Annotated in this window: 88 protein-coding genes and 3 pseudogenes (2 of these 91 running past the window's edge); 56 read left to right on the plus strand and 35 right to left on the minus strand. The window is 71.1% G+C overall.

What is annotated here, in order from left to right:
* The 7 genes from ACWD4G_RS26450 to ACWD4G_RS26480 form a co-directional block, all read right to left on the minus strand.
* On the minus strand, window positions 1-425 hold the 5' portion of the coding sequence (locus ACWD4G_RS26450; RefSeq protein WP_451297526.1) for an alpha/beta fold hydrolase. It extends 385 nt beyond the left edge of the window; the window shows 425 of its 810 coding nt (coding positions 1-425); the start codon lies at window positions 423-425; the stop codon falls past the left edge of the window.
* Window positions 422-871: a beta-xylosidase family glycoside hydrolase gene (locus tag ACWD4G_RS26455; protein WP_451297528.1), complete on the minus strand. Its 450-nt coding sequence runs from the start codon at window positions 869-871 to the stop codon at window positions 422-424. The genes ACWD4G_RS26450 and ACWD4G_RS26455 overlap by 4 nt, the downstream gene beginning before the upstream one ends.
* A gap of 5 nt (window positions 872-876) precedes the next feature.
* Window positions 877-1,254 (minus strand): family 43 glycosylhydrolase, encoded by a 378-nt coding sequence (locus ACWD4G_RS26460; protein WP_451297530.1) that lies wholly within the window; start codon window positions 1,252-1,254, stop codon window positions 877-879.
* A gap of 39 nt (window positions 1,255-1,293) precedes the next feature.
* Window positions 1,294-2,475, minus strand: a complete 1,182-nt coding sequence (locus ACWD4G_RS26465) for an alginate lyase family protein (protein WP_451297532.1) — start codon at window positions 2,473-2,475, stop codon at window positions 1,294-1,296.
* Between the two features lie 151 nt (window positions 2,476-2,626).
* Window positions 2,627-3,526 carry a carbohydrate ABC transporter permease gene (locus tag ACWD4G_RS26470; RefSeq protein WP_451297534.1) on the minus strand — a complete coding sequence of 300 codons (900 nt, stop codon included), beginning with the start codon at window positions 3,524-3,526 and terminating at the stop codon, window positions 2,627-2,629.
* Entirely contained in the window at window positions 3,523-4,476 is a 954-nt protein-coding gene (locus tag ACWD4G_RS26475) for a carbohydrate ABC transporter permease (RefSeq protein WP_451297536.1), read from the minus strand. The genes ACWD4G_RS26470 and ACWD4G_RS26475 overlap by 4 nt, the downstream gene beginning before the upstream one ends.
* Window positions 4,477-4,546: 70 nt before the next feature.
* The gene (locus ACWD4G_RS26480; protein ID WP_451297538.1) at window positions 4,547-5,917 is read right to left on the minus strand and encodes an ABC transporter substrate-binding protein; all 1,371 of its coding nucleotides are present in this window, start codon (window positions 5,915-5,917) and stop codon (window positions 4,547-4,549) included.
* 358 nt (window positions 5,918-6,275) lie between these two features.
* Here ACWD4G_RS26480 and ACWD4G_RS26485 point away from each other — a divergent pair, with 358 nt between their 5' ends.
* The 3 genes from ACWD4G_RS26485 to ACWD4G_RS26495 all read left to right on the plus strand — a co-directional run bounded on the left by ACWD4G_RS26485 (window position 6,276) and on the right by ACWD4G_RS26495 (window position 11,649).
* On the plus strand, window positions 6,276-7,289 hold the full coding sequence (locus tag ACWD4G_RS26485) for a hydroxyacid dehydrogenase (RefSeq protein WP_451297540.1): 1,014 nt from the start codon (window positions 6,276-6,278) through the stop codon (window positions 7,287-7,289).
* Between the two features lie 78 nt (window positions 7,290-7,367).
* Complete coding sequence (locus ACWD4G_RS26490) at window positions 7,368-10,367, plus strand: Tat pathway signal protein (RefSeq protein ID WP_451297542.1); 3,000 nt, start codon at window positions 7,368-7,370, stop codon at window positions 10,365-10,367.
* A gap of 178 nt (window positions 10,368-10,545) precedes the next feature.
* Window positions 10,546-11,649 (plus strand): LacI family DNA-binding transcriptional regulator, encoded by a 1,104-nt coding sequence (locus ACWD4G_RS26495; RefSeq protein ID WP_451297544.1) that lies wholly within the window; start codon window positions 10,546-10,548, stop codon window positions 11,647-11,649.
* A gap of 217 nt (window positions 11,650-11,866) precedes the next feature.
* Here the strand turns inward: ACWD4G_RS26495 and ACWD4G_RS26500 are convergent, their stop codons facing one another.
* Complete coding sequence (locus tag ACWD4G_RS26500) at window positions 11,867-12,574, minus strand: GtrA family protein (RefSeq protein ID WP_451297546.1); 708 nt, start codon at window positions 12,572-12,574, stop codon at window positions 11,867-11,869.
* A gap of 1,559 nt (window positions 12,575-14,133) precedes the next feature.
* The gene (locus tag ACWD4G_RS26505) at window positions 14,134-14,523 is read right to left on the minus strand and encodes a ribonuclease domain-containing protein (protein ID WP_451297548.1); all 390 of its coding nucleotides are present in this window, start codon (window positions 14,521-14,523) and stop codon (window positions 14,134-14,136) included.
* Window positions 14,524-15,032: 509 nt separating this feature from the next.
* On the opposite strand from ACWD4G_RS26505, the gene ACWD4G_RS26510 reads away from it, so the two are divergent.
* Window positions 15,033-15,359 carry a hypothetical protein gene (locus ACWD4G_RS26510; RefSeq protein WP_451297550.1) on the plus strand — a complete coding sequence of 109 codons (327 nt, stop codon included), beginning with the start codon at window positions 15,033-15,035 and terminating at the stop codon, window positions 15,357-15,359.
* Window positions 15,360-15,385: 26 nt separating this feature from the next.
* Here the strand turns inward: ACWD4G_RS26510 and ACWD4G_RS26515 are convergent, their stop codons facing one another.
* Window positions 15,386-16,420: an aldo/keto reductase gene (locus ACWD4G_RS26515; RefSeq protein WP_451297552.1), complete on the minus strand. Its 1,035-nt coding sequence runs from the start codon at window positions 16,418-16,420 to the stop codon at window positions 15,386-15,388.
* Between the two features lie 367 nt (window positions 16,421-16,787).
* Here ACWD4G_RS26515 and ACWD4G_RS26520 point away from each other — a divergent pair.
* The 3 genes and pseudogenes from ACWD4G_RS26520 (at window position 16,788) to ACWD4G_RS26530 (ending at window position 18,889) form a co-directional block, all read left to right on the plus strand.
* Window positions 16,788-17,457: pseudogene (locus ACWD4G_RS26520) on the plus strand (response regulator transcription factor).
* A gap of 86 nt (window positions 17,458-17,543) precedes the next feature.
* On the plus strand, window positions 17,544-18,347 hold the full coding sequence (locus ACWD4G_RS26525; RefSeq protein ID WP_451297554.1) for a cytochrome P450: 804 nt from the start codon (window positions 17,544-17,546) through the stop codon (window positions 18,345-18,347).
* 44 nt (window positions 18,348-18,391) lie between these two features.
* Complete coding sequence (locus ACWD4G_RS26530; RefSeq protein WP_451297556.1) at window positions 18,392-18,889, plus strand: hypothetical protein; 498 nt, start codon at window positions 18,392-18,394, stop codon at window positions 18,887-18,889.
* Between the two features lie 84 nt (window positions 18,890-18,973).
* Here the strand turns inward: ACWD4G_RS26530 and ACWD4G_RS26535 are convergent, their stop codons facing one another.
* Window positions 18,974-19,984, minus strand: a complete 1,011-nt coding sequence (locus ACWD4G_RS26535; RefSeq protein ID WP_451297558.1) for a Gfo/Idh/MocA family oxidoreductase — start codon at window positions 19,982-19,984, stop codon at window positions 18,974-18,976.
* A gap of 102 nt (window positions 19,985-20,086) precedes the next feature.
* Here ACWD4G_RS26535 and ACWD4G_RS26540 point away from each other — a divergent pair, with 102 nt between their 5' ends.
* The 8 genes from ACWD4G_RS26540 to ACWD4G_RS26575 all read left to right on the plus strand — a co-directional run bounded on the left by ACWD4G_RS26540 (window position 20,087) and on the right by ACWD4G_RS26575 (window position 31,881).
* Entirely contained in the window at window positions 20,087-20,851 is a 765-nt protein-coding gene (locus ACWD4G_RS26540) for a GntR family transcriptional regulator (RefSeq protein ID WP_451297560.1), read from the plus strand.
* A gap of 186 nt (window positions 20,852-21,037) precedes the next feature.
* On the plus strand, window positions 21,038-22,183 hold the full coding sequence (locus tag ACWD4G_RS26545; protein ID WP_451297562.1) for an ROK family glucokinase: 1,146 nt from the start codon (window positions 21,038-21,040) through the stop codon (window positions 22,181-22,183).
* On the plus strand, window positions 22,180-22,764 hold the full coding sequence (locus tag ACWD4G_RS26550; RefSeq protein ID WP_451297565.1) for a sugar kinase: 585 nt from the start codon (window positions 22,180-22,182) through the stop codon (window positions 22,762-22,764). The genes ACWD4G_RS26545 and ACWD4G_RS26550 overlap by 4 nt, the downstream gene beginning before the upstream one ends.
* Window positions 22,765-22,917: 153 nt before the next feature.
* Window positions 22,918-25,794 carry a DEAD/DEAH box helicase gene (locus ACWD4G_RS26555; protein WP_451297566.1) on the plus strand — a complete coding sequence of 959 codons (2,877 nt, stop codon included), beginning with the start codon at window positions 22,918-22,920 and terminating at the stop codon, window positions 25,792-25,794.
* 491 nt (window positions 25,795-26,285) lie between these two features.
* A complete protein-coding gene (locus tag ACWD4G_RS26560) occupies window positions 26,286-28,688 on the plus strand; it encodes an SWIM zinc finger family protein (RefSeq protein ID WP_451297764.1) in 2,403 nt (800 codons plus the stop codon).
* A gap of 299 nt (window positions 28,689-28,987) precedes the next feature.
* Window positions 28,988-30,313: a bifunctional 3-oxoadipate enol-lactonase/4-carboxymuconolactone decarboxylase PcaDC gene (gene pcaDC / locus ACWD4G_RS26565; protein WP_451297568.1), complete on the plus strand. Its 1,326-nt coding sequence runs from the start codon at window positions 28,988-28,990 to the stop codon at window positions 30,311-30,313.
* A 71-nt stretch (window positions 30,314-30,384) separates the two neighbouring features.
* Window positions 30,385-31,026, plus strand: a complete 642-nt coding sequence (locus tag ACWD4G_RS26570) for an MBL fold metallo-hydrolase (protein ID WP_451297570.1) — start codon at window positions 30,385-30,387, stop codon at window positions 31,024-31,026.
* 75 nt (window positions 31,027-31,101) lie between these two features.
* The gene (locus ACWD4G_RS26575) at window positions 31,102-31,881 is read left to right on the plus strand and encodes an exodeoxyribonuclease III (protein ID WP_451297572.1); all 780 of its coding nucleotides are present in this window, start codon (window positions 31,102-31,104) and stop codon (window positions 31,879-31,881) included.
* A gap of 59 nt (window positions 31,882-31,940) precedes the next feature.
* Here the strand turns inward: ACWD4G_RS26575 and ACWD4G_RS26580 are convergent, their stop codons facing one another.
* A complete protein-coding gene (locus ACWD4G_RS26580; RefSeq protein ID WP_451297574.1) occupies window positions 31,941-33,737 on the minus strand; it encodes an SGNH/GDSL hydrolase family protein in 1,797 nt (598 codons plus the stop codon).
* 298 nt (window positions 33,738-34,035) lie between these two features.
* Here ACWD4G_RS26580 and ACWD4G_RS26585 point away from each other — a divergent pair, with 298 nt between their 5' ends.
* The 3 genes and pseudogenes from ACWD4G_RS26585 (at window position 34,036) to ACWD4G_RS26595 (ending at window position 35,785) form a co-directional block, all read left to right on the plus strand.
* Entirely contained in the window at window positions 34,036-34,488 is a 453-nt protein-coding gene (locus ACWD4G_RS26585) for a DUF6278 family protein (protein ID WP_451297576.1), read from the plus strand.
* A gap of 276 nt (window positions 34,489-34,764) precedes the next feature.
* Window positions 34,765-35,540, plus strand: a pseudogene (locus ACWD4G_RS26590) (amino acid ABC transporter ATP-binding protein).
* Between the two features lie 95 nt (window positions 35,541-35,635).
* A complete protein-coding gene (locus ACWD4G_RS26595) occupies window positions 35,636-35,785 on the plus strand; it encodes a hypothetical protein (RefSeq protein ID WP_451297578.1) in 150 nt (49 codons plus the stop codon).
* 35 nt (window positions 35,786-35,820) lie between these two features.
* Here ACWD4G_RS26595 and ACWD4G_RS26600 read toward each other — a convergent pair.
* Together ACWD4G_RS26600 and ACWD4G_RS26605 are read right to left on the minus strand one after the other, a co-directional pair.
* Window positions 35,821-37,178: pseudogene (locus tag ACWD4G_RS26600) on the minus strand (CocE/NonD family hydrolase).
* The gene (locus tag ACWD4G_RS26605; protein WP_451297580.1) at window positions 37,175-37,918 is read right to left on the minus strand and encodes a hypothetical protein; all 744 of its coding nucleotides are present in this window, start codon (window positions 37,916-37,918) and stop codon (window positions 37,175-37,177) included. Before ACWD4G_RS26605 ends, ACWD4G_RS26600 begins: the two are co-directional and overlap by 4 nt.
* Before the next feature lie 239 nt (window positions 37,919-38,157).
* On the opposite strand from ACWD4G_RS26605, the gene ggt reads away from it, so the two are divergent.
* Window positions 38,158-40,011 (plus strand): gamma-glutamyltransferase, encoded by a 1,854-nt coding sequence (ggt, locus tag ACWD4G_RS26610; RefSeq protein ID WP_451297582.1) that lies wholly within the window; start codon window positions 38,158-38,160, stop codon window positions 40,009-40,011.
* A gap of 356 nt (window positions 40,012-40,367) precedes the next feature.
* On the opposite strand, the gene map is transcribed toward ggt, so the two are convergent.
* The gene (map, locus tag ACWD4G_RS26615; RefSeq protein WP_451297584.1) at window positions 40,368-41,135 is read right to left on the minus strand and encodes a type I methionyl aminopeptidase; all 768 of its coding nucleotides are present in this window, start codon (window positions 41,133-41,135) and stop codon (window positions 40,368-40,370) included.
* Between the two features lie 73 nt (window positions 41,136-41,208).
* Here map and ACWD4G_RS26620 point away from each other — a divergent pair, with 73 nt between their 5' ends.
* The 9 genes from ACWD4G_RS26620 (at window position 41,209) to ACWD4G_RS26660 (ending at window position 52,678) form a co-directional block, all read left to right on the plus strand.
* Entirely contained in the window at window positions 41,209-41,493 is a 285-nt protein-coding gene (locus ACWD4G_RS26620; protein ID WP_451297586.1) for a helix-turn-helix domain-containing protein, read from the plus strand.
* Window positions 41,494-41,736: 243 nt separating this feature from the next.
* The gene (locus ACWD4G_RS26625; RefSeq protein WP_451297588.1) at window positions 41,737-43,302 is read left to right on the plus strand and encodes a hypothetical protein; all 1,566 of its coding nucleotides are present in this window, start codon (window positions 41,737-41,739) and stop codon (window positions 43,300-43,302) included.
* Between the two features lie 272 nt (window positions 43,303-43,574).
* Window positions 43,575-44,417, plus strand: a complete 843-nt coding sequence (locus ACWD4G_RS26630) for a nitrilase-related carbon-nitrogen hydrolase (RefSeq protein ID WP_451297590.1) — start codon at window positions 43,575-43,577, stop codon at window positions 44,415-44,417.
* Window positions 44,414-45,700 (plus strand): aspartate aminotransferase family protein, encoded by a 1,287-nt coding sequence (locus ACWD4G_RS26635; RefSeq protein ID WP_451297592.1) that lies wholly within the window; start codon window positions 44,414-44,416, stop codon window positions 45,698-45,700. The genes ACWD4G_RS26630 and ACWD4G_RS26635 overlap by 4 nt, the downstream gene beginning before the upstream one ends.
* 68 nt (window positions 45,701-45,768) lie before the next feature.
* Window positions 45,769-47,337, plus strand: a complete 1,569-nt coding sequence (locus tag ACWD4G_RS26640; protein ID WP_451297594.1) for a PucR family transcriptional regulator — start codon at window positions 45,769-45,771, stop codon at window positions 47,335-47,337.
* 155 nt (window positions 47,338-47,492) lie between these two features.
* Window positions 47,493-48,335 carry a nitrilase-related carbon-nitrogen hydrolase gene (locus ACWD4G_RS26645; RefSeq protein ID WP_451297596.1) on the plus strand — a complete coding sequence of 281 codons (843 nt, stop codon included), beginning with the start codon at window positions 47,493-47,495 and terminating at the stop codon, window positions 48,333-48,335.
* A 124-nt stretch (window positions 48,336-48,459) separates the two neighbouring features.
* A complete protein-coding gene (gene hydA, locus ACWD4G_RS26650) occupies window positions 48,460-49,863 on the plus strand; it encodes a dihydropyrimidinase (RefSeq protein ID WP_451297598.1) in 1,404 nt (467 codons plus the stop codon).
* 40 nt (window positions 49,864-49,903) lie between these two features.
* Window positions 49,904-50,923: a TIGR03842 family LLM class F420-dependent oxidoreductase gene (locus ACWD4G_RS26655; RefSeq protein ID WP_451297600.1), complete on the plus strand. Its 1,020-nt coding sequence runs from the start codon at window positions 49,904-49,906 to the stop codon at window positions 50,921-50,923.
* Window positions 50,924-51,127: 204 nt separating this feature from the next.
* Window positions 51,128-52,678 (plus strand): NCS1 family nucleobase:cation symporter-1, encoded by a 1,551-nt coding sequence (locus tag ACWD4G_RS26660; RefSeq protein WP_451297602.1) that lies wholly within the window; start codon window positions 51,128-51,130, stop codon window positions 52,676-52,678.
* 45 nt (window positions 52,679-52,723) lie between these two features.
* On the opposite strand, the gene ACWD4G_RS26665 is transcribed toward ACWD4G_RS26660, so the two are convergent.
* Window positions 52,724-53,407 carry a hypothetical protein gene (locus ACWD4G_RS26665; RefSeq protein WP_451297604.1) on the minus strand — a complete coding sequence of 228 codons (684 nt, stop codon included), beginning with the start codon at window positions 53,405-53,407 and terminating at the stop codon, window positions 52,724-52,726.
* Between the two features lie 193 nt (window positions 53,408-53,600).
* Here ACWD4G_RS26665 and ACWD4G_RS26670 point away from each other — a divergent pair, with 193 nt between their 5' ends.
* Window positions 53,601-54,293, plus strand: a complete 693-nt coding sequence (locus ACWD4G_RS26670; RefSeq protein WP_451297606.1) for a DUF4232 domain-containing protein — start codon at window positions 53,601-53,603, stop codon at window positions 54,291-54,293.
* 107 nt (window positions 54,294-54,400) lie between these two features.
* Here the strand turns inward: ACWD4G_RS26670 and ACWD4G_RS26675 are convergent, their stop codons facing one another.
* Complete coding sequence (locus ACWD4G_RS26675) at window positions 54,401-56,401, minus strand: RICIN domain-containing protein (protein ID WP_451297608.1); 2,001 nt, start codon at window positions 56,399-56,401, stop codon at window positions 54,401-54,403.
* Window positions 56,402-56,773: 372 nt separating this feature from the next.
* Here ACWD4G_RS26675 and ACWD4G_RS26680 point away from each other — a divergent pair, with 372 nt between their 5' ends.
* The 11 genes from ACWD4G_RS26680 (at window position 56,774) to ACWD4G_RS26730 (ending at window position 69,457) form a co-directional block, all read left to right on the plus strand.
* The gene (locus tag ACWD4G_RS26680) at window positions 56,774-58,561 is read left to right on the plus strand and encodes a gamma-glutamyltransferase family protein (protein WP_451297610.1); all 1,788 of its coding nucleotides are present in this window, start codon (window positions 56,774-56,776) and stop codon (window positions 58,559-58,561) included.
* Between the two features lie 119 nt (window positions 58,562-58,680).
* Window positions 58,681-59,526 carry an inositol monophosphatase family protein gene (locus ACWD4G_RS26685; protein ID WP_451297611.1) on the plus strand — a complete coding sequence of 282 codons (846 nt, stop codon included), beginning with the start codon at window positions 58,681-58,683 and terminating at the stop codon, window positions 59,524-59,526.
* A 221-nt stretch (window positions 59,527-59,747) separates the two neighbouring features.
* Complete coding sequence (locus ACWD4G_RS26690) at window positions 59,748-61,160, plus strand: phytoene desaturase family protein (protein ID WP_451297766.1); 1,413 nt, start codon at window positions 59,748-59,750, stop codon at window positions 61,158-61,160.
* A 129-nt stretch (window positions 61,161-61,289) separates the two neighbouring features.
* Window positions 61,290-62,246: an SCO3242 family prenyltransferase gene (locus tag ACWD4G_RS26695; protein ID WP_451297613.1), complete on the plus strand. Its 957-nt coding sequence runs from the start codon at window positions 61,290-61,292 to the stop codon at window positions 62,244-62,246.
* Between the two features lie 31 nt (window positions 62,247-62,277).
* A complete protein-coding gene (locus ACWD4G_RS26700; RefSeq protein WP_451297615.1) occupies window positions 62,278-63,162 on the plus strand; it encodes a sugar phosphate isomerase/epimerase family protein in 885 nt (294 codons plus the stop codon).
* 91 nt (window positions 63,163-63,253) lie between these two features.
* Window positions 63,254-64,060 (plus strand): EboA domain-containing protein, encoded by an 807-nt coding sequence (locus tag ACWD4G_RS26705; protein WP_451297617.1) that lies wholly within the window; start codon window positions 63,254-63,256, stop codon window positions 64,058-64,060.
* 2 nt (window positions 64,061-64,062) lie between these two features.
* Window positions 64,063-64,917, plus strand: a complete 855-nt coding sequence (locus tag ACWD4G_RS26710) for a TatD family hydrolase (RefSeq protein WP_451297619.1) — start codon at window positions 64,063-64,065, stop codon at window positions 64,915-64,917.
* 7 nt (window positions 64,918-64,924) lie between these two features.
* A complete protein-coding gene (eboE, locus tag ACWD4G_RS26715; RefSeq protein WP_451297621.1) occupies window positions 64,925-66,091 on the plus strand; it encodes a metabolite traffic protein EboE in 1,167 nt (388 codons plus the stop codon).
* Window positions 66,088-67,566, plus strand: a complete 1,479-nt coding sequence (locus ACWD4G_RS26720; protein ID WP_451297623.1) for an alkaline phosphatase family protein — start codon at window positions 66,088-66,090, stop codon at window positions 67,564-67,566. The genes eboE and ACWD4G_RS26720 overlap by 4 nt, the downstream gene beginning before the upstream one ends.
* Window positions 67,563-68,750, plus strand: a complete 1,188-nt coding sequence (locus ACWD4G_RS26725; RefSeq protein ID WP_451297625.1) for a cytochrome P450 — start codon at window positions 67,563-67,565, stop codon at window positions 68,748-68,750. The genes ACWD4G_RS26720 and ACWD4G_RS26725 overlap by 4 nt, the downstream gene beginning before the upstream one ends.
* Before the next feature lie 197 nt (window positions 68,751-68,947).
* Window positions 68,948-69,457 (plus strand): O-acetyl-ADP-ribose deacetylase, encoded by a 510-nt coding sequence (locus ACWD4G_RS26730; protein WP_451297627.1) that lies wholly within the window; start codon window positions 68,948-68,950, stop codon window positions 69,455-69,457.
* An 83-nt stretch (window positions 69,458-69,540) separates the two neighbouring features.
* Here ACWD4G_RS26730 and ACWD4G_RS26735 read toward each other — a convergent pair whose 3' ends face one another.
* Complete coding sequence (locus ACWD4G_RS26735) at window positions 69,541-70,599, minus strand: tetratricopeptide repeat protein (RefSeq protein WP_451297629.1); 1,059 nt, start codon at window positions 70,597-70,599, stop codon at window positions 69,541-69,543.
* Window positions 70,600-70,831: 232 nt separating this feature from the next.
* Between ACWD4G_RS26735 and ACWD4G_RS26740 the strand changes: the two genes are divergently transcribed.
* The 4 genes from ACWD4G_RS26740 (at window position 70,832) to ACWD4G_RS26755 (ending at window position 75,222) form a co-directional block, all read left to right on the plus strand.
* Window positions 70,832-71,440 (plus strand): hypothetical protein, encoded by a 609-nt coding sequence (locus ACWD4G_RS26740; protein ID WP_451297631.1) that lies wholly within the window; start codon window positions 70,832-70,834, stop codon window positions 71,438-71,440.
* A gap of 13 nt (window positions 71,441-71,453) precedes the next feature.
* Complete coding sequence (locus tag ACWD4G_RS26745) at window positions 71,454-72,794, plus strand: Dyp-type peroxidase (protein WP_451297633.1); 1,341 nt, start codon at window positions 71,454-71,456, stop codon at window positions 72,792-72,794.
* Window positions 72,795-72,822: 28 nt separating this feature from the next.
* The gene (locus ACWD4G_RS26750; RefSeq protein ID WP_451297635.1) at window positions 72,823-73,911 is read left to right on the plus strand and encodes a catalase family protein; all 1,089 of its coding nucleotides are present in this window, start codon (window positions 72,823-72,825) and stop codon (window positions 73,909-73,911) included.
* Between the two features lie 246 nt (window positions 73,912-74,157).
* On the plus strand, window positions 74,158-75,222 hold the full coding sequence (locus ACWD4G_RS26755) for a hypothetical protein (protein ID WP_451297637.1): 1,065 nt from the start codon (window positions 74,158-74,160) through the stop codon (window positions 75,220-75,222).
* A 66-nt stretch (window positions 75,223-75,288) separates the two neighbouring features.
* On the opposite strand, the gene ACWD4G_RS26760 is transcribed toward ACWD4G_RS26755, so the two are convergent.
* Window positions 75,289-75,657: an ArsR/SmtB family transcription factor gene (locus ACWD4G_RS26760; RefSeq protein ID WP_451297639.1), complete on the minus strand. Its 369-nt coding sequence runs from the start codon at window positions 75,655-75,657 to the stop codon at window positions 75,289-75,291.
* A 57-nt stretch (window positions 75,658-75,714) separates the two neighbouring features.
* Between ACWD4G_RS26760 and ACWD4G_RS26765 the strand changes: the two genes are divergently transcribed.
* The 3 genes from ACWD4G_RS26765 (at window position 75,715) to ACWD4G_RS26775 (ending at window position 79,915) form a co-directional block, all read left to right on the plus strand.
* Entirely contained in the window at window positions 75,715-77,676 is a 1,962-nt protein-coding gene (locus ACWD4G_RS26765) for a heavy metal translocating P-type ATPase (protein WP_451297768.1), read from the plus strand.
* A gap of 208 nt (window positions 77,677-77,884) precedes the next feature.
* Window positions 77,885-79,381: a DNA-3-methyladenine glycosylase 2 family protein gene (locus ACWD4G_RS26770; protein ID WP_451297641.1), complete on the plus strand. Its 1,497-nt coding sequence runs from the start codon at window positions 77,885-77,887 to the stop codon at window positions 79,379-79,381.
* A gap of 18 nt (window positions 79,382-79,399) precedes the next feature.
* The gene (locus tag ACWD4G_RS26775; protein WP_451297643.1) at window positions 79,400-79,915 is read left to right on the plus strand and encodes a methylated-DNA--[protein]-cysteine S-methyltransferase; all 516 of its coding nucleotides are present in this window, start codon (window positions 79,400-79,402) and stop codon (window positions 79,913-79,915) included.
* A 7-nt stretch (window positions 79,916-79,922) separates the two neighbouring features.
* Here the strand turns inward: ACWD4G_RS26775 and ACWD4G_RS26780 are convergent, their stop codons facing one another.
* A complete protein-coding gene (locus tag ACWD4G_RS26780; protein ID WP_451297645.1) occupies window positions 79,923-80,657 on the minus strand; it encodes an SIR2 family NAD-dependent protein deacylase in 735 nt (244 codons plus the stop codon).
* A 215-nt stretch (window positions 80,658-80,872) separates the two neighbouring features.
* Between ACWD4G_RS26780 and ACWD4G_RS26785 the strand changes: the two genes are divergently transcribed.
* Window positions 80,873-81,424 (plus strand): DUF3455 domain-containing protein, encoded by a 552-nt coding sequence (locus tag ACWD4G_RS26785; RefSeq protein WP_451297647.1) that lies wholly within the window; start codon window positions 80,873-80,875, stop codon window positions 81,422-81,424.
* A gap of 91 nt (window positions 81,425-81,515) precedes the next feature.
* Here ACWD4G_RS26785 and ACWD4G_RS26790 read toward each other — a convergent pair whose 3' ends face one another.
* From ACWD4G_RS26790 to ACWD4G_RS26800, 3 genes are all read right to left on the minus strand, one after another.
* Entirely contained in the window at window positions 81,516-83,882 is a 2,367-nt protein-coding gene (locus tag ACWD4G_RS26790; RefSeq protein WP_451297649.1) for a protein kinase domain-containing protein, read from the minus strand.
* Between the two features lie 489 nt (window positions 83,883-84,371).
* Window positions 84,372-84,863 carry an NUDIX domain-containing protein gene (locus tag ACWD4G_RS26795; RefSeq protein WP_451297651.1) on the minus strand — a complete coding sequence of 164 codons (492 nt, stop codon included), beginning with the start codon at window positions 84,861-84,863 and terminating at the stop codon, window positions 84,372-84,374.
* Window positions 84,860-85,942, minus strand: a complete 1,083-nt coding sequence (locus ACWD4G_RS26800; protein ID WP_451297653.1) for an ADP-ribosylglycohydrolase family protein — start codon at window positions 85,940-85,942, stop codon at window positions 84,860-84,862. Before ACWD4G_RS26800 ends, ACWD4G_RS26795 begins: the two co-directional genes overlap by 4 nt.
* A 246-nt stretch (window positions 85,943-86,188) precedes the next feature.
* On the opposite strand from ACWD4G_RS26800, the gene ACWD4G_RS26805 reads away from it, so the two are divergent.
* Window positions 86,189-87,313: a glycerate kinase gene (locus tag ACWD4G_RS26805; protein WP_451297770.1), complete on the plus strand. Its 1,125-nt coding sequence runs from the start codon at window positions 86,189-86,191 to the stop codon at window positions 87,311-87,313.
* Window positions 87,314-87,622: 309 nt separating this feature from the next.
* Here the strand turns inward: ACWD4G_RS26805 and pssA are convergent, their stop codons facing one another.
* The 9 genes from pssA to ACWD4G_RS26850 form a co-directional block, all read right to left on the minus strand.
* A complete protein-coding gene (gene pssA, locus ACWD4G_RS26810) occupies window positions 87,623-88,495 on the minus strand; it encodes a CDP-diacylglycerol--serine O-phosphatidyltransferase (protein ID WP_451297655.1) in 873 nt (290 codons plus the stop codon).
* Entirely contained in the window at window positions 88,482-89,141 is a 660-nt protein-coding gene (locus ACWD4G_RS26815; RefSeq protein ID WP_451297657.1) for a phosphatidylserine decarboxylase, read from the minus strand. The genes pssA and ACWD4G_RS26815 overlap by 14 nt, the downstream gene beginning before the upstream one ends.
* 179 nt (window positions 89,142-89,320) lie before the next feature.
* On the minus strand, window positions 89,321-90,526 hold the full coding sequence (locus ACWD4G_RS26820; protein ID WP_451297659.1) for an acyl-CoA dehydrogenase family protein: 1,206 nt from the start codon (window positions 90,524-90,526) through the stop codon (window positions 89,321-89,323).
* Between the two features lie 4 nt (window positions 90,527-90,530).
* Entirely contained in the window at window positions 90,531-91,037 is a 507-nt protein-coding gene (locus ACWD4G_RS26825) for a MaoC family dehydratase (RefSeq protein WP_451297771.1), read from the minus strand.
* Between the two features lie 5 nt (window positions 91,038-91,042).
* Window positions 91,043-92,002: an HpcH/HpaI aldolase/citrate lyase family protein gene (locus ACWD4G_RS26830; protein WP_062716550.1), complete on the minus strand. Its 960-nt coding sequence runs from the start codon at window positions 92,000-92,002 to the stop codon at window positions 91,043-91,045.
* The gene (locus ACWD4G_RS26835; RefSeq protein WP_451297661.1) at window positions 91,999-94,035 is read right to left on the minus strand and encodes a protein meaA; all 2,037 of its coding nucleotides are present in this window, start codon (window positions 94,033-94,035) and stop codon (window positions 91,999-92,001) included. Before ACWD4G_RS26835 ends, ACWD4G_RS26830 begins: the two co-directional genes overlap by 4 nt.
* 8 nt (window positions 94,036-94,043) lie before the next feature.
* Entirely contained in the window at window positions 94,044-95,381 is a 1,338-nt protein-coding gene (gene ccrA / locus ACWD4G_RS26840) for a crotonyl-CoA carboxylase/reductase (RefSeq protein ID WP_451297663.1), read from the minus strand.
* A gap of 480 nt (window positions 95,382-95,861) precedes the next feature.
* Window positions 95,862-96,671, minus strand: coding sequence for a TetR family transcriptional regulator (locus ACWD4G_RS26845; RefSeq protein WP_451297665.1), 810 nt, complete (start codon window positions 96,669-96,671; stop codon window positions 95,862-95,864).
* A gap of 172 nt (window positions 96,672-96,843) precedes the next feature.
* Window positions 96,844-98,643: a 3-hydroxybutyryl-CoA dehydrogenase gene (locus tag ACWD4G_RS26850; RefSeq protein ID WP_451297667.1), complete on the minus strand. Its 1,800-nt coding sequence runs from the start codon at window positions 98,641-98,643 to the stop codon at window positions 96,844-96,846.
* A gap of 324 nt (window positions 98,644-98,967) precedes the next feature.
* Here ACWD4G_RS26850 and ACWD4G_RS26855 point away from each other — a divergent pair, with 324 nt between their 5' ends.
* The gene (locus ACWD4G_RS26855; RefSeq protein ID WP_451297669.1) at window positions 98,968-99,537 is read left to right on the plus strand and encodes an adenylosuccinate lyase; all 570 of its coding nucleotides are present in this window, start codon (window positions 98,968-98,970) and stop codon (window positions 99,535-99,537) included.
* Window positions 99,538-99,651: 114 nt separating this feature from the next.
* Here ACWD4G_RS26855 and ACWD4G_RS26860 read toward each other — a convergent pair whose 3' ends face one another.
* Both ACWD4G_RS26860 and ACWD4G_RS26865 read right to left on the minus strand, forming a co-directional pair.
* Window positions 99,652-101,223: an alpha/beta hydrolase gene (locus ACWD4G_RS26860; protein WP_451297671.1), complete on the minus strand. Its 1,572-nt coding sequence runs from the start codon at window positions 101,221-101,223 to the stop codon at window positions 99,652-99,654.
* A gap of 239 nt (window positions 101,224-101,462) precedes the next feature.
* Entirely contained in the window at window positions 101,463-102,506 is a 1,044-nt protein-coding gene (locus ACWD4G_RS26865) for an Rv2578c family radical SAM protein (protein ID WP_451297673.1), read from the minus strand.
* A 223-nt stretch (window positions 102,507-102,729) separates the two neighbouring features.
* Here ACWD4G_RS26865 and ACWD4G_RS26870 point away from each other — a divergent pair, with 223 nt between their 5' ends.
* The 4 genes from ACWD4G_RS26870 (at window position 102,730) to ACWD4G_RS26885 (ending at window position 109,607) form a co-directional block, all read left to right on the plus strand.
* On the plus strand, window positions 102,730-103,173 hold the full coding sequence (locus tag ACWD4G_RS26870; RefSeq protein WP_451297674.1) for an SRPBCC family protein: 444 nt from the start codon (window positions 102,730-102,732) through the stop codon (window positions 103,171-103,173).
* Window positions 103,174-103,362: 189 nt separating this feature from the next.
* The gene (locus tag ACWD4G_RS26875) at window positions 103,363-105,783 is read left to right on the plus strand and encodes an MFS transporter (protein WP_451297676.1); all 2,421 of its coding nucleotides are present in this window, start codon (window positions 103,363-103,365) and stop codon (window positions 105,781-105,783) included.
* A 284-nt stretch (window positions 105,784-106,067) separates the two neighbouring features.
* The gene (locus ACWD4G_RS26880; RefSeq protein WP_451297678.1) at window positions 106,068-108,650 is read left to right on the plus strand and encodes an ATP-binding SpoIIE family protein phosphatase; all 2,583 of its coding nucleotides are present in this window, start codon (window positions 106,068-106,070) and stop codon (window positions 108,648-108,650) included.
* Window positions 108,651-108,881: 231 nt separating this feature from the next.
* Entirely contained in the window at window positions 108,882-109,607 is a 726-nt protein-coding gene (locus ACWD4G_RS26885; RefSeq protein ID WP_451297680.1) for a class I SAM-dependent methyltransferase, read from the plus strand.
* 48 nt (window positions 109,608-109,655) lie between these two features.
* Here ACWD4G_RS26885 and ACWD4G_RS26890 read toward each other — a convergent pair whose 3' ends face one another.
* Window positions 109,656-110,090: a hypothetical protein gene (locus ACWD4G_RS26890; protein WP_451297682.1), complete on the minus strand. Its 435-nt coding sequence runs from the start codon at window positions 110,088-110,090 to the stop codon at window positions 109,656-109,658.
* 334 nt (window positions 110,091-110,424) lie between these two features.
* Between ACWD4G_RS26890 and ACWD4G_RS26895 the strand changes: the two genes are divergently transcribed.
* Window positions 110,425-111,537, plus strand: coding sequence for a hypothetical protein (locus ACWD4G_RS26895; RefSeq protein WP_451297684.1), 1,113 nt, complete (start codon window positions 110,425-110,427; stop codon window positions 111,535-111,537).
* A 14-nt stretch (window positions 111,538-111,551) separates the two neighbouring features.
* Window positions 111,552-115,343: the 5' portion of an nSTAND1 domain-containing NTPase gene (locus ACWD4G_RS26900; RefSeq protein ID WP_451297686.1), read on the plus strand. The gene runs 183 nt beyond the window's last position; the window shows 3,792 of its 3,975 coding nt (coding positions 1-3,792); it begins with the start codon at window positions 111,552-111,554; its stop codon lies off the right edge, out of view.

The following is a 115,343-nucleotide window of genomic DNA, read 5'->3' on the forward strand; positions in this document are numbered from 1 at the left end:
TACTCGGCGAGCCGGCCGGGGATCGTCACGACCTCCGCCTCGTCGGCGCCGTGGGCGGGATCGAGGGCGATGACCGACCGTACGGCCTTCGGGTGGCGGACGGCGAGCAGGTTGACGACCTGGACACCCATGGAGTGACCGACGGCGACGACCGGCCCGACGCCGAGGGAGTTGAGGAGCGCGGCCAGGTCCTCCGCCATCTCCGCCGGGGTGTTGCCCTCGTCCGGTACCTCGGAGCGGCCGTGGCCGCGCAGATCCGGGACGAGGACGCGGAACCGGTCGGCCAGCGCCTCCGCGTGCGGCGACCACTCCCGTCCGTCGCCGCCCCAGCCGTGCACCAGCAGCAGTGCGGGGGCGGTGTCCGTACCGAGCGGCCCGAGGGAGGTGCAGAAGAGGCGGATGCGGCCGAGGTCGAGCAGTGTCATGAGTGGTCGTCCGGGGTGGTGCGATACGTGGCGTGGGCGAAGTCCGCGTGCACGCCGGAGCCGTCGAGGTCCTGGACGCAGAGTCCCAGCACCGCGCCGGTGAAAGCGAGGCCCCTCAGCTGTCCGTCATGGAACTCGTCGGCGTGCTCGTCCGAGAGGACGGTCGCGTCGAGGGCCGGGCCCAGAGCCTTGGGACCCTCGCCACCCGTCCCGTACGAGAAGTGCGGCCCGGGGCCGTCGAGTTCGGCGCGCAGCGCGACGGGGCGCCCGGGTGCCAGGGGGAGCATGGGCGGGTGCGCGGTGAGCATCCCGGCCTCGCAGCTCAGCGCCCGCAGCACCGGAGAGCCGTCGTCCTCGGCGGTGACGTACAGGTAGTGCCAGTCGCGGGTGTTGTAGTAGGCGGTGAGCCCGGCCAGGTGGTCCGGGGTGAGGGGAGCGAAGGCCACCTCCGTCAGGCCACCGGTTGCAGGGCGGTCGCCCGGCCCGGCACACACCGGCCGCGCTCGCCGTAGGGACGAGCGGCGATATTCGCGGCATACCACCGGCCGTCCTGGGCTTCGACCAGCGAGCAGTGTCCGGCCTTCCGCAGCTCCAGCTTCGGATCGTGCCGGGAGGTGAGCAGCAGCTTCCCCGAGGCCCGGTCGTACTCCTGTAGTTCGATGCCGGCGAACGACTCCTGATCCGGCCGCCAGTTCACCAGGTCCCGGGAATGGTGGATGCGCATCCCCGGATACCACTCGAAGGCGGAGGCGGCGATGTAGAAGCCGTCGCCGACCCGCAGGATCACGGGGTCGGGTTCGAATCCGCGCAGGACGGGGTTGTGGATCACGAGAAGCTCCGCCGGTGGCACATCGGGCCGGGGCAGGGATCAGAGGGTGAACAGGAGGGTGCCGAAGCCGACGTGGTCGCACTGGAAGGCCGCGCCCTCCGGCCGGATCGTCTGGATGGCGGAGTAGGTCCAGGGCGTCGCCACACTGCGGCGCTTGACGTAGTGGTTGTGGACCATCTCGTAGATGGGGCGGAGTTTGCCGCGCTCCACGGTGGAGATGGAGTTGTACGTGGCCTGGCAGGAGCCCCAGACCGCGTACGGGACATCGTTGCCCAGGTTGTACTTCGCGGTGTACTCGAAGCCGGCGAGCAGCCGGTTCGAGGAAGTGGCGTAGAGGTCCTGGCCCTGTATCCAGGCGATCTCGCAGGCCTCCGCCATACTGCCGAGGATGAGCTGGGTGTGGGCCTGGTCGCGTCCGCTGTCCACACACTGTCCGGTACTGCTCAGCACGCGGGTGAGCTTGCAGCAGCTGTGGTTGTTGAAGGCGTTGACGGCGGCGTCGTAGACGGAGGTGTCGTTGCAGAACACGCCCATGGCCATCATGGCCTTGATGCAGTTGGTGCCCCAGCCCGCGTCGCCGAAGGTGTTGACCAGCGGGATGAAGACGTTCTTGAACAGGTTCTCGGTCTGGGTGATCTCGGCCGCCGACCAGCTGCCGGACGGGGCGGTGTAGCGCATCAGCTCCGCCGCCGCCGCGAGCTTGAAACCGTAGATGGAGGCCGCGAGCTGGGCGTCCTTGCCGATGATCGAGGTCAGCGTGGACGACCAGCCCTTGATGATCTGCAGCGCCTTGGTGGCGTGCGCGGTGGTGCCGGTGAGGTTCCACATCAGCGCGTTCTGGTAGGCGGCGTTGCAGTCGTTCCAGAGTTCGTAGTTGTGCAGTTCGGTGCTACCGCGGTCGACGGTGGCGTACGGGCCCTTCATCGTGTACGTCGACTGCGAGTACTGGTCGGCCTTGAAGACGTTCCAGCCACTGAGCCAGGGCTCGGTGTTCGCGGCGATCCGGGTCTTCATCCGCTGGATGTCGGAGAGCGTGTGCAGCACTCCGGGGTGGCTGAAGGACGTGATGGCCTGGGCCGGGGTGGTGAGGGCGGCTCCGGTGGCCGCCGCCGCGGTGCCGACGGCGGTGATCTGGAGGAAGCGGCGTCGGGTGGGGGTGACGCCGGAGACGGACTCGGGGGAGGCGGGCTGGGGGGAGGAGGGGGACTGCGGCTCTTCCATGGATTTCCTCTTTCACTCGGCGCTGAGTGCGGAAAACGGATACGGAACGTGGAGAGCGGAACGCGGGATATGGAAAGCGGGATGTGGAAGGTGGAAAGAGGGCGCGGGAAACCGGGAAACCGGCGTGGGCGCCCCGGCCGAGGTGATCGCGCTACTTGAGGCTGCCCATGAGGATTCCGCTGCGCCAGTACTTCTGGAGCGCGAACATGAAGACCGCCAGCGGAATGATCGACAGCAGGGACCCGGTGAGGACGAGCGTGTTCATGTCGCGGGCGCTCTGGGCCTGCTGGAGCCAGGAGTAGAGGCCCAGGGTCACGGGGAACGTGCGCTCGCCGTTGAGCATGAACAGGGGCAGGAAGAAGTTGTTCCAGATATTGACGAAGTCGAGCATGAAGATCGTGATGCCGCCGGTCCGCATCAGTCGCAGGGCGACCGAGAAGAAGATCCGGACCTCACCGGCGCCGTCGATACGGGCCGCCTCCATCAGTTCCGTGGGCACGGAGCTGTCGGCGTACACCTTGCCGAGGTAGACCCCGAACGGGTTGATGAAGTACGGGATCAGCACCGACCAGATGGTGTTGGTGAGGCCGATCTCCGCGAAGACCAGATACAGCGGGAACGCCAGCAGGGTGCTCGGCAGCAGTGATGCCCCGACGATGACGGCGAAAAGGGCGCCCCGGCCCCGGAAGCCGAACTTCGACAGCCCGTACCCGGCGGCGAGCGAGACCAGTGTGGAGCCCAACGCTCCGAGGGTGGAGTAGAGGACGGAGTTGCCCACCCAGCGGAAGAACACCCCGTCGTGGTAGGCCGAGATGGCCTGAAGGTTGTCGCCGAGGTGGTTGGTGGAGAACCACAGGCCGAAGGTGGAGTAGAGGTCGGTCTGGTTCTTGGTGGCGGAGACCAGCAGGAACCAGGTGGGGGCGAGCGAGTACAGCAGGAAGATCACCAGCAGGCCGGTGGTGAGGACCACCGCGCGGCGGGAGGGGCGTGCGCCGCCTCCGGAGGATTCCGGGGCCTTCGTGGCCCGTACGGCCGGGGCGGCGCTGCTCATGACACCTTCCTGTTCGTGACGCGGTAGAAGACGAAGGCGAGGATGCCGGTGACGACGGCCAGCACCAGTGACTCGGCGGCGGCGTACTGGTAGTCGCCGACCTTGAAGGCCTTGTCGTAGATCTCCATCATCGGCGTGAAGTCGGTGTTGATGGACTCGGGGGCGATCTGCCGCATGATCAGCGGCTCACCGAACAGCTGGAGCCGTCCGATCAGCGAGAACATCCCGGTCAGGACGAGAATCCCGGTGATGTTGGGGATCTTGATCGACCAGGCGATCCGCCACTCCCGCGCCCCGTCCAGCCGCGCCGCCTCGTACAGCTCGCGGGGCAGTGCCTGCAGCGAGGCGGAGATCAGGATCATGTTGAAGCCGATTCCCTGCCAGGTGAGCAGATTGCCGAGCGAGAGATAGGTGTTCAGACCGCCGAAGAAGGTGATCTCGGTGCCGGCGCGCTCGGCGATGTCCAGCAGTGGGCTGCCCGTGGGGCTGTAGAGGAACAGCCACATCAGGGTGGAGACCACGGCGGGCACGACGTAGGGAATGAGCAGTCCGGCGCGGAAGAAGCGCACCGCCCTGGCGGCGACGCCGTCCAGCAGCAGGGCCAGCAGCAGGGCGATGCCCAGCATCACCGCGATCTGCGCGGTGCCGAACAGCAGGGTGCGGCCCATGCTCGCCCAGAAGGCACTGTCCGTCAGGACCGAGGCGAAGTTGGCGAAGCCGGTGTAGACGACCCGTGTCGGGCCGAAGCCGAGGCCGGTGCTCTTCTTCTCGTGCAGGCTCTGGCTGAAGGCGTAGCCGATCGGCACGACGTAGGTGGCGAGGAAGCCCAGCAGGAAGGGCAGGGCGAACAGCAGCCCCTTGTAGGCTCCCCGGCTCCCGGCCCGGCGGGGGGAGGACCGCCGGGCCGGGGAGTCGTTCGCGACCTTCGCGGGTCGCGTCAGGGTGGACACGGGTGTCTCCAGATGAGGGTGAGGGGGAGGCGTCCCGACGGGACCCGGTCGCCCGGGTCCCGGCAGGGACTCAGCTGCCCGCGACGGCCTTGATGCCCTTGTCGTTGAGGTCGTCGACGGTCCACTTCTCGATGCTGGTCAGCATCTCCTCGACCGTGAGCTCCTTCTTCATGACCTTGCCCCACTGCTTCTGCATCTCGGAGTACATGGCCGCGTAGTTGGGGCCGTACTGCCACTGCTCGCCGACCAGGGACGCGGACTTGGTGATCACCTCGGCGCTGTCCGACTTCCCGTTGAACATGTCCGTCGGGATGATCTTGTCGACGTACGGGGAGACGTCGGTGACCGCCGGGAAGAGCCCGGACTTGGAGGCGGGGTCGGTGAGCGTCGTCAGCGACTCCTTGCTGCTGGACAGCCAGGCGGCGAACTCGGCGGCCCGGTCCGGGTACTCGCAGCCCTTGAGCACACCCAGGGTGTCGAAGTTGCTGGAGGTCCGCGGCTGCGCCGTGTCGAACACGGGGGAGTCGGCGAGCTGCCACTTGCCCCTGGACTTGGGGAAGTTGGTGTCGTAGATCGGCAGCTGCCAGGTCGAGGTGGTCATCGCGATGGTCGTGCCGAGGTCCCAGGTCTTGAAGACGCCGGGGTCGGCGTAGGAGGCGTTGGAGGCGAGGTCGTTGTCCACCAGCCGCTGGACGATGTCACCGGCCTTCAGGGCCTCGGGAGAGGTGAAGTCGACCACCCAGTGATCGCCTTCCACCTTGTACCACTGGGCCCCCGCCTCCCAGGACAGGTCGACCAGGGTGGACGGGTCCTCGCCGGCCATGTTGAAGATCTTGACCTTCTTGTTCTTCTTCTGCGCCGCCTTGCCGGCCGCGATCAGGTCGTCCCAGGTCTTGGGCGCCTCGATGCCGTACTTCTCGAACAGGTCGGCGCGGTAGGCGGTGAACAGCGGCGAGGAGCCCATCGGGATGCCGAAGGTGGTGCCGCCGGGGCTGACCGCGTTCCAGGCCGCCGGCGTGTACGTGTCCTTGTACCGCGCGGCGACATCGCTGATGTCGGTGAGCAGGCCGTCGGCGGCGAAGCTCGCCAGGTTCATCCCGTCCATCTTGGACAGGCAGGGGGCGGTACCGGCGTTCACCGCGGCCCGCAGCTTCTGGTAGGCGGTTTCTCCGGCCGCGTTGACGAAGGTGACCTGGGTGTCGGGGTGGGCCTTGTTCCACACCTTCGTCTGGGCCTCGATGCCGTCGGTCCAGCTCCAGAACTCCAGAGTGACCTTGCCCTTCGTCGCCTTCGTGGGCTTTGCGGAGGAGTCGGAGTCGTCGCCGCTCCCACAGGCGGCCAGCAGGAGGGACAGGGAAGCGGCGGCGGCCACCGAGGCGAGGGCTCGCTTGCGGAACTGGGACATCGGGTCCTCCACGAAGGGAATGGGGACGGCGCTCATGGTGGGGGAACCGGCGCGGTCAGCGGTGGGGCAGGGCGGGGACGCGGTGCGTTTCCCTGGGACGGTAACCGTTTGCCGTGGACCGTAAGGCGGGAGGGGCGCACACCACAAGAGGGGGCGGCGGGATTGTTTCGTCAAACTTTCCACAACGTTGCCTGTCGGGGGCTTCGCCTGCTGTTTTTCTCGCGAGGTAACTTTGGGTAGTTGTGTGGGGTTGGTCAGGTTACTGCCGTCCGCCTGTTGACCTGCCGGGTCGGGGCTCCCTAGCGTGGAATACGTTTACATCACTCTCGCGCTTCCCCTTGCTTTTCCCTCGTCCCTCTTCCCCCGGCACCGTCCATGCCAGAAGCAGGAGCCCATGCCCACGCCACCGCCGCCCACCGCCGTGTTCGCGATGAACCCGGAGCATCTGCACGAGCTGTTCCCGCCGCCCCTCATGGCCCGGCTGAGGGAACTCGTGACGGTCGACCCCGGCCTCGTCGTCCAGGACTTCACCGATCCGGCCGCGAGGCGCGCGCTGACGGCGGCCGAGGTGCTGATCACGGGCTGGGGCTGTCCCCACCTCGGCGCCGAGGTGCTGGACGCCGCCCCCCGGCTGCGTACCGTCCTGCACACGGGCGGCAGCGTGCGCAGCATGATCGGGGACGCGTTCTGGGAACGTGGGCTGACCATCTCCAGTGCCGTGGAGGCCAACGCGCTGCCCGTCGCGGAGTACACGCTCGCCGCGATCCTGTTCGCCGGCAAGGACGCCTTCGGGCTCCGGGAGCGCTTCCGGGCCGAGCATGTCCACCCCGCCCCGGACGAGTACGCGGCGGTCGGCAACCTCGGTCGGCGGATCGGCGTCATCGGCGCCTCCCGGGTGGGCCGCCGGGTGCTGGAACTGCTGCGGCCCTTCGACTTCTCGGTCAGCCTGTACGACCCGTACGCGGACGAGGCCATGGCGACGGCCCTCGGTGCCGTGCCGCTGCCCCTCGACGAACTGCTGCGCACCAGCGACATCGTCACCGTGCACGCGCCGGAGATCCCAAAGACCCATCGGATGCTCAGCCGGGAACGTCTTGCGCTGATCCCCGACGGAGGTGTACTGATCAACACCTCGCGCGGTTCCCTCATCGATCCCGAGGCCCTGACCGACGAGCTGGTCAGCGGCCGGATCGGCGCGGTCCTGGACGTGACCGACCCCGAGCCGCTGCCCGCGGACTCCCCCCTCTACCGGCTGCCCAACGTCTTCCTCACCCCGCACATCGCCGGCTCCCTCGGCAATGAACTGGCACGCCTCGGCGGCACCGCCGTCACGGAGCTGGAACGTCTCGCCGGGGGCCTCCCACCCGCCCACGCGGTCCGCCGCGCGGAACTGGCGACCAGCGCCTGAACCCTGCCTCTGACCCTTGCCTCTGACCGCCGCGAGGGCGGACAGACGAACCAGGAAGCTTGTGAAAGGAACCCGCACATGTCCGCATCCGAATCCCTCCGGGGCGCATCCCGCCACAGCGGATCGCCCCAGGGCGCCTCCGCCCAGAGCGCGCCCGCGCAGGACGCCTCCGACCGGAGAACCCCCGCCGAGAGCACACCCCTGCGGCGCAGATCCCTCCTCAGAGCGGCCGCCGCGACCACGACCGCCGTCGCCGCCGGCTGGTGCTGGCAGGTGGCACCGGCCCACGCCGAGCAGGCGGAGGGCGTCGTCACCGGCGCACAGGACGGGGTGGCCGACCCGGCCGGCGCGCTCGACACGCTGCTCCTCGGCGACACCGCGTCGGAGACGGCGCACGGCCTGACCGCCACCCTCTCCGACGTGGTGACCGGAGGCCTCGACCAGCCCGCCCGGGTGCTGAACCCGAAGGAGACCGGCGGATTCTGGGGCGGCACCCTCGCCGCGACCATGGCCTGCCGCCCCAAGGGCACCACCTACGTGACGATCAAGCTCTGGGGTTCGGACGCCGGCGAGGAGCTGGGCCGGCTCCAGCTGTTCGCCGAGGGCAAGCAGGTCGGCCACTACCACCTCGGAGCCGTCGACCCGCTCGACATCGCGGGCCATGACCCGCGTACACCGGAGCGCTTCTACTTCCACACCCTCCCGCTGCCCGCCGAGCTCACCGAGGGCCGGAGCACCGTCGGCCTGGAGATCCGCGCCATGGGCCGGATCGCGGGATACGCGCAGTCCGCCGCCGACTACTACAAGCCCATGACGGGCCCGAGTCGCGGCGTCTACCGCCTCTACACCCACGACGAGCCGTACTTCGAGCTCGCCGACGACGACCCGACCGGCACCCTGCCCGAGGCCGGGGCACGCCCCTCCCCGGGCCCCGAGGTCGTCGACGCGGTCAACGCCCGGGTGGTCGCCCAGGCCGCCGCCGAGGCCTCGCGCACCGCGCCGCAGCTGGACCTGTGGTACCTGGAGTTCCTGGCCCGCGCCTACGCGATGCCGTCCACCGCGGCGTACGGCGACAGCGCGGTGCCTCTGCAGATCACCAGCAGCCTGGACGCGCTGTACTGGAAGTACCTCGGCGACCAGAAGGTGATGACGGACTCCAGCCAGCAGTGGATGGGCCTGGGCCGCATGGGCCTCGTCCTGCTCCAGATCGGCGACGGCGCGCTTCAGCCGCTGCTGGACGAGCCCGTCATCGGCTCCCCGGGCACGATCGCCAACTCCGGGTTCGAGTTCGGCGGCGCCCTCCCCACCGGCTGGCGCTCGGTGACCTGGGCGGGCAAGGGCACCGTCACCCGTGACACCACGGTCGCGCGGAGCGGCTCGGCCTCGACGAAGGTGACCATCCCGACCTCGGGCACGGTCGGCCTCGCCCCCGGCGCGAAGATCCCGGTGGAGCAGGGCACCTACACCTACGGCGCGTGGATCAGGACCGACGGCGTGGGCACCAACGGCGCCTACCTCGACGTGCTCTTCTTCACCGCCTCGGGCGCCCTGGTCGGCGGCGACAACAAGTTCTACGCCGCCGCGGGCACCCACGACTGGGAGCACGTCACCGCCACCCTCACCACCCCCGCCACCGCCACCCAGGTCGAGGTGCAGGTGCGCCTCGCGACCGCGGGCACCGCCTGGTTCGACGACCTGACCCTCACCCCGCCCGCCACGGCCACCGCCAAGCCCGTCGTACGGCGGGACGCCTGGACGAAGATGCTGCTGGACAGCCGCGAATACTGGCGGCAGCGGTTCCCGCAGTACACCAACCAGGCCATCATCTGCGCCCTCGGCCTCTACCTGGCAGACCGGGGCCTGAGCTTCCTCGGCTCCGCCGACGCCTGGGGCGAGACCAAGGCCCGCGACTACATCCACCAGTCCGTGGGCCTGACCCCCTGGCTCGGTCCCGAGAACGCCGACGGCACCCCCACAAAGCCCCTCGGCGGCTCGTACCACCAGGTCAGCGAGGCCGGCATCTCCAAGGAGCTCGGCTACGCCGGGAACTACGGCGAACTCCAGGAGTGGCTCTCCCTCGTCTACGACGCGGTCATCGGCATCGGCGGCGTCGAGGACGACGAACTGCGCGACCACCTGGTCAAGATGGCCAAGGCACGGATGGTCTTCCGCCACCCCGCGCTGGACGCCGACGGCTACCGGACCATGCGGATCGAGGCCGTCGTCGGCTGGCGGGACCCCGAGTACCCCGGCAAGGTCGCCTACGACGAGGGCGACAAGTGGGACGGGCACCCGCTGCGGCTCGCCGCGCTGCTGAAGGACCCGGACCTCACCGCGTACGCCAAGCAGTCCATCGCCGACAACCAGTTCTTCCACGTGCTCAAGGAGACCTACGACCTGGGTGCCTCCGCACGGACCAACCTCAACCTGCTGTCCACCGCCGACGACTACGCCTACATCAGCGGTGCCTCCGGCAGCGGGGCGAAGCTGCCGATGACGCCGGGCCGGCCGGACCTCGTCTTCAGCGACGAGGACAACGGCCTGGTCGCGGTCAAGCACGGCGACGAGATCCTCTACGCCTCGCTGTACTGGCGGGCCCGCTGGGGCGTCAACCGGCTCGCCCGCGTCCACCACATCACCGCCGACGGCGTCGAGCGCTCGGCGACCGTGTGGCAGGACGTGAAGTACGTCCCCGACGGCCGCGCCCACACCGAGCCCGACTGGGTCAACTTCGAGTTCGCCGTGGGCGACCTGAACATCCCCGACGGGGGCTTCGCGCCCCCCGGGGACACCCTGCACCAGGCGTGGGCCGGGCAGGTGCTGCCGTTGGCCAAGGCGCCCGGCGACGTGCCGGACTCCCCGGTCGGGACGGAGACGCCGTTCGTGGGGCGCGCCTCCTTCTACCGGTGCGTGTACGGCCCGTACCTGATCGCCATGAACACCACCAAGAACCGCGACCACACCTTCAGCACGAAGGGCTTCGGCGCTTCCGTGAACCTCGTCAGCGGTGCGAAGGTGGGTGGCAACGCCGAGTTGTGCGTCAAGCCGGGCACCACGGTGGTGCTGCGCAGGCGCTGACGGTCCCGGGCCGGCGCGGGCTCCGGGCCGGTGCGTGGCGCGCGGGTCCCCGCACCCACCACGCACCGGCCGGGCCGGGCGAAGCTCTCGACGACAGTCGGGAAAACGTTTACCCTGAGGTTGGCGCATTGCCGCCTTCTCCCTCGGCGGGAGGTGCCCGACGCAGTGACTTCGAGGTGTGACGGTGAACGGAAACAGTCCTCGGCCGGCCACTGACCCCAGGCAGACCAAGCGGCGGCGGGTCGGCGACCGGCCCAGCACGATCCGCGATGTCGCCGCGGAGGCCGGTGTCTCGGTGGCGACGGTGTCCCGCACCCTCGCCGGCAGCCACCCGGTGTCCGACGCCACCCGCACCCGCGTCATGACCGCGGTGAAGTCACTGCACTACGTCGTGAACGTCCACGCCAAGGCCCTGTCCGGACGGGTGGCCGGCCCGATCGCGCTGGTCATCAAGGACATCACCGGGCCGTCCCTCGCCCAGGTCGCGGCGGGCGTGGAGAAGGAGGCGGCAGAGCGCGGAAGGCTGAGTCTGGTCTGTGCCACCTACGGCGACCCGGACCGTGAGGGCGATCTGATCCAGCTGATGCGCGAACAGCACGCCGGCGCCGTCCTCCTGGTCGGTGGAGTGGTGGAGGACGACGCCTACCACGAGCGCACGGCCGAGTACGCCAGGGCCCTGGACGCAGCGGGCTCCCGGCTGGTGCTCGTCGGCCGCCCACCACTGCCCGGCGCCCTTCCGGTGACGGTCGTCGAGTACGACAACCGAGGGAGCGCCTTCCACGCCACCGACCACCTCCTCGTGGCCGGTCACCGGCGCATCCTCTTCCTGGGCGGCACCTCCGGGCTGAGCACCGCCGAGCAGCGCCGGGACGGCCATCTGCACGCGCTGCGCGCCCACGGTGTGCCCTACGCCGAGGAACTCGACGTGCCCGGGCCGTACTCCCGGGTCTCGGGCTACCAGCGCACCCGGGAGGCCCTGAACGCCGGCCTGGACTTCACGGCGGTCTTCGCGGGCACCGACGTGGTGGCGACCGGCGCGCTCGCCGCCCTGCGCGAGGCCGGTCTCGACGTCCCCGGTGACATCTCGCTCGTGGGCTTCGACGACGTTCCCTTCGCCGCCGACCTCAGTCCCGCCCTCACCACGGTCCGAGTGCCCTACGAGGACCTGGGCCGCACCGCGGTCCGCCTGGCACTGGAGCGCGAGGAACTCCCGGCCGCCGACGACCACGTGGTGCTGAACACTCAGCTGATGATCCGGCAGTCGGTGCGGACGCTGCGATGACGGATGCGCCGCGGCGACGTGCGGGCGTGGTGCGGTCACGGATGCGGCGCGGCGACGTGGCGGGCGCGGTGCGGTCACGGATGCGCCGTGCCCGTGGGAAGAGGTGATGCCGTGGCGACAGCCCACCGGAGAAGCGGGCTGTCGCCACGGCGTCGCACCGTCGCCGAGGACCGAACGCCGGCCCGCGGGGGATAGATCCCTGCCACGGCCCCCGGGGTCAGCCCGGTACCGGACATCTCACATCGGAGGAGGCGCCTGGTGTGCTCCAGGCCAGACTCTTCGCCTTCGCCGCCACCGGCTGACCCGACCCGTGCGGCAGGCCGGCCGACGTACCGTACCGGCGGGCCGGGCTGGCGGGCGGCGTGGCTTCGGCTTCGGTGGTCGCCGTGTCGATGCCGGGGCTGGTCGGCCCGCCGGGGTCGGTCTCCGGTGGGAACGGGCTCTGTGCCCGTGCCACGGCGGTGTTCCGGCTGTCGGCGAAAACGACCAGGCGCAGCAGCAGGAAGCGTCCTGTTCCGGCGGTCCCAGCGGCACCGAGGTAGACGGCCTGCTGCCAGAGCATCCCGGCCGACGGCCGCAGCGCGTCGAGTATGAGGACCGCGGCGGTGGTCACCATGTACGCGGCCATGGCCGATCCCGCGGACTGCAGGTGCCGGCGCCATCCGGCACGCCGCCCGGTCTGGAAGGTGACGCGTGCGTGGAGTTCCGTGCACAGGAGGGTCGTGACGACGGTGATCAGCGCGTTCGCCACCGGCCATGGCAGCAGCTCGGCCGCCCACGGCACCGCGGCACTGGCGGCGACACCGACTCCGCCGCCGCACAGGACGAACCGGGCGAAGGAGGCGAGTGGACCTGGAGCGGCCGGCGCCGGACGCGTGTCGTCCACGCCGGTCTCGATCCACTCAGTGCTCTGCGGCCCGATCATCGTTTCCCCTTGCGCCCGGGGTCCGATCCCCTCCTGGCTTCCTCTCCTGCCACGCTAGGAGCCGGTCGGCCGGAAACCGTGGTACCGGAGGAGACAATGACGGGACAGCCGTGGTACCGCGGTACCACGGCCCGGGCCCGGGCTGCGGGGGCATTCCCGCGAGCGACTTGCCCTGCCGGTTCCCGAGGTCTCCGGCCGCTTGCGGTGCCCCCCGGCCGCCCTGTCAGGCCGACGGTCGCCGACGAAGCCCACGAGCTTGTCCGAGCGATCACGTGCGAAGCCAGAAGGCTGCGGCGGTGGCAGCGCGGAAGAGTGGGACGTGTCGGGAGAGAGGGGGGCTGCGGTTCTCGGGAGAACCTGGCTCCAGTCGCTTCAGTACCGGTTGCTGACGAGGTGACAGGCCCTGGCCCGCACAGACGTGTCGGGCGTTCCCAGATCACCCGCAGCGCGTTTTGGCTGCGGTGCGCGCACCCGCTCCCACCTGCGGCGAGCGACTTTCGCACACCCCCCGCACGCCGGGTGTGCGCCGTGAGGCGCTTCTTGTATCCCCGACGCAGTCGGGATGAACTCGGAGGGAGGTTCTTAGTTCGCCTGACTTATGTGAACGCGAAAGCGCGAGGGGACAAGAGCATGTCAGGGAAGGGGTGGCCGTCCGGAGGTGCCCGGGGACGGGGTGCCGCGAGACCCGCGCGATATGGCCAAGGCTGGATTGCCAGAAGCCCAGTCTCCAGTGGTGAGAGTGCGCACCCGCCGGAACGACACCTGTAACCGATGCCGCGTCATGCCGGGCCTTGAACCTGTGGGGCCGGGCAACCTCCGTGATGCGGGGCGTCGCCCAGCGAGGGCGGTCAAGGAGATGAGTGGGCGGCCTACGCCGTGCTCGATACGTACAGCGAAGACGTACCACGGGATCGCCTACGGGGCGCGAGTCCTATGGCGACGGAGTGCCCGTAGTAGTCGCAGGAGTCACGACCTGCCGAGAGGCCGGGGAGAGCCGGAACAAGGGCGAAGGGGCACAGATGACCGAGAAGTTCAGCGAAGGGAGGCATGCGTCATACAGACGTGTGACCACAGATCCACCTTCACCCCCACCGCGTGAGCCGCCGACGGCTCCGCGGAGTCCGGCGCGCGCTCTGTGAGGACGTCCGGACCGGTGTCGTCCTCAGCGGTCGACAGCTCCGCGAACACCTGCGCAGCGGTGTTTTAGACGATTTCCAGTTGCGGCAGATCTTTCCGGCCCCGCCCAGCCGAGGCCAACTCGGCTGCCGCGGCTTCAAGTTCCTGCCTTGCCCCGCCGCCTATGGCGAAGTGGGGGGAGACGGGGCAAGGAGCTCTGCGGTCAGGTACTCGGTTGACGCCCAGCCGCGCTGTTGTCGCACAGACGCGGCGAACTGCGAGGCGGGGAGTGCGGCGAGTGACGGTCCTGTTTCATCTGCCGGCCATCACACGCATCCGCTCAGTGATGCAGGCCAACTGCTGGTGGCAGCTGGAGGACCGACTCGACGCAGGGCCGGACCTCCAGCGCGTTGCGCCATACCTCGGGCTGAGTCGTGGGGGACTCAGCAGCCGTAGTCGATCAGGTCGAAGGAGGCGTAGTGGTCGGAGGTGTAGTAGTCCTCCTGGTACTCCTCACCGGTGACGATGCGGCGCGCGCCGCGTGTGGAGGAGCCCGGAGTGATCACGGTGTACTCGTGATAGTAGCCAGAGGAGTGGCTGGGCAGGATGCCTTCCCGGTTCTGGAAGACGGTCCCGTCTTGCGAGTACGGGTAGGGACCTCCCTGCTCGATCAGCTCCAGGGTGTCGTACGCCTGGGACGGCAGGTCGCTGTAGCAGATGCTGCCGACCGCGGCGGCGGCCGGAGTGGCCGTCGCCACGGTGCCGCCGACGAAGAGAGCGGACAGAACGGCGGCCGCGGCGCCGATGCGGGTGATTCGTGGGGGGAATCTCATACCCTCATGATGACGCGCGTAGACAGTGGCATGTCAATGACAACTCCGGAGATTTTCCCGTCAAGTCCGATGAGTTTTCGGGAAGTTAACTTGGTGCGCGGCATCTCCATGTGGTCTACACGTTCTGGTGCGCGGAAGCCTTGTTCCTGCTCCTCGCCCTGGTTCGGCCCTTGGCGCAGTCCTCCAGCCAGTTGATCCGTACGAGCCGCACATGCCGCACATGCCGCACGAGCCGCACGTGCCACAGAGGCCACAAGGGTCGTACATGCCGATGGACATCCCATGCTTCGGGAGGGACAGCAGCGTGAGTTTCGGGGGCCGCAATCCGTACCAGCCACCCCGGCCGCCGAACGGAGGACCGTACCCCCCGCCCCGGGACCGTACGTACCACGGCAGCCGGGTCCACCGCCGTACGGCCCCGATTCCCCTACCCGCAGCCCCACCCGTACGGCCCGCCCCCGAACCCCACCCCGTACGTCCCGCAGCCGCCCCCTTCCTTCTGGCGGCGGATGGGCGAGGACGAATGGCCGCCGCTCGGGCAGTTCCTGAGCGGGCCGCGGCTGCACGGCTGTCTGTGGGCGATGGCCGCCCTGTGCGCGTGGCCGCTGGTGGTCGGCCTGCTGGCGGGCTACCCGCCGGCCCGCTCGGCCCGCCGCCCCGCCCGTCGGATCTTCACCTCCCGGGGCCGGGGCCGTATCTGGCCCGCCGTGCGCGGCGGCTTCAACACCGCCGAGGTGAACGCCGCGCTCCTCAGCGGCCCGGCCTCCGTCACGGCCGTGGCGTACTGGGAGATCAACCGCCCGCGCACCCGCCACGGGGTGGTCCTGCGCGACTGACGAGGCCGGTGGCGGGGTGCGCCGAATCAGGACCGGCCGTCGCGCGGCACCACGCGCTGCCCGGCCGTGCCGTACACCCAGGCCGACGCGTCACCGATGAAGTCGCCGGGGAAGCCGAGGCGGAAACCGGTGGTCTCCTCCAGACGGGCCAACAGTTCGGCGGGCAGGACGAGTCGGGCCGCGCCCAGGTTGTCGGTGAGCTGTTCGACCCGGCGGGCGCCGAGGATGGGGTGGACGGCGGGGGAGTGGGCCATGGTCCAGGCGATCGCCACCTGGGCCGGGGTGGCGTCGAGTTCGTCCGCCGCCTTCTGCACGGCCTCCGCCACCGCCCGCTCCCGCTCCCCGATCGCCTCGGCGGACAACCGGGCCGTCGTCCCCGGCCGCAGCCCGCCCGGCCGGGTGTACTTGCCGGACAGCACCCCGTTGTGCAGCGGGCTCCAGGCCGCGACCGACATCCCGAACGCCTCCGCCATCGGCAGCAGTTCACGCTCGATGTCCCGGTTGAGCAGGCTGTACGGCACCTGGAGCGCCGACAGCGGCGACCAACCCCGCCACTCTGCCAGGGTGTTGGCGCGCGAGACCACCCACGCCGGGGCGTCCGAGATGCCCACGTACAGCACCTTCCCGGACCGTACGGCGTCGTCGAGTGCCCGCATCGTCTCCTCGATCGGGGTGTTCCGGTCCCAGATGTGCACCCAGTAGAGATCGATGTAGTCGGTGTCCAGGCGCCGCAGACTGGTCTCCAGCGACAGCGCGAGGTTCTTGCGGTGGTTGCCGGCGGCGTTGGGGTCGGTGCCGTCCCGGCTGACCGTGTACTTGGTGGACAGCACGAACCGGTCCCGCCGCCCCTTGAGCAGCTCACCGACGATCCGCTCGCTCTCCCCGCCCCGGTAGTTGACGGCGGTGTCGATCACATTGCCGCCGGCCTCCTCGTACACGTCGAGCATCCGCGCGCACTCGTCCCGGGGCGCCCCGACCCCGCCCTGCTCGCCGAACGTCATGGCGCCGAGGAACAGCTCGGACACACGGAGCCCGGTCCGGCCCAGGAGTCGGTAACGCACCCAAAACCTCCATGAGTTGCCCATGGGTTGACTGCCCCGATCATCGCACCGCCGACCGACGCCAACAGGTCGGCGAGCGACGACGGGGCGGCGCGGGACGAAGCTCATTACGGTAGTGCCCCATGACCGATCTCCGAACGGCGGGCCGATGATTGACCGAACGGCGGGTCGACGATGACGCGAACGGCGAGACGATGACCACTCGAACGGCAGCGCGATGACCACGCGAACGGCGGCGCGATGACCACGGGCACGGCGAGGCGACGATGACGCGAACAGCGGCGAGATGACTACGCGAGCGGCGAGGCGACGGTGACGCGAACGGTGGGGCGACCATGACACGAACGGTGACGGGAACGGCGGGGCGATGACCGCCATTCGACTGCTTCTCGTCGACGACGACCCCTCGTCCGCGCCGGGCTGTCCTTCATGTTCGGCGGCGCCGACGACATCGAGATCGTGGGGGAGGCCGCCGACGGCGGTGAGGTCGACGCGCTCGTCGACCGGACCCGTCCCGATGTCGTGCTCATGGACCTCCGGATGCCCACGGTCGACGGCCTCACGGCCACCGAAAGGCTCCGCGCGCGTGAGGACGCGCCCCAGGTCGTCGTCCTCACCACCTTCCACGCCGACGACCAGGTGCTCCGGGCGCTGCGCGCGGGCGCCGCCGGATACGTCCTCAAGGACACCCCGCCCGCCGAGATCGTCGAGGCGGTACGCCGGGTCGCGTCCGGCGACCCCGTGCTCTCGCCCGCAGTCACCCGCCGGCTCATGGCCCACGCCGTCGGCACCGGCCACGGCACCCGCCACACCCGGGCCCGTTCGGTATCGCCGCCCTCAACGACCGCGAAGGCGAGGTCGCCGTCGCCGTCGGCCGGGGCGCCTCCAACGCCGAGATCGCCGCCCGGCTCTTCATGAGCGTCGCCACCGTCAAGACCTATGTCTCCCGCATCCTCGCCAAACTCGACCTCAACAACCGTGTGCAGATCGCCCTGTTGACGTACGACGCAGGGCTGCTGGAGGAGGACGAGGACTGAGACCGCGCTTCCCGGGCGGCGGAATCCGGCACCCGGGGCGGGCACTCCGGGGCGACCCCGCGCGTTGGACGGGCGAGGGGGGACCCATGGGGCATACGCACATCATCGATCCGGGGGAGTACGGGCCGGGGTTCACGGAGAACCCGCACCCCGTGTACGCCGAGCTGCGCGCGCTCGGCCCGGTGCACCGGGTGCGACTGCCGGCACCCGACGCGCGCCACGAGGTCTGGCTGGTCGTCGGCTACGAGGAGGCGCGGGCCGCGCTCGCCGACCCCCGGCTCGCCAAGGACGGCTCGAAGATCGGCGTGACCTTCCTCGACGAGGAGCTGATCAGAACGACCGACGAGGACGGCGACCGCCTCTCCCCGGACGAACTGCGCGGCATGGCCTTCGTCCTGCTCATCGCGGGCCACGAGACGACGGTCAACCTCATCACCGGCGCCGTCCACGCCCTGCTCACACACCCCGGCCAACTCGCCGAGCCGCGCGCCGACATGAGCCTCGTCGACGCGGTCGTGGAGGAGACCCCGCGCCATGACGGCCCGGTGGAGACCGCGGCGTTCCGCTACGCCGCCGAGCTGCTCGACATCGCGGGGACGGCTGTGGCGCCGGGCGAGACGGTGATGATCGGCCTGTCCGCCGCCGACCGCGACGACACCCGCTATCCCACCCTCGACCGCTTCGACCTCCACCGCGACACCCGAGGCCACCTCGCCTTCGGCCACGGCATCCACCACTGCCTCGGCGCCCCCCTGGCCCGCCTGGAGGCCCACACGGCCCTGACGGCCCTCCTGACCTGCTGCCCCGACCTGGCCCTGGTCGGCCCCCCGGGTCCCTGGCTGCCGGGCATGCTGATGCGCGGCGTACGAACCCTGCCCCTGCGCTGGTGACCACCGCCGAGCTGCCCGCCCCAAGTACCAGGAGAACCGGAACCATGCTGCGCACAGCGGAGATCACGGCGGAGCTGACGCGCCCCGCGGACACCGAGGACGGCCATCAGCTGCACTGGCGTTCCACGCTGGAGTTCAGCCTGGACTGTTTCGTCTGCGAGCGGATGAGCCGGACCACGCTGTTCGCGCAGGGCGCGGAGAAGGCATCGTGCTCCGGTACCCGCAGTGGTCTGGGACGCCATCACATCGCGGCCCGCATAGCCGCGTTCGACACCACCAGCGCGAAGGAACGGCTCACGGTACGGGCTCTGGTCGACTTCTGGTGGGCGCCCTTCGAGGACCGCGACGGCCGTCAGGCCTCCGCACCGACCAGACACCCCTGGGTGCGCCTGCACCTCGGGTACCGCTGCCCGCACTCCCACGAGTCGGAGGAGAACAACACCCAGTCCAACCTGGTCCGGCCCTGGAACCTCAAGTGCGCCCACTGCGGGCAGCACCTGGCCACCGACACCGAGACCCCGCGCATACGGCTCCTCGTCTGAACCGCTCGTCCGACCGCGCCGGGTCCGACCCGCGCCGGTCCGGCCCGACCGGCGCTCGTGTGTGGTGGACATGTGCCGTCCGGATCAGTCCCGCCCGCCCGCGATCTCCCCGACGTTCACCGGCCGCTGCTCCTGGCGGGACAGCTCGCACGCCTCGGCGACACGCAGGGCCTGCAGGGCCTCCCGGCCGTCGCAGGGGTTGGCCCGTTCGCCGCGGACCACCTCGACGAAGGCGCCCACCTCGGCCTCGTACGCGGCGGCGAAGCGCTCCAGGAAACCGGTCCACGGCTTGTCGGCGGGCGGCGGCCCGGTCGGTTCGGCCGAGGCGAGCGGCGTACGGTCGTCCAGCCCGACGACCACGGTGTCCAGCTCCCCGGCCAGCTCCATGCGCACGTCGTACCCGGCCCCGTTCACCCGCGCCCCGGTCACGGTCACCGGTGTGCCGTCCTCAAGGGTGAGCACGGCGGCGGCGGTGTCGAGATCGTGCGCCTCGCGGAACATCGGGTGCCCGGCGTCCGACCCCGTGGCGTACACCGAGGCGACCTCGCGCCCCGACACCCACCGCACGATGTCGAAGTCATGGATCAGCAGATCCCGGTAGATCCCCCCGGACAACGGCAAGTACTCGGCGGGCGGCGGCGCCTGATCCGCCGTCAGCGCCCGTACGGTGTGCAGCCGCCCGAGCCGACCCGAGCGCACCGCGTCCCGCGCGGTGACATAGCCGGAGTCGAAACGCCGCTGGAAGCCCATCTGCAGCACGGTTCCGGCCGCGTCGACCTCGGCGAGCGCGTTTAAGGTGCCCGCCAGGTCCACGGCGATGGGTTTCTCGCAGAACACGGGCAGCCCCGAGCGTGCTGCCCGACCGATCAGTTCGCCGTGGGCCGACGTGGCGGCCGTGATCACCACGGCGTCCACACCCCAGGTGAAGATCTCGTCCACCCCCGGGGCCGCCGTCTCGCCCAGGCGATCGGCGAGATCATGGGCCCGAGCAGGGTCTTTGTCCGTGATGATCAGAGAGCCGACATCGCGGTGCCGGCTGAGAGCGGTCGCGTGAATGGTGCCGATGCGACCCGCTCCGATGAGTCCGATGCGCATGGGAAACAAAGTGGGGTCGTACCCGCCACCCTGTCAATGGTTTGTCCGGACAACCGAACTACGCAACTTCCCGTCACCCCATACCGGGGCTACGCTCGCCCCGTGCCGAAACCAGATGTCGATCCGACCGCGCCGCTCCAGCTCAGCGTCGACCGCAGCAGCCCGGTCCCGCTCTACTTCCAGCTGTCCCAGCAGCTGGAGGCCGCGATCGAGCACGGCGAGCTGACCCCGGGCAGCCTGCTGGGCAACGAGATCGAACTGGCCGCACGCCTCGGCCTGTCCCGCCCGACCGTCCGCCAGGCCATCCAGTCCCTCGTCGACAAGGGCCTGCTCGTACGCCGTCGGGGCGTGGGCACCCAGGTCGTCCACAGCCAGGTCAAACGCCCCCTGGAGCTGAGCAGCCTCTACGACGACCTGGAAGCCGCCGGCCAGCGCCCCGCGACCCGGGTCCTCCGCAACACCACGGTCGCGGCGTCCGCCGAGGTGGCCGCGGCCCTCGGCGTCGCCGAGGGCTCCGAGGTCCACCGCATCGAACGCCTCCGCCTGGCCCACGGCGACCCCATGGCCTCCCTCTGCAACTACATCCCCACCGGCCTCCTGGACCTCGACTCCCCCCAACTGGAGACCACGGGCCTCTACCGCCTGATGAGAGCAGCGGGAATCACCCTCCACAGCGCCCGCCAGACCATCGGAGCGAAGTCGGCCACACCGGAAGAGGCCGACCGCTTGGCCGAAGCGGAGGGCGCCCCCTTGCTGACCATGCAGCGGACGACTTTCGACGACACGGGCCGCGCAGTCGAGTACGGCACCCACATCTACAGAGCCTCCCGCTACTCGTTCGACTTTCAATTGCTAGTGAGGTCGTGAGACAGGTCGCCATCTGTGCCGTTCTGCCTCTTACCTGAGCTTTTCAGGCGGCGGCACCTCCAGGCTTTCAGGGGCGCGGGGAACTGCGCGACCAGCCCCCACCCACCCGCACCCGAAGAACAACCCGATGGCACCCCATGCCCCCACGGCGCACCGAGCGGAGCGTTAAGGCAGAATCGGGCAACGATGAGCACTTACCGCGACTTCACCCACCGCGGCTCCGCGCGGGCCACCGTCCTGCGGACCGTGGGAACGCGCGAGCGCCGCTCCCATCTGACGGCCCCCCGCGTCCCCACCGTCGGCATCGACATCGGCGGCACGAAGGTGATGGCGGGCGTCGTGGACGCCGACGGCAACATCCTGGAGAAGCTCCGCACGGAGACCCCGGACAAGTCCAAGAGCCCCCAGGTCGTCGAGGACACCATCGTCGAACTGGTGCTTGACCTCTCCGACCGCCACGACGTGCACGCCGTCGGCATCGGCGCCGCCGGCTGGGTCGACGCCGACCGCAACCGCGTCCTGTTCGCCCCCCACCTGTCCTGGCGCAACGAACCGCTGCGCGACCGTCTCGCCGGACGCCTCGCCGTGCCCGTCCTCGTCGACAACGACGCCAACGCCGCCGCCTGGGCCGAATGGCGCTTCGGCGCCGGCCGTGACGAGGACCACCTGGTCATGATCACGCTGGGCACCGGCATCGGCGGCGCCATCCTGGAGGACGGCCAGGTCAAGCGCGGCAAGTACGGCGTCGCCGGAGAGTTCGGCCATATGCAGGTCGTGCCCGGCGGCCACCGCTGCCCGTGCGGCAACCGCGGCTGCTGGGAGCAGTACAGCTCCGGCAACGCGCTGGTCCGCGAGGCCAGGGAACTGGCCGCCGCCGACTCCCCGGTGGCGTACGGGATCATCGAGCACGTCAAGGGCAACATCGGCGACATCACGGGCCCGATGATCACCGAGCTGGCCCGCGAGGGCGACGCGATGTGCATCGAGCTGCTCCAGGACATCGGCCAGTGGCTCGGCGTCGGCATCGCCAACCTGGCCGCCGCCCTCGACCCGTCCTGCTTCGTCATCGGCGGCGGCGTGTCGGCGGCCGACGAGCTGCTGATCGCGCCCGCGCGCGACGCCTTCAAGCGCCAGCTCACCGGCCGTGGCTACCGCCCCGAGGCCCGTATCGTCCGCGCCCAGCTCGGCCCCGAGGCCGGCATGGTGGGCGCCGCCGACCTCGCCCGCCTCGTCGCCCGCCGCTTCCGCCGCGCCAACCGGCGCAGAGTCGAGCGGTACGAGCGCTACGCGCGGTACGTGGAGGCCCGCCGCACCACGCAGGACTCGGCATGACCGCCGCCGCCCTGCCGCACCAGGGCACGTCCCCGGAGGGCCCGGAGCCGCCCGCCGAGGGCCGCCGCCATATGATCCGCCGCCGGGCGCTCACCCTGGCGATCATCGTGCTGCTCATCGGCGTACCGGCCGGCTATCTGGTGATCTCCGCCAACCAGAGCCGCGACAGCGGCAAGGACAAGGAGGCGAGGTACGCGGCGACCGGCCTCACCGCGCACTGGCCCTCCCGGGTGCAGCAGCGTCTCTACCAGGTGCCGATCCCGCCGTACTCCAAGCACGTCGCGTACTACGAGACGAACAACTGGAAGACCAGCCGTCTGTACGTGCAGTTCCTCACGAGCAACGAGGGCCTGGAGAGCTTCCTCAACCAGATCGGCCTCACCACGGACGACCTGGAGGAGGACGAGATCACCGTCAACACCCGCGACCAGGGGATCGTCGGCTGGAAGTTCACCGGTGGGGGCCCCTGGTACGGCCTGGTCCACAAGCAGAAGAGCCCGGCACCCACCCACGACATCGTGGTCAACCGGTCCGACCCGGACCATCCGATGGTCTACCTCGTATCACGAACAGTGCCCTGACCAGGTGATATGTGGACCGTGAGCGGTCATCGGGACCCATTGTCAGACCCCGCCCGTAGAGTCGGAGACAGCTGATCGGCATCGGATCGGCCGATGGGTGTTGTGGGTGCCGTGGGCGCCCACCCGACACGAGGGCGGGAGGTGACCTGACGTATGCGGGACATGGCTGTTCCCGAGGCCGACACGGCCGTTCCCGTGCGGCTGGCCGCCGTCTTCCTGCCCGCCCCGCTGCCCCGCCACGGCCGGATCGCCTTCTGGGACCCGGACGGCGGGGAGCCGCCCCCGAAGCCGAAGGACGAGCCAGCGGGCGAAGCCGCCCCGCACGGCGAGCACACCGACCTCACGGTCGTACGACGGTGCGACCTCACCGTCGTACGCCGCCACGGCTCCGGAGTCCGCCGGGGCACCGTCCCCTCCCTCTCCCTCACGCTTGCCGAAGCCCTGCCCCTCCTCACCCGGGCCCGGCGCGACCCGGCCGCCCACCCCGCCACGGCCTGCTGGGGTGCGGCCACCCTGCACGCGCTACGACTCGTCGCCCGGGGCCGACTGCTGCCCGGGCTGACCCCCGACGGCTACGACGCCTGGCGGGCCGGCCCCCTCGACCCGGACGACATCGCCCACCTCAGGGCCGTCGCCGCCGCGCTCCCGTACGAGGGCCATGCCGTACCCCTGCCCGGCAAGGGCCCGCTGCGGCTGCCCGAGCCGGAGGCGCTGATGCGGTCCTTCCTGGACGCCGTCGCCGACACCCTCCCGCGCGGCCCGGCGGCACCGTACGTCTCCGGGAAACCGTTCGCGGCGAGCGCCGGACAGCGGCTGCCCGCCGCGCGTGACTGGGCGGCCGAGGTCGCCGCCGGCATGGACGCGGGCGTACGGATCTCGCTACGGCTGGACCTGTCGGCGTACGACCTCTTCGACGACGGCGAGGGCGCGCGGCGGGCCGGTGCGGCCGTGGTCCAGGTGCACAGCCTCGCCGACCCCACCCTCGTCGTGGACGCGGCGGCCCTGTGGGCGGGGGACGCGGAGGCCGCGTTCGGGCCACGCGCACGCGTGGACGCCGCCCTCGCCGTACGACGGGCGGCCCGCGTATGGCCGCCCCTCGACCGGCTCTCCGAGCAGGACCTGCCCGACGTCCTCGCCCTCTCCGAGGAGGAGCTGTACGACCTGCTGGGCGTCGCCGCGACCCGGTTGGGCGCGGCCGGGGTCGCCGTGCACTGGCCCCGGGACCTGGCCCAGGACCTGAGCGCCCGCGCCGAGGTACACCCGGCACCCGGCTCTGCCACGGACGGCACCGGCTTCTTCGAAGGCGAGGAACTGCTGAGGTTCCGCTGGCAGTTGGCGCTCGGCGGGGACCCGCTCACCGAGTCCGAGATGGACACCCTCGCCGAGGCCCACCGCCCCGTCGTCCGGCTGCGCGACCGGTGGGTCCTCGTCGACCCGGCCCTCGTCCGCAAGGCCCGCAAGCGCGAACTGGGCCTCCTCGACCCGGTGGACGCCCTCTCCGCGGCCCTCACCGGCACCGCCGAGATCGACGGCGAGACGGTGGAAGCGGTCCCGGTAGGGGCGTTGGCGGCCCTCCGCGACCGCCTCACGGCGGGCATCACCCCGGTCGACCCGCCCCCGGCCCTTGCCGCCACCCTGCGCGACTACCAACTCCGGGGCCTGGCCTGGCTGGACCTCATGACCTCCCTCGGCCTCGGCGGCTGCCTCGCCGACGACATGGGCCTCGGCAAGACCGTCACCGTCATCGCCCTCCATCTGCGCCGGGTCCGCCGTGAGCCCACCCTCGTCGTCTGCCCCGCGTCCCTGCTGGGCAACTGGCAGCGGGAGATCACCCGTTTCGCCCCCGGAGCGCCCGTACGCCGCTTCCACGGCCCCGACCGCACCCTTGAGGACGTGGAGGACGGCGGCTTCGTCCTCACCACGTACGGCACGATGCGCTCCACGGCCACCGCGCTCGCCCAGCAGGAGTGGGGCATGGTCGTCGCCGACGAGGCCCAGCACGTCAAGAACCCCTACTCGGCGACCGCCAAGGCCCTGCGCACGATCCCCACCCCCGCGCGCGTGGCGTTGACGGGCACCCCCGTCGAGAACAACCTCTCCGAACTCTGGGCCCTCCTGGACTGGACGACCCCCGGCCTGTTGGGGCCCCTGAAGTCCTTCCGCGCCCGCCACGCCCGAGCCGTGGAGAACGGCGAGGACGAGGAGGCCGTGACCCGCCTCGCCCGACTGGTCCGCCCCTTCCTGCTCCGCCGCAAGAAGTCCGACCCGGGCATCGTCCCCGAACTCCCCCCGAAGACGGAGACCGACCACCCCGTCCCCCTCACCCGCGAACAGGCCGCGCTCTACGAGGCGGTGGTCCGCGAGTCGCTGCTCGCCATCGAGACGGCGGACGGCATCGCCCGCCGGGGCCTGGTCCTGAAGCTGCTGGGCGCCCTGAAACAGATCTGCGACCACCCGGCCCTGTACCTCAAGGAGGAGGCCGCCGCTGATCGTCTGGCGGCCCGCTCGGGGAAACTCGCCCTGCTGGACGAACTGTTGGACACGCTCCTCTCCGAGGACGGCTCGGCACTCGTCTTCACCCAGTACGTGGGCATGGCCCGCCTGATCACGGCCCACCTGGCCGCCAGGGCCGTCCCCGTCGAACTGCTCCACGGAGGCACACCGATCAAGGACCGCGAACGGATGGTGGACCGCTTCCAGAGCGGGGCCAACCCGATCCTGGTCCTCTCCCTCAAGGCGGCCGGCACCGGCCTGAACCTCACCCGAGCGGGCCATGTCATCCACTTCGACCGCTGGTGGAACCCCGCCGTCGAGGAACAGGCCACCGACCGCGCCTACCGCATCGGCCAGACCCAGCCCGTCCAGGTCCACCGCCTCATCACCGAGGGCACCGTCGAGGACCACATCGCCGACATGCTCGAATCCAAGCGGGCACTGTCCGACGCCATCCTCGGCTCCGGCGAGGCGGCACTGACCGAACTGACCGACCGAGAACTCAAGGCACTGGTCTCGCTGCGGAGGCCGACATGAGCGGGCGAGAACGGCAGCGGGACGGCGCCTCGCGGCGGCGTGGGGCGGCGGCGCAGGGTTCGGCCACGGGGGAGACACGGACCGCCGAGGAGAGGGACCGGGTCGTGGAGGGGGCGGCTGGGGGAGGGGCCGGGGGCGAGGGGTTGGTGGCTGGTGATGAGGCCAGGGTCGAGGGCTCCGTGGTTGGGGATGAGGCCGGGGCCGGAGGTTGGGTGGCTGAGGGAGGGGCCGGAGTCAAGAACTGGGCGGATGGGGGCGAGGCACCGGTCGAGGACTGGGTGGCCGGGGAAGAGAACGGGACCGGGGGCGAAGGGGAACGACTGAGAGTTGAGGCCCGGACGGACCGTGAGCCGGACGCCGCTGCCGGGTCACGCCCCGCCGACGCCGCTCGGCAGGCGTTGCGGACGGCGCGGGCACGGGGGATGCGAGGGGCGGCGGAGTCGGGCGGCGAACACGGCACGCTCTCGGGACAGGGCGGGCGCGGCGGGCCGATGGCTCGTCCCGGTGATGCGGCGCGGGAGGCGTTGCGGAGGGCGGTGGACGCCCGGGTGGGCAGCACGTCCCAGGAGCCTGAGGAACCTGGGGAGTCCGAGAGGCCCGGGGAGGAGCGGGATTCGGCTTCGCCGGCGGCCGGGGCATCTGGTGACGCGGCCCCCGCGCGCGGCCCTCTCGGCGGGGCGGCTGCTCCGATGGGCACGTGCCCCGGCGATGTCGCCAGGGAGGCGCTGCGCGCGGCCCGCAGCGCTGCCGAGCGGGCGCGAGCGGAGGCCGAGGCTGAGAAGGGCACCAAGGGTGCGGCCGGCTCAAGGCGAGTCGGCGACCGGGGGCCGATCCGCGCTCGGACACGGCAGGATGCCCATGGGCGGAGCGGAGGCGGCCGAGGCGAGGGTCCCACGGCGAGGGACCTGCACGAACTGCTCGCCGGAGCCTTCCGGTTGCCGCCCGACACAGCGGCCCCCGACGCCCGCCAAGACTTCACCGAACGGAAAGCCGGGCCACCGACAGAGCCGACCCCCTACGCTGCTGCCGGGTCTGCCGGGTCTGCCGGGTCTGCCGGGTCTGCCGGGTCTGCCGGGTCTGCCGGGTCTGCCGGGTCTGCCGGGTCTGCCGGGTCTGCCGAAGCAGTCGAAGCAGCCACGCCGCTTAGCGACGCCACGGTGCTGAGCCGTGCCTCGCAACGCTCCGCTTCCGAGCCCCCTGACGTCGACGCGCCGCCTGTCTCGACCCGCCTGTCCGGCCAAGATGCCCCCCGAGCCGATGCGCCGTACGGCTCCACCCGCCCCACGGCCCAAGTCGCCCCCGGCACGGACCTGCCGGGGAACTCGGCGCGCGCCATCGGTGACGTTCCCCCCGGCCCCGGCCTGCCGGAAGAAGCCACCCGCGCCCAGGCCCACGACGTATCGGGCCCCCACTCCACCGACGCCTCGGCAAGCCCCGCCGCCCACGACGCAGCCGACACCGACACCGACCGACCCGGCGATTCCGGGCGCCCCCGAACCCATGGCGCCCCCGGCAGCCCCCGGCCCGACACTCCGGCCACGCCCCGCGTCCCCCGCACCATGGCGGCGCCGTCCCGCGACGGCGAACTCCGCCGCACGTTCCCGGCGCTGCCGCCGCGCCCCTCGCCGGGGGCGGCGTTCGCGGAGAGTTGGTGGGGCAATGCCTGGGTGACCGCCCTTGAGGAAGGGGCACTGGACGCCGCACGGCTGGCCCGGGGGCGCGCGTACGCAGACAAGGGGCACGTGGACGCGATCACCGTGACTCCAGGGCTGGTGCTGGCGTACGTCCACGGCAGCCGCCCACGGCCGTACCGCGTCCAGATCCGCCTGCGCACGCTCGACGACACCGAATGGGACCGCTTCCTCGACACGGCGGCCGAACGCCCCGGCCATATCGCCGCGTTGCTGGACAAGGACATGCCCCAGGCACTCGCCGACATCGACGCGGGCACCGAATCGGCCACCCGAGCTGATGCCGGAACTGAAGCCGGGCGCGGTGCTCAGGTCCTCCGGGGCGGACGTGGCGTGAGGTTGCTGCCGGGCCCCGGCGAACTGGACCCCCATTGCAGTTGCCCCGACTTCGGTCACCCTTGCAAGCACGCGGCGGCACTCTGCTACCAGACCGCGCGGCTGCTGGACGAGGACCCCTTCGTCCTGCTGCTCCTGCGGGGCCGGGGCGAACGGGAGTTGCTGGAGTCGCTGTCGCGCCGCAGCGCCGCGCTGGCGGCCCGGGCCGCCCAGGACCAGGAACCGGCCGCCCTCCCCGGCATCCGCGCGAGCGACGCCCTCACCCCGCGCGCCCTCCCACCGCTGCCCGCCCCCCTGCCCTCACCGCCCCACCCGGAACAGCCCCCGGTGTACCCGGGAGCGCCCGGCGGCCCCGACCCGTTCGCGCTGGACCAGTTGGCCACCGACGCGGCGGCCCGCGCACACGCGCTGCTCACCACCGGACGCGACCCGCTCGCCGAACTGACGCTGTGGCAGGACGCGGTCCGCCTCGCCGCCGCCCGCCCCGGCTCCGGCCTCACCGCCACCACCCGCGCGCTCTACTCCGCGCTGTCCGCCGCCACGGGCCGCACCTCGGCCGACCTGGCCCGCGCGGTCGCCGCCTGGCGTCAGGGCGGACTCGAAGGGCTCGCCGTCCTGGAGGAACCCTGGGACCCACCGGCCGGCCGCTTCGACCGTGCCCGCCCCCTCCTCCTCGCCGCCGACTTCCCCGCGTTCCGCCCCTGGCGCAACCACCTCACCCATCCCCTCGGCCATGTCCAACTCCGCCTGGGCCGCGACGGCCTGTGGTACGCCTACGAGTCCGAACCGGGCAAGGACGACTGGTGGCCCAGAGGCACCCCCGACCTCGACCCGGTAGGAGCCCTCACCGGCCTGGGCAACACCTGACCACCACACCCCCGGCCTCGCCCCACCCATCCGCCGGCCGTCCCCACACACCCGCCCCGCACCACGACAACCGGCCTCCCCCCCACGGCCCCCAGCACACCCACCACACCCACCCCCCCGACACAACCGCGAAGTTTGTTCGAAGGGGTGATCCGGTGTCCGGTGGGGGTGAGCGCCCGTTGTGTGACCTGCGGTTCGGTGAAGACGGTGTGAGAGTTGGCCGCTGATGTTCGGGAGCCGTCTGGGCGGATTCGGGGCCCTGGGACCGAGCACCAAGGAAGGGACGTTAGCGTGGAGCGGTGAGTGAGACGACGACCCCCGCCCTCCAGTACCGCTTCGACGGGCCGGACGACGCCCCGGTCCTGATCCTCGGGCCCTCGCTCGGCACGACCTGGCACATGTGGGATCGACAGATCCCTGAGCTCACCAAACAGTGGCGGGTCTTCCGCTTCGATCTCCCCGGCCACGGCGGCGCCCCCGCGTATCCCGGTGGTTCCGTCGGCGAGTTGGCCGCCCGGCTGCTGGCGACGCTGGACGCGGTCGGCGTGCAGCGCTTCGGGTACGCGGGCTGCGCGCTCGGCGGCGCCATCGGCGTCGAACTGGCGCTGCGCCACCCGGACCGCATCGCCTCGCTCGCGCTGATCGCGGCCTCGCCCCGCTTCGGCACGGCCGACGAGTTCCGCCAGCGCGGCGTGATAGTGCGCACGAACGGCCTCGACCCCATCGCCCGTACGTCTCCGGACCGATGGTTCACCGCCGGGTTCGCGGCGGCGCAGCCGGCGATCACCGAGTGGGCCGTGCAGATGGTCCGCACCACCGACCCCGGCTGCTACATCGCCGCCTGCGAGGCGCTCGCCTCGTTCGACGTCCGCGGCGAACTGGGCCGGATCGGTGTCCCCACCCTCGTTCTCGTCGGCTCCGACGACCAGGTCACCGGCCCCGCCGAGGCCCGTACCCTGGTCGCGGGCATCCCGGACGCCCGGCTCGCCGTAGTCCCCAGCGCCTCGCACCTGGTGCCGGTCGAGCAGCCCGCCGCCGTCACCGATCTCCTCGTACGGCACTTCTCCACGGCCTGGCGGCCCGCCTACGACGCCGACACCGGCCAGATCGCCATCCCGGCGGCACCCGTCAAACCCGCCCTCGCCACCGCCGCGCCGCAGGCCGGCCCCCAGATCGGGCCGCAGACCGGGCCCGTCGCCGAGATCGCCGCGGCCGTCGCCCAGCCGGAGGCCACGGGAAGACCGGACCCGTACGACGCCGGGCTGAAGGTGCGTCGGGAGGTGCTCGGGGACGCGCACGTGGACCGGGCGCTGGCGTCGGCGGACGAGTTCTCCGGTGACTTCCAGGAGTTCATCACCCGCTACGCCTGGGGCGAGATCTGGGACCGGCCCGGCCTCGACCGCCGCTCCCGCAGCTGTGTGACCCTGACCGCGCTCGTCGCCGGCGGACACCTGGACGAACTCGCCTTCCACACCCGCGCCGCCCTCCGCAACGGCCTCACCCCGAACGAGATCAAGGAGGTCCTCCTCCAGGCCGCCGTCTACTGCGGCGTCCCGGCCGCGAACAGCGCCTTCAAGGTGGCCCAGCAGGTCATCCGCGAGGAGACCACACCACCTGAGGAATGAGCACGGTGAGCGCGCGCGGGGAGTGAGCGCGGGGATGAGCCGCATCCCGTCCCCGGGGGCAGGATGGACCCATGAAGCTCACGCTCACGAAGAAGTCGCACGCCTGCGTCCGTCTGGAGAAGGACGGACGCACGCTCGTCATCGACCCCGGCGCGTTCAGCGAGGAGGACGCGGCGATCGGCGCGGACGCCGTACTCGTCACGCACGAGCACGCCGACCACTTCGACGAGGGACGACTGCGGGCGGCCCTGGAGGCCAACCCGGCCGCCGAGATCTGGACCCTGCGCTCGGTCGCCGAGCAGATCGCCGCCGCCTTCCCCGGCCGGGTGCACACCGTCGGCCACGGCGACACCTTCACCGCCGCCGGCTTCGACGTCCAGGTCCACGGCGAACTCCACGCCGTCATCCACCCCGACATCCCCCGCATCACCAACGTCGGCTACCTCGTCGACGACGGCCGCGTCTTCCACCCCGGCGACGCCCTCACCGTCCCCGACCACGCCGTCGAGACGCTGATGCTCCCCGTCATGGCCCCCTGGAGCAAGATCTCCGAGGTCATCGACTATGTCCGCGAGGTCCGGCCGCAGCGCGCGTACGACATCCACGACGCCCTCCTCACCGACCTCGCCCGCCCCATCTACGACCGCCAGATCGGCGCTTTGGGCGGCGCGGAACACCTGAGGCTGGCGCCCGGGACCTCGGCCGAGGTGTAGGGGGCCGCCCGGTCGCAAGGGGGGGCCGGGACCGGGCGGGGGGCGTTGTCGGACCCGCCCGGTAAGTTGTGAGGCATGCGCATCGCGACCTGGAATGTGAACTCGATCACCGCCCGTCTCCCAAGGCTGCTCGCCTGGCTGGAGAGCAGCGGCACGGATGTGCTCTGCCTCCAGGAGGCCAAGATCGCCGAGGACGCCTTCCCGTTCGACGCGCTGCGGGAGAAGGGCTACGAGGCCGCGGTGCACGCCACCGGCCGGTGGAACGGCGTGGCGGTGATCTCCCGCGTGGGCATCGAGGACGTCGTCAAGGGCCTGCCCGGCGACCCCGGCTACGACGGCGCCCCGGAGCCCCGCGCCATCTCCGCGACCTGCGGCCCGGTCCGCGTCTGGTCGGTGTACGTGCCGAACGGCCGTGAGGTCGACCACCCTCACTACGCCTACAAGCTCCAGTGGTTCGAGGCGCTGAAGGCCGCCGTCGCCGGTGACGCGGGCGGTGACCGCCCCTTCGCCGTCATGGGCGACTACAACGTGGCGCCGACGGACGACGACGTGTACGACGTCGCCGCCTTCGAGGGCCTCACCCATGTCACCCCCGCAGAGCGCGCCGCCCTCGCCTCCCTCCGCGAGGCCGGCCTCTCCGACGTGGTCCCCCGCCCCCTCAAGTACGACCATCCCTTCACCTACTGGGACTACCGCCAGCTCTGCTTCCCCAAGAACCGAGGCATGCGCATCGACCTCGTCTACGGCAACGAGCCGTTCGCGAAGGCCGTGAAGGACTCCTATGTCGACCGGGAGGAGCGCAAGGGCAAGGGAGCCTCCGACCACGCACCCGTGGTGGTGGACCTGGACGTGTAGCGACCGCCGAGCACGGCAGCCCGATCGCCCGCCGCTCACGGGACGGTCCGCCCGGAGGCTCACGGCACCAGCGTCCCCAGGTCCACCGAGTCGGCCAGCGCCGCCAGGCCCGTGTCTCCCGGATGCAGGTGGTCACCGCTGTCGTACGCCGGCAGCATCCGGGCGGGGCGGTCGGGGTCCCGGAGCACCGCGTCGAAGTCCAGTACGGCGTCGAACTCGGTGTTGCCGCGAATCCACTCGTTCACGGCGACCCGCTGGGCGTCGACGGCGGCGGTGCAGCGGGACTCGCCCTCGCAGGGCGCGATCGTGGCGACCAGCATGCGCAGCCCGCGTTCACGGCCCCGGGCGGCGATCTCCCGCAGCCCGGCGATGACCTCCGCGGCCGTGGTGCCCCAGCGGACGTCGTTGACGCCCTGGAAGACGACGGCGGTACGGGCGCCGGTCTGGGCGAGGACATCGCGGTCGAGCCGGTGCAGGGCGCTCACCCCGCCGGAGTCGGTGGAGACCCCGTCGCCCGGGTAGCGGTCGGTGACGACACGGTTCGCCGAGATGCCCTGGTTGAGGACCCCGTAGCGCGGGGTCTCGTCCTGCGCCGCGAGCCTCCTGGCCAGCAGGTCCGGCCACCGGCGGTTCCCGTCGCTCACCGACCTGTCCCCGTCGGTGATCGAGTCGCCCAGCAGCACCACGGACCCCGGCCCACCGCCCACGTCCACCCCGGTCAGCAGCGGCCAGCTGGTGATCGTCGAGGTGTACGCCGCCGCCGAGCCGTCTCCCGCTTGGTCGCCCGGCGCGCTGACGTACGAGGTCTGCTGGGCGAGCCGGTGCACGGGCGCGGCCGTCACCGTACCCGGCAGATGGAAGCTCACCAGCAGATTGGCGTCCGAAGGCACCTCGAAGCCCAGCGGATCGCTGAACGCCTGCGCCCCGGCCGGGATCTCGGTGCCCGTCGCACCCCCGAACGACAACGCCACCGGTGTACTCCGCGCCGCCGCCCCCTCGGCCTGCACGGCGACGGTCGCGCTGCCGACCCGTACGGGCGCCGCCGCGAACGTGTTGTCGAGCCGGACCCTCACCCGGGGCCCACCGGCCGAGGTGTGGACGACGAGCCGCAGGGTCCGGTCGGTCCAGGGGCCGACAGCGGCGTAGCCCGAACTCGACACCCCCCAACTTCCCGTCCACGCCGAGGACTCCGGGCGTACCGCAACGGCGAAGACATGCAGATCACGGTCGCGCGGCAGGGTCACCGAAGTCACCGCGTCACCACGGGCGATCGGCACGGTGACGACGTACAGGCGTGCCTTCTGGGTGAGTTGACCGGTGGGTGTGTTGATGTGCGGGAGGGCGACGGCCTTGGTGGCGAGGGGGCCGGTGCGCCAGTCGGGGGCGGTCAGCCGGTACGGGGACGAGGCGCCGCCCGCGTACTGGACCGTGCCGGTGCCGGCCGCGTCGGAGCCGCCGGTGCCAGCGACGAGGAAGGCCAGGGCGTCGCCCCGGCCCTGTACGCGTACGGTCTGGCCGTCGGCGCGGACGTTGTCCGGCTCGCCCGGCGAGGCACCGGGCCAGGTGAGCCGGGCGCCTTGAACGGTCAGTGAACGTCCCGGTGCCCAGCCCGCCGCGGTCAGGTCCTGGGCCGAGAGGGAGCCGCCGGAGCCGTCGAAGTCCGCCTCGTCCGGGCGGGCGTCGTCGCTGACCGCGCTGTTGTCGAAGAGCCGCTCCAGCGGCACCGGTTCCGCTCTGCCCCGACCGCCCCGGCTGTACCCGCTGTCCCCGGCCGCGGCCTGCGCGGTGGAGGCGACGGGTGCCAGCGTGGCCAGCAGCCCCAGGACGACGGCCGTTCCCCAGACGCGACGGCGCACGCGTGACCCCTCTCGTTCACTGATGACGACCCGCTGACAACGACCCGCTGACAACGACCCGCCCCGATGGCGACCCGCTGATGCCGGCTCGCTGATGACGCTCACCGCTGACGACTCGCTGATGATGAGGCGATATCGGCCTCGGTACAACGAGGGAGCACACAGATGCGCCACGAAAACGAAGGGGCGCAGGGGGCGCTCGACGAGGTGAGGGGGAAACGAAAGGCGAACTCCGGGGGAACACGCGGTTCCCGCGCGCCTGTGGTGCACCCGGCCGAGCCAATGACACGCTGAGCGCATGAACATCTCTTTCCTGGGCAACTGGCGCAAGAGGCGTGGCCCCGCTCATGGGGGCGCGGTGTTCACCGGTGGCCGCGACATCGACGACGCCGGCCACGAGGGCCTCGCCGAACTCCTCTCCGAATGCGAACTGCTGCGCGCGCAGGCCCAGGAGGCCGGCGTCGAACTCGACGACTCCGTCGCCTCGTTGGAGGCGTTGGACCAGCTCCTCCCGCGCTGGCGCGGCGACGAGGAGACCGAGTCCTGGCTCGGCAACGACGCCGGGCTCTATCTCGGCACGGTCGTCGTCCGCACGGTCCCGGGCGCCCGCTGGGAGATCCGGCCGCACGGCCGGCCCGTGGTGCGGCTGGCCTCCGGCCGCGAGATCGACGTCGTCGAGGCCGGACACGACTGGGCCGCCGGCGGCGTACCGGAGCTGTCGCAGATGTACGCGGAGACCGCCGAGGGCTGACCGGTGACCGCCAGGGGTCCGACCGGCGGCCACCAACGGTCCGACCGGCGAACGCCAAGGGTGCCGGCCGGCGGAGGCGAAGGGGCCGATCGGCGGACGCGAAGAGTCCGGCGGGCACACGTGCATGGCCTGGCCGGCCGTCGTGAAAGGCCTGGTCGGCGGACGTAAATACGCCTATTGCCGAGGAGCGCGTGTCGGGGAAGGGAGCACCTTCGGCCCGGATAGTTTGCGGCACCGCGACACGACACGGGCGAGAGCGAAGAGGGCGGGCAGTGCATGGTTGTCGATCCGCTGATCGAACTGCACGAGGTGAACAAGTACTACGGCGATCTGCATGTCCTGAAGGACATCGGGCTGATCGTGGGCAGGGGAGAGGTGGTCGTGGTCATCGGCCCCTCGGGGTCGGGCAAGTCCACGCTGTGCCGGACCATCAACCGGCTGGAGACCATCCACTCCGGGAACATCCTCCTCGACGGGCAGCCGCTGCCGGACGAGGGCAAACCGCTCGCGGCGCTCCGCGCGGACGTCGGGATGGTCTTCCAGTCCTTCAATCTCTTCGCGCACAAAACGGTTCTGCAGAATGTCTCGCTCGGTCAGATCAAGGTACGCAAACGGAAGAAGGAGGACGCGGACAAACGCTCCCGCGAACTCCTCGACCGCGTCGGCCTCGCCGACCAGGCGCCCAAGTACCCGGCGCAGCTCTCCGGCGGGCAGCAGCTGGGGGTACCCCCAGGCCCTTAAGGCACTGGGGGAGGGTGGCCATCGCCCGGGCGCTGGCGATGGAGCCGAAGGTGATGCTCTTCGACGAGCCGACCTCCGCCCTCGACCCGGAGATGATCAATGAAGTGCTGGAGGTCATGCGGCAGTTGGCGCGCGAGGGCATGACCATGGTCGTCGTCACCCATGAGATGGGCTTCGCCCGTTCGGCCGCCAACCGGGTCGTCTTCATGGACGACGGCCGGATCGTCGAGGACCGCAGCCCCGACGACTTCTTCACCCACCCCGAGAGCGACCGCGCCAAGGACTTCCTCTCGAAGATTCTCAAACACTGATCATCCTCAAGCACTGAGCATTCTCGAACACCGATCACGATGCGCGGACCGTCGAACACCGAGCGCGGTCATCGGGATTGACCCGCATGACCCGCATGACCCCCACAACCCCCATGGCCCCCGTGACCCCCACCGGAGTCGCGCCGGGCCTCGACTACGATGAGCGGTTCATCCGCTTGTGGGTGACCGAGGCCGCGGGCGCCACCGCGGTCGGAATGGAAAAGCTGCTGCCAGGCGCGCAGTAGCCAAGGGGCCAGGCCCGCCCGGCGGCAGCCGGAGATCACTGCTCGCGCAGCGGAATCGACACGTACGACGGGTCGTTCGGCGGCGAGGAGAAGGTCAGCTGCGCGCCGGACGGGTTGTGCTCGATGTAGAGCGGGGGGACCCCTACCGCCGACCAGGGCGAGAGGGTGGCCCGCCGGCACGTCGTAGGCCGTGGAGAACAACTCCAGGTCCACGGCGAACGGCTTGCCGGGTGTCTTCCCGTGGGAGGTGTACGGCGCGTTGCTGACCAGCTTGCCGAGGCCGAGCGGGCCCACGTCGTAGAGGTACGCGACGAGGGTTCCGCTCTCCTTGGTGGCGGTGACCGTGGTGTGCAGCTTCGCCGTCCCCCGCACATACTGCGTCCGCTGGTACTTCTCCGACTGCCATACGGCCGCCCAGCGGCGCGGCAGCAGCGGTATCGAGGCGACGGGCGGCAGTTGGGCCACCTGATCGAGGACGCTGGACAGGAAGATGATCCCGCCGTTCGCCCCCGAGTCGACGTTGGTGTGGATCGTGGTGCCGCTCGCGAGGGCGATCTTCTTCCGGGTGGCGGTCACCGACTTCCAGTCCGGATGCCCCTCGAAACCGCCACCGGTACGGGACTTGAGCCGCACCGGCTGCTCCCGGTCGACGCCGTTGGCCTCGCCCTTCAGATAGTGGTCGAACCACCGCCGGGTATCGGTCCACACATCGTTCGGGAGTCCGAACAGCCCCGTCATCTCGGTGGTGGCGTGGTCACCCTGGGCGCAGCTCCAGCCGCTTGGGGCCGGTGAGCTACTAGCGGGTGAACGTTTCTTCCCCCAGGCGATCAGCTCCGGCTCCTACTCCAGGTCGGACGCGTAGATCGTGCGCGGCGGTGAGCAGACTGATGCCCGCGTCGTACGACAGCCCGGCCATTCCCACGTGCCCCGCGTCGGCCGGGGTGTTGGCGAGCGCCCAGTCGATCACCGTGGAGGCATCGGCTATGTCCGGTGGCCCCGCCACTTCTATGTGTCCACCGGACTCCCAGAAGCCGCGCACGTTGTAACTGACGACCACCTAACCGGCGGTCGCGAGCTTCCGCGCCTGGGCGAGGTACTCGACCTGGGGGAGACCCCAGCTCGTGGGGAGCACGAGAAGGGGGTACGAGCGCGACGTGTCCCCCGGCGCGACGACGTTCGCCTTGAGGACGGTGCCGTCCGAGCCCTTGATGTCGACGAACCGGGTGGTCGGGGCGCCGCTCGTCGCCGCCTGCGCGGCCGGGGCGAACGCCGGCGCCGTACCGGCGACCAGACCGACCGAAACGGCCCCCGCGGTCGTTGTGCGCAACGCCCTCGTCGCGCACGGGGACTTGGCCGTACGGGCCGTCGTGCTGTGCGGATGCGGGTGTCTCACGGGGCACTCCTCACCGGCTCCGGGAAGGGCGCCTGGGCCGTGCGGGTCACGTCCGCGACGACCTCGACGACATCGGGGCCGTACGCCTGGGAGTTGACGACCTTCAGGAGGAGGACGAAGTTCCCGGTGCCGTACTTGCGGCGGAGGCGCTCGTGGTTGCGGGCCAGGTAGCGGGTGGCGGCCTGGTTGGTGATGGCGCGCTGGCCGCAGAAGAGGAAGACGGGGCGGGACTGGTCCGGCTGGCCGGTGGTGAGGCGGGCCAGGAAGACGTGTTCGGTGATGCCGGGGTCGAGGCGGTAGTGCTCTTCGCCGATCCTGAAGGCGCCCCGGTCGGGGCCGGGCTCGGGGTCGGTGTTGAAGCGTATGCCGGGCAGCATGGCGGCGATGTGGGCGGCCATACGGCGATTCGACCCGGGGCCGCCCACACAGAACTCGGTGCGCTCGCCGAAGCCCTGCTGCGCCGCGTCCTGGGTGACGACCTGCGCGTGTGCGCCGCAGTCCTTGATGAGTGCCGAGAGTTCCAGCAGGGCGAACACGTCGAAGCGGTGCACCGCCATGTCCGCGCTCGACGGGTCCCGGTTGACCACCAGCAGGGACTCGGAGTTCTCGGGCAGCCCGAAGAACTCCTGCTTGCGGCGGAGCTTCCGCTTCCAGAGGTACGTCCGGACGAACCAGCCCAGCGAGGCACTGATGCCCGCCGCGACCACGCCGAGGACGATATTGCGCACGTCGTCAGTCATGGCCGCGCATGGTAGCGGGCGCCGCCGAACACTGTCCGAATCCGTGTCCGATTCTGCGCCCGAATCCGTATCCGAGTCCATGTCTGATTTTCGGGCGCCGCCCTCTCCGGCTTCGAGCGAGGCATGCTCCGGGCGACGCCCCTCCTGTGGTCGCCGTGTCCTCCAAGGGCGCGCATGGCGCTGACGGGACGGCGGCCGTCACGTTACTCTGCGCAGACGGTCGTTGACTGGAGGTACGGATGCGTCTGCGTCGCCCTGTCGCGCGGAAACTGGCGGTTCTGGCGGCGGTGTCCGCCGTGGTGTCGATGGGGGCGGCGGCGCCACCGACCTCCGCCACGGCGAATGCCGCCCCGCCGGACACCGCCACGGCGGACACCGCCACGACCGGCCCGGTCCGGAAGGCGCCGGTCGCCGTAGGCTACGGCGGTGCCGTGTCGAGCGTCGACCCGGATGCCTCGGCCGCCGGGATCGAGGTGCTGCGCAAGGGCGGCAACGCGGTGGACGCGGCCGTCGCCACCGCCGCCGCTCTCGGCGTCACCGAGCCCTACTCGGCCGGTATCGGCGGAGGCGGCTACTTCGTCTACTACGACGCCCGGTCCCGTACGGTGCACACCGTCGACGGACGCGAGAGGGCACCGCTGAGCGCCGACGAGAGCCTTTTCCTGGAGAACGGCACGGCGATCCCCTTCGCGGAGGCCGTGAGCAGCGGGCTGAGCGTGGGTACGCCGGGCACGCCCGCCACCTGGCAGACGGCACTGCGGAGTTGGGGCAGCCGGCCGCTCGCCACGCTGCTGAAGCCCGCCGAGAAGCTCGCGCGCGACGGCTTCGTCGTCGACGAGACCTTCCGCGCCCAGACCGCGTCCAACGAGGCCAGGTTCCGGTACTTCCCGGACACCGCCGAGCTGTATCTGCCGGGCGGCGCGCTGCCGGTGGTCGGCTCGACGCTGAAGAACCCCGATCTGGCGCGTACGTACGCGGAGTTGGGCCGCGAGGGTGTCGGCGCCCTCTACCGGGGCGAGATCGCCGAGGACATCGTCGACACGGTCAACAAGCCGCCCGTGGACCCGGGTTCGGGATGGAACGCCCGGCCCGGCGATCTGACCGCCCGCGACCTCGCCGCGTACCGCACCAAGCGCCAGGCGCCCACGAAGATGACGTACCGGGGTCTCGACGTCTACGGGATGGCGCCCTCGTCCTCCGGCGGCACGACCGTCGGCGAAGCCCTCAACATCCTGGAACGGACCGACCTCTCCGAGGCGAGCGACGTCCAGTATCTGCACCGCTTCATCGAGGCGAGCCGGATCTCGTTCGCGGACCGGGGGCGGTGGGTCGGCGACCCCGCCTTCGAGGACGTACCGACCAAGGGGCTGCTGTCGCAGCGGTTCGCGGACTCGCGCGAGTGCCTGATCAAGGACGACGCGGTGCTCACCAGTCCCGTCGCACCGGGCGATCCTCGCGATCCGGGGGACTGCGCGACGGGCGGTACGGCGGCGCCGACGACGTACGAGGGTGACAGCACGACCCATCTCACGGTGGCCGACAAGTGGGGCAACGTCGTCTCGTACACGCTCACCATCGAGCAGACCGGTGGCAGTGGCATCACCGTGCCGGGGCGGGGTTTCCTGCTCAACAACGAGCTGACCGACTTCTCCTTCACGCCGGCCAGCCCGGCCGTCCACGACCCGAACCTGCCGGGGCCGGGCAAGCGGCCCCGCTCGTCGATGTCGCCGACGATCGTGCTGGACGAGCACGACAAGCCGGTGGTGGCGCTCGGTTCGCCGGGGGGCGCGACCATCATCACCACCGTGTTGCAGACCCTGACCGGTTTCCTGGACCGGGGACTGCCGCTGGTCGACGCGATCGCCGCGCCGCGCGCCAGCCAGCGCAACCAGACGACCACCGAGCTTGAACCGGGGCTGTGGGGCAGCCCGTTGCGGACCGAACTCGAAGCGATCGGGCATGGCTTCCGCCAGAACCCCGAGATCGGGGCGGTCGCCGGGGTCCAACGCCTGCCGGGCGGGAAGTGGCTGGCGGCGGCGGAGACGGTGCGGCGAGGGGGTGGGGCGGCGATGGTTGTACGGCCGGGGAAGTAGGGCGCCCGGGGGCTGGGGCTGGGCGGGGCCCTGGTTGTTGGGCGCCCGGGGGTGGTGCTGGGCGGGGGTGGGTTTCGCTTACCGGCGCTTACAGGGTGCCGCTGCGCCCACCCTCCCCCACGCTCGACTTCGCTCGCGCGGGGGGACCCCCATCGCCCCAGCGGCACGATTGCCCGCAGCTACGACGACTGCTGGGTGGGCGCCGCTCCAGCGGCGCGATTGCCCGCAGTTACATGAGCCATGGCAGCTGGGCCCGGCATCAATAGGGGCGCGGGGAACTGCGCGACCAGCCACGACGCGCCCGCAGCCCGAAAAGCACCCGCCCCCCTACGGCGAAACCGCGCGGCCGGCCATCCCTACCGCGCCGTCAAAATCCGAGGCCCCGCCTCGGTGATGGCCACCGTGTGCTCCGCATGGGCCGCGCGAGAGCCGTCGTCCGTGCGGAGCGTCCAGCCGTCCGGTGCCGTGTGGTATCCGTCCGTGCCGCCCTCGATCACCATCGGCTCGATCGCCAGCACCATCCCATGGCGCAGCGGCATCCCCCGCCCGGGGCGCCCTTCGTTCGGTACGCCGGGGTCCTCGTGCATATGGCGGCCGATCCCGTGGCCGCCGAACCCGTCGGGGATGCCGTACCCGGCGGCGCGGCAGACGGTGCCGATGGCGTGGGCGATGTCGCCGATGCGGTTGCCGACGACGGCCGCCTCGATGCCGGCTGCGAGCGCGCGCTCGGCGGTCTCGACGAGCCGCAGATCGGCCGCACGGGGCGTGCCCACGGTGAAGCTGATGGCCGAGTCACCCGCCCAGCCGCCCAGTTGGGCACCGCAGTCGATGGAGACCAGGTCGCCGTCCCGCAGCCGGTACGACGTCGGGATGCCGTGCACGATCGCGTCGTTGACCGAGGCACAGATCACGGCCGGGAAGGGCACGGGCGCGAAGGAGGGCCGGTAGCCCAGGAAGGGGGACGTGGCGCCCGCCCCGCGCAGTACCTCGCGCGCCACCTCGTCCAGTTCCAGCAGGGACACGCCCACCTCGGCGGCCTCGCGCACCGCGGTCAGCGCCTGTCCGACGATCTGCCCGGCTTCGTACATCGCGTCGATGGACGCGTCCGTCTTGAGTTCCACCATGCCAATTACTATACCGGTCATCGCCCAATTAGAATACCGGTCGCCCGGTGGGGGTCGGGCTTAGAATGAGCCCATGGTGCGCACCCCTCTGACCCCCGAAGAGCGCGAACGCGGCGAGCGGCTGGGCCGGTTGCTGCGCGAGGCCCGAGGCGGCCGCAGCATGGCGGAGGTCGCCGCCGTCGCCGGAATCTCGGCGGAGACCCTCCGCAAGATCGAGACCGGCCGCGCCCCCACCCCGGCCTTCTTCACGATCGCCGCCCTCGCCCGCGCCCTGGGCCTGTCCATGGACGAACTGGTCCTGGGGTGCGCCCCGGTGGAGACGGCCGCCACGACACTCCCGACCACGGCCGTCGCCTAGCCGCGCCGGGTCGTGACCCGACCCCGCGCCGCGCCGGGCCGTCAGCCGGCACCCAGGTCCGGATCACGAGGTCCCCCTCGCTCGGCTCCCCGTCACCGACGTCCGATTCGCCCTGTGCGCACAGCCGCCACACGGGTGCGCACAGCACACTGCGTCCGCTCCGCAAACTTCATGTAGCCGCGCTGTAACACAACTGGTGTTTTCTAGCGGTCCGGAGCACTCCAGTCTGCCGGGGAGCATGCGATGGCTGTGGATCAACTCCCGGGTCGAGTACGGGAGTTCGCGGGGTATCTGAACAGGCTGATGACCAAGCTGGACCAGGGCGTCGGCTGGTGCGCCGTGTTCTGGCAACGCGACCCGGATGGTATGCGGGCCTGTCTCGACGGTACGGAGGTGCCGCCCTGGGACGTGGTCGAGGCGCTGATGCACGACCTCGCCACCGCGTACGGCCCGGCCGCCGCAGCCCAGGAGACCGAACGGGCCCGCGCCCTGCACCGGGCCTCGCTCGCCGCGTTCGACGCCCAGCCCGGTGGCCGCGACGCCCTCGGCGACCGGCTCGACGTCATGCTCCGCGAACAGCGCTACGCCGCCGAACGCACCGCCGAGCTGACCCGCAGACTCGGGGCCGCCGCCACCCAGGAGGAGGCCGACTCCCTCCGCCTCGACCTGGCCTGGGCCCACGACGACCACGAACGCGCAACAGCCCGCTGCACCGAACTGCGCGCCCGCATGGAGGAGTACGACCGCCGCGTCTCGCCCACCACCGCGCCGGAGGCCCCCCGCTTCCCCGGAGGCATGGCCGGCGATGTCTTCCGGGTACCGGACCGACAGCGACGGTCACCCCGGAGCGGCCCCCACGACGACACCGCGCACGGCGGCCGGGGGACAGGCCCGGAGGGCACCACCGACCCCGGAGCGGCAGCCCGGACGGAGCCCTTCCCCGACACCGACGCGGCGAGGGCGGCTTCCGGTGCCGCTTCCGCCGCCGATCCGGCTGCGGCACCCGCCACCGACCCGGAATCCCAGGGCCCCGCCGACGAACTCACCGCCCCGGCCTCCACCAAGCAACGCCCCAAGCGCCGCTTCCGTGGTGGCGCCCGGTTCGCGGGTGTCGCGGACGGAGAAGGGGAGGCCCCCGCGGCCGCGGTGCCCGAGACCGCGCCCGCCCCCGCCCCCGCGCGCAAGGGCCGCTCTCCCCGAGGGGCCCGGTTCGCCGGGGTCGCGGCGCAGCCCGAGCAGGTGGCGCCGCAGCAGGAGAAGGCGGTACGCGTGCCGATGGAGGACGAGGCCCGGCGGGAGGTCGTCGGGACCGTCGACGGGCTGGTGCGACTGCGCAAGGAGGGGCGCAGCGGAGAGGCGCACGCGCTGCTCGTGGAGGTGGCCCACTGGCCCGCCGAGCGCTTCCCGCTGCTGGCCGCCGAACTGCACCGCGCGGGGCTCGGCGCCGACTGGGCGACTCTCCTGTGGGAGGTGGGCTCGCTGCCCATCGACCGACTGGTCACCGTCGTGGACGCCCTCAACGTGGTCGGCCGTACCGCCGACGGGGACCAGATCGTGAAACAGGGGGTCGCGCGGCCCGCCGAGGAGATCGGCGAGGCGGTGGCCGGACTCGTGGCCGAGGGGCGCGACCGCCAGGCACGCGCGCTGCTCGACGCCTACGTGAGCGTCCGCACACCGGAGGAGGCGGCGCGCGTGGCGGAAACCCATCCCAAGCCCCTCACCCGCATGATCCTGGACTCCGCCCGAGGAATCTCGTCCGACCGCCACCGCGACGTGAAGCACGCCCTACGGGTGGCAGGCTTGGCTTGAGGGTCCGTCGAGGGCGCGGGGCCTGTGTCGATATGCGGCTCCGCCGCGCGGGCGCGACCAGCCACGACGGCGCCGCGGCCGACTGACGGCCCATTTACGGCGCTCCTAGCGGAGCGCTTCCTCCCCCACAGGAGTGCGAAACGTGATCGACTCGGCCGGTTAACGGCGATGGTCTTGCCCTGCCCGTCGACGGGGCTTACGTTCAAGCCTCTACGGCCCGTTTCTACGGGCGTAGAGGCTCGCTGACGTCCCCCGTCGAAGGAGCAGCTGACATGGCCAACGTCGTGCGCGCCGCCCTCGTCCAGGCCACCTGGACCGGCGACACCGAGTCCATGGTCGCCAAGCACATCGAGCACGCCCGCGAGGCGGCCCGGCAGGGCGCGAAGGTGATCGGGTTCCAGGAGGTCTTCAACGCCCCCTACTTCTGCCAGGTCCAGGAACCCGAGCACTACCGCTGGGCCGAGCCGGTCCCCGACGGGCCGACCGTCGTTCGTATGCGGGAGCTGGCCCGCGAGACCGGCATGGTGATCGTCGTACCGGTCTTCGAGGTCGAGCAGTCCGGCTTCTACTACAACACCGCCGCCGTGATCGACGCGGACGGCACCTACCTCGGCAAGTACCGCAAACACCACATCCCCCAGGTCAAGGGCTTCTGGGAGAAGTACTACTTCAAGCCCGGGAACCTGGGCTGGCCGGTCTTCGAGACGGCCGTCGGCAAGGTCGGCGTCTACATCTGCTACGACCGCCACTTCCCGGAGGGCTGGCGCCAACTGGGCCTGAACGGCGCCCAGCTCGTCTACAACCCGTCGGCCACCCACCGGGGCCTGTCCTCCCACCTCTGGCAGCTGGAGCAGCCGGCGGCGGCCGTCGCCAACGAGTACTTCGTCGCCGCGATCAACCGGGTCGGTGTGGAGGAGTACGGGGACAACGACTTCTACGGCACGTCGTACTTCGTCGACCCGCGCGGCCAGTTCGTCGGCGGAACGGCGAGCGCCCATGACGAGGAACTCGTCGTCCGGGATCTCGACTTCGACCTCATCGAGGACGTACGACAGCAGTGGGCGTTCTACCGTGATCGTCGACCCGACGCCTACGAAGGACTGGTACAGCCGTGACCAACGAACTGCTCGGACGGCACAAGGCCGTCATGCCCGACTGGCTCGCGATCTACTACGCGAACCCGTTGGAGATCACCCATGGTGAGGGCCGCCATGTCTGGGACGCCGAGGGCAACAAGTACCTCGACTTCTTCGGCGGCATCCTCACCACCATGACCGCCCACGCGCTGCCCGAGGTCACCAAGGCGGTGAGCGAGCAGGCCGGGCGGATCATCCACTCGTCCACGCTCTACCTCAACCGGCCGATGGTCGAACTCGCCGAGCGCGTCGCGCAGTTGTCCGGCATCCCGGACGCGCGCGTCTTCTTCACCACCTCCGGCACCGAGGCCAACGACACCGCGCTGTTGCTGGCGTCGACGTACCGCCGCAGCAACCAGATCATGGCCATGCGCAACAGCTACCACGGGCGCAGCTTCAGCACGGTCGGCATCACCGGCAACAAGGGCTGGTCGCCGACGTCGCTGTCGCCGCTCCAGACGCTGTATGTGCACGGAGGCGTGCGTACACGAGGCCCGTACGCGGAGCTGAGCGACGCCGACTTCATCAAGGCCTGTGTCGCCGACCTGGAGGACCTGCTCGGCCACGGCCGTCCTCCGGCCGCGCTGATCGCCGAGCCCATCCAGGGCGTCGGCGGCTTCACCTCGCCGCCGGACGGGCTGTACGCGGCCTTCCGCGAGGTGCTCCAGCGGCACGGGGTGCTGTGGATCTCCGACGAGGTGCAGACCGGCTGGGGCCGCACCGGCGACAACTTCTGGGGCTGGCAGGCGCACGGTCAGAGCGGGCCGCCGGACATGCTCACCTTCGCCAAGGGCATCGGCAACGGCATGTCCATCGGCGGTGTCGTCGCCCGCGCCGAGGTCATGAACTGCCTCGACAGCAACTCGATCTCGACCTTCGGCGGCACCCAGATCACCATGGCCGCCGGTCTCGCCAACCTCAACTACCTCATCGAGCACGACCTCCAGGGCAACGCGCGCCGCGTCGGCGGACTGCTCATCGAGCGGCTGCGGGCCATCACGGCGCAGATCCCCGAGGTCAAGGAGGTGCGCGGCCGGGGCCTGATGCTCGGCATCGAGCTGGTGAAGCCGGGTACCGAGGAGGCCAACCCGGACGCCGCGTCCGCTGTCCTGGAGGCGGCCCGCCGGGAGGGTCTGCTGATCGGCAAGGGCGGCGGCCACAACACCAGCGCCCTGCGCATCGCACCCCCGCTCTCGCTGACCGTGGCCGAGGCCGAGGAGGGCGCCGAAGCGCTGGAACGTGCTCTGAGGAGCATCGCGTAAGCACCGAGCACCATCGCGTAAGCGCGATCGCGTAAGACACGCGCGCAAGGAATAAGGGGCGCACCGCCATGACCACCGCCTTGGAACCTCTCCTCTCGGTACGCCAGGTCCTCGGCCTGGAACGGGTGCTCGCCGGAGAGCCCGAGGTGGTGGCCGGGGCGGCCCAGATCGACCGGCCCGTGCGCTGGGTGCATGTCGCCGAGGCGCCCGACGTGGGGGTGATGCTCAGCGGCGGCGAGATGGTCCTCACCACCGGGGTCCTCCTCGCCGGTGACGAGGAGGCGCAGGCCGAGTACATCCGCTCCCTGCACCGCGCGGAGGCCTCGGCGGTCGTCCTCGGCCTGGGGCGGGCCTTCCCGACTCCGCCCGAGGTGATGCGGCGGGCGGCGGAGCGGTGCGGGCTGCCCATGGTGGTCCTGCACCGCCCGTTCCCCTTCGCCGAGTTGACCGAGGAGGTCCAGTCCCGGCTGGTCAGGCGGAAGTTCGCGGCCATCAGCCTCTCCGAGTCCGTCCGCACCGCACTGACCGGCCTGATCACGGCCGGGGCCCCGCTGCAGAGCCTGCTCGACGAGATCGCCGAGCACGCCGGCTGCCCACTGGTCGTCACCAACCTCGCCCACCGCGTCCTCGCCACGGCCGGGCACCGCTCCGCCGTCGACGACGTGCTGCGCGACTGGGAGCGGATCTCCCGTCAGGCCGGCGGCAGCGAGGGCGACGGCTGGGTACGGGCCGAACTGGGCGGACGCGGCGAGCGCTGGGGCCAGATCGTGCTGTGCGGCTACCGGGGCGACACCGCCACCGGGCGGCTGCTCGCCGACCGCGCCGCCGAAGCCCTCGTTCTGCACCGCATGCTCGGCGGCGGCTCCGCGCACTCCTGGGAGGAGGAGTCGGCGACGAGCCTGCTGACGGACCTGGTCTCCGGGGTCGTACCGGCCAGGCAACTGCTGCCGATGGCACGGGCCGCCGGACTGCCGGTCAACCGCCGTACCTTCGTACCCCTCGTCGTACGCGACGGAGAACCGGCCCAGCTCGACCGCGTCCTCCGCCTGTTGGGGCTCCCCGGGCTCGTCGCCGAACTGGCCGAGGGTGCCACCGCCGTGCTGCTCAGCCTCGCCCGGGACCAGGACGCGACCGCGCTGACCACCCACTTCGCGACCCGGTTGCGCGGGGAATCGGGGGCGCGCACGACGGTCGTCGCCGCTGCCGAACCCCGTGCCGCCTGGGAGGACGTACCCGCCGGGCTGCGTGAGGCCCGGCATGTGGCGGACGCCGTCGGGGAGTCGGCCGCCTCCGGGCTGGACCTCCCGGCCGTCGTACGCCTCCGCGATGTCCATCTGCGCGGTCTGATCCGGCTGTTGCGGGACGACCCGCACGTCCAGGCCTTCGCCGAGCGGGAGTTGGACGGGCTGCTCTGCGGCGACCGGCACTCCGAGCAGGATCTGCTGCCGGTGTTGCGCACCTATCTCGCTACCGGCCGCAACAAATCGCAGACCGCCCAGCTCCACCATGTCAGCCGCCCCGCGCTCTACCGCCGACTCGAAGCCATAGAGACCCGGCTCGGGGTCGACCTAGACGACTTCGAGCAGGCCGCGTCCGTCCACATCGCCCTCCTCGCACACGACGCGCAACAGGGCTGAAACATGCCAGGACCTGGGAAAACGGCGGTGAAACATGCGCCCACGAAGGGGTGACACGGTGGAACGCCGGGCGCCCGCAGACGTGACACCGTGCAACTCAAACCGGCCATCGGGACTCCCTACGCTCGCCGCACACCGAGTGACCGGAGGTCCCGATGAGCAGAGTCATCCGCGCAGCCATCTTCCAGACCGCCTGGACCGGCGACAAGGAGTCGATGATCAAGGTCCACGAACAGGCGGCCCGCGACGCGGCGGCGCAGGGCGCTCAAGTGATGTGCTTCCAGGAGCTGTTCTACGGACCCTACTTCTGCCAGGTCCAGGACAAGGCGTTCTACGAGTACGCGGAAGCCGTCCCGGACGGCCCGATCGTCAAGCGCTTCCAGGGGCTCGCCCGGGAGCTGAACCTCGTCCTCGTCCTGCCGATGTACGAGGAGGAGCAGCCCGGCGTCCTCTACAACACGGCCGCCGTGATCGACGCGGACGGCACCTACCTCGGCAAGTACCGCAAGCACCACATCCCTCAAGTGCCGGGCTTCTGGGAGAAGTTCTACTTCCGCCCGGGGAACGCGGGCTGGCCGGTCTTCGACACGGCCGTCGGGAAGATCGGCGTCTACATCTGCTACGACCGCCACTTCCCGGAGGGCTGGCGGGCGTTGGGCCTCGCCGGCGCGGAGATCGTCTTCAACCCCTCGGCCACCTCACGCGGCCTCTCCCGCTACCTCTGGCAACTGGAACAGCCCGCGTCGGCCGTCGCCAACGAGTACTTCATCGGCGCGATCAACCGCGTCGGCGTGGAGGAGTACGGCGACAACGACTTCTACGGCACCTCCTACTTCGTCGACCCCGAGGCCCAGTTCGTCGGGGAGGTGGCGAGCGACAAGGAGACGGAACTGGTCGTCCGCGACCTGGACCTGGCCAAGCTCCGAGAGGTCCGCGACCGCTGGCAGTTCTTCAGGGACCGCCGCCCGGAGGCGTATGGGCCGCTTACGGCGCCGTAGCAACGCCCTTCCCCGCCCCCGTTTTTTAGGGGCGCGGGGCTGTCACACCATGCGGCTCCGCCGCGTGGGCGCGACCAGCCCAAGACGACCCGCACTCGACCACAACCGAACGGAGCGTGACCGAATGAGCGGCCGTACTCTAATTCGCGGCGGTCTCGTCATCACCGCGTCAGACGAACTGCATGCGGACGTCCTGATCGAGGACGGCCGCATCGCCGCCCTCGCTGCCGCAGGCACCCCCGCCGCCGAAGCCTGGACCGCCGACCACACCATCGACGCCACCGGCAAATACGTCATCCCGGGCGGCGTGGACGCCCACACCCACATGGAGCTGCCCTTCGGCGGCACCTTCGCCTCCGACACCTTCGAGACCGGCACCAGGGCGGCGGCCTGGGGCGGTACGACCACGATCGTCGACTTCGCGGTGCAGAGCGTGGGCCACACCCTGCGCGAGGGCCTGGACGCCTGGCACGCCAAGGCGGAGGGCAACTGCGCGATCGACTACGGCTTCCACATGATCGTGTCGGACGTGAACCCGGACACGCTCAAGGAGATGGATCTGCTGGTGGAGGAGGGCGTGACCTCCTTCAAGCAGTTCATGGCCTATCCGGGTGTCTTCTACAGCGACGACGGCCAGATCCTGCGGGCCATGCAGCGTTCCGCCGAGAACGGCGGCCTGATCATGATGCACGCCGAGAACGGCATCGCGATCGACGTGCTGGTGGAACAGGCGCTGGCGCGCGGCGAGACCGACCCCCGCTTTCACGGCGAGGTCCGCAAGGCCCTGCTGGAGGCCGAGGCCACCCACCGGGCCATCAAGCTCGCCCAGGTCGCCGGCGCCCCCCTGTATGTCGTGCACGTCTCGGCGATGGAGGCGGTCGCCGAGCTGGCCAAGGCACGCGACGAGGGGCTCCCCGTCTTCGGTGAGACCTGCCCGCAGTATCTGTTCCTGTCCACGGACAACCTCGCGGAGCCCGACTTCGAGGGCTCCAAGTACGTGTGCTCGACCCCGCTCAGGCCGAAGGAGCACCAGGCCAAGCTGTGGCAGGGCCTGCGCACCAACGACCTCCAGGTGGTCTCCACCGACCACTGCCCCTTCTGCTTCGTCGGGCAGAAGGAACTCGGCCGCGGCGACTTCTCCAAGATCCCCAACGGCCTTCCGGGGGTGGAGAACCGGATGGACCTCCTCCACCAGGCCGTCGTCGACGGGCACATCTCCCGGCGCCGCTGGATCGAGATCGCCTGCGCGACCCCGGCCCGGATGTTCGGCATGTACCCGAAGAAGGGCACGATCGCGCCGGGCGCGGACGCCGACATCGTCATCTACGACCCGCACGCCGAGCAGACCCTGTCCGTCGAGACCCACCACATGAACGTCGACTACTCGGCGTACGAGGGCAAAAGCATCACCGGCCGGGTCGAGACGGTCCTCTCGCGCGGCGAACTCGTCATCACCGAGCGGGAGTACACCGGCCACGCCGGACACGGCGTCTACACGCCCCGCTCCACCTGTCAGTACCTCAACTAGGCCGAAACTGGCCATCCAGGCACATCTAGGAGCGGAGTACATGGACTTCGGACTCGTCCTGCAGACCGACCCACCGGCCTCGCGCGTCGTCGAACTGATGAAGCGCGCCGAGGACAACGGGTTCACCCACGGCTGGACCTTCGACTCGGCGGTGCTGTGGCAGGAGCCGTTCGTCATCTACAGCCAGATCCTGTCCCGGACCAGCAAACTGACGGTCGGCCCGATGGTCACCAACCCGGGCACCCGTACCTGGGAGGTCACCGCCTCCACCTTCGCCACGCTCAACGACATGTTCGGCAACCGTACGGTCTGCGGCATCGGCCGCGGCGACTCCGCGATGCGGGTCGCGGGCCGCAAGCCCAACACCCTGGCCCGGATCAGCGAGGCGATGAAGGTCATCCGGTCGCTGGGCAGCGGGGGAGAGGCCGACCTCGGCGGCACGGTCATCAAGTTCCCCTGGATCAAGGAGGGCGCCGAACTCCCGGTCTGGATGGCCGCGTACGGGCCGAAGGCGCTGAAGATGACGGGGGAGGAGGCCGACGGCTTCATCCTCCAGCTCTCCGACCTCTATCTCACCGAGTACATGGTCAAGGCGGTCAAGGACGCGGCCGTCGCCGTCGGACGTGATCCGTCCGAGGTGAAGATCTGCGTGGCCGCCCCCGCGTATGTCACCGAGGACGACTCGCCCGAGGCGCTGGCCCACGCGCGCGAACAGTGCCGCTGGTTCGGCGGGATGGTCGGCAACCATGTCGCCGACCTGGTCTCCAAGTACGGCGAGCACTCCGCCGCCGTACCGGAGGAGCTGACGGAGTACATCAAGGCCCGCGAGGGGTACGACTACTCCCATCACGGACGTGCCGACAACCCCGACACCGCGTTCGTACCCGACGAGATCGTCGACCGGTTCTGCGTCATCGGCACCCCGGAGGCGCACATCGAGAAGCTCAACGCACTGCGCGCGCTGGGCGTCGACCAGTTCGCCGTGTACGACATGCACGACGCCCAGGAGCGGGTGATCGACGCCTACGGCACCACGGTCATCCCGGCGGTCAACGGCTGAGCTGGGGTTTCGTGCCACGTATCCCTCTGGCACAATCCCCTGGCCATCCGAACCGACCGCCCGGAACCGACCGTCCATCCCTCTCCGCTCCTCCGAGACGACCCCCACACCTTGACTCCCTCCCCGGCCGTCCCCGGGGAGGGGCCCAAGGCCTCCGCACGGCCTTTCGTACTCCCCGTCCCGTCTCCCATGATTGGCCTGCCCATGACCGAAACAGCACCCACGGGGTCAGCCATAGCCCAGCCCGCCGACGCGTCCGGCCGGATCGAGCTGGCCCCCGAGGCGTTCCCCGTCGACAGTCCCTTCGCCAACGAGGACCTGCGTCCCGTACCGGTCTCCGAGCGCAAGTGGACGACGTACAACTTCGCGGCGCTGTGGATCTCCATGGCGCACTGCATCCCCAGCTGGACCCTGGCCTCCGGGCTGGTCGCGCTCGGTATGGACTGGAAGCAGGCCGTCTTCACGATCGCGCTGGCCAATGTCATCGTGCTGCTGCCGATGCTGGCCACCGGGCACGCGGGACCGAAGTACGGCATTCCGTTCCCGGTGCTCGCCCGTGCCTCCTTCGGGCTGCGCGGTGCCAACATCCCGGCGATGATCCGCGCGGCCGTGGCCTGTGGCTGGTTCGGCATCCAGACCTGGATCGGCGGCAGCGGCATCTTCGCCCTGGGCTCCAAGCTCACCGGCGGTGAGTGGGAGACGGCGGGGAAGGTCTGGGGCAACCCCTGGCCGCTGTGGCTCTGCTTCCTCCTCTTCTGGGCGCTGCAGATCGCGATCATCTACCGGGGCATGGACTTCCTGCGCCACTTCGAGAACTGGGCCGCGCCCTTCGTGATCGTCGGCGCCTTGGTGCTGCTGGTCTGGATCGCGGTCAAGGCCGATGGCTTCGGCGCGCTGCTCGACCAGCCCTCGAAGCTCGGCTGGGGCCCGGACTTCTGGCCGGTCTTCTTCCCGTCGCTGATGGGCATGATCGGCTTCTGGGCCACCCTGTCGTTGAACATCCCCGACTTCACCCGCTTCGGCGCCAGCCAGAAGGCACAGACCTGGGGCCAGTCCCTCGGCCTGCCGACCACGATGACCCTCTTCGCGATCCTCGCCGTCCTGGTCACCTCGGGTTCGGAGGTCGTCTACGGCGAGGCCATCTGGGACCCGGTCACGCTCGCCGCCAAGGCCGACAACGTCTTCGGTCTGCTCTTCGCCCTGATCACCGTGCTGGTCGCCACGATCTCCGTCAACATCGCGGCGAACGTGGTCTCACCGGCGTACGACCTCGCGAACCTCGCGCCGAAGTTCATCAACTTCCGTACGGGCGCCCTGATCACCGGTGTCGTCGGCATCCTGATCTTCCCGTGGGAGCTGATCTCGACGCCCGAGTTCTATATCTTCACCTGGCTCGGTGTGGTCGGCGGACTGCTCGGCACGGTCGCGGGCATCCTCATCGCCGACTACTGGATCATCCGCCGTACGGTGCTGCACCTGGCGGACCTGTACACGCCCGGCGGACGGTACTGGTACTCGTCCGGCTGGAACTGGCGGGCGATAGCGGCCTTCGTGGTCGGTGGTGTGCTCGCGGTCGGCGGCTCGTACTCGACGGTGTCCGCGGACGGCGTGTCGTCGGGCCCGTTCCCCGCGGACGGACTCATCCCGTTCCTCAAGCCGCTCGCCGACTACGGCTGGGCGGTGGGTCTCGCCGCGTCGATGGTGCTGTATGTGGCGCTGATGGCCGGCCACAAGGAGAGTGTCGCGGCCAAGTAGGTGGGCCGGCGGCCACTCGCCGGAGGTTTCTCCGGAGGCTTGTCCTCACCCGGAATTCTCCAGCGTGGCCGCCGCCTCCTTCGCCGCCTTGATGGCGCCCTCGTTGATCTCGTCCGTGCTCGGCGCCTTCTTCGACTCGAAGTCGCTGCCGTTGTACGTGACGACGACCATGGCGTTCGACAGCCGGATGTACACGATCCCCTCGCGGGTCTGCTGCTTGTCCTCGGTGGTGAGGTTCACGACGGAGTACCCGGCGTCACCGACACCGGGAACGGCCCCGCCGCCGCTCTTCTCGGCGATGCGCTCCTTGTAGGTGGTTTCTGCCTTCTCGTCCGTTTCGTGAATCTCGTAGGAGACGTCCAGCCAGCGGTAGTCGTAGCCCTTGAGGGCGTTCCAGGAACAGGTGCGCCGTACGGACTCATTGGTCGACGCGATCTCCTTGCCGGCCGCCTTGGCGCCGGGAACAAGGGATTTGACCGTTTTCTCCGTGATGGCGGAGCAGGGTGAGGGTGCCTTCGCGTACGTCGTGGTGGCGGCCGTCGAGGTCGACGGCGTGGACTCGGAGGTGGAGACCGACCCGGACTCCGTCTCCCGCGCGGAGTCGTTCCCGGCCGGGCTCGCGGCGAGGGGGCCGGACGACATCGCCCAGCCGACGGCGGCGAGTACGACGACCGGCGACAGGCGCGCGGTGAGGGCGAGCGGCAGAGGAAGATCACGAAGATCACGCACGGCGCACTTCTCGGGGTCGAGGCGGCTGTACCGCCGGGCCGGTGGGGGTACGCAAGTGTCACACGACTCTCTGTGAGGCGAAAGCGCGACCTCGCTCTGTGTATACGCGGTGACGGGCACCCGTGTTCGACAGTGGGCGTGCCTCTTCCGCGGACTCCCACGTTCCGCCCGGGGTGCGTGTGATGATCGGCTCATGATCCCGACAACTGGCCGTGGGTGGAGCCGTGCGATGCCGGTGGCGGTGCTCGCCATGACCGTGACCGGCTGTGGTCTGTCGGCCGAGATCGAGCGGGAACGCGACCCGGCCCGCGCCGAGTCCTTCGCGAGCGCGACGCCCACGGGGACGCCGGCGGCCGGGACATGGCCCTCGGACCTGCCGGACGTCTCGGTGTCCGACCTGGACCTGCCCTACGGTGATGTGCCGACGGACTCCTCAGCGGCCACCGCCTGCCCCGGCTCCGGCGCGCGCATCCGGCCCGAGCCCGTCGAGGCGGCGATGGGTCTGCGCGCGATGCGTGTGACCCTCACCAACTGCGGTACGGGGACATACACCCTCGACGGCTACCCCGAACTCCAACTCCTCGACTCGGACAGCGAACCCGTCGACGTACGTGTCCTCAAGGGCACCGAGCAGATCACCACGGGCGTGCCCGATCCCGGACCGGTGCCCGTGACCCTGAAGTCCGGCGAGTCGGCGAAGACCGTGCTGGCCTGGCGCAACACGGTCACCGAGGGAAACACCCCCGCCGTCGACGCGCCCTATCTGAAGGTGACTCCGGCAGAGGGCAGACCGTCCGAGATCGTGACCCCCGACGGCGGGATCGACCTCGGCAACACCGGACGACTGGGTGTGACGGCGTGGGAGAAGGTCTCGGGGCAGGGCTGACGCGTCCGGGTCCTGGCCCTTGTCGACGGCGGATTCCGGCAACCGGTGCCCCGGTTGCCGGAATCCGCTGGGTCGTCGGCCGCGACGTCAGGAGAACCTGACGGGCCTCAGTTGAGGGTCCACTTCTGGTTGTTCTGGCCGTTGCAGGTCCACAGGATCAGCTTGGTGCCGTTGGCGGTCGCGGCGCCGGAGGCGTCCAGGCAGAGGCCGGAGAGGTTGTTGGTGATGGTGCCGTCGGTGTTGACGGTCCATTTCTGGTTGGTGCCGCCGGTGCAGGGCCAGATGATGACCTTGGTGCCGTTGGTGGTGCCGTTGTTGTCGGCGTCGAGGCACTTGTTGCCGTAGACGACGAGTTCGCTGCGCGAGGTGTGGGTGAAGGTCTCGTTGCGGCCGCCGGAACAGTCCCAGATCTGCGCCTGGGTGGCGTCGATGTAGGTGTTCTTCTCGATGTCGGCGCAGCGTCCCGAGGCGGAGCCGACGAGGGCGGTGCCGTCGGTGCCGGGGATGTTCTGGACGCGGAGGGCGTCGATGTCGGGGGCGGTGCTGCCGGAGACCGCCGCGAATTTCACGGTGTTGGCGCCCTTGGCCAGGTGGGCGAGGACGGACACGGTGCGGTAGGTGCTCGCCGAGCCGGTCGGCGGGAAGGCGACGACGTACTTGTACTGGCCGCCCACCTGGATGGTGGCCTTGCGGGCGGTGGTGCCGCCGTTGGCGTAGGTGATGTCGACCAGTTTGGTGCCCGCCGATGAACCGGTGACGTTGCTGAACGTCGGGGTGGTGGCGGTGGTGGTGTCCTCGTACGTCGTGCCGGAGGCCTCGGTGCCCGAGACGGTCAGCAGGACGGCGTCGTTGGCGGGGACGGAGGTGGTGTAGCCGGTGGTGAACGATCCGGCGTCGGTGCGGGTCCAGGCGTTGCGCACGGAAGCGGAGGCCGAGGTCAGGCCGAGGTCGGCCCAGCGGACGGTGATGTTCGCGGCCGCGCTGGTGCGGTTGAACAGCATCACCGCGCGCTTGCCGGTGCCGGAGAGGACCTTGCCGTACACCTGCAGGTTGCGGGTGTCTTCGGCGACCTTGACGCCCTGCAGTCCGCGCGGGTCCTGGTTGACGGCGAGGACCTCGGGGTTGGTGAGGATGTCGCGGGTCTCCGTGGTCATCGTGGCGACGTTGTTGCCGGCCAGCAGGGGGGCGCCGGCGATGGACCACAGGCTCATGTGCAGCCGGTTGCGGGCGGCGGTCATCCCGCTCAGGCCCACCATCAGCATGTCGGGGTCGTTGACGTAGCCGGTGTGGTGGGCGGCGGGCTGCAGGGCCTCGTCGAAGTTGCGGTACAGCTTGGTCAGGCCCGGGGTCTCCTGGTAGAGGAGCACGTCATGGCTGGTGCGCCACAGGTCGCCGTAGCCGGTGGCCCAGTTCCAGGGCAGTCCGGTGCCCCACTCGCAGAACGACAGGACCAGTTTGCGGCCGGTGACGGCCGTCGCGGCCTCGTTGGCGGCGGCGATCTGCTTGTAGGTGGTCTCCTGGTCCAGGCCCTCGACCCGGCCGCCGCACCAGTCGATCTTGACGTAGTCGAAGCCCCAGCGCTGGAAGGTCTCCAGGTCCTGCTGGTAGTGGCCCTCCATACCGGTGTTGGGCGCGGCGGGGCGGGTGGTGGGGTAGTAGTAGCCGCAGCCGGCCTTGCCCGCGTCGGTGTAGATGCCGGCCTTGAGGCCCTTGCTGTGGATGTAGTCGGCGATCGCCTCCATGCCGCCCGGCCACAGCGTTTCGTCGACGACGATGTTGCCGTCCGCGTCCCGTTCGCCCTGCCACCAGCCGTCATCCAGGTTGACGTACTCGTAGCCCGCGTCGGCCATGCCGGAGGAGACCAGGGCGTCGGCCTGCTGCTTGATCACGGTGTGGTCGATGCTGCTGAAGAAGCTGTTCCAGGACGCCCAGCCCATCGGCGGCGGCGAGACATCGATCTGGTCGGTGCTCACGGCGGCCGGCTCGGCGGTGAGCGGAGTCGACGCCTCCGGGCGGTCGACCGTCGCCAGGCCGGTGAGGGCGAGACCGACGGCGAGGGCCTGGGCGGCGATACGGCGGGCCCATCTTCGCGTGGTGGCAGAGGACATGCGGTTTCTCCAGAGGGGGATGGGGGACGTGCGGGAGGGGAACGGCTCTGGGGAGAGGGGCTGAGGAACCCGCCTGGCGGCCACGGGTGTTCGGTATTTCGGTCGCCGGTCGGTTGATCGGTCAGAAAGTAGACGCCGGGCGATAACGGGTCAACGGTTCTGTCGTTTCTCGTTGAATCCTGTGTGTCTGGTGGTGGGTTGACCCCGAGTCAGCTGATACCGCTGCCCATGGACTTGATGACGGCGGCGGTGCTCCCGCGTTCCTCCCACGGCCCGCGGTGAGGTTGGATGGGCCGGTCGACGCACTCGAACGAACACCGGGGGTGAGAGGTGCACTTCACGACCCGTCCGACCCTGCAAGGCTCCTTCGGCATGGTCTCCTCCACACACTGGCTGGCCTCCCAGTCGGCGATGGCGGTCCTGGAGGACGGCGGCAACGCCTACGACGCCGCCGTGGCCGCCGGATTCGTCCTGCACGTCGTCGAGCCGCACCTCAACGGGCCCGCCGGGGAGGTGCCGATCATCCTCGCCACCGCCGACGGCGAGGTGCGGGTGCTGTGCGGGCAGGGGGTGGCGCCGGCCGGGGCGACGATCGCGCACTACACGAGCCTCGGACTGGAACTCGTACCCGGAACGGGGCCGTTGGCGGCGGCCGTACCGGGCGCGTTCGACGCCTGGATGCTGTTGCTGCGCGACTACGGCACCAAGGACCTGGCCGACGTCCTGAAGTACGCCATCGGATACGCGGACGACGGGCACGCGCCCGTGGAGAACGTCGGGGCGACGGTCGAGTCGGTGCGTGCCCTCTTCGAGGAGGAGTGGATCTCCTCGGCCGAGGTCTATCTGCCGGGCGGGAAGGCGCCACGGCCCGGGGAGCCGTTCCGTAATCCGGCGCTCGCGGCGACCTGGCGGCGGCTGCTCGCCGAGGTCGCGGGGGCGGGGGACCGCGAGGCCCGGATCGAGGCCGCACGGGAGGTGTGGCGGTCCGGCTTCATCGCCGAGGCGCTCGTACGACAGTCCGCGCGGCCCACCATGGACACCAGCGGCGAACGGCACAGCGGCACGCTCACGACGGCCGACCTCTCCGGCTGGTCCGCGTCGTACGAGACCCCGGCGACCTACGACTGGAACGGCTGGACCGTGTGCAAGGCGCGCGCCTGGAGCCAGGGGCCGGCCTTCCTCCAGCAACTCGCCCTGCTGCCGCCCGAACTGCCCGCGTACGGGTCCGCCGAGTACGTACATCTCCTCGTCGAGGGCTGCAAGCTCGCCATGGCCGACCGGGAGGCCTGGTACGGGGACGCGGCGCCGGTACCGCTCGACGAGCTGCTGTCGGAGGAGTACAACGCGGGGCGGCGGGCGCTCATCGGTGGGACGGCGTCGTACGAGCTGCGGCCCGGGAGCCCCGGCGGACGCACCCCCCGGATGAGCGTCCACGCGCGCGTGGCGGCCGGCGGCGGGCCCCGCTTCAGCCCCTTGGGAGTCGGTGAGCCCACCGTGGCCGGGCATGCCGTGTCCCTGGTGCCGGGGGAGCCCGAGGTGGCCGCCGACGGGGCCACCCGGGGCGACACCTGTCATCTCGATGTCGTGGACCGGTGGGGCAACATGGTCGCGGCCACACCCAGCGGAGGGTGGCTGCAGTCCAACCCGGTCGTGCCGGAGCTGGGCTTTCCGCTGGGCACGCGGTTGCAGATGGCCTGGCTGGACGAGGGCCTGCCGAACTCCCTCACCCCCGGGCGCCGGCCCCGCACCACGCTCACCCCGTCGCTCGCGCTGCGGGACGGGGTGCCCGTCATGGCGTTCGGCACGCCCGGCGGGGACCAGCAGGACCAGTGGCAGCCGCACTTCTTCCTGGCCGTCGCCCTGCGCCCACCGGTCCGGGGCGGCCTCGACCTCCAGGGCGCCATCGACGCGCCGAACTGGCACAACGACGGATTCCCCAGCTCCTTCTACCCACGCGGCCTGCGCCCCGGCAGCCTCACCGTCGAGTCCCGGATGCCGGCGGAGGTCGTCGGGGAACTGCGGCGGCTCGGCCACGACGTCACCGTGGGCCCCGCGTGGTCCGAGGGACGCCTGTGCGCGGTCGCGAGGGACCCCGCCACCGGCGTGCTGTCGGCCGCGGCCAACCCACGGGGGATGCAGGGCTACGCCGTGGGCCGCTGAGCCGACGGTCGCCCCTCCCCCTCGTCGGAATCGTCGGAATTCATCGGGATTCGCCGGGATTCCATGCGGTGTTCACCCGGCCGGTGGGGATTGTCAGTGGGGCGTGCTCAAATGAGGGCATGTTCCAGGACAACGAAACCATCGACGAGTTTCTCGCCCGACACGCCTCCGACGTGGAGGAAGCCGTGCGCAAGGCGGCGGCCACGGAGATCATGCCCCGCTTCCGTCAGCTCGCCGCGCACGAGGTCGACCAGAAGGCCGGCCCGCACGATCTGGTGACCGACGCCGACCGCCGGGCCGAGCTGTATCTGACCGACGCGCTCCCCAGACTGCTCCCCGGCTCGGTCGTGGTCGGCGAGGAGGCGGTGCACGCCGACCCGACGACGTACGACGCGATACGCGGCGAGGCACCGGTCTGGATCGTCGACCCGGTGGACGGCACCAGGCAGTTCGTCCACGGCGATCCCGGCTTCTCCACCCTCGTCGCCCTCGCCCGGGGCGGCGTCCTGCTCGCCTCCTGGATTCACGCGCCCGCCCTCGACCAACTCGCCGTCGCGATCCGGGGCCGGGGCGCCACGCTGGACGGCGAGCCGCTGCGCGCCGGTTCCCCGGAGCCCGGCCGCGACCTCGAAGTGGCCCACTCCCACCCGGACTACACCACACCGGAGCAGAAGCGGGAGCTGCTCGGCCTGTGGGCCGACGGCGTCGCCCCGCGCGCGTGCGGCTCGGCCGGGCTGGAGTATCTGGCCATCGCCCGGGGCCGGTTGGACGCCACCGCGTTCTCCTGGGAGGCCGCCTGGGACCACGCGGCCGGACTGCTCCTCGTCGAGGAGGCGGGCGGCAGCCATCGCACTCTCACCGGCGAGCCCTTCCGCATAACCGGCGGCAACACGCTTCCGTTCACCACCGCCCGTGACGAGGCGACGGCCCGCCGGGTGGTGGAGCTGCTGGCGGGCGGAGCCTGACCGAGCAACCGCATCGCCGTACCGGTGTCCTGGCACGGGGGCAGGACACCGGCGGCGGCGATGTCGCGCGGACGTGCACCGACATGGCCTCGTCGGCGCCGGCGAAGCGGAACGGCTGCCTCGGCCCGCATCCCCACCCGGTGCCCGGCCACTGTCCGTACCCGGGCATATCCTGATCCCGAATGGCCAACGGCTGACGAAGGGGTCCGGACGTGCCGGCGATGCTCGACGCGGTGGTGGTGGGGGCGGGACCGAACGGGCTGACGGCCGCCGTGGAGCTGGCCCGCCGCGGCTTCTCCGTGGCGGTGTTCGAGGCCAAGGAGACCGTGGGCGGTGGTGCTCGGACGGCCGAGCTGACCCTCCCCGGCTTCCGGCACGACCCCTGCTCGGCCGCCCACCCCCTCGGTGTCAACTCCCCGGCGTTCAAGGCGATGCCGCTGGACCGCCACGGCCTGGAGTGGCTGCACGCCGAGCTGCCGATGGCCCATCCGTTCCTCGACGGCTCGGCGGCGGTGCTGGCGCGCTCGGTGGGGGAGACGGCAGCCTCGTTCGGGCCGCGTGACGCGGGCGCGTACCGCAGACTGGTCCAGCCGTTCCTGCCCCGGTGGGACACCCTGGTACGGGACTTCATGTCGCTGCCGCTGACCGCGCTGCCCCGTGACCCCGTCGGTCTCGCCCGGTTCGGCCTGGCCGGGCTGCCGCCCTCGACCTGGCTGATGCGCCGCTTCAAGGACGAGAAGGCCAAGGCCCTGTTCTCCGGTCTGGTCGCCCATGTCATCGCCCCGCTGAGCGGACTCGCGACCGGCGCGGTCGGCCTGGTGTTCGCGCTGGCGGCGCACGCCGCCGGCTGGCCGGTGGCCAAGGGCGGCTCCCAGGCCATCTCCGACGCGCTCACCGCGTATCTGAGGGACCTCGGCGGCACCGTCCACACCGACTACGAGGTCAAGCGACTCGATGATCTGCCACCCGCGCGGGCGTATGTCTTCGACACCTCGCCCACCGCGCTGGCCCGGATCGCGGGCTTCGGCCGGTACTACGAGTCGTATCGGTACGGGGCCAGTGTCTTCAAGATCGACTATGCGCTGGACGGGCCCGTGCCCTGGACGGCCAAGGAGGCGCGCAGCGCCGGAACGGTTCAGGTGGGGGCGAGCAAGGCGGAGATCGCCGCCGCGCTGGACGACGCCTCCCGCAGGGGCCGCGCCCCCGACGCGCCGTTCCTGATCACCGTGCAGCCCAGCCTCGTCGACCCGACCCGCGCCCCCGAGGGCAAGCATGTGTTCTGGGCGTACGGGCATGTGCCCAACGGCTGGACCGGAGATCTGACGGACGCCGTCGAACGGCAACTGGAGCGGTTCGCCCCGGGGTTCCGCGACCGGGTGCTCGCCCGTGCCACGGCCGGCCCGCCGCAGCTCGCCGCGCACAACGCCAACTACGTGGGCGGGGACATCGCCTGTGGAGCCGCCTCCGGGCTGCGACTGCTGCTGCGCCCCAAGCTGTCGCTGTTCCCGTACCACACCCCGCACCCGGCCGTCTTCATCTGCTCCTCGGCCACCCCGCCTGGCCCCGGGGTGCATGGAATGTCGGGTCACAACGCCGCCAAGGCGGTGTGGCGGAGGCTACGGCAGGCGACGTAAGAGCGTCGTAATCAAGCCATGGATGGCGAAGATCTTCACGATTCTCCCATCTGAATGTTCAAATAACGCAGGTAAGTTGCGGTCATGAAAGATCGGCGAGCGGAACCCCGCTCCGACACCGGGCATACGATGAACATCGCAGACCTCGTACAACTGGTGCGCGCCCCGGCCGCGTTGAGCGTCCCCGGTGACGTCCTCGCGGGCGCGGCCGCCGCCGGTCGCCCGCTGAGCGCGCGCACCCTCGGTGTCATGGGCTCGTCCGTGTGCATCTACTGGGCCGGAATGGCCCTCAACGACTACGCAGATGCCGCCGTCGACGCCGTCGAACGCCCCGAACGCCCCGTCCCCTCCGGCCGTGTCCCGCGCCGCACCGCACTCGCCGTCGCCGGTGCCCTGACCGCCGGGGGCCTCGGGCTCGCCGCCGTCTCCGGGGGCCGCCGCAGCCTCCTGGGAGCGCTTCCGCTCGTCGGCGCCGTCTGGGCGTACGACCTGAAGCTCAAGTCCACCCCGGCGGGCCCGGCCGCGATGGGCTCCGCGCGCGCCCTGGACGTCATCGCCGGGGCGCTGGTCGCCGGGCGCGGAAGCGACGGCCGTACCGGCGGATCGGGCGGAACGGGCAGGGCCCTGCTGCGGGGCGCCGTCCCCGCCGCGCTCATCGGCGCCCACACGTACACGCTGACCGCGCTGAGCCGCCACGAGATCTCCGGCGCCCCCGCGAAGCTGCCGGCCACCACGCTCGCCGCCTCCACCGCCACGGCCCTCGCGACCGCGTTGCCGGCCGCCCGTACCGCGCTCACCGGCCCCCGCGCCCGGGGCGCCGCCGTCGGACGGTCCGCCAAGGCCAGGGCCGCCGTGGCCGGCGCCGCCTGCCTCGCCTACCTCGGCACCTACGGCGCGGCCCAGGCCCGCGCCGTACGAGAGCCGTCGGGGGAGAACGTACGGCGGGCCGTCGGTGCCGGAATCCTCGGGCTGATGCCCCTGCAGGCCGCGTTGACCGCCCGGAGCGGAGCCCCCGTCGCGGCGGCGGCCCTGGGCATCGTCCACCCCCTCGCGCGACGGCTCGCCCGACGCATATCCCCCACCTGAACCACCCACCTCCGCAGGAGAGACCGTCGGCATGGCCCCGCCCCCCACACCCCCCGAGCCGCGCAGACCCCCCGAACAGGCCGCACCCCTCCGGTTCGGCTACGGCACCAACGGCTTCACCAACCACCGTCTGAGCGACGTACTCACGATCCTCGCCGACCTCGGCTACGACGGAGTCGCGCTCACCCTCGACCACGGCCACCTCGACCCGTACGCCGACGACCTGCCCCGGCGCGTGGCCGCCGTCGCCCGCGAACTGGCCCGGCACGGACTCGATGTGACGGTCGAGACGGGGGCGCCCTATCTCCTCGACGCCTGGGGCAAGCACCAGCCGACGCTGACGTCCGACGGGGCGGAGCACCGGATCGACCTGCTGCGCCGGGCCGTACGCATCGCCGCCGACCTCGGCTCACCCACCGTCCACCTGTGCAGCGGGCCCGCGCCCGAGGGCGGCACGCCAGAGCGGGACGCGTGGAAACGGCTCGCGGCGGGCGTCGAGACCGTCCTGGAGACCGCCGAGCGGTACGGCGTCTCGCTGGCCTTCGAGCCCGAGCCGTATATGTTCGTCGACACGGTGGAACGGTGTCTGGAGCTGGCCGAACTGGTCGGCGGGCACGAGCTGTTCGGCATCACCCTCGACATCGGGCACGCGCACTGCGTCGAGGAGAGGACCGTGCTGGAGTGCGTCCGTCTCGCCGCCCCGCGTCTGCTGAACGTCCAGATCGAGGACATGGTGCGCGGCGTCCACCGGCATCTCGAATTCGGCGCCGGCGAGATCGACTTCCCGCCGCTGCTCACCGCGCTCGGCGACCTCGACCACCGGGGCCTGGTCTCCGTCGAGATCCAGGGCGGCTCCCTCGACGCCCCCGACGTGGCCCGCCGCTCCCTGGAGTACCTGCGCGCCGCCTCGGCCTGATCCAGAAGACCCTCATCCCCCCCCCGCAGTACGCCATCCCCCCGATACCTCATCCCCCCAAGTACTCCATCTCCACAAGAGGTTGTGCACCATGGCATCCATCGGCATGCCCGGCTCCGAGCCCCCCGACCCCCGAACCGCCCTCGCCTCGCACCCCCTGGACCCGGCCGCCCGCGCCTGGCTCGACGAGGCCGTGACCCGGATCGGCGCCAAGCCCTCCGCGATACGGGCCCTGTTCCCCGCCGCCCGGCGACGCTGCGGCTCCGCCCGCCTGGACGAGCACTGGACCGTCGACGAGGCCGCCCGAGCCCTCCTGATCGTCGCGCTGCCGCTCACCGGTGACGAACTCGCCGCCGAACTGGCCGGTCTCTTCCGCCACGGCGACCCCGCCGAACAGCGGGCCGTACTGCGCGCCCTGCCCCTGCTCGACGGCGACTACGCCGACGACACCGCGGGCGACCCGGCCGAACTGCTCCACGACCGCGCCCTCCCCCTCGTCCGCGAGGCCCTGCGCGGCAACGACAACAGCGTCATCGAGGCCGCCCTCGGCGCGTACGGGGCCGCCTGGCTCACGGACGACGAATACCGTCAGGCCGTCCTGAAGTGCGTCTTCTGCGAGATCCCCCTCGACCGGATCGCCGGACTCGACACCCGCGCCGATGTCCGACTCGCCGAGATGCTCGGCGACTTCGCCCATGAGCGGGTCGCCGCCGGACGGGACGTCCCGGCCGACGTCTGGCGCGTCACCGGCGCCCCGCCCACCCTGGTGGAACGGCTCACCGAGGAGACGCGGGCCACTGTACCCGCGCGCCGCGAGGCCGCCGAACGCGCCCTGAAGGCGCTCGACGACATGACCGCCACCACCGCCGCCGCCCAGCACACCGAGGAAGAGGCCTGACCGTGCGGATCTTCGACCCCCACATCCATATGACGTCCCGCACCACCGACGACTACGAGGCGATGTACGCGTCCGGGGTGCGCGCCCTCGTCGAACCCGCCTTCTGGCTCGGCCAGCCCCGCACCTCACCGGAGAGCTTCTACGACTACTTCGACTCCCTGCTGGGCTGGGAGCCGTACCGGGCCGCGCAGTTCGGCATCCAGCACTACTGCACGATCGCGCTCAACCCCAAGGAGGCCAACGACCCGCGCTGTACGCCCGTCCTCGACGAACTCGACCGCTATCTCGCCAAGGACAGGGTCGTCGCCGTCGGCGAGATCGGCTACGACTCGATGACCCCGGAGGAGGACGAGGCCCTGGCCCGTCAGCTCCAGCTCGCCATCGAGCACGAACTGCCCGCCCTCGTCCACACCCCGCACCGCGACAAGGCCACCGGCACCCGCCGCACCCTCGACGTCGTACGGGAGTCCGGTATCGCCCCCGAACTCGTCGTCCTCGACCATCTGAACGAGCTGACCGTCGGCATGGTCCTCGACAGCGGCTGCTGGGCAGGGTTCTCGATCTACCCGAAGACCAAGATGAGTGAGAGCCGCATGGTCGAGATCCTCAGGGAGCACGGCACGGAGCGGGTGCTCGTCAACTCCGCCGCCGACTGGGGGCGTTCGGACCCGCTGAAGACCCGCAAGACCGCCGACGCGATGCTCGCCGCCGGCTTCGACGACGACACCGTCGACAAGGTGCTCTGGCGCAACCCGGTCGCCTTCTACGGCCAGAGCGGCCGGCTCGACCTCGACGAGCCCAAGCCCGACGAGCAGTCGAGCTTCGAGGGCAACTCCATCCGCCGCGGCGGGGAGTGAGCCCGCCATGCGCTTGAGGCACCCGGACGGCACCCCCGTCCACCTCGGCTACTGCAGCAACGTCCACCAGGCCGAGGACCTTGAGGGCGTCATCGCCCAGCTCGCCACCCACGCCGAACCCGTACGCGAACACCTCGGCGTCGACCGCCTCGGCATCGGCCTCTGGCTCGCCCGAGGAGTGGTCCACCAACTGACCGGCGACGACGCCCAGTTGAAGCGACTCAAGGCCGAACTCGCCACGCGCGGCCTGGAGACCGTCACCCTCAACGCCTTCCCCTACGCCGGCTTCCACCGCGAGGTCGTCAAGAAGGACGTCTACCTCCCCGACTGGGCCGACGAGGCCCGGCTGCGCCACACCCTCGACTGCGCCCGCGTCCTCGCCGCGCTCCTCCCCGACGACATCGAACGCGGCAGCATCTCCACCCTGCCGCTGGCCTGGCGCACCCCCTGGCCCACCGAGCGCGCCGACACCGCCCGCCGCGCCCTGGACCGGCTCGCCGCCGGGCTCGCGGAGATCGAGTGCGACACCGGCCGCCGTATCCGCGTCGCCTTCGAACCGGAGCCCGGCTGTGTCGTCGAGACCACCGCCCAGGCCGTACGGGAGCTGCGTGGCCTCGACCCCGAGCGGCTCGGCGTCTGCCTGGACGCCTGCCATCTCGCCGTACAGTTCGAGGACCCGGCCGCCGCCCTGGCCCGCCTCGCCGACGCCGGACTGCCCGTCGTCAAACTCCAGGCGTCCTGCGCGGTCGAGGCCCCCGACCCGGCCGACACCACCGCGCGGGCCGCGCTCCGGCGGCTGGCCGAGCCCCGGTTCCTGCACCAGACGCGCACGGCGCCGGCGGCGGAGGACCCCGGGCTGAGGGGAGTGGACGACCTCCCCGAAGCGCTGGACGGCGACCTTCCCACGGACCGCGGCCCCTGGCGCGTCCACTTCCACGCCCCGCTGCACGCCGAGCCCGCACCCGGGCTGCGCACCACCGCGGACCAGTTGACCGCTGTCCTCGCCGGACTCCTCGGCGGGCCCACGGCCGACTGCGACCACATCGAGGTCGAGACCTACACCTGGTCCGTCCTCCCCGAACCCCCCACCGACCTGGCCGTCGGCATCGCCGCCGAACTGGCCTGGGCCCGCGACCGGTTGACCGCGCTGGGCCTCAAGGAGGAGCACGTATGAGCACCCGACCCCACCGGCTCGTCGTACTCGACATCGTCGGTCTCACCCCCAAGCTGCTGAAGCACATGCCCGCGGTGTCCGCCCTCGGCGAGCGCGGCTTCCGGGCCCGGCTCGACCCCGTACTGCCCGCCGTGACCTGCACGGTCCAGTCGACGTTCCTCACCGGCGAGACCCCCTCCGGGCACGGCGCGGTCGCCAACGGCTGGTACTTCCGGGACCTCGGCGAAGTACTGCTGTGGCGCCAGCACAACGCGCTCGTCGGCGGCGAGAAGATCTGGGAAACCGCCCGCAAGGCGGTCCCCGACTACAAGGTCGCCAACATCTGCTGGTGGTACGCGATGGGCGCGGACGTCGACCTCACCGTCACCCCCCGCCCGGTCTACTACTCCGACGGCCGCAAGGAACCCGACTGCTACACCTGGCCGCCGTCCCTCCACGACGAACTCACCGACCGGCTGGGCCCGTTCCCCCTGTTCACCTACTGGGGCCCCAACGCGGGCATGCCCTCCAGCCAGTGGATTCTCGGCGCCGCCCGCCAGATCTTCGACGAGCACCAGCCCGACCTCACCCTCGTCTACATCCCCCAACTCGACTACGAGCCCCAGCGCTCAGGACCCGACTCGCCCCGGACGATCGAGAGCGCCCGCCGGCTCGACGACGCCCTGCGCCCGTTGATCGACCACTTCCTGAGCGAGGGCGCCACGGTGGTCGCGCTCAGCGAGTACGGCATCACACCGGCCTCCCGTCCGGTCGACATCAACCGCGCCCTGCGCCGGGCCGGGCTGCTTGAGGTCCACACCCAGGACGGCATGGAGTACCTCGACCCGTGGACCTCGCGGGCCTTCGCCGTCTCCGACCACCAGATCGCCCATGTGTATGTGAAGGACCCCGCCGACATCGAGACGGTCACCAAGACCGTGGCCGAACTCGACGGTGTGGAACGGGTCCTGGACGCCGAGGGCAAGGCGGCCTTCGGCCTGGACCACGAACGCTCCGGCGAACTCGTCGCCATCGCCGACCCCGACGCCTGGTTCACGTACTACTACTGGCTGGACGACGACCACGCCCCCGACTTCGCCCGCCAGGTCGAGATCCACCGCAAGCCCGGTTACGACCCCGCCGAGCTGCTCTACGACGAGACGGTCCCCGCGGTGAAGCTGCGCGCGGTCGGGCAGGTGGCCCGCAAGAAGCTCGGGATGCGCTACCGCATCAGCACCGTCCCGCTGGACCCCTCCGGCGTCAGCGGCAGCCACGGCCGCCTCCCGTCCCACCCGGACGACGGGCCCGTACTGCTGTGCTCCACAGGCGAGTTGGCACGAGACGGGTACGCCGCGACCGAGGTCAAGGAGCTGCTGCTGAGCCTGGCGGGGCTGGACGCGGGCGCCGGGCGGGCCGGGGCGGAGGACGGCGACGCGAGCGAAGGGCCGGGTGCGGGCAAGGGCGGCGACGGGGCCGAGGGACGGCCGGCGGAATGACGACGGTCCACCCCGCGTTCCCCCTCGAACGCCCGCTGCTGGACCCGGCTCCCGAGTTCGCCAAGTGGCAGGCGGAGGAGCCGATCCGGCGGGTGACCGTCTGGGGCGACAACAGCCCCTGGCTGATCACCCGGCACCGGGACGCCCGCACGGTCCTCGCCGACCCCCGCTTCAGCGCCGACGCCACCCTCGACGGCTTCCCCGGCTTCCGGCCGCAGCCACCGCCACTCCTGCCGGGCCAGTTCTTCATGATGGAGCCACCCGACCACACCCGGCTGCGCCGCGTCCTCATCCCCGACTTCACCTTCCGCCGCATCGAGCGACTGCGCCCGGCCGTCGCCCGGATCTGCGCCGAACTGCTCGACACGATGACGGCGGACGGCGCCCGTCAGGCCGACCTGGTGGAGTCGTACGCCCTGCCGCTGCCCTCGCTCACCATCTGCGAACTGCTCGGAGTGCCCTACGAGGACCATGACTTCTTCCAGAAGCAGGCCAAGGAGATCAGCAGTCTCACCTCGGGGCCGGACGAGATGCTGGCCGCCCGCAAGGCGCTCCACGCCTACCTCCGCGAGCTGCTGGAGCTGCGCACCCGGGAGCCCGCCGACGATCTGATCTCCCGTCTCGCCCGGGACCGGGTGGCCACCAGTGAGGTGACCGCGGCGGAGGCGGTCGGCATGGCCTCGCTGCTGCTCGTGGCGGGCCATGAGACGACCGCGAACATGGTCCCGCTCGCGGTGGTCGCCCTGCTCCGCGACCCGGAGCAACTGGCGGCCCTGCGTGCGGAGCCGGAGCTGTGGCCGGGCGCCGTGGAGGAACTGCTCCGCCATCTCACCGTGACCCACACCGGGCTGCGGCGCGTCGCCACCGAGGACGTGGACGTGGCCGGCGTCCGCATCCGCGCCGGTGACGGGGTCGTCGTGGCCGTCCACGCCGCCAACCGCGACCCGGCCGCCTTCACCGACCCCGACACCCTGGACGTCCGCCGCGACCCCTCCGGCCATCTCGCCTTCGGCCACGGCCTCCACCAGTGCGTCGGCCAGTCCCTGGCCCGCGCGGAACTCCGGATCGGCCTCCCGGCCCTCTTCGAGCGGCTGCCGGCCCTGCGCCTCACGGCCCGTCCGGAGGACGCCATGCTGGTCATGAACGCGATCAACGGGGTGCGGGCGTTGCCGGTCGCTTGGTAGGGGGCGACGGGCTCGAACGGAGGAGGGGCGGGCCGCCGGCGGTGGTGGGCGGTCGCCCGTCGTCGGCGGTCGCCGGTCGTAGCCAGTCGCCGGTCGTGGGCGGCCGCCGGCCGTCGATGGTCGCCCCGGCGATCGGCGGCGGGGAGGCGCGTCTTATTCGTCGGCCTTCCCGTCCCGGCGGCTGATATAGAGGCCCCATGGTCACCATCACCCTCGTCCAGGGCGACATCACCGATCAGTCCGTCGACGCCATCGTCAACGCCGCGAACTCCTCCCTCCTCGGCGGGGGAGGAGTGGACGGCGCGATCCACCGCCGGGGCGGGCCCGCGATCCTGGAGGACTGCCGAAGGCTCCGTGCCTCGCACTACGGCAAGGGCCTGCCCACGGGCCAGGCGGTGGCCACGACAGCGGGCGAACTGGACGCGCGCTGGGTCATCCACACCGTGGGCCCGGTGCACAGCCAGAGCCTCGACCGTTCCGCCCTGCTCGTCTCCTGCTACCGCGAATCCCTGCGCGTCGCCGACGAGTTGGGCGCCCGCACGGTCGCGTTCCCGGCGGTCTCCGCCGGTGTCTACGGCTGGCCCATGGACGACGCCGCGAGGATCGCCGTGGAGACCGTACGGACGACGCCGACCGAGGTCGAGGAGGTCAGGTTCGTCCTCTTCGACGACCGGGCCTACGAGGCGTTCGCCGCGCGTCTGCGCTGAGCCGGGGACCGGGCCGCGCAGACGGTTCCCCCGAGGCCACCGTCCCGTCCAGCGCCCTCGTTCATCGCCCTCCCAGGACCGCGCTACGGCGCCCATGTCCTCGGCGACTCGTCGTCCCCCGGCGGCCGGCGGTCCGCCGCACCGGCGAGTCGGTGGAGCACCCGCGCCCGGGTCGCCCGGCGTAGGGCCCCGGCGTGCAGGGTGAGTCGGATGCCCCGGTCGAGGTCCGCTCCCGTGGTGAGCCAGAAGTGGGCGGCGGGGCCGGTGTAGGCCTCGGGGTGGTTCCGCACCAGTTCGTCGTAGCGTTCCGCCGCCCGGTCCTGCCATGTCCGGGCCTCCCGGTGGTGTCCGACGGCGCGCAGCGCGAGGACCAGACGGGCGGCGTACTCGGGGTCGTCGCTCGTCTCCACCACGGGGCGCAGAAGGTCGACGGCGGCCTCGGGGTCGCCGCGGAGGAGGGCGACCTCGGCGAGACGGCCGATGGCGGGTGCGTATCCCGGCACCCGGCGCACGGCCGCCTCGAACCACTCGCGGGCGGTGGCCAGATCGCCCCGGCGCCGCCACATCACACCGCGCCGGAAGTCCAGCCGGGCCAGCGGGAAGGGCGAGACCTCTCGATGGAGGCGCCGCGCCTCCTCGAACGCCTGCTCGGCCTCGGCGGCCTCGCCCAGCTCCGCCAGTACCACCGCCGCAGCCGCCGACCTCGTGAAGCCGGACCCGTGGGCGGAGGCGTCCCGAAGCCGGGCGTGGGCCTCGGCGTGACAGCCGACCGCTCCGAGGACCGTCGCCCGTTCCCGGTCCACGGCCCCGCGCGCCGCGCCGGCCCGTTCCGCCGCGTCGAGGTCGGCCATCGCTTCGGCGAAGCGGTGCAGAGCCGCCCGTGACCTGGCCCGGGCCAGCAGGGCGACCCCGTCCTCGGGCGCCTCGCACACCGATTGTTCGGCCAGCCGCGCGGCCAGCTCGTGGTCGGCGACGCGGCCCAGGAAATGGCCGCTCAGTGCGAGCAGATCGACCAGCGCCACCGATTCGGCGGGTGTGAGCGCCGGACGGACGGTCCGGTCGGGGTCCGGGAATGCGCTGACGTCGGTGACGTCGGACGCTGGATTGACGAGGCCGCGTGATCGGGAAGTGCGCTCCGCCATCAGGAACTCCTGCCTGCGGTGGTTGTCATCAGGGACTCCTTCGAGCGGTGGACGTATCGGGACACGGCAGCTGTGGGACGGGTCGACCCACAGGCGCGGGCCCGGCTGCTGGCCGGGGGTGGCGCGACAACAGGTCGGGATGACATGCTGATGATATAATCAATTCTGTTGGGATGGTCATCAGAGGAGTGTCGGCCGACAGGGCCGGTGCCCGACCCCGAGGAGAGGTGCCATGAGCGAGAAAGACCTGCACGCGAAGTTCCAGAAGCTGCCCGAGACCGTCCGCGAGCGGGTCGACTCCGCACTGTCGGACGCGAAGATCGCGTTCAAGCTGCGGGTCGCGGAGGTCCTGGCCGACAAGGAGGACATGGCCGAGCACGCGGTCACGACCGCCGGCCGGATCGGGGCCAAGAGCGGCGAGGTGTCCGAGCTGACGACGATCCTGCCGCTGAAGCCGAACGGCGCGGACAGGCTGCGGAAGTTCTTCAAGCTGGTCGGCGGGAACCTCGCGGGCGCCGGTCAGGTCGGCACGCTGCACAACATGCGCTTCGTCTTCCTGGACAACGACACCAAGCTGCTGTTCGCGACCGCCTTCGACGGCGAGTGGGACCCCTACATCGACGACTTCGCCACCAAGATCCCCGAGTTCATGGACTATCTGTTCAGCAACGTCGAGGGCTGGCCCGGCATCACCTCGCCGGACGTCAAGGACTTCATCGTCAAGCACCAGCTCCCGGCTCAGGCGTGGTTCGTCGCCCACCCGAACCTCACCGTCGCGGAGGCCACCCGCCTCAAGCGCCAGGAGGCCGCCGTACAGCGCTTCCTGTCCGACCTGAACTGAGGGAGGGCGCACCATGCCTTCCCCACTGTTCCGGCGCCTGCGCCGGCCCCCCACGCTGGACCTGGACGACATCCAGGCGACGCTGCTGCGGGCCAGGCCGGAGCCCTACTACGGCACCCACGCCATCCTGGAGATCACCGACCCGACGGCCGGCAGGGAACTGCTGCGCCGACTGGCCCCCCGCGTGACCTCGGCGGCCCGCTGGGACGAACCCCGACCCTCCTGGCTGGCCCTCGCCCTCAGCTACCGGGGGCTCGTCGCCCTGGGCGTGCCGGAACCCTCGCTGGCCTCCTTCCCGGCCAACTTCCGTGCCGGGATGGCCGCCCGCGCCGAGCGGTTGCGCGACACCGGCCCGAACGCCCCGAACCACTGGGAGTTCCCGTTCGGCACCCCGCGCGTGCATGTCGCCGTCACGGTCTACGCCGCGAGCGAGGCCGACTGGCGCGGAGAAGTCGCCGCGTACGAGAAGGAGTTGGCCGAGGTCCAGGGCGTACGGCTGCTCTCGCACCAGGACTTCGCGGCCGACGGCTTCAATGTCTTCGGGTACCGGGACGGCTTCAGCCAGCCGGTGGTCGAGGGCAGCGGCGCCGAGCCACTGCCGGGTGACGGACGGCCCATCAAAGCGGGCGAGTTCGTGCTCGGCCACCCCAGCGAGACGGGCGTCCCCCTGCCGGTGCTGACCCCCGATGTCCTCGGCCGCAACGGCACCTACGTCGTCTTCCGCAAGTACCACTCCCATGTCGCCGCCTTCAACAAGTTCCTCCACGACCACGCCCGTACCGAACAGGAACGCGAACTGCTGGCCGCCAAACTCGTCGGCCGCTGGCGCAGCGGCGCACCCCTGGCCCTTGCCCCGGAGCGCGACGACCCCGCGATCGGCGCGGACCCGCAGCGGATCAACGACTTCGACTACTCCGCCGACCCGCGCGGGCTGCGCACCCCCCTGGGCTCCCACATCCGCCGGATGAACCCGCGCGACACGAAACTGACGGTCCTCAGCGACGTCAACATCCGCCGGATCATCCGCCGCGGCACCTCCTACGGCACCCCACTGCCCCCGGACCGGCTCAAGGACGACGGCAGGCCGCGCGGCCTGGACTTCATCGCGCTCGGCGCACGGGCCATCGACAACGTCGAGTTCCTGCAGAGCGAGTGGGTCGGCTCCGGCAACTTCATGGGCCTGGGCAAGGAGAAGGACCCGATGATCTCGCTCCAGGACAAGGGCGCCCACTTCACCGTGCCCGGCACCCCGCCCCGCCGGGTGCACAACATCCAGTCGTTCAACACCCTCCTCGGCGGCGAGTACTTCTTCATGCCCAGCCTCTCCGCCATCCGCTGGCTCAGCGGCAACTGACCCCCACCCCCCCCTCGCGGAGGCACCCGTGACCTCGTACGTCCCCTACAGCCCCGACCTCGAACAGCCCTTCCCCGACGAGGAGGAGCTGATCCGCCAGGTCGTCGCGGCCATGGGCAAGGCCAACCAGCAGGTCGCCGACAAACACCGCCACGGCCTGCGCGACGCCCACGCCAAGAGCCACGGCGTCCTCGCCGGCGAACTGCGCGTCCAGCCCGACCTCCCCGCCCACCTCGCCCAGGGCCTCTTCGCCGAACCGGCCACCTACCCGGTGATCGTCCGCTTCTCCTCCGCCCCCGGCGATCTGCGCTCCGACCAGGTACCCGTACAGCGCGGCATGGCCATCAAGGTGATCGGCGCCCCCGGCCCCCGCGCCCTCGACGACGGCCACACCACCCAGGACCTCCTCCTGGTCAACCACCCCACCCTGCCCTTCGGCAACATCGCCGAGTACGCCAAACTCCAGGACCTGCTGGAGAAACAGCCCCGCCAGAGCGACCAGCGGCTCCAGCTCACCGGCGCCGCCGCCCGCGTGGCCGCCAAGGCCCTCACCCGCGCCGGCCGCCCGCTCCCGCCGGCCGTCGAGACCCTGGCCGCCGTCAACGACCACATCCTCGGTGAGACCTTCCACTCCATGGCCGCGCTGCGCTACGGCGACCACGTCGCCAAGATGTCCGCCGCGCCCCGCTCGGCGAACGTGCGGGCCCTCACCGGCAGCCGCGTCGACAAGAAGGCCGGCGAGTCCGCGCTGCGCGACCTCGTCGTCGACTTCTTCGCCCACCACTCCGCCGAGTACGACATCCGCGCCCAGCTCTGCGTGGACATCGACCGGATGCCCGTGGAGGACGCGTCCGTCCTGTGGCCCGAGGAACTCTCGCCGCACCAGACCGTGGCCGTGCTGAGCCTGCCCGCCCAGGACGCCTACAGCGACGCCCGCCGCCGCTACGCCGACGACGTCCTCTCCTTCAGCCCCTGGCACGCCCTGGACGCCCACCGCCCGCTCGGCTCGATCATGCGCTCGCGCCGCGCCGCGTACCCCGCCTCCAGCGACTTCCGCCACCGTTTCAACGGGATCGAGCCCCAGGAGCCGTCCGACATCGAGGACCTCCCCGCCTGACCACCGGCCCCGGCACCGACACGGGTGCCGAGCGCGAACGGCGGGGGCCGTCCCGCACTCTGACGGGGTAACGGCCCGCCCCTGGCGTACGGAGGGTGCGCGGAGCTGTTCGCTGGGTCAAACATCCTGGTCAGCGGTGTCGTCGCGGTGCGGCGGCGGGTGGGGGAGCGGCCCGGTGATCGGTTGCGGCGTGCCGTACCCGATTCCACGGTGAGGCATAGGACAGCCGCTTCGAAAGGAACGTGCATGCGTGCCCTCGCCACCCGTGGTCTCCTTCTGTCGCCCCTGGTCTGCGCCGCGCTGGTCTTCACCCCGATCGGTACCGCCACCGCTCTCGTGGACGCGGGCCACGAGGTCTCGGGCCGCGCCACCGCCGCCGTCCCCGCGCCCGACGACCTCACGGCCTTCCTCGACGATCTCGAAGCGGAGATCGACGCGCTCGTGGCGAAACAGGAGACCGACCTGGACGCGCTGTTCGCTCAACAAGAGGCCGATCTGGACGAGCTGCTGGCGAGGCTCGACACCGAACTCGACGCCGCCGAGGCCGCGGCCTCGGATACGGAGGCGGACGTCGAAGCCGAGGTGGCCGCCCAGATCGCCGCGATCGACGCGATGGACCTGGACGACGTACTCGGGCCGCTGCTGGACGAGTTGAGCGACATCGCGGCCCTGGGCGACGCCGGCGCCGTACTCGACCCGGCCGTGGCCGCCCGCCATGCCGAGGAACTCAGGACGGCCCACGCCACCGTCCAGGAGCGGTTGAAGAAGCTCGACACCACGGCCCCGGCCACCCGTGGCCCGATCACCCCGTACCGCGTCGCCGCGGCCGACCCCGTCGGAGAACTCCTCACCGCGCTGCAGTCCGCGGTCGACGGCCTGCTCAAGGCCCTGACCTCGCTGGACGTCGGTGCCGTACTCGGCGCGGTGACCGGACTGCTGTCCCCGGTGCTCGGTGTGGTCACGGGCCTTCTCCAGCCGGTCCTCGGCCTGGTCGGGGGCCTGGTCGGCGGCCTCGTACCCCAGCTCCCGGCGCTACCGGCCGCCAACGGCCTGCCCCAGCTGCCCGCGTTGCCCCAACTGCCCGCGCTCCCCGCCACGGAGGGCCTCGTCCCCGCCCTGCCCCCGCTTCCCGAGGCGAGCACCCTTCCCGCCCTGCCCCCGCTCCCCGAGGCCAGCACCCTCCCGGCCCTGCCGCCATTGCCGGAGGCGAGCACCCTCCCCGCGCTGCCCCCGCTTGCCGAGGCCAGCACACTGCCCGCTATGCCGCCGCTTCCCGTGGCGAGCACCCTCCCCGCCGTGCCCGCGACGTAGCCGCCGCCGAAGCCGTACGTACGAAGGACGCCGAATCCCGGCAAACCCCCCGCGCCCGACGAGGACTCAGTCCGCGTCGGGCGCGTCGCTGATGCCCAGCCTCAGGTGCTCCACGTGGTACACGGCCTGGTCCAGCAGCTCGGCGACATGGTGGTCGTGGAGCGCGTACACCACCGACCGGCCCCGGCGTTCGCCCACCACCAGCCCGAGATTGCGCAGCAGCCGCAGCTGATGGGAGCAGGCGGACTGCTCCATCCCCACCTCGGCGGCCAACTCGGTCGCGGGCAGCGGCCCTTCGCGCAGCCGGGCCAGGATCAGCAGGCGCGACGGGGTGGACAGGGCCTGAAGGGTCGTGGCCACCTTGGCGACATTGGCCGCGTCCAGCCGCACGCGTGGAGTGGCGTTCTGCGCGGCGGTGACGGCTCCATGACCCATGGCGGATATCTTACTCATCGCGCATGAAGGCATGAATGAGTCTTCATGTGTTCCTGTATGGTGGGCCGGGTGTCCACCACCCTTGCCCCGTCACCGGTCCGCCGCACGCAGCCCTCGACGGCTCCGCGCCGCCGTACGCGCGTCCTGGCCCTCCCCGAGGCCCGCTGGGCGCTGGCCTCGACCGTCGCCTTCCTCCTCGCCTTTCCCCTCGACCTGGCTGGCGCCTCCGCCTGGCTGTACGGCCCGCTGTACGCCGTCGCCTACGCGGCCGGCGGCTGGGAACCCGCCCTCGAAGGGCTGCGGGCGCTGCGGGAGAAGAGCCTCGACGTCGACCTGCTGATGATCGTCGCGGCGCTCGGTGCCGCCGCGATCGGACAGGTCCTCGACGGCGCCCTGCTGATCGTCATCTTCGCCACCTCCGGCGCGCTGGAGGCCCTGGCCACCGCCCGCACCGCCGACTCGGTACGGGGCCTGCTCGACCTCGCGCCGACGACCGCCACGCGGGTGTCCGCCGGCGGCTCCGCCGAGGAGGCCGAGGCGGTGGGCGAGGTCGAAGAGAGCGTGCCTACGGATCAGCTCGCCGTCGGCGACATCGTGCTCGTCCGCCCCGGTGAGCGCGTCGGCGCCGACGGGCGGGTCCTCGCGGGCGAGAGCGACGTCGACCAGGCCACCATCACCGGTGAACCCCTGCCCGTGCCCAAGGCCCCCGGCGACGAGGTCTTCGCGGGCACCCTGAACGGCACCGGCGTGCTCCGCGTCCGCGTCGAACGCGACCCCGCCGACTCCGTCATCGCCCGGATCGTCGGGCTCGTCGAGGAGGCCTCCCGGACCAAGGCGCCGACCCAGCTGTTCATCGAACGGATCGAACAGCGCTACGCCGTCGGGGTCGTCGTCGCCACCCTCGCCGTCTTCGGGGTCCCGCTGGCCTTCGGCGAGGACCTGACGGAAGCCCTCCTCCGCGCCATGACCTTCATGATCGTCGCCTCGCCGTGCGCCGTCGTGCTCGCCACCATGCCGCCCCTGCTCTCCGCGATCGCCAACGCCGGACGACACGGTGTCCTCGTCAAGTCGGCCGTCGCCATGGAACGGCTGGGCGAGATCGACATGGCCGCGCTGGACAAGACGGGCACGCTCACCGAGGGCATGCCCGAGGTCGTCGCCGTACGGCCGCTGCCGGGCTCCGGGCTGGACGAGGACGCGCTGCTGGCGCTCGCCGCGGCCGCCGAGCACCCCAGTGAGCATCCGCTGGGCAGGGCCGTGGTGGCCGCCGCCGGTGCGCGGGGGCTGCGCGTCACCGGCGCCGAGGGGTTCGTGGCCGTGCCCGGATGGGGTGTGCGGGCCACGGTCGAGGGGCGCGCGGTGGCCGTGGGGCGGGCCGGGGAGGAGCACGGCCGGGGCGCCGACGGGACCGTCGTACTCGTGGAGCGCGACGGGGTGGCCGTGGGGACGCTCACCCTCGCCGATCGGCTTCGGCACGACGCGAAGGCGGCCGTGGCCGCGGTCGCCTCGGTGACGGGGAGGGGGCCGGTGTTGTTGACCGGCGACAATTCGTTCGCTGCCGCGCAGGTCGCCGATGAGGTCGGGATCGGGGATGTGCGGGCCGGGTTGTTGCCGGAGGGCAAGGTGGCGGCCGTGCGGGAGCTTCAGGGGGGTGGGAGGAAGGTGGTGTTCGTGGGGGACGGCGTGAACGACGCGCCCGCGCTTGCCGCCGCGCACGCCGGGGTGGCGATGGGGCGTGCGGGGTCCGACCTCGCGCTGGAGACCGCCGACGCGGTGGTGGTGCGGGATGAGCTTGTCGCCATTCCAGCGGTGGTGCGGTTGTCGCGGGCCGCTCGGAGGTTGGTGGTGCAGAACCTTGTGATCGCCGGGGTGTGTATCGGGGTGCTGGTGGTGTGGGATCTGGTGGGGCATCTGCCGTTGCCGCTCGGGGTGGCTGGGCATGAGGGGTCCACTGTTCTGGTGGGGCTGAATGGGCTGCGGTTGTTGCGGGAGTCTGCGTGGGGGCGGGCTATGGGTTAGTTCGCCTATGGGGGAGGGGCTGCGGGATGCATGGCGACCGCGGGTGGTTGTGGGCTGGTCGCGCGGTTCCCCGCGCCCCTTTGATGGTGGCCGGCGGCTATGAGTTGCCCGTGACCCTTCTGGTGTTCTCGGGAGCTACGAGATCGCCCCCACCTTGATGTCGGATTCCTGCCAGCCTTGCGCTCCCCTCCTCCCCGATCCTTGACCCATGCGGAACGGGATGTACGAGGACACCGAGCGGTGTGTGCGGGCCGTGCGGGGCAAGGACGCTCGGTTTGACGGGTGGGTGTTCACGGCGGTTCTGACCACGCGGATCTACTGTCGGCCCAGTTGTCCGGTGGTGCCGCCGAAGGCCGAGAACATGAGGTTCTATCCGAGCGCGGCGGCCTGTCAGCAGGCCGGGTTTCGCGCTTGTAAGCGGTGCCGGCCGGATACGAGTCCGGGGTCGCCCGAGTGGGATCAGCGGGCCGACGCGGTCGCGCGGGCGATGCGGCTCGTGGCGGACGGGGTCGTGGACCGGGAAGGGGTGGACGGGCTGGCCCGGCGGCTCGGGTACAGCACCCGGCAGGTCGAGCGGCAGCTGATGGCCGAGCTGGGGGCGGGGCCCCTCGCGCTCGCCCGGGCCCAGCGGGCGCAGACCGCCCGGCTGCTGATCGAGACGAGCGGGCTGCCGATGGCTCGGATCGCGTTCGCCGCCGGGTTCGCCTCGATCCGGACGTTCAACGACACCGTGCGGGAGGTCTACGCGCTCTCGCCGAGCGAACTGCGCGAGCGGGCGGCGCGGTCGTCCCGGCAGCGCTCCGAATCGCCGGGTACATCAGGGGTGTTGAGCCTCCGGCTGCCCTTCCGGGCCCCGCTCAACCCCGACAATCTCTTCGGCCACCTCGCCGCCACCGCCGTACCCGGCGTCGAGGAGTGGCGCGACGGCGCGTACCGGCGCACACTGCGGCTGCCGTACGGCCATGGCATCGTCGGGCTCAGGCCCGAGCCCGACCACATCGGCTGCCGGCTCCGCCTCAGCGATCTACGGGATCTGCCCGTCGCCATCAGCCGCTGCCGCCGCATGCTCGACCTGGACGCCGATCCGGTCGCCGTCGACGAGCAGCTGCGCACCGATCCGGTGCTGGCGCCGCTGGTGGACAAGGCGCCGGGGCGGCGGGTGCCGCGTACCGTCGACGAGGCCGAGTTCGCCGTACGGGCCGTGCTCGGCCAGCAGGTGTCCACGGCCGCCGCGCGTACCCACGCGGCCCGGTTGGTCACCGCCCACGGCGAAACCGTCGACGACCCCGACGGCGGTCTCACCCACCTCTTCCCGTCCCCCGAGGCGCTCGCGGACGTGGACCCCGACACCCTCGCCATGCCCCGCACCCGCCGGACCACCTTCACCACCCTGGTACGCCAACTCGCCGACGGCGACCTCCACTTGGGCGTGGACAGCGACTGGGCCCACACCCGCGCCCAGCTCCTCGCCCTCCCCGGCTTCGGACCCTGGACCGTCGACGTCATCGCCATGCGCGCCCTCGGCGACCCCGACGCATTCCCCGCCACCGACCTCGGAATCCGGCGCGCGGCAAAGGAGCTGGGCCTGCCCTCCAGTCCCGCCGCCCTCACCGCACGCGCTGCGGCCTGGCGACCCTGGCGGGCCTACGCCGTCCAGTACCTGTGGGCCACCGACAGCCACCCGATCAACTTCCTCCCGGTGTGAGAAAACATGAGGACAGCCATGAACGAGCGCAAGCAGCACACGGTCATCGACAGCCCCTACGGGCCCCTCACCCTCGTCGCTGCCGCCGACGACGGCGCGCTGTGCGGCCTCTACATGACCGAGCAGCGGCATCGACCGCCTCAGGAGAACTTCGGCGCGCGTGACGATTCGGCCTTCGGCGCGGTCGAGGAGCAGTTGGCGGCCTACTTCTCGGGCGAGTTGAAGGAGTTCTCGCTCGAACTGCGGCTGAACGGGACGCCGTTCCAGCGCGAGGTGTGGCAGGAACTGCGCCGCATCCCCTACGGCGAGACCCGCTCGTACGGCGAACTGGCCGCGGCCCTCGGCAACCCGGCCGCCTCCCGCGCGGTCGGTCTCGCCAACGGCAAGAACCCCATCGGCATCATCGTCCCCTGCCACCGCGTCGTCGGCGCCAACGGCTCCCTCACGGGCTACGGCGGCGGCCTGGCCCGCAAGAAACGCCTGCTGGACTTCGAGAGCGGCCTCGGCTCCGAGAGCGGAGCGGCACTGTTCTGAGGCGGCCCTAGCCGGTGACCCCGCCCAACGTGCGCAGCAGCTCCGGCAAGGCCGTGCCGATCGGCTCGCGGATGATCTCGTCGGCCAGGTCGTCGTACGGGGTCGGTTCGGCGTTGACGATGACCAGTCGGGCGCCGTGGTCGGCGGCGATCCCCGCGAGACCGGCGGCGGGCTGGACCTGGAGGCTGGTGCCGACGGCGATGAACAGCTGGCAGGCCTTGGCGATCGCGACGGCCTCGCTCAGGACCATCGGGTCGAGGCGCTCGCCGAACATCACCGTCGCAGACTTCAGGATGCCGCCGCATGTGAGGCACGGCGGATCGTCCTCACCGGCCTCGACCCGGGCGAGCGCATCATCCATGGGCCCGCGCGCATGACATTTCGTGCACACCACCGCGTGTGCGGTGCCGTGGAGTTCGAGCACCTTGCGGCCGGGCATCCCGGCCAGTTGGTGCAACCCGTCCACGTTCTGCGTGATCACCCGCACCGGCACCCCGGACCGCTCCAGCTCGGCCACCGCCCGATGCGCCGCGTTCGGCTCCGCCCCGAGCGTCCGGTTCTGCCGCCGCAGCTGCCACGACCGCCGCCGAATGTCCGGATCACCCATGTAGTACTCGTACGTGACCAGCTTCTCGGCCCCGGGGTCCTTGCGCCACAGCCCGTTCGGGCCGCGATAGTCCGGGATTCCGGAGTCCGTCGAGATACCGGCGCCGCTGAGCAGGGCGACGAGTGGCTTGGTCATGGGCCGACAGTAGGACTCCTGTCCGCTCGAAGCGAGTGGAATACGCGCGCCGCGCCCCTGCCCCTACGGCGAGTCGGGCGCCCCCGAGTCCGCCGCGCCATGACCCGGCCGTGTGCCCCGGAAGCCCTCGTGGAGCCGCGCCGCGCCCGCGCATACTCCACACCTACGTGCGCCCCGCGCACATGCTCGGCAATCCCTGGGGAGAAACACACTCGATGAAGCTCGCCACGAGACTCGTCCTCACCACCACCGCACTCGCCGCGGTGACCACCGGCACGCTCCTGAGCGCCACGGTCGGCCAGGCCGCGGAGCCGAAGCCCGCCCGCGCCGGCGTCGACGCCCCCGCCGCGCTGAAGGTGCCCGACGGCAACCGGCTCACCAGCGTCATGTCCGCCAAGGGCGTCCAGACCTACACCTGTGCCGACGGCGTCTGGAAGCTGCTGGAGCCGGCCGCCGCGCTCTCGCTGAAGAAGGACCGCTCCCACCGCACCGTCGCCCTCCACTCCCGTGGCCCGGTGTGGGTCTCCACGATGGACGGCAGCGCGGTCAACGCCGCCGCCGTCGCCACCTCGCCCAAGCCCGGCACCATCCCCGAGCTGCTGCTGAAGTCCACGGCCACGCGCGGCACCGGGGTCTTCGCCGGTGTCTCCTACATCCAGCGCCTCGACACGAGCGGCGGCGTCGCCCCGGCCACCGCCTGCACCGGCACCGACCAGGTCAGCGTCCCGTACTCCGCCACCTACGCCTTCTACAAGCCCGCCGAGTAGGGCCTCGGGCCGCGCGCCGACGCGCCGAGCCGCGCCGCGGGCGCGGTGGTCGCGGCGGGCGCGTGGCCCCAGGGTTCCCGCCGTCTCCCCCTCACGGCGCCGGCAGGCAGTACGTGCGGTCGTAGTGCTGGGCCACCAGTCGGCCGGAGGCGTCGCAGGCCAGTTGCCATTCGTTGACGCCGGTCTCGATGTTGTCGGTGAAGTTCCACAGGAGCGTGCCGTCGGTGGAGTCGATGGCGTAGAAGCCGTTCTTGTTCTTGTAGGCGGGGACGTAGACGGTCTTGGGGCCGGTGGTGATCGGCAGGTCGACATTGAGGCGGGGGGTGGCGCGGAACCAGCGGCGGGCGCCGGTCGCCGCGTTGAAGGCGTACACGCCGGCGGGGTTCGTGCCGGTGGCGTACACCGTGTTGCCGATGGCCCCGAGGGAGGCGAACTGGCCGCGGTCGGGGGTCACCTTCCAGCGCGCTTTGCCGGTGTCGACGTTCAGGGCCTTGAGTTCGCGACCTATGACGAAGACGGTATCGCCGAGCAGGGCGAGGCCGGGCCTGAGGTCGTAGCCGACGGGATGCCGCCAGCGGACACCGGAGGTGTCGGTGTTGCGGGCCGTCACATTGCGCAGGCCATCGGCGTAGATGAAGATGCCGGGAATGATGACTGGCGTCACCTGGATGCCGACGTCTTGGGGGCTGACGGGGATGACCTCCGCGCGACGGCCCACCAGGTCCACAGCGAACACCGTTTCCGTGGACGTCGCGACGCCCTGTTCCGCGGTCTCCCGCCGCAGCCGGGCACCGATGACGGAGAGCGTGCTGTCGTCGATCGCGCCGAGCAGGGTGTCGAATCGGAAATCCGGCCCGAAATCGAGGGTGAAACGTTCCGTCCCGTCGTCGGGGTCGACGCCGATCACGGTCGAGCCCTCGCCCAGTGTCACCGCGACCGCCCCGCTGAAGCTCAGCACGGTCGGTGTGGGCGACGGGCTGATGCCCTCGTAGACCCACTTGGGCCGGGTGCCGTCCGTGAGGTCGAGGGAGATCATGTCGCCCGGGCGGGTCTTCAGCAGGGCGGTCTCCTTGTGGAAGACCGCCGGTGCCTGGAGCATCGGCCCGCCGCGGTAGACCCAGAGCGGTTTCGGGGCCGGGCCGGCGGGCGCCGCGACCTGCCCGCCGGCCTTCTCGTGCCGGGCGAGCAGCAGTGAGCCGCCGATGACGGCGGCCGTGGCGCCCGCCGACGCGGTGAGCACCGTACGCCGGGACGGCCCGGGCCGGGACAGGGCCCGGCGGCGCCTCGGGCCGGTGCGTCCCGCCGCTGTCTCCCCGGTGCGGCCGTAGGGCTTCGGGGGCAGCGGACCGGTGATGTCCGGTACCTCCTCGGCACAGCCGGGGGGTGGGGGAGGGCAGCCCTCGTCGGCAGGGGGAGGAGGGGCCTGGGGAGGGCAGCCGCCCTCGGCAGGGGCAGGCGCCCGGGAAGGACACTCCGGGTCGGCGCGTACCGGTCTCGGGGTCGGGGTGGCGTCGGTCCCGTCCGGGCGGTAGGTCCGGCGGCCGCCCTGGGAGCCGTACGCGTACGGCTTCGGGGTGTCGGTGGGCAGGGAGGACCTCTCGACCAGGCCGTCCGGCGCGGTGTCGAGGTTCGACACCACCGCCGTGCGCAGGGCGATCGAGGCGGTCACCGGCTGGGGCAGCCAGCCGGCCTCCACCAGCTGCTCCACTCCGCCGGGCGCGCAGGCCGCCGCCAGCTTGTCCGGGGTGATGCGCAGCAGCGGGTCCTTGGTGAGACAGAGGTTGATGATCTTGTCGAGGGGGTCGGGGACGCCGGTGAGGTCGGGGGCGCTGTGCACGACCTGGTAGAGGAGCGTGGCCGCCGCGGTGCCGCTGAACGGGGCGTGCCCGGACGAGGCGTAGGTGAGCACGGAGCCGAGGGAGAAGACATCGCCCTCGGGGCCCAGCGGCTCGCCCGTGGCCTGCTCGGGGCACATGTACTCGAAGGAGCCGAAGAGGGCGCCGGATCTGGTGAGGTCGTAGCCGTCGGTCGCGCGGACGATGCCGAAGTCGATGACGCGCGGGCCGTCGGCGGCGAGCAGCACATTGGACGGCTTGAGGTCGCGGTGGACGAGGCCCGCGGCCTGGACGGAGATCAGCGCCTCGGCGATGCCCGCGCCGAGCACGAGCACCGACTCCACCGGCAGCGGCCCGTGCTCGGCCACGGCCTCGGCCACGGTGGGCCCGGGGATGTACTCGGTCGCCAGCCAGGGCGTCTCCGCGTCGGGGTCGGCGTCCACCACGGCCGCCGTGAATCTGCCGCCGACGGCTCCGGCGGCCTCGACCTCACGCCGGAAGCGGATACGGAAGTTGCGGTCGCCCAGCATCTCGGGGCGGATGGCCTTGACCGCGACGGTCTGTCCCTCGGCGGACCGCGCCAGATAGACCCGGCCCATCCCGCCCGCGCCGAGCCGTGCCACGAGACGGAAGGGGCCTAGTGTCTCTGGATCGTCGGGGCCCAGTGGTTCCATGACCTCAGCTGCCTGTTCTCGTGTTGACGGGCGAGAAACGGCCCGGCGGGGGATGGGCGTTGAGACCGGCTCGTCCGGACGGCAGCCGGTGAGCGCTTCCGGCGCCCCGCAGCCTGCCGGAGCCGCGGCCCCCGCGCCCGGGGGCACCCGCCCAGGCGTCCCGAGTGCTGCCCCGGTGCCGGAGCGAGACTGCGGGAGTGGGGTCGCTTCGGACGGGATCTGTGGCAAGACTAGAGGCTGAAGTGAAGAACGGGGAGCGTTTTCGGCCAGCGCTTTAAACTTCTATCAATCGCCGCGTTCTCCCCTTCTCACCCTCCGTGCAAGGGGAGTTGACGTAATGTCAGCTGACTCCTGTCAATGAATATGCCCATGAGACCGCGACCTCCGTGGCTGGTCATCGCCCATGCCGCAGCGGCCACGGTCCCCACCTTCACCGACTCAGCCGACCCGGTGACCGTCCTCCAACTCGATCGGTCCCGCACCGTCGGCGAGGGCGTCCAGCGCGGCGAGTACTCGGCGGCCCAGGGCCTCGGAGAGATAGCCGGTGAGTTCGTCGCGCGGCACGAGCCGCCAGGACAGCAGCTCCTCCTCCTGCAACGTGATCCGCGACAGCTCTTCCTCGCCGAGCACCCCGCCGTCGTACACATACGCCACCACCGGCGGACGTCCGGCCGGCTGCGCCCAGTCCACGACGAGCAGCCGCCCCAACTCGACGTCCAGGCCGATCTCCTCGGCCGTCTCACGCCGGGCGCCCTGCCGGGGCGTCTCCCCGTCGTCCGACTCGATGGTGCCGCCCGGAAGCCCCCATTTCCGGCGGTAGTTGGGTTCCACGATCAGCACCCGGCCCTCGCCGTCACGGAAGACGGCGGCGGCAGCGGCCAGAACACGCGGGAGGCTCGCGAGGTACGTGGCGAAGTCTTGAGTGGTCATGGCAGCAGGGTAGGGGCGCCCGACTGTGCCAACCTCACTGTGCGCTCGGCGAGTTCAGTGATCCGTACGCCGTCGAAGCCGAACACCGCGCTGCGCACGGTGTCCTCCAGCGGGTCCTTGAAGCGGTCCGGGATCGCAGCCGCACCGCACATCACCCCCGCCACCGAACCCGCGGTCGCGCCGTTGGAGTCGGTGTCCAGGCCCGCGCGGACGGTCAGCGCGACGGTGCGGGTGAAGTCGCCGTCGCCGTACAGGAGTCCGGCGGTGAGCACGGCGGCGTTCGGGACGGTGTGAATCCATCCCAGCCCGGCGGTCTCGTCCTCGGCCGTCCTCAGCGTCTCCTCCCAGGACAGCCCGCTCCGGTGGAGCGAGACCACCCGCCGTACGGTACGGGCGAGACGACTGCTCGCCGGGATCACGGTGAGCGCCTGTTCGACGGCGTCCCGGACGGTGGGCGCGGTGAACGCCGCCGAGATGAGCGCCGCCGCCCACATCGCCCCGTAGACGCCGTTCCCGGTGTGCGACAGCACCGCGTCACGCCGGGCCAGCGAGGCCGCCCGGCGGGGTGCGCCCGGGGAGGTCCAGCCGTGGATGTCGGCGCGGATGAGGGCGCCGATCCACTCCTGGTACGGGTTGTCGTAGGTGGCCGTGAGCGGGGGCTTGAGTCCGTTCGCGAGGTTGCGGTAGGCGGCGCGTTCCGCCGTGAACGTCTGCAGAAACGGCAGCCGCAGCAGCCACAGGTCGCCGACCTGCTCGGTGGTGAAGCCGAAACCGTGGGTCTCCAGCAGATGGAGGCCGAGGACGGCGTAGTCGACGTCGTCGTCACGGCAACTGCCGTGCACCCGGCCGCGTACGCAACTCCGCCACTCGGGCCGCAACGCCCGCGCGTCGCTCTCGTCTACGGGCTCCGGGAGGTAGTCGGTCAGCGGCAGGGCACCACCCCGCCGCAGATACCGATCGATCCGCTCCCGGCTCCACACCTCCCCCTCCTCCACCGGCTTCCCGAGCATGTTCCCCGCGACCCGCCCCAGCCACCCCCCGAGCACACGATCACCGAATCCGCTGTCGACAGGGCTCATGGGGAAGGTCTACCCGATCCGGGGCGGAGGCGCTCGGGGGAGGACGGGGGCGGGGACGGGCCGCACACGACCCCCGGCGGCCGTGTCGTGTTCGTCTGGCGGAACGGGGCATGACGGGCGAGGGCCCGGGCGGTTAGGGTCGCTGCGGCGCGACCGCCTTGATGTGCAAGGCCTGATGAGCGAGGGGATGGCAGCGTGGCGAACGCCGCTGTGGACGGGATCGACACTGGCACGGCAACCCCGCGGGTGCTGATCGCCGCGGACAAGTTCAAGGGCACCCTGACCGCCGTACAGGTCGCCGAGCGGGTCACGGCGGGCCTGCGCGGGGTGCTGCCCGACCTGGAGGTCGAGGCGCTGCCCGTGGCCGACGGCGGCGACGGAACCGTGGCCGCGGCGGTCGCGGCCGGCTTCGAGCGCCGCGAGGTATGTGTCGCCGGCCCGCTGGGCGAACCCGTGACCGCCGCGTACGCGCTGCGCGGCGGCACCGCCGTGGTCGAGATGGCCGAGGCCAGCGGGTTGCACCGGCTGCCCGCCGGGGTCTTCGCCCCGCTCACGGCATCGACGTACGGCTCGGGGGAACTGCTGAGGGCCGCGCTGGACGCCGGTGCCCGCACGATCGTGTTCGGGGTGGGCGGGAGCGCCACGACGGACGGCGGCGCGGGCATGCTCGCCGCGCTGGGCGCCCGCTTCCTGGACGCCGCCGGGGAACCGGTCGGCCCCGGCGGCGGGGGCCTGCGTGACCTCGCCACCGCCGACCTCTCCGGTCTCGACCCCCGGCTCGGCTCCGGCGACGTCGACTTCGTGCTGGCCAGCGATGTGGACAACCCGCTGACCGGGCCGAAGGGGGCGCCCGCGGTGTACGGGCCGCAGAAGGGGGCGAGCGAGGAGGACGTGGCGGTGCTGGACGCGGCGCTCGCGCACTATGCGCGGGTGCTGGAGCGGGCGGTCGGGGCCAGGGCCGCGGAGTACGCCCTCGCGCCGGGCGCGGGGGCCGCCGGTGGCATCGGCTACGGCGCCCTCGTCCTCGGCGCCCGCTTCCGCGCCGGGATCGAGATCATGCTCGATGTGCTCGGGTTCGACGCGGCGCTGGCCAAGGCCACGCTGGTGATCACCGGTGAGGGTTCGCTGGACGAGCAGACGCTCCACGGCAAGGCCCCGGCGGGGGTGGCCGCGGCCGCTCGGGCCGCCGACAAGGAGGTTGTCGCCGTGTGTGGGCGGCTGGCGCTGCCGCCGGAGGCTCTGGGGCGGGCCGGTATTCGCCGGGCGTACCCCCTGACGGACGTCGAACCGGACGTCGAGCGCTGCATCGCCGACCCGGGGCCGATCCTGGAGCGGGTGGCGGAACGGATCGCCCGGGACTTCCTGGGCTGAGCAGACCTTTTTCCGCCCCCGCCGCCCCTACCCGTCCCATCCCCAGGGGCTGCGCCCCTTCGACCCCCTGCGCCTTGTAGCTCGGGTGGTGGTGGTTTGTTGGCGGCTGCGGGTGGTGTGTGGTTGCTCGCGCAGTTCCCCGCGCCCCTTAAAAGCACGGGGCGCAGCCCCTGCTTTAAGAGGCGCGGGGAACTGCGCGACCAGCCCCCACCCACCCGCACCCGCCAATCCGACCCCCCACCTCGCAACAGCAAAGAGCCCCGAACCCAAACCCGGGTCCGGGGCCCTACCCCGTTCTCAGCGGAGCGCCTAGCGGAGCGCCCGCGCCTCGCGCCTGTTGTCGCGGAAGTTGTTCACCCGGCGGGCCGTGGCGAACAGGGGGATCACCGCGCCCATGACGAGCTGCAGGGCGCAGCCGGTCTGGAGGAGGAGCTGGCCGCCGGGGGCGTCGAAGGCCCAGGCCACCAGGAGGCCCATCGCGAGGACGATCCAGGTGAGCACGGCGCCCGCGAGGGGACCCCGCGGCTTGGGGTACTCGACCCGGCTCACCATCAGCCAGGCCGTGCCGACGATCGCCAGGAGGGTCGCCACGAAGGGCAGCTCCAGCAGGACGATGGAGACCACGGTCAGCGCGCCGAAGGGGGACGGCATGCCCTGGAACATGCCGTTCGGCACGGACACGCAGGAGAAGCGGGCCAGGCGCAGCACCACGGCCAGCAACACCACGATCGCGCCCACCGCCGCCACCCGCTGATGCGCGTCGTCCGCCACCATGCCGTAGACGAGGACGAAGTACGCCGGGGCGAGGCCGAAGCTGATCAGGTCGGAGAGGTTGTCCAGCTCCGCGCCCATCGGCGACGAGCGCAGCTTGCGGGCGACCAGACCGTCGAACAGGTCGAAGATCGCCGCGCAGAGCATGAGGATGACCGCCGTGGCCGCGCTGTGGCGGGCCATGCCCGTCTCCTGGCTGCCGGTGAGGTGCGGGATCAGGATGCCGGTGGTGGTGAAGTACACCGCCATGAAGCCGCACGTGGCGTTGCCCAGGGTGAGGGTGTCCGCTATCGACAGCCGGAGCGACAGCGGCATCTCCTCCGCGTCGTCCTCCGTGTCGTCGACCTCCGGCACCCAGCCGGTGGCCGGCCCGGTCTCGCCGGCCTGGGTATCAGGATCAATCACGGTCAATGCGAGTCACCCCAGCCACGGTCTTCTGCCCCACCTCGACGTCCACCTCGACACCCTCCGGGAGGTAGATGTCGACCCGCGAGCCGAAACGGATCAGCCCGATCCGGTCCCCCTGCTCGACCTTGGTGCCCTCGGGGATGTACGGAACGATACGGCGAGCCACGGCGCCGGCGATCTGGATCATCTCGATGTCACCCAGCTCGGTGTCGAAATGCCAGACTACGCGCTCGTTGTTCTCGCTCTCCTTGTTGAACGCGGGGACGAACCCGCCGGGGATGTGCTCCACCGACGTGACCGTGCCGGAGAGCGGCGCGCGGTTCACATGGACGTTCAACGGGCTCATGAAGATCGCGACGCGGGTGCGGCCGTCCTTCCACGGCATGATGCTCTGCACCACACCGTCGGCGGGCGAGATCACTCGGCCCTGGGCGATCTCACGCTCGGGGTCGCGGAAGAACCACAGCATGCCGGCCGCGAGCGCGGTGGCGGGCACGGCCACGGCCTTGGCGACACCGGAGCGGCGCGCGCGGACGAGGCTGACTGCTGCGGTGGCGACGGTCGGGAGAAGCCACGGCGATGCTCCGCGCGCGAGGCGTACGCCGCCGACTCGGCTGTCGCGTGGTGCAGAGGTTTGGCTGTGGGGCATGGATGACCTTCGTAGCGGATGATGCCGCGCGGTGACTGGGGACGGCGGCTTTCCCGGATCGTACCGGTCGCGGGCCGCAACTGGGCAAGCCAGGAAGCCGAGTCGACGGCCGAAGAGTGCTGACGGGGTGTGATCTTCTTCTCGAAGAAAACACCCCGAATCAGACAACCGACCCTGGACTAGCCCTGGAATCGATACTCTTCGAGCAGTCGGCGACCGATGATCATTTTCTGGATTTCGGCGGTACCCTCGCCGATCAGCAGCATCGGTGCCTCACGGTAGAGGCGCTCGATCTCGTACTCCTTGGAGAAGCCGTAGCCGCCGTGGATGCGGAAGGCGTCCTCGACGACTTCTTTGCAGTATTCGGAGGCGAGGTACTTCGCCATTCCTGCTTCGAGGTCGTTTCGTTCCCCTGAGTCCTTTTTGCGTGCCGCGTTCACCATCATGGCATGGGCGGCCTCGACCTTGGTAGCCATCTCCGCGAGCTTGAACTGGATCGCCTGGTGCTGGGCGATCTGCTTGCCGAAGGTGTGCCGTTGCTGGGCGTACTGGACACCGAGTTCGAACGCACGCTGTGCGACGCCGCAGCCACGCGCGGCCACATTCACCCGGCCGACTTCCACGCCGTCCATCATTTGGTAAAACCCTCGGCCGGTGGTGCCGCCGAGTACACGATTGGCCGGAATGCGCAGTCCGTCCATGATGAGTTCGGTGGTGTCGACGCCCTTGTAACCCATCTTGTCGATCTTCCCGGGAATGGTGAGGCCGGGGCGGACCTCCCCGAAACCGGGCTCCTTCTCGATCAAGAAGGTCGTCATCGACTTGTGGGGCGCCGTCCCCTCAGGGTGTCCTTCGTCACTTCGGACGAGTACGGCGACGAGAGTTGACGTTCCGCCGTTCGTCAGCCACATCTTCTGACCGTTCAGGACGTACTCCTCGCCGTCCTTGACCGCCTTCGATGTGATCGCCGACACATCCGAACCGAGCCCCGGCTCCGACATCGAGAAGGCGCCCCGGATCTCACCCAGCGCCATCTTCGGCAGGAAGTAGTCCTTCTGCTCCTCGGTGCCGTGCTGCTTGAGCATGTACGCCACGATGAAGTGCGTGTTGATGATCCCGGACACCGACATCCAGCCCCGCGCGATCTCCTCCACGCACAGCGCGTACGTGAGCAGGGACTCGCCCAGACCGCCGTACTCCTCGGGGATCATCAGACCGAAGAGGCCCAGTTCCTTGAGGCCGTCGACGATCTGCTGCGGGTACTCGTCGCGGTGCTCCAGCTCCGTCGCGACCGGGATGATCTCCTTGTCCACGAAGTCGCGGACCGTGGACAGGATCTCCTGCTGGACGTCCGTGAGGCCGTGGGTCTGGGCGAGGCGTGCCATGGGGTCAGCCCTCCTGAAGTTCCGGGCGGCCGGGCTGCTCGCCGCCGCGCTCCTTGATGTACGTCTCGGTCGGCACCATCACCTTGCGGCGGAACACGCACACCAGCGTGCCGTCCTGCTTGTAGCCCTTGGTCTCGACATGGACGATGCCGCGGTCGTTCTTCGACTTCGACGGCCACTTGTCGAGCACGGTCGTCTCGCCGTAGATCGTGTCCCCGTGGAAGGTCGGCGCCACATGCCTCAGCGACTCGATCTCCAGGTTGGCGATCGCCTTGCCGGAGACGTCCGGGACGGACATGCCGAGCAGCAGCGAGTAGATGTAGTTCCCGACCACGACGTTCTTGCCGAAGTCCGTTGTCTTCTCGGCGTAGTTGGCGTCCATGTGGAGCGGGTGGTGGTTCATGGTGAGGAGACAGAAGAGGTGGTCGTCGTACTCCGTGACCGTCTTCCCGGGCCAGTGCTTGTAGACCGCCCCGACCTCGAACTCCTCGTAGGTGCGTCCGAACTGCATCGCGCTCACGCCTCCGGGATCTCGAACTTGGACGTGCGCTGCATGCCGGCCGCCCGCCCCTTGCCGGAGATGACCAGCGCCATCTTGCGGCTGGCCTCGTCGATCATCTCGTCGCCGAGCATCGCCGAGCCCTTCTTCCCGCCGGCCTCGGACGTGTAGTAGTCGTACGCGTCCAGGATCAGCTCGGCGTGGTCGTAGTCCTCCTGGGAGGGCGAGAAGATCTCGTTGGACGCCTCGACCTGGCCCGGGTGCAGCACCCACTTGCCGTCGAAGCCGAGCGCGGCGGCGCGCTGGGCGACCTCGCGGTAGCCGTCGATGTTGCGGATCTGCAGGTAGGGGCCGTCGATCGCCTGGAGGTTGTTGGCGCGGGCGGCCATCAGGATCTTCATCAGGATGTAGTGGTAGGCGTCCGCCGGGTAGCCGGGCGGCTGCTCGCCCACGACCAGCGACTTCATGTTGATCGACGCCATGAAGTCGGCCGGGCCGAAGATGATCGTCTCCACGCGCTGGGAGGCCGTGGCGATCTCGTTGACGTTGTTCAGACCCTGCGCGTTCTCGATCTGCGCCTCGATACCGATCTTGCCGACCTCGAAGCCCATCGTCTTCTCGATCTGGGTGAGGAGCAGATCGAGGGCGACGACCTGCTGGGCCGTCTGCACCTTCGGCAGCATGATGCAGTCGAGGTTCTGCCCGGCCCCCTCGACGACGGTCACGACATCGCGGTACGTCCACTCCGTCGTCCAGTCGTTGACCCGCACGACCCTCGTCTTGCCGGTCCAGTCGCCCTCGTTGAGGAACTTCACGATGGTGTGCCGCGCCTCGGGCTTGGCGAGCGGGGCGCACGCGTCCTCCAGATCGAGGAAGACCTGGTCCGCGGGGAGGCCCTGCGCCTTCTCCAGGAAGCGGGGGTTCGAGCCCGGTACTGCCAGGCAGGAACGCCGCGGGCGGAGACGGTTGACAGTCATGCGGGGACCTCCGTGCTGATGAGGGGGTTGAGCTTGTTGGCCTTGCGGATCTCGTCGACGATACGGCCGATGATCCCGGTGATGTCGAAGTCCTTCGGGGTGAACACGGCCGCCACTCCGGCGGCCCTGAGCTGCTCGGCGTCGGCGTTCGGGATGATCCCGCCGGCGATCACCGGGATGTCGGCGGCGCCGGCCTCCCGCAGCCGGTCGAGGACGTCCGGGACCAGCTGGGCGTGCGAGCCGGAGAGGATGGACAGCCCCACCGCGTGCACGTCCTCGGCGAGGGCCGCGTCCACGATCTGCTCGGGAGTGAGCCGGATGCCCTGGTAGACCACCTCGAAGCCCGCGTCACGAGCCCGCACGGCGATCTGCTCGGCCCCGTTGGAGTGCCCGTCCAGGCCCGGCTTGCCGACCAGGAAGCGCAGCTTGCCGACGTTCAGGTCCTTCGCCGTCAGCTCCACCTCGCGGCGCACCCCGGCCAGCGCCGAGCCCTCCTCGACGGGCACGGCCACCGGCGCCGACGAGACCCCGGTCGGCGCCCGGAACTCCCCGAACACCTCGCGCAGGGCCCCCGCCCACTCGCCGGTCGTGACCCCGGCGCGCGCGCAGTCGAGGGTGGCCTCCATGAGGTTGTCGGTGCCCTTGGCGGCCTCCTTCAGCCGCTCCAGCGCCTTGCAGGGGCGCGGGTGGTTGAAGGGCGGCTGGTAGCGGGTGTCGCGCCAGTTCCGCAGCGACTTGATCACCCGGGCCTCGACCGCCGGGTCGACCGTCTGGATCGCCGCGTCCAGGTCGGCGGTGAGCGGGTTGGGCTCGGTCGACTCGAAGATGTTGACGCCGACGATCTTCTCCTCGCCGGACTCGATCCGGGCCCGGCGCTCGGCGTGCGAGGAGACGAGCCGCGACTTCAGATAGCCCGACTCGACGGCGGCCATCGCACCGCCCATCTCCTGAATCCGCTCGATCTCCGCGAACGACTCCTCGACGAGCGTGCTCACCTTCGCCTCGATGACGTGCGAGCCCTCGAAGATGTCCTCGTACTCCAGCAGATCGCTCTCGTGCGCCAGCACCTGCTGGATGCGCAGCGACCACTGCTGGTCCCAGGGCCGGGGCAGGCCCAGCGCCTCGTTCCAGGCCGGGAGCTGCACGGCACGCGCGCGTGCGTCCTTCGACAGGGTCACCGCCAGCATCTCCAGCACGATCCGCTGGACGTTGTTCTCCGGCTGTGCCTCGGTCAGGCCCAGGGAGTTGACCTGGACGCCGTACCGGAAGCGGCGCTGCTTGGGGTTCTCGATGCCGTACCGCTCACGCGTGATGCGGTCCCAGATGCGGCCGAACGCCCGCATCTTGCACATCTCCTCGATGAAGCGGACGCCCGCGTTCACGAAGAAGGAGATCCGGGCGACCACATCGCCCATGCGCTCCTGCGGCACCTGCCCGGAGTCGCGGACGGCGTCCAGGACCGCGATCGCCGTGGACATCGCGTACGCGATCTCCTGGACCGGTGTGGCGCCCGCCTCCTGCAGGTGGTAGCTGCAGATGTTGATCGGGTTCCACTTCGGTATGTGGGAGACCGTGTACGCGATCATGTCCGTCGTCAGCCGGAGGCTCGGCCCCGGCGGGAAGACATGGGTGCCCCGGGACAGGTACTCCTTGACGATGTCGTTCTGGGTCGTGCCCTGGAGCTGGGTGATGTCCGCACCCTGCTCCTCGGCGACGACCTGGTAGAGCGCCAGCAGCCACATGGCGGTGGCGTTGATGGTCATCGAGGTGTTCATCTGCTCCAGGGGGATGTCCTGGAACAGCCGGCGCATGTCACCGACGTGCGCGACCGGGACCCCGACCCGTCCGACCTCACCGCGGGCGAGGATGTGGTCGGAGTCGTAGCCGGTCTGCGTCGGCAGGTCGAACGCCACCGACAGACCGGTCTGGCCCTTGGCGAGGTTGCGCCGGTACAACTCGTTGGACGCCTCGGCGGTGGAGTGGCCCGCGTAGGTGCGCATGAGCCACGGCCGGTCCTTCTGACGCTCAGTCATGGGTGCCCTCAGATGTTCCGGAAGCGGTTGATGGCGTCGATGTGCTGCGCGCGCATCTCCTGGTCGCGCACGCCCAGACCCTCCCCGGGGGCGAGGCAGAGCACGCCGACCTTGCCCTGGTGGAGGTTGCGGTGCACGTCGTACGCGGCCTGCCCGGTCTCCTGAAGGGAGTAGACCCTCGACAGCGTCGGGTGGATCTTGCCCTTCGCGATCAGCCGGTTGGCCTCCCAGGCCTCGCGGTAGTTGGCGAAGTGCGAGCCGATGATCCGCTTCAGGGACATCCACAGGTAGCGGTTGTCGTACTCGTGGTTGTACCCGGACGTCGAGGCGCAGGTGACGATGGTGCCGCCCTTGCGCGTGACGTAGACGGAGGCGCCGAAGGTCTCGCGGCCGGGGTGCTCGAAGACGATGTCGACGTCCTCGCCGCCGGTGAGTTCGCGGATGCGCTTGCCGAAGCGCTTCCACTCGCGCGGGTCCTGCTCGTGCTCGTCCTTCCAGAACCTGTAGCCCTCGGCGTTGCGGTCGATGATCGCCTCGGCGCCCATCGCCCGGCAGATGTCGGCCTTCTGCTCGCTGGAGACGACACAGATGGGGTTGGCGCCGCCGGCGAGCGCGAACTGCGTGGCGTACGAGCCGAGTCCACCGCTCGCGCCCCAGATGAGGACGTTGTCGCCCTGCTTCATCCCGGCGCCGTTGCGGGAGACCAGCTGCCGGTACGCGGTGGAGTTGACCAGTCCGGGAGCGGCGGCCTCCTCCCAGCTGAGGTGGTCCGGCTTCGGCATCAGCTGGTTGGACTTGACCAGTGCGATCTCCGCCAGCCCGCCGAAGTTGGTCTCGAAGCCCCAGATCCGCTGCTCGGGGTCGAGCATCGTGTCGTTGTGGCCGTCGGACGACTCCAGCTCCACGCTCAGGCAGTGCGCGACGACCTCGTCACCGGGCTGCCAGGCGTTGACGCCGGGGCCGGTGCGCAGAACGACGCCCGCGAGGTCGGAGCCGATGATGTGGTACGGCAGGTCGTGGCGCTTGGTGAGTTCGCTGAGCTTGCCGTAGCGCTCCAGGAAACCGAAGGTCGGCAGCGGCTCGAAGATCGAGGTCCACACCGAGTTGTAGTTGACCGAGGAGGCCATGACGGCCACCAGGGCCTCGCCCGGACCGAGTTCCGGCAGCGGAACGTCGTCCAGGTGGATCGACTTGCGGGGGTCCTTGTCGCGGGTGTCGAGCCCGGCGAACATCTCCGTCTCGTCCTTGTGCACGGTGATCGCGCGGTACGACTCGGGGAGCGGCAGAGCGGCGAAGTCGGCGGAGGTGGACTCCGGCGACTGGATCGCGTCCAGGATTTCCTTCACGGTGGTGCCTCCGGCGACGAGCGTCCGAGGGAAGACGCTGTTGAGGGTTACGTCGGGTGCTGCTGGGTGCGTGATGCCGTCGGTTCGGCGGAGGTGGAGCTTCGGCGGCGCTTGGTGTGGCGCGGAGGGGTGCCTGTGACGCAGGCGTCCGGGCGCGCGGTCCATGGGGGCTGCGGGGACAGCCGGCGTACGAAAGGTCGCTGCACGCCGGCCGCCCGGACTCCTTCAACGTATGGCACGCCGTGTCACCTCGCAAGGCACCCAGTGCCAGAAAGTTCGCTCAGGTGAAATCTTTACGTAACAGGTGAGCGATGATCGATCAGATGAGGTGCGCAAAGGGCCTCTGACATGCCAAAACGGCCACCTGGTGGGGTGGCCGTTGTCACAGTTACCGATCAGTGCTGTGCTTTCCCGGGGGACGACCCCCGGACCCCCGGCAGAAAAGCGGGTCGGCCCGGATGACCGGCGCTGTCGCGGGGGCTAGCGGTCCTTCAATGCCTCCTCGATGGTCCGCATGACCTCCTCCAGAGGGGCGTCCGTGCGGGCCACTGTGACGAGGACCTCGCCGTGGGTGGAGGCCGTCGCGGCGGTCGGCTCGGTGGACAGGGCGCGGCCCGCGCCGATGCCGGTGCCGAAGGTCTTGCGGACGATCGCGAAGGCGTGGTCGAGCTGGGTCTCCACATCGCCCTGGCCGTCGGACCTGAGCCAGCGCCGCAGCACGTGGTTGTGCGCGGTGACGACCGCCGACGCGGCGACCTCCGCGAGCAACGGGTCGTCGCCCACGTCGTCCTGGTGGGCGTGCTCGTCGAAGTGGCCCAGCAGATAACGGGTGAAGAGGCGTTCATAGCGGGCCACGGAGGCGATCTCCGCCTCCCGGAGCGTGGGGACCTCGCGGGTCAGCCTGTAGCGGGCGACCGAGATCTCCGGCCGGGCCGCGTACATCTTCATGACTTCCTTGATGCCCCGGCACACCGTGTCGAGCGGGTGCTCGTGCGCGGGGGCCGCGTTGAGGACGGCCTCGGCGCGGATCAGGGTGTCGTCGTGGTCCGGGAAGATCGCCTCTTCCTTGGAGCGGAAGTGGCGGAAGAAGGTGCGGCGGGCCACCCCGGCCGCCGCGGCGATCTCGTCGACCGTGGTCGCCTCGTACCCCTTGGTCGAGAACAGCTCCATGGCCGCGGCCGCCAGTTCCCGCCGCATCTTGAGGCGTTGGGCGGCGGCGCGACTGCCCGCGGCACTCTCCGGAGCGTCGGGCGCAGCTGGTGTACGTGAGGATTTGGCGGGCTGGGACATGCCCCGAACGTACTGCATCTCCGCAGGAGAGTGCGCATGTCCACCGATCCCCCCGCCCCGACGGGACGGGGGGTCGGCGGGCGCGGCGGGGGAGCGGAGGGGTGGGGCCTGGCCGCCCGGGGCGAGGAGACCGCCCCATTCCCCGCCCGCCGCGAACCGATCGCCCGGCCCCTCAGCGCTTGGCATATTCGCGGAAACCGCGGCCCGTCTTACGGCCGAGGCAGCCCGCGGCCACCAGATGCTCCAGCAGCGGAGCCGGGGCGAGGCCCGGGTCGCGGAACTCGCGGTGCAGCACCTTCTCGATGGCCAACGACACATCGAGCCCGACCACGTCCAACAGCTCGAACGGCCCCATCGGATAGCCGCCGCCCAGCTTCATGGCCGCGTCGATGTCGTCCAGCGACGCGTAGTGCTCCTGGACCATCTTGATCGCGTTGTTGAGGTACGGGAACAGCAGCGCGTTCACGATGAAACCGGCCCGGTCGCCGCAGTCCACCGGGTGCTTGCGGACCTTGGCGCACAGCTCACGGACGGTCGCGTGGACATCGTCGGCGGTCAGCACCGTACGCACGACCTCGACCAGCTTCATCGCGGGCGCCGGGTTGAAGAAGTGCATACCGATCACGTCCTGCGGGCGCGAGGTGGCGCGGGCGCAGGCCACGACGGGCAGCGAGGACGTGGTGGTGGCGAGGATCGCGCCCGGCTTGCAGACCTTGTCGAAGGTCGCGAACAGCTGCCGCTTGACCTCCAGATCCTCGGCCACGGCCTCCAGTGCCAGATCGACGTCCGCGAACGCGTCGTACGAGCCCGCCGGGGCGATCCGGTCCAGGGTCTCGGCGGCGGCCTCGACCGTCATCCGGCCCTTGTCGACAGAGCGTGAAAGCGACTTGCCGATACGGGCCTTGGCGGCCTGCGCCTTCTCCTCGCTGCGCGCGGCCAGCACGACCTCGTACCCGGCCTTGGCGAACACCTCCGCGATCCCGGAGGCCATGGTCCCCGAGCCCGCGACCCCCACCGAGCGCACGGTACGGCCCTCGACGAGCGAGGGGCCGTCCACCGGCGTCAGCGCGTCCCGCACGACCGTGGCCGAGCCCGGCGCCTCGTAGGTGTAGAAGCCGCGCCCCGACTTGCGGCCGGTCAGCCCCGCCTCGCTCAGCTGCTTGAGGATCGGCGCCGGAGCGTGCAGCCGGTCGCGCGAGGCCGCGTACATGGCCTCCAGGACCGTACGGGCGGTGTCGACGCCGATCAGGTCGAGCAGCGCCAGCGGGCCCATCGGCAGCCCGCAGCCGAGCCGCATCGCCGCGTCGATGTCCTCGCGGGAGGCGTACTTGGCCTCGTACATCGCGGCGGCCTGGTTGAGGTAGCCGAACAGCAGTCCGTCGGCGACGAAACCGGGACGGTCGCCGACCGCGACGGGCTCCTTGCCCAGGTCGAGCGCGAGATCGGTGACGGCGGCGACGGCCGGCGGCGCGGTCAGCACCGAGGAGACCACCTCGACCAGCTTCATCGCGGGCGCAGGGTTGAAGAAGTGCAGCCCCAACACCCGCTCGGGACGGGACGAGTCGGCGGCCAGCCGGGTGACCGACAGGGCGTTGGTGCCGGTGGCGAGGATCGTCTCCGGCCGGACGATCCCGTCCAGCTCACGGAAGACCTGCTGTTTGATCTCGTACGACTCCGGGACCACCTCGATGACCAGGTCGGCGTCGGCGGCGGCACGCAGATCGGTGAACGTCCGGAAACGGGCGAGGGCGTCGCCGCGCTCCTTCTCACTGATCCGCCCGCGCTCGACGGCACGCTCGGTGGAGGCTTCCAGCGCGGCGACCGCACGGGCGGCGGCGGCCTCGCTGATGTCGATGCCGATGACCTCGCGGCCGGCCCGGGCCAGCACCTCGGCGATACCGGTGCCCATGGTGCCGAGACCGACCACGGCAATGGTCTTCAGGGGGGAAACGGGGGACAGGGGAGTGGCCATCGCGGGACTCCAGAAATGAGGGTGAAGGTGACGACTGGGGGAACGCGTCCCGGTACGCCGACGAGGGCGCGACCAGCGCGTGGAAGGCGGGCATCGCACATGCCCGGCGAATGGCGAAACCATGAAGCGGCTGAACCGACCGGCCCTGTCCCGAGGCCGTGCCGTACCGACTGTGCTCACGACGGTCGCGTCACCAAACCGTCGCAAGCGAACACGAGTGGGTCACTCGCTCGTCTGAGCTTAACCGGTGGGTAACGAGCGCGCCAGCCCTGGTGTTTGTGATGTACGTCCCTGAACGGCGTTGCCGCCCTTACGCTCGGAAGCATGGACGAGGCGTTGCGATCACTCACGGAACGTGTGCGGAACGAGTCCGGGGGCGCGGGCGGTTACGAGCGGCTCGTCGTGACCGACAGCGCCGATGAGTTGGCGGCCGTGCTGACCGAGCCCGGACAGCCGCTCTGGGCACGGGAGTTGGCGGCGTTCCGGCTGGGGGTCGCGGGGGATCGCCGGGCGTTCGAGTCGCTGGTCCTGCTGCTGAACCACCGGGACGCACCGCGGTGCGCTTCCGCCGCCCACGCCCTGACCCGGCTCGGCGACCCCCGCACGGCGCGCGCGGCCGCCGCGCTCGCCACGAACGAGTTACGGGTCGCCTACGCCTTGCATCCGGTGCGGCTGCTGGTCGAGTTGCGGGCACCCGAGTCCGTGCCGGCCCTGATCACCACGCTGCGGCGGAGGCTGGCGCCGCATGATCCCTATCGGCGGGTGGCGCTCGCTTGTGTGGAGGGGCTGGGGGAACTGGGGGACGTCCGGGCCAGGGCCGTGCTGAAGGAGGCGCTCGCGCATCCGAAACTGGCGGAGGCCGCGGTGCGGGCGCTGGCCCGCATACGGGATTGACACCGCGGCTCGGTGGGGGCTGGTCGGGTCCACGATCGCCGCGTCTCTGCACCCCAGGTGCGGGCGGCCGTGGGAGTCCCGGGGTTCGTCCGGGACCCCACGGCCGGTCCGGGGTCAGCCCCGGAAGCCCAGCAGCCCGTGCAGCGTCGAACCCCGGGAGGGGGCGGACGTCGTCTGGGCGCTCGCCGGCTCGGGGTCGGGGAGCTTCTCGCAGGTGGCGTCGGCCTCGCCGGTGCCGCGCGGGACCGTGCCGTCGGTCAGGTACTTCGCCAGGTACTTGTCCAGGCAGGCGTTGCCGCTGAGCGTGATGCCGTGGTTGCCGCCGCCCTGCTCGACGACCAGGCTGGAGCCGCGCAGCAGGTGGTGGGTCATGACACCGCCCTCGTACGGGGTGGCCGCGTCGTCCGTGGCCTGGAAGATCAGGACCGGCGGCAGCCCGGTGTTCGTGACGTTCACCGGCTTCAGCGAAGCCGTGGGCCAGTACGCGCACGGCGCGTTGTACCAGGCGTTGTTCCAGGTCATGAACGGGGCCTTGTCGTACACCTCCCAGTTGTCGTCGCGCCAGGTGTCCCAGTCGCGGGGCCAGGACGCGTCACGGCACTGCACCGCGGCGTAGACGCTGTAGCCGTTGTCGCCCGACGCGTCGACGGCGGCGAAGTTCTCGTACGCCTCGACCAGCGGATCGTCGTCCTTCTTGTTCACATACGCCGCGAACGCCGCGGCGAGATCGGGCCAGTAGCCGTTGTAGTAGCCGCCGGGCAGGAAGGTGTCCTCCAACTCGGCCGCGCCCACCTTGCCGTCCGCCGGCTTCTTGGCCAGCGCCGAGCGCATCGCGTACCACTTGGCCTCGATCTTCTCCGGATCGGTGCCCAGCTTGTACGTCTTGTCGTTCTTCGCGATCCACGCCATCAGCGCCCGGTGGCGGTCGTTGAAGGCGTAGTCCTGCTGGAGGTTGTCGTCGTACCAGACCCCGGTCGGGTCGACCACGGAGTCCAGGACCAGCCGCCGGACGCGGTTCGGGAAGAGCTTGGCGTACACGGCGCCCAGATAGGTGCCGTACGAGTAGCCGAAGTAGTTGATCTTCTTGGCGCCGAGGGCCTTACGGATGGCGTCCATGTCCTTGACCGCGCTGACCGTGTCGATGTACGGCAGGACGTCCTTGTACTTGGTGGCGCACGCCTTGGCGAAGGACCGGGCGCGCTTGAGGTTGGCCTGCTCGGTCTTCGGGCTGCTCGGCAGGGAGTCGGGGCGCACCGGGGAGAAGTAACCGGACTCGCAGTTCAGGGCGGGCTTGCTCGCGCCCACACCGCGGGGGTCGAAGCCGATCACGTCGTACTGCGCCGCGACCTTCTTCGGCAGCGAGGACGCGACGAAACCGGCCATCGTGATCCCGCTGCCGCCGGGCCCGCCGGGGTTGACCAGCAGGGGCCCCTGGGACTTCTTCGCCGTGTGCGGGACGCGGGAGAGGGCGAGGGTGATCTTCTTGCCCTGTGGCTTCTTGTAGTTGAGCGGCACCTTCAAGGAGGCGCACTGGAGCGTCGGATAGGCGCTGGTGGCGCACTTCTTCCAGGTGAGTTTCGCCGTCGGCGCCGCCTCGGAACCGGCGCTCGCGCCGGCCGGGACCGCCGTGACCAACCCGGCCAGTACAGCGGCGGCACCGCACAGAGCGGCTGCGCGCTTCTTCATTCGTCAGGCCTCCCAGGACGGAGGATTTCCAGCCGTGCATGCCACGGCTTTCGTCGCATCGTCCCGGAACGCACGCCCGGAAGAACGGGTTCTGCCAAGTCTTGACCCAACGGGGGCCGGGGAAGGGTCCGTATGGCCCCGGAATGATCAGAAACGTACCGGCGCAAGGACACTCGGCAGGGGGCTGAGGGTCGGTCAGAAAGGGTCCGTCACCGGAGAACCGGGCGGCCGAGAGCCGGTCACAGGAGGGTCAGCTGGGTGGGTGCCGTCTCCCGCGCGACCGCCGGCGGGGCCTCCTCGGGCAGCGGAATCCTGCGCGGCAGCTCCCTTTCCCTCGGCCCCATCCCGTACTCCCGCGCCAGATCGTGCACCTGACGGGTGATCCGGCGCTGATACCACTTCGGCGCGTAGGCGCCCTCCGCGTACAGCCGCTCGTAACGGCGTACGAGATAGGGGTGATGGCGTGCCAGCCATGCCATGTACCACTCGCGTGCGCCGGGGCGCAGATGCAGTACCAGCGGGGTCACGGAGGTGGCGCCGGACGCGGCGATCGCCCGTACGGTGGCGCGCAGCCGGTCGGGGTGGTCGCTGAGGAAGGGGAGTACGGGGGCCATCAGCACCCCGCAGCCGATGCCGTGGTCGGTGAAGGCGCGGACGACGTCCAGACGGCGGTCGGGGGCCGGTGTGCCCGGCTCGACCGTGCGCCACAGCTCCGGGTCGGTGAAGCCGACCGAGACCGAGATGCCGACCTCGGTGACCTCGGCCGCCTGCCGGATCAGATCGAGGTCGCGCAGGATCAGCGTGCCCTTGGTCAGGATCGAGAAGGGGTTCGCGTGGTCGCGCAGGGCGGCGACGATGCCCGGCATCAGCCGGTAGCGGCCCTCGGCGCGCTGGTAGCAGTCGACGTTGGTGCCCATCGCGATGTGCTCGCCGTGCCAGCGCGGTGAGCCCAGATGGCGGCGGAGCAGCTCGGGCGCGTTGACCTTCACCACGATCTGCGAGTCGAAGTCGAGGCCGGTGTCGAGGTCCAGATAGCTGTGGGTCTTGCGGGCGAAGCAGTACACACACGCGTGCGAGCAGCCCCGATAGGGGTTCACCGTCCATTCGAACGGCATCCGGGAGGCCCCGGGAACCCGGTTCACGATCGATTTGGCCCGGATCTCATGGAAGGTCATGCCCCGGAATTCAGGGGTGTCGAACGTACGGCTCCGCACCACGTCCACGCCGAACAGTGCGGCATCCCGGGCCGTGGCGGGGTTCTCGGCCAGATGGTCCCAGCGCATGGAACGCCTCCTCGCTGTGCTCTGGCCCCAGAATAGAACACACGTTCCCTTGATTGTGCGAACTGGTTTTCGAACACCGTGTGGAGGTCTGGATCGGGACGTGCTGGGGGGAGCCCCGGCCCGGCCGCCCCGCCGCTTCGACCACCCCGATTTGGGCCGTCCGCCCCGGTGGTGGTTGGCTTTCCGCACACCCCCCGAGTTACCAAGTGCTGGAGGAAGTGCAATGGCGCAGGTCGAGGCCACGACGGAGCGGATCGTCGCGGCAGACGCGGAGACGGTGTTCGACACCCTGGCCGACTACAGCGGCGCGCGCGGCAAGATGCTGCCCGAGCACTTCAGCGAGTACGAGGTGCGCGAGGGCGGCGACGGCGAGGGCACCCTCGTCCACTGGAAGCTCCAGGCCACCAGCAAGCGCATCCGCGACTGCCTCCTGGAGGTCACCGAGCCCTCCGACGGCGAGCTCGTCGAGAAGGACCGCAACTCCTCCATGGTCACCGTCTGGCGCGTGACCCCGGCCGGCGAGGGCAAGTCCCGCGTCGTCGTCACCGCCACCTGGCAGGGCGCCACCGGCATCGGCGGCTTCTTCGAGCGCACCTTCGCCCCCAAGGGCCTGGCCCGGATCTACGACGCGCTGCTGGCCAACCTCGCCGCGGAGGTCGAGAAGTAGGGCCGACGCACCCCGGTGAGCAGTGGCCCGGATATCTCAATGGGCAGTGGCCCGGCCTTCGTTGTCGCTCTCACCGGTTCGAGTGGATCTCCATGACGCTCACCGGAATGCCGTAACTCGCCGCACTTGCCGACAGTTGCCGCTTAACGCGGGAATTGTGCGGTAAGTGCGACGAGGGGAGCGGCACGCATGAGCGCGATCACACTGGTCAGGGACGAACCGACCACCACCCCCGCACCACCCCCGGCGACCGATCCTCCCCAACCGGGCCCGGCCCGGGTGCGGTTGGTCTTCTGCGCCCTGCTGCTCGTCCTGCTCCTCGTCGCCCTGGAGCAGATGGTCGTGGCCGTCGCGCTGCCCCGCATCGCCGGTGAGCTGCACGGCCTGGACCGTATGTCCTGGGTGGTCACCGCGTATCTGCTGACCGCCACCGCCACACTGCCGCTCCACGGCCGCCTCGCCGAACTCCGGTGCCGCAAGGGCGCGTTCCAGTTCGCCCTCGTGGTCTTCGTGGCCGGCTCGGCGCTGGCGGGCCTCGCCCAGACCATGGATCAGCTCATCGCCTTCCGCGCCCTCCAGGGGGTCGGCGCGGGCGGCCTCATGATCGGCGTCCAGGCGATCATCGCCGACCTCGTCCCCGACCATGAACGGGGCCGCTTCCTGGGCCTGATCGGCGCCGCGTTCGGCCTCGCCTCCGTCACCGGCCCCCTCCTCGGCGGCTGGTTCACCGACCACGTCTCCTGGCGCTGGTGCTTCCACGTCAACGTCCCCTTCGGCCTGCTCGCCCTCGCCGTGATCACCTTCGCCCTGAAGCGGCGGAGAGCGACGCACGGCGATCCCAGGGGGCGGATCGACGTCCTCGGCGCGCTGTCGCTCACCGTCGCCTCCACCTGCCTGATGCTGCTGGCCGGTTGGGGCGGCACCACGTACGCGTGGGGCTCGCGGGTCGTCCTCGGTCTCGCCGGGGGCGCGGTCGTGGCGACGGTCCTCTTCCTCGTCGTCGAACGCTTCGCGGCCCAACCCCTCGTCCCCCTGCGGCTGTTCAAGGACCGCGTCTTCGTCGTCACCGGCCTCGTGGGCCTCGCCATCGGCGTCGCGCTCCACGGGGCCGTCACCTATCTGCCGACCTATGTGCAGATGGCGGACGGGGCCACCGCCACCCGGGCCGGGCTGCTCATGCTGCCGCTGACCGCTGGGATCGTCGGCGCCTCCGTCATCGCCGGCCGCCTCATCACCCGCACCGGGCACTACAAGACGTATCCGATCCTCGGCAGCGCCCTCACCGCCACCGGCCTCTGGTTCCTGGCGCACCTCGACACCGGCACACCCCGGCCGCACTTCGCGCTGTGGACGGCCGTGCTCGGCGCGGGCATCGGCATGGTGATGCCGGTCCTCGTCCTCGCCGTGCAGCACTCCGTACACCCCGACGACATCGGCCGTGCCGTCGACGCGGGCAACTACCTCCGGCAGATCGGCGGCGGCATCGGGGTCGCCCTCTTCGGCGCACTGCTGACGGAACGACTCGCCGCGCGCTTCCCCGCGCCCGCGCACGCCGTTCTGCCCGACACCGACTCCCTCACCCCCGGGCTCCTGCACGCCCTGCCCGCCCCGGTGCGCGACGCCTACGCCGGGGCGTACGCCGGCGCCATGCCCCGGCTCTTCCTGTACGTCGTGCCGGTGCTCGTCCTCGGGTCCCTCATCGCCTTCTTCCTCAAGGAGAAACCGCTGGTGTCCCCCGACGAGGTTTCCGTGGACGCGACCGTCGAGCAGCCGCCGTCGCCCGTCCAGATCCCGCAGGCACGCTCCGCGTACACGGCCGACGGTCCTGTCGTGCCCGGGGACTCTGAGGCATCCGGGGTCCCGGTCCGCGGCACGGTGCGGCAGCCGGACGGCACCGTCGTGCCCCGGGCCGCGCTCACTCTCATCGACGCCACCGGGCGACAGACCGGGCGCGGCGGCAGCGGTGAGGACGGGCGGTACGCGCTGTCCACGCCCGGGCCGGGGGCGTATGTGCTGATCGCCGCGGCCGGTGGGCATCAGCCGCAGGCGGTGAGCGTGACCGTGGGCGAGCGGCCCGTCGAGGTCGACATCGTGCTCGGCGGCGCCGGGCGGCTGATCGGCACCGTGCGCACGGCGGACGGCCGGGCGGTACCGGACGCGTCGGTCACCCTCACCGACGTCCACGGCGAGGTCGTCGTCACCACGCGCAGCGGCGAGGAGGGCGAGTACCTCATCACCGAGCTGGTCGCGGGGGAGTACACCCTCGCCGCGAGCGCCCACTCCCACCGTCCCGCCGCGCTCCCCGTCACCGTCCGGGCCGCCCGCGAGACCCGCCAGGACATCGAACTCGCCGGCGGTGCCGTGATGCGGGGGACCGTCCGCGCGGGCGGCGGGCGCCCCGTCGAGGACGCCCGGGTCACCCTCCTCGACGCCGCGGGCAACGTTGTCGACACCCTCACCACCGGCCTCGACGGGACGTTCCGGTTCGTCGACCTCTCCTCCGGCGAGTACACGGTGATCGCCACGGGGTACCCGCCGGTGGCGACCGTTCTCCAGGTGGCGGGGGGCGCCCGAACGGAACGGGATCTTCAACTGGGGTACCTGGACTGAGAGTCGGTGCCCGCGCGGGGATCGACGGCCGGCCAGGGAAGGAGGGCCGGCCGTCGGTCTTGGTACGCGGGTGGCGGGCGCTCGCCGGGCGAGGGCCGAGGGGCGCGAGCCGGTGACCCCACCCGGGGGCGCGCGGTTGGTTGTGCGCCGGTTGTACTGCGGCCCGTGCGCCGGAGGCTCCCCGTGGTCAATTCGTGTATTGGCACACATCGCGACGCTACGCGGCCGTACGGTAGTGGGGGCGCCGCAGATCTTGCGAGCCGTGGGGAGAAAGGGCCTTGGCCATGGACCGTGGCACCGACACGGGCGCGAAGACCGGCCTCGGAGCCGGCGACGGCACGGCGGAGCACGCCGAGGCCGGCCGCATCCCGCTGGCCGTGGTCGTCGTCGACCGCGACCGCCTGGTGTCGCACTGGAGCAGCGGCGCCCGGCGCATGTTCGGCATCGCCAAGGAGGACGCGCTCGGCCAACCCGCCCTTGACCTGCTGCCGGTGTCCGGCGCGCTCCCGGACGAGGACGAGACCCCGTCGCCGTACGGGGCGTACCACGCGTACGACGGACTCGGCCCCGACCTGGAGTCCTCGCTGGACGGAGGGCTGTCCTACCCGGCGGCCGGCCGCGCCCGGCTGACCGTGCCCGAGCGGGGCGGCACGGGGGCCGAGGGGAGCTGGACGGGGCCAGAGCGGGGCGGCACGGGGAACGAGCGAGGCGCTACGGGGGTCTCCTCCTCCGAAGGCTGGGGGAGCGACCGCCTCGATGTGCTGTGGTGGGCGTATCCGCTGGTCGGCCCCGGCGCGGAGCGACTGCTCGTGCTCGCCGCCGACGCCGATACCCTGCGCCGCCCGGACGAGGACGTCGCCGTCGAACGCATCGCGCCCGGCTTCGCCCTGCACACCGACTTCCCCGCCGCCGAGGAACTGGCCCGCAGGCTCCCCGAGATCCTGCCCAGCATGAGCGTCGGCGAGAGCGCCCGCATCGTCGCCCAGGTCCTCGAACTGGGCTATCCGATACTGGAGTTCAGCCAGAACGACCGGGTGCCCGTCACCCCCGACTGGGGCGTACCCCGGCGCACGGAGCGTCAGGCCCGCCGTGAACGCGCCGCGCGCGCCGTCGCGGAGGGGCGGCTGCCGGTCCCGGAGGACCTGGAGGACGAGGGCGAGGACCTCGAACACGCCGCCGTACGCGAGCGCCTGGAGTTCCTCAACGAGGTGAGCGGACGCATCGGCACCTCCCTCGATCTGTCGCAGACCATCGTCGAGGTCAGCAGGGCGGTCGTCCCCCGCTTCACGGACGTGGCGGGCACGTATCTGCGCGAGCAGGTCGTCGCTGGTGAGGGCTTCCCCGACGGCGTGCCCGACACCACCACCATGTGGCACCGCGTCGCCGTCGAGCACACCGACGAACCCGGCCGCTGGGACGACGTCGTACCGGTCGGCGAGGCCATGCCGTTCCCGGCGCACACCCCGTTCTTCCAGTGCATGACCACCGGTGAACCCGTGCTCGTGCCGCGCATCAGCGAGCAGATGGGGCACGCGATCGCCGCGCAGTTCGAGAAGCGCGACATCCGCCCGCTGATCACGGGCCGCTCCATGCTGGTCGTCCCCCTGAAGGCCCGTAACGTCGTCCTCGGCTTCATGATCCTGCTGCGCCACCCCGAGCGCGAGGTCTTCAACGACATGGACCGCGTCACCGGCGCCGAACTCGCCGCCCGCGCGGGCCTCGTCCTCGACAACGCACGCATGTACACCTACCAGGAGAACGTCGCCGAGACGCTCCAGGACAGCATGCTGCCCAACATCGCGGCCCATATGGCGGGCTGCGACATCGCCACCCGCTATCTCCCGGGCACGCTCCTCGGACGGGTCGGCGGCGACTGGTTCGACTCGGTGAAACTGCCCGGCGCCCGCACCGCCCTCGTCGTCGGCGACGTCATGGGCCACGGCCTCAACTCCGCCGCCATGATGGGCCAGTTGCGCACCGCCGTACAGACCATGGCCGCACTCGACCTGCCGCCCGCCCAGCTCCTGCGCAATCTCGACGACCTCGCCCAACGCCTCGGCGAGCACTACCTCGCGACCTGCCTGTACGCCGTGTACGACCCCATCGCGAGCGAGTTGCACCTCGCCAACGCGGGCCACATCCCACCCGTGCTGGTCCGCGCGGCGGACGGCGCCAGCGAACTGCTCGACCTGCCCACGGGTGCGCCCATCGGCGTCGGAGGTGTGCCCTTCGACGCGGTACGCGTACGCGTGGAGCCCGGCGACCGGCTCGTGATGTGCACCGACGGCCTCGTCGAGGTACGCGGCGCGGACATCGGCGTCGGCCTCGCGGCCCTGTGCGAGTCCGCCGCCCACCCGGCCGCGTCCATGGACGACGCCTGCGACACCGTCATCCGCGCCCTCGCCGCGACCTTCTCGGCGGCGGGCCGAGGTGGCCGCAAGGACGACGTCGCCCTGCTGATGGCCCGCCTCAACGGCATCGAACCGGAGGACGTCGCCGAGTGGCGGCTCGCCCGTGACCCCGTGGAGGTCGCCAGGGCCCGCGCCGTCGTCCGCGAACAGCTGTACGTCTGGGGCCTGGAGACCCTCACCGACACCACCGAACTGCTCGTCGACGAACTCGTCGGCAACGCCGTACGGCACGCCCGCGGCCGGCACATCGAACTGCGCCTCGTGCGGGGCGACACCCTCCTGTGCGAGGTCTACGACGAGGACCACACCCTCCCGACCCTCCTCGACACCCGCCCCATGGACGAGTACGGCCGGGGTCTGCGCGTCCTGAGCAACCTGGCGAGGGAGTGGGGCACCAGCCGCACGGGGGCGGGCAAGACGGTGTGGTTCGAACTGACGCTGCCGCGACGGCGGTGACGCGTCGCCGGTGGTGGTGAGCGCGAGCGCGAGTGCGGTGCGGGCGCGGGCGCTCAGGGGCACTCGGCGGGCTCGCGGTAGGCCCTGGGGCGTGCGGGGTGTGCGACGGCGCGCGGAATCGGGACGGGAGGTGAAGGTACGCGCGCGGTTCTTGAACCCGTGCCCGGCGCGAGGTAGACCGATCTGGGCCGTCACGACCGGCGGACCGGTGTCTCACCCGGGGAGTTGGGCATGACCGTGACCAGTAGGTACAGGCAGGCCTGGGAGGGCTTCTGGCACGAGGCGTCCGGCGAACCGGGCGCCGTCTTCTGGGACGCCGCCCCCGCGCTGACCGCCGCCGTCCATCTGGCGCTCTTCGAACCGTATGTGGCGACCCCCGACCTCCCCCTGGTCGACCTGGGCTGCGGCAACGGCACCCAGACCCGTTTCCTCGCCGACCGCTTCACCCGGGTCATCGGCACCGACCTCTCGGCGGCGGCCCTGGACCACGCCCGCCGCGCCGACCCCGAGGGCAGTGCCGCGTACCGCCTCCTGGACGCCGCGGACCGGACCGAGGCCGAGACTCTGCAACGGGAACTCGGCGACGCCAACGTGTACATGCGCGGGGTCCTCCACCAGTGCGAGCCCGAGGACCGCCCCCGACTGGTCGACACCATCGCCACGCTCGTGGGCGCCCGGGGCCGGGCCTGCCTGGTCGAACTCGCCGAGTCCGCCAAGCCGGTCCTGATGTCCCTGGCCCAGAGCCCCTCCGGCCCCCCGGCCAAACTCGCCCCCATCTTCCGCCACGGCATCGCCCCCGGCGAGGTGAGCGACGAGGCGATCCCCGACTATCTGTCCAGGGCCGGTCTCACCCTCGTCGCCACCGGCGAACTCCCCCTCGTCACCACCGAACACACGGCGGAGGGCACACGGATCGAACTCCCGTCGAAGTGGTACGTGGCGGGCCGCACGGCATGAGCCGATCGCATGCGGCCCGGCGGGTGGCCGGGCCGCATCAGGGCGGGGTCAGCGGTAGCAGTCCTTGACCTCGCTGGGCCCGCTGTACGTCGATTCGGTGCCATAGACGATGCGGTTCGCTCCGCCGTGAACGGGCGCGTCCAGCTTGATGGTGACGTTCCTGTCGCGGTCGTCCACGCCGGAGGTGCTCCGGACGCGGCCCACCTGCTTGTCACCCGCGAACGCGACCGCATACAGCCGCGTTTCTCCCCTCTGGTGGTCGTGCACGGTCGCGGTCACTGTGACCGACTGGTTGTGGAACGTGGCGCGCACCGAGGTGGCACCGCTCTGGGGGGTGCCCACACTGGGGCAGTTCTTCGCAGCCACGGCCGCGGCCGCCGCCTGCGGGGCCGCCGCGGCAGCGGGGAGCACCGGAACGGTACCGGCCGCGAGAACGGCGACGGCCGAGACGGCGAGCAGACCGAGCCTGTCCTTGACGATCATGATCGAGCTCCTTTCACGCATGACGACGTACCCGTGTCATGGAGGGGTGGGATGCGCGGGCTCACTGCCGTGGGGTCCGGTACGACCGCCTGGCGGGCCCTGCTGCCAAAACTGTGGGGGCCGGCGGGGCCCGGCGCCAGTCATGATCCGTATCCTCTTCCCGTGGGGCGTGGAATACGGCTGTGAGCTGGGGAAACGTCGACGGTCGGAAGACGGCCGACGAGCCGGGACGGCGCGCGCGGCGCACTTGCGGAGAGCACGGTGCATCTCTGAGCCGGGTGATACGGGTGGCGCTGGGGTGTTCCGACCCGGTGACTCACCCAAGATCCTTGGGGTGAAGGACACCACCGCAGCGAAACGACCCCACGGCCCACGTCGCGCCCGTCGACGGATCACCCCGACCCGCCGGCTCCGCCTCCTGCTCCTGCTGCCCCTGGCGGCGGCCGCCTCGGTGGCCCCGGTCCAGGCCGCCCCGGCCGCCCTGCCCGGCGGGAAGCCCAACTTCGTCGTCGCCACCGGCAAGATGCACGACGTGGTCGGGCGCAAGCCGTACGACAACTGGGTCCAGCTCGGCTGGTACCGCTTCGACGCGGCGAAGGGGCAGGTCGCGGCCGAGACCTTCGTATGGAGCCAGAACGGCTCCGCCGAGCAGCGGAAGCGGGAGACCACCACGGTCGAACCCGATCGGTCGTGCAGTGGGGGACCGGGCAAGGTGACCCCCTGCGAGGTCCTGACGGCACACGGGTACTTCACCAGGAAGAGCAAGCCGCCGGTCCAACGCGTCGGCGGCTACGCCCTGAGGTCCGAGGGCGGCACCGAGTACGTCGACATCCGCTGGCCGCGAGGCCACACGGAGACCTGGTCCGTCCATGAGATGCCGGGACTCGCCCGCCTCGAATGGGAGGCGTCCAACAACTCGACCGCCGGTTACGCATACGGCAGTGCGGCCCCGATCAGCGAGCGGCGGCCGATGGAGACGGTCCAGAAGCACGCCTCGGTGCCGTATGTGAGCACCGTCTGGGAGAAGGACGAGGCCCGAGAGGAGACACAGCCCGGGACGTTTCGCCCCGGGCTGTACACGCACTGTCGAAGCAGCACATGGTGCCTGACGAGCTTCCAGGCGAAGAGCGACAATGCCTGCCGACCGGAAACCGGTTGCCGCGAGGACCGCAAGGTGACCTCGATCGAGTACTACCTCGCCCGGATCAACGGCGGGGACCGCCGCGACACCCTGTGGCACTGGTGCAGTTGTCTGACCCCGCGCGGCACCTGCTACCAGGGCAACTCCCACATCAAGCCCATGCTGCAGATCATCGACGACAACAACCGGTTTCGGGGCTACGTCGGTGCCGAGGCATCCTTCTACCCGGGCAACAGGGACGTCCACCGTCGCCAGGACATGCTCGGAGTGTTCCGTTTCGCGGAGCCCTCTCTGGCCGGGCGGTAGGACGGGAGCGCACGGTGCCGAGGGAGACCGAGCAAGGGCCGGGCCCGGAGGACTTCGGGCGCGTGATGCGGCGGCTCCGGGAAGCGGCGTCGATGTCGCTGAGCGAGCTGGCGAAGGCGTCGCAGTACAGCAAGAGCCATCTGTCGAACATCGAGAACGGCCGCAAGCGCCCCCACCGCGGACTCGCGGAACGCGTCGACGCCGTACTGGGCGGCAAGGGTGAGCTGATCCGGCTGTGCGACGGTCCCGCGAGACCCGGACCGAGGCCGGGGCCCTGCCCGTACCGAGGGCTGGCCGCCTTCGAACAGGGGGACCGGCGCTGGTTCTTCGGGCGGGACAGGGCCACCGAGGTCCTGGTGGACCGGGTGGCGGGAACGGCCCGCGACGGCGGCGGGCCGGTGATGCTGTTCGGCGCGTCGGGAGCGGGCAAGTCCTCGCTGCTCCGCGCCGGACTGCTGCACGCCGTGGACACCGGGGCCCTGGGCGGCCCGGACGCCGCCGATGGACCGTCACCTCGCGTCGGGGTTCTGGTCACACCGACCGCCAGGCCGTTCGACACTCTCGCCGCGGCCCTCGCCACGCCGCTGGGGCGGGACGAGCCGGAACTCGCCCGGGCCCTGCGTGACGGAACCCCGCTGCCCGCTTCCGCAGCCCATGTGCTGCTGGTCGTGGACCAGCTGGAGGAGGTCTTCACGCTCTGCGCCGACGACGGCGAGCGGGGCGCCTACCTCGACGCGCTGTGCCGTATGCCGCTTGTCGTACTCGCCGTGCGTGCCGACTTCTTCGCGGCCTGCCTCACCCACGCCGGACTCGCCGCCGCCGTACGGCACCCCGTCGCGCTCGGACCGATGACCCGCGCCGAACTGGAGTCGAGCGTCACCGGTCCGGCGGCACTCGCCGGGGTGGAATGCGAGCCCGGCCTCCTCGAAGCCCTGCTGCACGACCTCGACCCCGGCGGACACGGCTACGACCCCGGCGCCCTGCCCCTGCTCTCCCACGCCCTGTACGCCACCTGGCACAACCGCACAGGACGGCGGCTGACCCTGGCCGGCTATCGCGGGACCGGCGGCATCCGCAGGGCGGTGGCGGAGACCGCCGAGCGCACCTACCTGGACCTCACCCCCGACCAACGGGCCGCGGCCCGGCGGCTGATGCTGAGTCTGGTCCAGGTCGGTGACGAGGGCGCCGACACCCGCCGCAGAACACAGCGCGACCATCTCGCCCCGGGACCGGACACCGACACAGCCCTGGACGCGTTCACCCGGGCGAGACTTCTCACCGTCGACGTCGGGCGGGGCCCGGGGCGCGGGGCCACGGTGGAGATCACCCACGAGGCGCTGCTACGGGCCTGGCCCCGCCTGGCCGGTTGGATCGACACCGACCGGGCCGGAATCCGCGCCCATCAGCGTCTGGCCGAGGCGGCCCGGGCCTGGGCGGCGGCCGGTCGTTCTCCCGAACTCCTCCTCCAGGCGGCCCCACTGGCCCTCGTCGTCCAATGGGCGACCGATCATCCGGGGCAGGCCGAGCCACTGGAGGAGGAGTACCTGTCGGCGAGCGTGCGGGAGTCGCGGCGGGGTCTGCGCCGGTTGCGTCATCTGCTCGGTGGGCTGGCCGTGATCACCGTCCTTGCCCTGCTCGCGGCGTTCATCGCCCACCGGCAATCCGCCCGGGCCGACCGGGAGGCGACCGCTTCCCGGATCGCCACCATGGCCGAGCGGGCCGCGGTACTGCGCGCCACCGATCCCGCCTTCGCCGCCGACCTCGCGGCAGCCGCGTATCGGCTGGACCGTGCCGATCCGACGGGCCGAGCAGCGGTCGTCGCCACCACCGCGCTGCCCTTTCCGACCCGTCTGACGGGGATCGGCCGCCAGGTCTCCGCCTTCGCCTTCGGCCCGGGAGGCCTCATGGCGGCGGGTTCACACCAAGGTCTGATCCGACTCTGGCGCGATTCCATCGACCGGCCCCGGGCCGCGACCACCCACCGTCTGCCCGGCCGCTCCCGGCAGATCTACGGGCTCGCCCTCACCCCCGACGGCCGCCGGCTGATCGTCGCCGACACCCGGGAAGTGCGCGTCTGGCGTCTGCGGAGCGACGGCCTCACCCCGGGCCGGCGACTCCACCGCGGTTCGGGGACCCTCGACCTGGAACTCGCCCCCGACGGACACACCCTCGCGGCGGCCTGCGACGACGGCACCCTGCGGCTGTGGGACCTGGCCGACCCGGAGCGACCGCGCGGGCCGACCGAACTCCCGGCGCGCGCGGGGAAGCTGCACGCGGTGTCCCTCAACGCGGACGCCTCGCGTGTCACCGTCGGCGGAAACGACGGGAAGGCGGTGATCTGGTCCCGTACCTCGACGCCCCTGACCTATGCCCGAACGGACACCGAGGCCTTCTACGACCATGTCACGGACACCGAGGACGGCGACCACGCCACGGAGGGTCGCGACAGCGGCTCGGCCGCCGAGGACCTCGACCCTGTCTCGGTGACCGAGTCCGTGCTCTCCTCCGATGGACGCCGACTGGCCGTGGGGCTGTCCGACGGGTCGGTGTGGGTGTGCCGGCTGGACGGCCGAGGCCGCTGCCCGGCGCCCGTTCGAGCCCCGGACGCGGGCAGACACGCGGCCGGAATGGCCTTCTCGCCCGATGACCGGCTGCTCGCCGTCGCCGCCAGTGACAGCCGACTGGTGCTGCGCGACCCCGCCGACGGCGCCGTTCTGTTGTCCCTGCCGCACCCGACCCCGCTGCAGTCCATGGCATTCGCCCCTGACGGCCGCCGCCTGCTCGTCGGGGCGAGCGAGGGCGGGACCGCCCACGTCTGGCGTCTACCGCTCCCCATACTGCTCGGGCACCACCTCATGGTCACCGACGTGGCGACCCACCTCGGACGCGGACTCACCGCGACGGTCTCCCGGGATGCCACGGCCCGGCTGTGGCACACCCGCCACCCTCGGACACCGTCGCCCCCGACAGTGCTGCGGCATGCCGCGCCCCTCACCGCCGTCGCGATCGACCCCACCGGTCGTCTCCTGGCAACCGGCACCGCGACGGGAGCCGTCCACCTCTGGGATATCACCCGCCCCACGGCCCCCCGAGAGCTCCAACAGCCGCGTGAACAGCGCGAAAGCGTCACAGCCCTCGCCTTCGGCGGCCCGCGTGGAACCCTGCTCGCCGCCGCCTCCACCGACGACACCACCGTCGTGTGGAACGTCGACCGGGACCAGGAGGAGACGCGGACGCCGGAGAAGGGCAGGCCGGGGCAGGGAAAGCCTCACAAGGGCAAGCCGGACAAGGGGAAGCCGGAGAAGACGGAGCAGAGGGGACCGTCCGTCCGGCTGACCCTCCGACTGAGGCTTCACGATCACGACTCCTACGGCGTCAACGACGTGGCCTTCCACGCCGCCGGGCGCCTGCTCGCCACGGCACACGGCGACCGGACCGTACGCGTCTGGGACCTCGCCCACCGAGCCACCGGCACGGTACGCACACCGCTGGAGAGGATCGCAGGACACGAGGGGATCGTGACCACCGTGGCGTTCGGCGGGGCCGACGGGACCCTGCTCGCCTCGGGCAGCCAGGACAACACCGTCCGCCTCTGGCACGTCGATCCCGTCCGCCACCCCGCGCGGCGGGTACAGCTCAAGGGCGCCCCGCACACGGCGTTCCTCAGCTCGGTGCAGTTCAGCGGGGACAACCGCATCCTGATGAGCGCGGCCGAGGACGGCACACTGGCCCGCTGGGACCTCACCCGGCCGACGCCCGCACCGTCCGAACAACTGCGCGGTCTGGGCGAGTACCTCTCGGCCGCC

Source organism: Streptomyces sp. NPDC002643 (genome assembly GCF_053592555.1).

What these genes read in the sequence shown, in the direction of transcription:
- ACWD4G_RS26680 (WP_451297610.1), top strand. Translation starts at nt 56,774, where the DNA reads ATGGTCTCCTCCACACACTGGCTGGCCTCCCAGTCGGCGATGGCGGTC.
- ACWD4G_RS26585 (WP_451297576.1), top strand. Translation starts at nt 34,036, where the DNA reads ATGAACATCTCTTTCCTGGGCAACTGGCGCAAGAGGCGTGGCCCCGCT.
- ACWD4G_RS26490 (WP_451297542.1), top strand. Translation starts at nt 7,368, where the DNA reads ATGTCCGCATCCGAATCCCTCCGGGGCGCATCCCGCCACAGCGGATCG.
- ACWD4G_RS26875 (WP_451297676.1), top strand. Translation starts at nt 103,363, where the DNA reads ATGAGCGCGATCACACTGGTCAGGGACGAACCGACCACCACCCCCGCA.
- ACWD4G_RS26725 (WP_451297625.1), top strand. Translation starts at nt 67,563, where the DNA reads ATGACGACGGTCCACCCCGCGTTCCCCCTCGAACGCCCGCTGCTGGAC.
- ACWD4G_RS26550 (WP_451297565.1), top strand. Translation starts at nt 22,180, where the DNA reads ATGACCGCCGCCGCCCTGCCGCACCAGGGCACGTCCCCGGAGGGCCCG.
- hydA (WP_451297598.1), top strand. Translation starts at nt 48,460, where the DNA reads ATGAGCGGCCGTACTCTAATTCGCGGCGGTCTCGTCATCACCGCGTCA.
- ACWD4G_RS26645 (WP_451297596.1), top strand. Translation starts at nt 47,493, where the DNA reads ATGAGCAGAGTCATCCGCGCAGCCATCTTCCAGACCGCCTGGACCGGC.
- ACWD4G_RS26530 (WP_451297556.1), top strand. Translation starts at nt 18,392, where the DNA reads ATGCTGCGCACAGCGGAGATCACGGCGGAGCTGACGCGCCCCGCGGAC.
- ACWD4G_RS26835 (WP_451297661.1), bottom strand. Translation starts at nt 94,035, where the DNA reads ATGACTGAGCGTCAGAAGGACCGGCCGTGGCTCATGCGCACCTACGCG.
- ACWD4G_RS26890 (WP_451297682.1), bottom strand. Translation starts at nt 110,090, where the DNA reads ATGATCGTCAAGGACAGGCTCGGTCTGCTCGCCGTCTCGGCCGTCGCC.
- ACWD4G_RS26830 (WP_062716550.1), bottom strand. Translation starts at nt 92,002, where the DNA reads ATGACTGTCAACCGTCTCCGCCCGCGGCGTTCCTGCCTGGCAGTACCG.
- ACWD4G_RS26845 (WP_451297665.1), bottom strand. Translation starts at nt 96,671, where the DNA reads ATGTCCCAGCCCGCCAAATCCTCACGTACACCAGCTGCGCCCGACGCT.
- ACWD4G_RS26630 (WP_451297590.1), top strand. Translation starts at nt 43,575, where the DNA reads ATGGCCAACGTCGTGCGCGCCGCCCTCGTCCAGGCCACCTGGACCGGC.
- ggt (WP_451297582.1), top strand. Translation starts at nt 38,158, where the DNA reads ATGCGTCTGCGTCGCCCTGTCGCGCGGAAACTGGCGGTTCTGGCGGCG.
- ACWD4G_RS26850 (WP_451297667.1), bottom strand. Translation starts at nt 98,643, where the DNA reads ATGGCCACTCCCCTGTCCCCCGTTTCCCCCCTGAAGACCATTGCCGTG.
- ACWD4G_RS26870 (WP_451297674.1), top strand. Translation starts at nt 102,730, where the DNA reads ATGGCGCAGGTCGAGGCCACGACGGAGCGGATCGTCGCGGCAGACGCG.
- map (WP_451297584.1), bottom strand. Translation starts at nt 41,135, where the DNA reads ATGGTGGAACTCAAGACGGACGCGTCCATCGACGCGATGTACGAAGCC.
- ACWD4G_RS26605 (WP_451297580.1), bottom strand. Translation starts at nt 37,918, where the DNA reads ATGACTGACGACGTGCGCAATATCGTCCTCGGCGTGGTCGCGGCGGGC.
- ACWD4G_RS26800 (WP_451297653.1), bottom strand. Translation starts at nt 85,942, where the DNA reads ATGAGCCCTGTCGACAGCGGATTCGGTGATCGTGTGCTCGGGGGGTGG.
- ACWD4G_RS26765 (WP_451297768.1), top strand. Translation starts at nt 75,715, where the DNA reads ATGGTGGGCCGGGTGTCCACCACCCTTGCCCCGTCACCGGTCCGCCGC.
- ACWD4G_RS26820 (WP_451297659.1), bottom strand. Translation starts at nt 90,526, where the DNA reads ATGGCACGCCTCGCCCAGACCCACGGCCTCACGGACGTCCAGCAGGAG.
- ACWD4G_RS26660 (WP_451297602.1), top strand. Translation starts at nt 51,128, where the DNA reads ATGACCGAAACAGCACCCACGGGGTCAGCCATAGCCCAGCCCGCCGAC.
- ACWD4G_RS26860 (WP_451297671.1), bottom strand. Translation starts at nt 101,223, where the DNA reads ATGAAGAAGCGCGCAGCCGCTCTGTGCGGTGCCGCCGCTGTACTGGCC.
- ACWD4G_RS26625 (WP_451297588.1), top strand. Translation starts at nt 41,737, where the DNA reads ATGGCTGTGGATCAACTCCCGGGTCGAGTACGGGAGTTCGCGGGGTAT.
- ACWD4G_RS26555 (WP_451297566.1), top strand. Translation starts at nt 22,918, where the DNA reads ATGCGGGACATGGCTGTTCCCGAGGCCGACACGGCCGTTCCCGTGCGG.
- ACWD4G_RS26885 (WP_451297680.1), top strand. Translation starts at nt 108,882, where the DNA reads ATGACCGTGACCAGTAGGTACAGGCAGGCCTGGGAGGGCTTCTGGCAC.
- ACWD4G_RS26720 (WP_451297623.1), top strand. Translation starts at nt 66,088, where the DNA reads ATGAGCACCCGACCCCACCGGCTCGTCGTACTCGACATCGTCGGTCTC.
- ACWD4G_RS26795 (WP_451297651.1), bottom strand. Translation starts at nt 84,863, where the DNA reads ATGACCACTCAAGACTTCGCCACGTACCTCGCGAGCCTCCCGCGTGTT.
- ACWD4G_RS26865 (WP_451297673.1), bottom strand. Translation starts at nt 102,506, where the DNA reads ATGCGCTGGGACCATCTGGCCGAGAACCCCGCCACGGCCCGGGATGCC.
- ACWD4G_RS26730 (WP_451297627.1), top strand. Translation starts at nt 68,948, where the DNA reads ATGGTCACCATCACCCTCGTCCAGGGCGACATCACCGATCAGTCCGTC.
- ACWD4G_RS26695 (WP_451297613.1), top strand. Translation starts at nt 61,290, where the DNA reads ATGAACATCGCAGACCTCGTACAACTGGTGCGCGCCCCGGCCGCGTTG.
- ACWD4G_RS26500 (WP_451297546.1), bottom strand. Translation starts at nt 12,574, where the DNA reads ATGATCGGGCCGCAGAGCACTGAGTGGATCGAGACCGGCGTGGACGAC.
- ACWD4G_RS26620 (WP_451297586.1), top strand. Translation starts at nt 41,209, where the DNA reads ATGGTGCGCACCCCTCTGACCCCCGAAGAGCGCGAACGCGGCGAGCGG.
- ACWD4G_RS26740 (WP_451297631.1), top strand. Translation starts at nt 70,832, where the DNA reads ATGAGCGAGAAAGACCTGCACGCGAAGTTCCAGAAGCTGCCCGAGACC.
- ACWD4G_RS26640 (WP_451297594.1), top strand. Translation starts at nt 45,769, where the DNA reads ATGACCACCGCCTTGGAACCTCTCCTCTCGGTACGCCAGGTCCTCGGC.
- ACWD4G_RS26735 (WP_451297629.1), bottom strand. Translation starts at nt 70,599, where the DNA reads ATGGCGGAGCGCACTTCCCGATCACGCGGCCTCGTCAATCCAGCGTCC.
- ACWD4G_RS26505 (WP_451297548.1), bottom strand. Translation starts at nt 14,523, where the DNA reads ATGAGATTCCCCCCACGAATCACCCGCATCGGCGCCGCGGCCGCCGTT.
- eboE (WP_451297621.1), top strand. Translation starts at nt 64,925, where the DNA reads ATGCGCTTGAGGCACCCGGACGGCACCCCCGTCCACCTCGGCTACTGC.
- ACWD4G_RS26655 (WP_451297600.1), top strand. Translation starts at nt 49,904, where the DNA reads ATGGACTTCGGACTCGTCCTGCAGACCGACCCACCGGCCTCGCGCGTC.
- ACWD4G_RS26570 (WP_451297570.1), top strand. Translation starts at nt 30,385, where the DNA reads ATGAAGCTCACGCTCACGAAGAAGTCGCACGCCTGCGTCCGTCTGGAG.
- ACWD4G_RS26825 (WP_451297771.1), bottom strand. Translation starts at nt 91,037, where the DNA reads ATGCAGTTCGGACGCACCTACGAGGAGTTCGAGGTCGGGGCGGTCTAC.
- ACWD4G_RS26560 (WP_451297764.1), top strand. Translation starts at nt 26,286, where the DNA reads ATGGCTCGTCCCGGTGATGCGGCGCGGGAGGCGTTGCGGAGGGCGGTG.
- ACWD4G_RS26700 (WP_451297615.1), top strand. Translation starts at nt 62,278, where the DNA reads ATGGCCCCGCCCCCCACACCCCCCGAGCCGCGCAGACCCCCCGAACAG.
- ACWD4G_RS26685 (WP_451297611.1), top strand. Translation starts at nt 58,681, where the DNA reads ATGTTCCAGGACAACGAAACCATCGACGAGTTTCTCGCCCGACACGCC.
- ACWD4G_RS26855 (WP_451297669.1), top strand. Translation starts at nt 98,968, where the DNA reads ATGGACGAGGCGTTGCGATCACTCACGGAACGTGTGCGGAACGAGTCC.
- ACWD4G_RS26815 (WP_451297657.1), bottom strand. Translation starts at nt 89,141, where the DNA reads ATGCCCCACAGCCAAACCTCTGCACCACGCGACAGCCGAGTCGGCGGC.
- ACWD4G_RS26770 (WP_451297641.1), top strand. Translation starts at nt 77,885, where the DNA reads ATGCGGAACGGGATGTACGAGGACACCGAGCGGTGTGTGCGGGCCGTG.
- ACWD4G_RS26480 (WP_451297538.1), bottom strand. Translation starts at nt 5,917, where the DNA reads ATGAGCGCCGTCCCCATTCCCTTCGTGGAGGACCCGATGTCCCAGTTC.
- ACWD4G_RS26595 (WP_451297578.1), top strand. Translation starts at nt 35,636, where the DNA reads ATGACCCCCACAACCCCCATGGCCCCCGTGACCCCCACCGGAGTCGCG.
- ACWD4G_RS26785 (WP_451297647.1), top strand. Translation starts at nt 80,873, where the DNA reads ATGAAGCTCGCCACGAGACTCGTCCTCACCACCACCGCACTCGCCGCG.
- ACWD4G_RS26465 (WP_451297532.1), bottom strand. Translation starts at nt 2,475, where the DNA reads ATGGAAGAGCCGCAGTCCCCCTCCTCCCCCCAGCCCGCCTCCCCCGAG.
- ACWD4G_RS26485 (WP_451297540.1), top strand. Translation starts at nt 6,276, where the DNA reads ATGCCCACGCCACCGCCGCCCACCGCCGTGTTCGCGATGAACCCGGAG.
- ACWD4G_RS26760 (WP_451297639.1), bottom strand. Translation starts at nt 75,657, where the DNA reads ATGGGTCATGGAGCCGTCACCGCCGCGCAGAACGCCACTCCACGCGTG.
- ACWD4G_RS26670 (WP_451297606.1), top strand. Translation starts at nt 53,601, where the DNA reads ATGATCCCGACAACTGGCCGTGGGTGGAGCCGTGCGATGCCGGTGGCG.
- ACWD4G_RS26575 (WP_451297572.1), top strand. Translation starts at nt 31,102, where the DNA reads ATGCGCATCGCGACCTGGAATGTGAACTCGATCACCGCCCGTCTCCCA.
- ACWD4G_RS26690 (WP_451297766.1), top strand. Translation starts at nt 59,748, where the DNA reads ATGCTCGACGCGGTGGTGGTGGGGGCGGGACCGAACGGGCTGACGGCC.
- ACWD4G_RS26780 (WP_451297645.1), bottom strand. Translation starts at nt 80,657, where the DNA reads ATGACCAAGCCACTCGTCGCCCTGCTCAGCGGCGCCGGTATCTCGACG.
- ACWD4G_RS26470 (WP_451297534.1), bottom strand. Translation starts at nt 3,526, where the DNA reads ATGAGCAGCGCCGCCCCGGCCGTACGGGCCACGAAGGCCCCGGAATCC.
- ACWD4G_RS26705 (WP_451297617.1), top strand. Translation starts at nt 63,254, where the DNA reads ATGGCATCCATCGGCATGCCCGGCTCCGAGCCCCCCGACCCCCGAACC.
- ACWD4G_RS26525 (WP_451297554.1), top strand. Translation starts at nt 17,544, where the DNA reads ATGGGGCATACGCACATCATCGATCCGGGGGAGTACGGGCCGGGGTTC.
- ACWD4G_RS26880 (WP_451297678.1), top strand. Translation starts at nt 106,068, where the DNA reads ATGGACCGTGGCACCGACACGGGCGCGAAGACCGGCCTCGGAGCCGGC.
- ACWD4G_RS26675 (WP_451297608.1), bottom strand. Translation starts at nt 56,401, where the DNA reads ATGTCCTCTGCCACCACGCGAAGATGGGCCCGCCGTATCGCCGCCCAG.
- ACWD4G_RS26535 (WP_451297558.1), bottom strand. Translation starts at nt 19,984, where the DNA reads ATGCGCATCGGACTCATCGGAGCGGGTCGCATCGGCACCATTCACGCG.
- ACWD4G_RS26755 (WP_451297637.1), top strand. Translation starts at nt 74,158, where the DNA reads ATGCGTGCCCTCGCCACCCGTGGTCTCCTTCTGTCGCCCCTGGTCTGC.
- ACWD4G_RS26745 (WP_451297633.1), top strand. Translation starts at nt 71,454, where the DNA reads ATGCCTTCCCCACTGTTCCGGCGCCTGCGCCGGCCCCCCACGCTGGAC.
- ACWD4G_RS26775 (WP_451297643.1), top strand. Translation starts at nt 79,400, where the DNA reads ATGAACGAGCGCAAGCAGCACACGGTCATCGACAGCCCCTACGGGCCC.
- ACWD4G_RS26545 (WP_451297562.1), top strand. Translation starts at nt 21,038, where the DNA reads ATGAGCACTTACCGCGACTTCACCCACCGCGGCTCCGCGCGGGCCACC.
- ACWD4G_RS26510 (WP_451297550.1), top strand. Translation starts at nt 15,033, where the DNA reads ATGGGCGAGGACGAATGGCCGCCGCTCGGGCAGTTCCTGAGCGGGCCG.